We start from the raw sequence: 115,343 nt of genomic DNA on the forward strand, positions 1-115,343 counted from the left end.
GCTGTGTGCCTTGGCGATGTTGTTGATCAGTTCCATCATGTTCACGGTCTTGCCCACACCCGCGCCACCGAACAGACCAACTTTACCGCCCTTGGCGAACGGGCAAACCAGGTCAATAACCTTGATGCCGGTTTCCAGCAATTCTTGCGATGGCGACAGTTCGTCGTACGCAGGAGCTTTGCGGTGGATCGAAGCCGTCGTTGCGTGGCTCACCGGACCGCATTCGTCGATCGGGTTACCCAGCACGTCCATGATGCGGCCCAGTGTTGCTTTACCGGTAGGCACCATGATTGGCTGACCTGTGTTCTTGATTGTCATGCCGCGGCGCAAACCGTCGGATGTACCCAGCGCAATGGTACGGACTACGCCGTCGCCCAGCTGTTGTTGTACTTCCAGCGTCAGTTCCGAGCCATCCATCTTCAAGGCATCGTAAATCTTAGGCATCGCGTCACGTGGGAACTCAACGTCCACCACAGCGCCGATACACTGAACGATTTTGCCATCAGCCATTTTCGTTCCTTCAATAATATAAAAAACTACCTGTTAAGCGCAGTGCGCGCTAGACAATTCTGTTTTAGTCAGTTGGGGACAGAGTAATTTGTCACGCTTCGGCGACTCTTAAACTCTGTCCGGCAATTGTTGTTAAACCGCAGCCGCACCGGCAACGATCTCGGACAATTCCTTCGTGATCGCAGCTTGACGCGTCTTGTTGTAGACCAGTTTCAGTTCGCCGATCACGTTACCCGCGTTGTCGCTAGCCGACTTCATCGCCACCATCCGCGCCGATTGCTCGGACGCCATGTTTTCAGCGACAGCCTGATAAATCAGCGCTTCCACGTAACGCACCAGCAATTCATCGATGACGCTTTGCACATCCGGCTCGTAAATGTAGTCCCATGCATGCGAACCTGCATCCTCAGCCTTAGTGTCAGCCTCAAGACGATCGCTCGACAGCGGCAGCAATTGCTGCAGCATCGGCTCTTGCCTCATCGTATTGATGAACTTGGTGTACACCAGATAAACCGCGTCCAGGCGACCTTCCTGGTAAGCATCGAGCAGCACCTTGACTGGCCCGATCAGCTTGTCCAGATGCGGCGTATCGCCCAGTTGCACGGCATGTGCAACGACCTTGGCGCCGATCCGGTTGAGGAAACCCAGACCCTTGTTGCCGATCGCTACTGCCTGAACCTTGTTGCCTTGTCCTTCCAGCTCACGCAGTTTCGCGGTCAGCAAACGCAAGGAGTTGGTGTTCATGCCGCCGCACAGACCTTTGTCTGTGGTGACGACGATGAAACCAACGTTCTTGGAGTTGTCCTGCTTCACCATGAACGGGTGCGTGTACTCTGGATTGGCTTGCGACAAGTTAGAAGCGATATTACGAATCTTGTCACTGTAGGGACGGGCCGCACGCATCCGGTCCTGCGCCTTGCGCATTTTGGATGCGGCGACCATTTCCATCGCCTTGGTGATCTTCTTCGTATTTTCTACGCTCTTGATCTTGCTGCGTATCTCTTTACCTGTAGCCATTCCGTGCTCCAGTTAAATTAAGCCACGAACGATTTTTTGAAATCAGCAACGGCAGCGGACAATGCAGCTTCGCCATCTTTATCGAGTTGCTTGGTTTCTTCGATCTTTTGCAGCAAAGGCGCGTGGCTAGTCTTCATGAAGCTGTGCAGAGCGCTTTCGAACGGCAGTACTTGCTTGACGTCGATGCTGTCCAGGAAGCCCTTGTTGACTGCGAACAAAGTCACAGCCATCAGCGAGATCGACAATGGCGAGTATTGCGCTTGCTTCAACAGCTCAGTAACGCGTGCACCGCGGTCCAGTTGCTTGCGGGTCGCTTCGTCGAGGTCGGAAGCAAACTGCGCAAACGCAGCCAATTCACGATACTGCGCCAAGTCGGTACGGATACCACCGGACAGGTTTTTGATAACCTTGGTCTGAGCAGCGCCACCAACGCGCGACACCGAAATACCGGCGTTGATCGCAGGACGGATACCAGCGTTGAACAACGAAGTTTCCAGGAAGATCTGACCGTCGGTAATCGAAATCACGTTGGTCGGAACGAAAGCGGAAACGTCGCCAGCCTGGGTTTCGATGATAGGCAATGCAGTCAACGAACCGGTCTTGCCCTTGACTTCACCCTTGGTGAAATCTTCGACATACTTTTCGTTCACGCGTGCTGCGCGTTCCAGCAAACGGCTGTGGAGGTAGAACACGTCGCCAGGATAAGCTTCACGGCCTGGTGGACGGCGCAGCAACAGCGATACCTGACGGTATGCAACAGCTTGCTTGGACAGATCGTCATACACGATCAGTGCATCTTGACCACGGTCACGGAAATATTCGCCCATTGCGCAGCCGGAGTAGGCCGACAGGTATTGCATCGCAGCCGACTCGGAAGCCGACGCAGTAACAACAATGGTGTATTCCAAGGCGCCATGTGCTTCCAGCGAGCGCACGATGTTCTTGATCGACGATGCTTTTTGACCGATAGCGACATAGATACATGTCACGTCCTGGCCCTTTTGATTGATGATCGCATCGATCGCAACAGCGGTCTTACCAGTTTGGCGGTCACCGATGATCAGTTCGCGTTGACCGCGGCCGATTGGTACCATCGAGTCGATCGACTTGATACCGGTTTGCATTGGCTGCGAAACGGATTGACGGGCAATAACGCCTGGCGCGATTTTTTCAATCGGCGCTGTCAGCTTGGTGTCGACCGGACCCTTGCCGTCGATCGGCTGGCCCAGCGCGTTCACTACACGGCCGCGCAGTTCCGGACCGATAGGCACTTCCAGGATACGGCCGGTACATTTAACTGTATCGCCTTCGGAAATGTGTTCGAAGTCACCCAGAATAACGGCGCCGACAGAGTCGCGCTCGAGATTCAGCGCGAGGCCGAATGTGTTGCCTGGGAATTCCAGCATCTCACCTTGCATCACGTCAGACAGACCATGGATACGGCAGATACCGTCGGACACGGAAATAACCGTGCCTTGATTGCGAATTTCAGCGGTATCGCCAAGGCCTTGAATCCGGCTCTTGATCAGTTCGCTGATTTCAGACGCGTTGAGTTGCATATAAACTCCTAAAATTTTTCTCGTTGCTCATTACGCAAATACGCAGGGGCTCAGGCAGCCAAGGCAGCGTGCAATTCCTGCAGCTTGGCACGTACCGAGGTGTCGAGCACTTCGTCGCCGACTACTACGCGTACACCGCCGATCAGCGAGTTATCCACTGTTACCGATGGGTTCAGCTTACGGCCGAATTTCTTTTCCAGCGTGGCGATCAAATCCTTCACTTGCGCTTCGGTCATTTCGAAAGCGCTGGTGATTTCTGCATCTGCTGCGCCTTCTTGTGCGTTCTTCAGCACTTGAAATTGCTCGGCGATTTCCGGCAATGCTGTCAGACGACCGTTATCAACCAGCGTCGCGACGAAGTTCTTCACTTCGGCGTGGGCCGCTTGCGGCGATTTCAACAGTGCCAGGAACGTATCACCCAATTGCTGATGCGATACAGCGGGATTTTGCGCCAGCGCCTTGACATCGGGATGGACCGCTATCTGGCCCATCTCGGCAACCAAGCCAGCCCAGGCAGCCAGGTCTTGCGACTTGGCTACGCGGAACAGCGCTTCTGCATAAGGACGAGCAATCGTTGCAAGTTCAGCCATGATTACAGCTCTGTTTTCAGTTGGTTCAGCAAATCGGCATGTGCCGACAGATTGACTTCACGCTTGAGGATCTGTTCGGCGCCTTTGACCGCAAGGGTCGCAACTTCACCGCGCAGAGCTTCGCGAGCTTTGGTCATTTGCTGTTCCGCTTCGGCTTTGGCGTTGGCGATGATACGAGCAGCTTCTTCGGAAGCCGTTTTCTTGGCTTCGTCAACGATCAGCTGGCCGCGCTTTTCAGCTTCGCCAATACGCTTTTGACCTTCGTCGCGTGCGGTCGCCAGTTCTGCCGAAGCACGCTTTTCAGCGGCTGCCAGATCTGCCTTGCCGCGGTCAGCGGCTGCCAGGCCGTCCGCGATCTTCTTGGCGCGCTCATCGAGCGCTTTTATCAACGGCGGCCACACGAATTTCATCGTGAACAACGCGAGGATAAAGAAGACCACGAACTGCGCAAACAATGTTGCATTTAAGTTCACGGTAATTTCCTTCTCAGAATAACGTGGGCTGAAATAGCTTCAGCCGATTCGGTTACGCTCGATTAAATTACTTAGCGATGAACGGATTTGCGAAAGCGAACAACATAGCGATACCAACACCGATCAGGAACGCAGCGTCGATCAGACCAGCCAACAGGAACATCTTGGTTTGCAGGGTGTTCATCAGTTCTGGTTGACGTGCCGATGCTTCGAGGTACTTACCGCCCATGATTGCGATACCGATACAAGCACCAATAGCGCCCAAACCGATGATCAAACCACAAGCCAAAGCAACAAAAGACAGATCAGTCATGACAATTCCTTCAAAGTTAAGTGAATACAAAAATTAATACAAAAAACAGATTTAAAGCCAAAACTACAAATTCAAAACCAGTACTAATTAATGCCGCTCTTAGTGAGCCTCATGCGCCTGGCCGATATACACCAGAGTCAACATCATGAAAATAAACGCTTGCAACAACACGATCAGGATATGGAAGATCGCCCAGATCGAACCGGCAACTACGTGGCCGATGAAACCAAATGCAGTAGCGGTAGAGCCCAGCAGCGCGATCAACAGGAACAACAGTTCACCGGCATACATGTTGCCGAACAGTCGCATCGCCAGCGATACGGTCTTGGCAGCAAATTCAATGATGTTCAACAAGAGGTTGGCAGGAGCCAGCCAGATACCGAAAGGCGCCGCAACCAGCTCGTGCAGGAAGCCGCCGAAACCCTTGATCTTGAAGCTGTAGTACAGCATCAGAACCAATACGCCCAAGGCGATGCCCATGGTGCCGTTCAGGTCGGCGGTAGGAACTACGCGGTGATGCGAAATGACGCTATCGAGACCGACCAGCTTGAAGAAGGAGGAAAACAGATCGACCGGCAGGAAGTCCAGCGAGTTCATCAGGGCGACCCAGATGAACACGGTCAGCGCCAGCGGAGCGATGAAGCTGCGGTCGCCGTGGACGATGCCCTTGGCCTGGTCGTCAACCATCTCGACCACCATTTCGACGAAAGCCTGGAAACGGCCTGGTACGCCGGCAGTCGCTTTACGCGCCGCGATGTACATCAGCAGGCAGCCAACCACACCGGCAAATACCGACCAGAAAATCGTGTCGATATTGATAATCGAAAAATCGACTATCTTGCTTTGATGGCCAGTTGCAAAATGTCCAAGGTGATGGACGATGTATTCTGAGGGGGTTAGTGCTTCGCTTGGAGCTACGGTCATGATCGATGTCTAAAAAGTAAGATTATGTAACTTTTAAGTACCACGATGAAGCTGACGATAAACGCCGGCCAATTCAAATCGTGATACAACCATACGACCGCGCCAATCAGCGCAATCGTTGTAGCAATTTTGACAAACTCGCCGATGAAAAAAGACATCGGGTTGGCGCCACCTGGTTTGCGCGCGCTGATGTAAAGACGGAGGGCAAACAGTCCATTGGGAACCGCGCAGCACACACCACCTAAAAGCGCGGAACAGAATCCGGGTACGCCGGCTAGTAAACCTGCTATACATGCCAGCACGGCCGTAGTAACAAATTGCATAAGCACGATGCGCAGCATACTGACCCAATAATGTGCGAAAACGACTCGCTTAACAGAACGCGGTTGCAGTGTGGTGATGCAGCGCAGTTATCACGCAACGATCAGTCTACGGCTGATTTAGAAGCCCGAGGATTATAAAGGCTGGCCGAGACTTTCGTCAAACTTTTGCTGCCTAATCATAAGCTTATACAACAGACGACAATCAATCTGGTTGCTGCGGCCAGCGAAATTTCCGCGATCAATCCGGACATTTACCGAAGCCGGGAATTTGCTACGGTGCACCAAATTCGTGAATCCGGAAAATTCCCGAAACTCATCCGCTCTCGCGGCCGCAACTTCCTTTCGCAGCTATCTTTGTAACTTACTCTACACCCTTGAGGCGTGTGATCAGACCATCCAAGGTATCCAGATCGGAAAAGTCGATGATCAGCTGGCCGCGATTCTTTGCCGCCGTTTTGATTGTTACTTGAGTTGCCAGCAGATCCGACAACTCTTCTTCCAGCCGCGCGATGTCGCGCGATTTTTCCTTGTTCTTGGCTGGACGGTCGGCCGCTTCCGCCTCGGTGGTGGTACGCACCACCAGTTTTTCGGTATCGCGCACCGACATGCGCTTGGCCACTACCTGGTTGGCCAGCGTAATCTGGGTCGCGGCATCGACGGCCAGCAGCGCGCGCGCATGGCCCATGTCGATATCGCCGGCCATCAGCATGGTCTGCACCGGCTTGGCCAGGTTCAGCAGGCGCAACAAATTGGATACTGCGCTGCGCGAGCGCCCTACCGACACTGCCGCCTGCTCGTGGGTGAAACTGAAATCGGTAATCAGGCGATGGATACCTTGCGCTTCTTCCAGCGGATTCAGATCCTCACGCTGCATGTTTTCGATCAGCGCCATGGCGGCGGTGGTCTGGTCGTCGACATCCTTGACCAATACCGGCACCTCGATCAGCCCAGCCAGCTGGGCCGCGCGGAAGCGCCGCTCGCCGGCAATGATTTCGTAGTGCTGTGCACCATTGTGCAAGGCAATCGGCCGCACCAGGATCGGCTGCAGCAAGCCCTGCTCCTTGATCGATGCCGCCAGCTCAGCCAACGCGCCTTCGTCCATCCTGGTCCGCGGCTGGTACTTACCGGCCTGCATGACGGTCACTGCCAGTACCGATGGCGCGCCGACAATCGTTGGCACCGCTTCCGTGATATCGGTTGAACCGCCGAGCAAGGCTTCCAGACCGCGACCGAGTCCTTTTGATTTTTTCGTGACCATCTTTTCCTACCGTAGAGTGCCTGCTGCCAAGCAACAGCCTGTGGATAACTTTATGGATAACTCAGTGGATAAACCATGAATAAGCCGGGAATAAGCTGTGACTAACCCCATGGATAACTTCTGTATTACCACTGTATTAGCTGTGTCTAACTAACCGGGAGTGAGTCATATATCGCATCACTGCCGCTACGGCGGCCCCTGCCCGGCAATCGCTTACATCGTTTTGATGCGCTCCACCATCTCGGCGCCAAAGGCGATGTACGCCTGCGCGCCCTTGGAAGCCGCATCGAAAGTGACGCCCGGCATGCCATACGACGGCGCTTCCGCCAGACGTACATTGCGCGGGATGACGGTCTTGAACACCTTGTCGCCAAAATGCTTTTCCAGCTCATCCGACACTTGTTGCGATAATGTCATGCGTGGATCAAACATCACGCGCAGCAAACCGATGATCTTCAAATCCGGATTCAGGTTGGCGTGCACCTTCTTGATGGTGTTGACCAGATCCGACAAACCTTCCAGCGCATAGTATTCGCACTGCATCGGAATGATGACGCCGTTGGCGGCGCACAAGCCATTCAGCGTCAGCAGCGACAGCGCCGGCGGGCAGTCGATCAGGATGAAGTCATAGTCATCGGCAACCAGGGCGAAGGCGTCTTTCAGGCGCTTTTCCCGATTCTCCAGTTCGACCATTTCCACTTCGGCGCCGGCCAGTTCGCGATTTGCCGGCAATACGTCGAAGCCGCCGGTTTCGGAAGTCTTGCGCACGCTCTTGATGTCCGACATGCCCAGCAGCACTTCATAAATCGAGGCGGTCAATGTGCCTTTGTTGATCCCTGCTCCCATCGTCGCGTTGCCTTGCGGGTCGAGGTCTGCCAGCAATACACGCTGGTTCAGTTGGGCCAGCCCGGCGGCCAGATTGACGGCGGTAGTGGTTTTACCGACTCCACCTTTTTGATTGGCGACGCAGAAGATTTTTGCCATGTGTTTTCTATTTATTGATGGGACGGATTCGATGTCGCCAACTGATCAGATAAAACGGTTAAATTACAAGGAGCTACGAGGCTATTAGACAATACCCTAGTGGGACGCAATAACCCACTATCGTCAGCTCCGTTTGATAAAAATAAGGTGGCGTTCCGCATCCAGCCCCGGCACCGTCACTGGACGTATTTCAGTGACTTGCCAGCCCGCAGGCAAACGCGCAATCTCTTGATCCGGCTGCACACCCTTGAGGGCGATGAACTGGCCGCCGTCGGCCAGCAGATGCTCGGACCAGTTGATGAAGTCGGCCAGTTCGGCAAATGCCCGCGATGTAATCACATCAAATTTTTGTGTGACCTGCAGTTGCTCTACTCTTGCCGTGTGGACACTGACGTTAGCCAATCCCAACTCGGCCTTGGCTTGTGTCAGGAATGCCGTTTTCTTGTGCACCGTGTCGATCATCGAGACCCGCATTGACGGCCGCGCCTTGCTCGCCCAGATCGCCAGGATCATCCCTGGCAAGCCGCCGCCGGCGCCGACATCCAGCACATTGTCGGCCGCTGCAAAGGCCGGCACCACCGCCAGCGAGTCCAGCAGATGGTGCGTCATCATTTGCGCCGGCTCACGGATCGAGGTCAGGTTATACGTGCGATTCCACTTTGCCAGCAAACTCAGATAAGCCAGCAATTGCTGCTGCTGCTTTTCATCCAGTTCAATTCCCAATGCCTGTGCGCCCTGCTGCAGGCTCGCTTCCAGCGATGCACCCGATGCGATCTGCGTTGCACTCATCCTGCCAATCCTCCACTATCCCGGCAATTACCCTTGAGGTCATTGCCCATTATTTATGCAGCCTGGTCGTCTGCGCCAAGCTCGTTCAAACGCTTCATGCCGCCCTTTTTCAGGTGCACCAGCAACAGCGACAATGCCGCTGGCGTGACACCGGAAATCCGCGAGGCCTGGCCAAAGGTTTCCGGGCGATGCAGGTTCAGCTTTTGCCGCACCTCGATCGACAATGCCTGCACATCCATGTAATCCAGATCGGCCGGCAGCTTCAGGTTTTCATTGTGTTCGTGGCGCTCGACTTCGCGTGCCTGGCGATCGATGTAGCCGGCGTACTTGACCTGGATCTCGACCTGCTCCTTGACGGAATCGTCCTCGACTCCCGGGCCGCCGATTTCCTGGCCATCGACACCTTTGAGCGTCATCAATTGTTCGTAAGTAACATTAGGGCGGCGCAGCAGATCGGCCAGCGCATATTCGCGCTCCATTGCCTTTCCAACAACCCGCTCTGCTTCGGCATTGGAAATAAGACGCGGGTTGACCCAAGTCGTCCGCAGGCGCTCCATTTCCAGTGCAACCGCTTCGCGCTTCTTCTCGAATTGCGCCCATTGGGCATCGCCGACGCAGCCCAGCTGGCGGCCGATTTCGGTCAGGCGCAAGTCGGCATTATCTTCGCGCAAGCTCAGGCGATACTCGGCGCGGCTGGTGAACATGCGATACGGTTCTTGTACACCTTGGGTAATCAGGTCGTCGACCAGCACGCCGAGATAAGCTTCGTCGCGGCGCGGCGTCCAGGCGTCGCGCTCTTGTGTTTGCAAGGCGGCGTTCAAGCCGGCCAGCATCCCTTGCGCGGCGGCTTCTTCGTAGCCGGTAGTGCCATTGATCTGGCCGGCAAAGTACAGGCCCTGGATCGACTTGGTTTCCAGCGAGGCCTTCAATCCGCGCGGGTCGAAATAATCGTATTCGATCGCATAGCCGGGACGCAGGATATGTGCGTTCTCCAGGCCACGCATCGAATGCACCAAAGCCAGCTGGACATCAAATGGCAAACTTGTCGAAATACCATTGGGGTAAAACTCATTGGTGGTCAAGCCTTCCGGCTCCAGGAATATCTGGTGTGAATCCTTGCCGGCGAAGCGATGGATCTTGTCCTCGATCGACGGGCAATAACGCGGACCGACACCTTCAATCACGCCTGTGTACATCGGGCTGCGATCCAGGCCGGCACGGATGATGTCGTGTGTCTCTTGGTTGGTATGGGTCACCCAGCATGGCAACTGCTTAGGATGCATGCCGACATTGCCCATGACCGAAAATACCGGGATCGGATCGAGATCGCCCGGTTGTTCCTGCATGACTGAAAAATCAATGGTGCGGCCGTCAATGCGTGGCGGCGTGCCCGTCTTCAATCGGCCTTGCGGCAACTTGAGTTCTTTCAGGCGTGCCGACAGCGATATCGCCGGCGGGTCGCCGGCACGGCCGGCAGAGTAATTGTTGAGGCCGACATGGATCTTCCCATCGAGGAAAGTACCCGCTGTCAGCACCACCGCCCTACTGAGGAATTTGATGCCAACCTGAGTCACGGCGCCAATCACGCGATCGCCCTCAACCAGCAAATCATCCACTGCCTGTTGGAACAACCAGAGATTTTCCTGGTTTTCCAGGCGCGAGCGAATCGCTTGCTTGTACAGGATACGGTCAGCTTGCGCGCGGGTTGCGCGCACGGCCGGGCCCTTCGATGAATTCAGGATACGGAACTGGATACCCGCCTCGTCGGTAGCGATAGCCATCGCCCCGCCCATGGCATCGACCTCTTTTACGAGATGGCCCTTGCCTATCCCACCAATTGACGGGTTGCACGACATCTGGCCCAGGGTCTCGATATTGTGCGTCAACAATAACGTTTTTTGGCCCATACGAGCAGACGCCAACGCGGCTTCGGTACCGGCATGACCGCCGCCGACAACGATTACATCAAAATTTGTAGGAAAAAGCATAGTGCGCCTCGTGGAGACGATGAAAAACGGTGAACAGAGGCGTGATTATAAACCCAGAAGCATCGGCGGAACGAGTCGTGGCCAAGACGACACATGATTTGACCTCGATATACGACAGTGTTTCACGTGAAACATTGCCCATTACGAATTTTCGGCAAGCAAAAACAAAAGCGGCGATTGTTTCACGTGGAACAATCGCCGCTCATTACTGCCATGTTTAACTTGGATATCTACCAACGCCTATTTAAGGAAGGCGTCGTACCCTGTCTTCAAGATCAATACCGAGACCACCAGCAAGAACAGTTTCCGTACAAAACCACTGCCATGCTTCAATGCCAGGCGCGTACCGACCAATGATCCACCCACATTACAGATAGCCATAATCAATCCAAGTTGCCAGATGATATGCCCGCTATATCCAAACCAGAGCAAGGCAGCGAGATTGGTCGCAACGTTGATAACCTTGGATACTGCCGACGCAGCCAGGAAATCGAAGCCGAAAAACCGCACAAACAGGAAAATCAGGAAGCTACCTGTACCAGGGCCGAAAACACCGTCATAAAACCCAATTCCGCCGCCGATCAACACCGCCAAGATTTTTTCTTTTGAACCCGAATGCAAGGGAGCATGGATACTGCCGAAATCCTTCTTCTTTATCGTATATATCGCCACGGCCAGCAAAATGAACGGCAGTGACTTGCGGATCGCTTCAGTCGGGATATGCGTAACGGTATAGGCGCCGAGGAAGGCAAACAGAAAAGCGGCACCGGCTGCAGGCAAGGCCGCGCTCCATGCCAGCTTCACCCTTCGAGCAAAATTCACTGCTGCGGCGCTGGTACCGAATATCCCGGCCAGTTTGTTAGTGCCAAATATGGTTGCAGGTGCGGTATTGGGTAGCATTGCGAATAATGCCGGGATCTGGATCAAGCCCCCTCCTCCAACCACCGCATCGATCAAACCAGCGAGGAAACTGGCCGCAGCCAGGATGAAAAAATCCGGAAATAATTCAGGCATGATCCGTTACCCTTTCTTTAACTATGCAGGAAAGGTCGGCATGAAAGCCGTAGGCAACGACACGGGTAAGTAAATACATGGATGACAGGAGCTGGTTAGGAATGGAGCAGGATTGCCGTTTTTATATTTATGGCATCTGCAAGAGCTGTCATTTTACGTGGCGGATCTGAGGCTGGGCGTCTGCCCTGCTATGTTATTTACTCATAGCTATCCAAGAAATCCCATCAGCAAGACAGCCCCCATCGCGAAGCGGCTTTAACACCTCGAAATTGACCTGCCTATTTATTAGGCAGTGATTCGGCGGCATCGAACTCAGCAACACCAAACTCTGAAACTTCTAACGCCCATGAAAAAAGCCCGTAACAGCAAGCTGCATACGGGCTTCGATTTACGATATTACTTATCGTCAGCTTTTGGCGCTTGCTGTTTTTTTAAGCAATGCGGAAATCTCGCCAACAATCCCTCGCCTGAACGCCAGCACACAAACGATAAAGATAAAGCCAGTCACGATAGTCACCGATTCACCCAAGCCATTGAACCAGTCGATATGGGTCACGGAGGCCAGCCAATTGCCGATATCGCCCAACTTGTTTTCCAACATGATGATGATGAGCGCGCCGACGATCGGGCCGACAATTGTTCCCAATCCGCCAACCAAGGTCATCAGCACCACCAGGCCGGACATGGTCCAGTGAACATCAGTCAGCGTCTCAAAACCCAGCACCAGTGTCTTGGTCGAGCCCGCCAGGCCAGACAGCGCAGCCGACAAAACAAAGGCCAGGAGCTTGTAGCGGCTGACATCGTAGCCCAAAGAAATGGCGCGCGGCTCGTTTTCCTTGATCGCCTTGAGCACCTGACCGAATGGCGAATTGACGATCCGCACGATCAGCGCAAAGCTGGCGACAGCGATTGCCAGCACCACGTAATACAAGGTGAGGTCGTTGCCGAGATCGATGAAGCCGAGCAGATGCCCGCGCGGCACGCCTTGCAGGCCGTCCTCGCCACCCGTGAACGGCGCCTGCAGGCAGACGAAGTACAGCATCTGCGCCAGCGCCAGCGTAATCATCGTGAAGTAGATGCCCTGCCGCCGGATCGCCAGGCTGCCCATGACCAGGCCAATCAGCGCGCCGGCAGCGGTTCCGGCAATCAGTCCCAGCTCCGTCGGCAAGCCCAGGGTCGTCAACGCATAACCGGTTACATAGCCGGCGCCGCCGAAAAACGCTGCATGCCCAAATGACAACAAACCAGTAAAGCCGATCAGCAAATTGAAGGCGCAGGCAAACAGCGCGAAACAGATGATCTTCATCAGGAATACCGGATAAACCCCGAATGGGGCAGCCAGCGCGACAAGGAGAATCAGGCCGTAACCAATTTTCTTATTCATGTTCATCTATCATTTCTCCTTGCCGAACAAGCCAGCCGGCCGAATCATCAGGACGATCGCCATCACGATGAACACCACGGTCGCCGAAGCCTCGGGATAGAACACCCGGGTCAGTCCTTCAATCACGCCCAGCGCCAGGCCGGTGATGATCGAGCCCATTATGGAACCCATGCCGCCGATCACCACAACCGCGAACACGACGATAATCAGGTTGGAACCCATCAGTGGTGACACCTGGATCACCGGCGCCGCCAGCACCCCGGCAAAGGCCGCCAAAGCGACGCCGAAGCCGTAGGTCAGCGTGACCATCAATGGCACGTTGATGCCGAACGCTTCGACCAGTTTCGGATTCTCGGTGCCGGCGCGCAGATAAGCGCCCAGCTTGGTTTTTTCAATCACGAACCAGGTCGCAAAACACACCACCAGCGAAGCCAGCACCACCCAGGCGCGATAATTTGGCAGCACCATGAACCCAAGGTCGGTAGCGCCGCTCAACGCATCAGGGACCGAATACGGCTGGCCGGAGACGCCATAGAACGAGCGGAAGATGCCCTCCACCATCAAGGTGATGCCGAAGGTCAGCAGCAAGCCGTAGAGATGATCCAGCTTGTACAGCCAGCGCAGCATGGTCTTCTCGATGATGATGCCGAACAGGCCGACCAGCACTGGCGCCAGGATCAGCATCACCCAGTAATTGAGGTTGAAATAAGTGAGCCCGATCCAGGCCAGGAAAGCGCCCATCATGTACAAGGCGCCGTGAGCGAAGTTGATCACGTTGAGCAGGCCGAAGATGACGGCCAGGCCAAGCGACAGCATCGCGTAAAACGAACCATTGACCAGACCCAGCAACAGCTGGCTCATCAAGGCTTGAAAGGGAATGCCGAATATTTCCATGGCAATGTCATCAAAAAATCACTCGGGTGAGTGAACAACTATCAAACAGCGCAAATCAAACAATGCAACGGCGTGCAGGTCCTGTCATGGACATGCACGCCTTGTCACAAGCTTGATACGCCAGGCATATCGTCAGTCAGCTGCACGCAACGACAACTCACGTGCGGCTGCGCTGAAAACTCAAAGCGCCATTACTTCCACAACGCGCACTTGCTTTCGGCCTTGGTGCCGAAGGCTTGTTCGCCAGGAATGGTCTGGATCTTGTTCAGATAGTCCCAAGGATATTTCGACTCAGCCGGTGTCTTGACCTGGTACAGCACCATGTCATGCACGACACGGCCGTCCGGACGCAGATAGGCATTCTTGGCATACATGTCGTTGAACTTGGTCTTGCGCAGTTGCGCCATGACCTTGTCGCCGTCATCAGTGCCGATCGCCTTGACCGCCATCAGGTATTGCATCGCCGACGAGTAATCGGCAGCTTGCAGGCTGGACGGTTCCTTCTTCATCTTTTCAAAGTAACGCTTGGCCCATTTGCGGGTTTCGTCGTTCTGGTCCCAGTACCAGCTGTCGGTCAGGTACATGCCCTGCGTCTGCTTCAGCGTCAGCGAATGGATATCGTTGATGAACACCAGCAGGCCGGCCAGCTTGGCATTCTTGGTCACGCCGAATTCATTGGCTGCCTTGACCGCATTGATCAGGTCGCCGCCGGCATTCGCCAGGCCGATGATTTGCGCTTTCGATGATTGCGCCTGCAGCATGAACGACGAGAAATCGGATGCGTTCAGCGGATGCTTGACCGAACCCAGCACGGTGCCGCCGGAAGCCTTGACCACTGCTGTCGTATCTTTTTCCAGCGACGCGCCGAAGGCGTAATCCGCAGTCACGAAGTACCAGGTCTTGCCGCCCTGCTTGACCACTTCCGACCCTGTGCCGTGCGCCAGAGCGTAGGTGTCGTAGGCATAGTGCACGGTGTAAGGCGTGCACTCTTCATTGGTCAGGCGGGTGCTGCCGGCGCCGATTTCAAAGAACGGCTTTTTCTTTTCCGCAGCGATCTTCGCCATCGCCAGCGCGGTGCCGGAGTTGGTGCCGCCGATCAGCATGTCCAGGCCTTGCTGGTCAAACCATTCGCGCGCCTTGCTCGATGCGATGTCGGCCTTGTTCTGGTGATCGGCCACGATCAGTTCGATTTTCTTGCCGTTGATATTGCCACCCATGTCGGCAATCGCCATCTTGATTGCTTCAGCGCCGCCAGGGCCGTCAATGTCTGAATACACGCTCGACATGTCGGTGATGAAACCGATCTTGATTACGTCCCCGGAAATCTGTGCTGACGCCGGTGCGGCAAAACCGATAGCGATTGTGCTGCTGACCGCGATTGCCAAAGTCTTTAATTTGATATTCATTGTCTTCTCCATTTTATAAACGACCTCCGACTTGTGACTCGTGACTAATGACCCGTCATACTCCCAACAAAGCATTCAACACCGGCATTTTTTCTTCCAACTGTGACGAAGCAAAAGACTCGACGATCTGTCCGTGCTCCATCACATAAAAACGATCGGCCAACGGCGCGGCAAAACGGAAGTTCTGCTCCACCATCACGATGGTGTAACCCTTGGCTTTCAAGGTCGTGATCATGCGCGCCAGAGCTTGCACGATCACCGGCGCCAGGCCTTCGGAAATTTCATCGAGCAGCAACAGCCGTGCGCCGGTGCGCAAGATGCGCGCGACAGCCAGCATCTGCTGTTCGCCGCCGGACAAGCGCGTGCCCTGGCTGGAGCGGCGCTCCTTCAGGTTCGGAAACATGTCGTAGATTTCCTCGAGCGACATGCCCTTTTCGGTGGTCGACAAAGTCGGCGGCAGCAACAGGTTTTCTTCCGTCGACAGCGAAGAAAAAATGCCACGCTCTTCCGGACAGTAACCGACACCGAGATGTGCAATCTTGTAGGTCGGCAGGTCGATGGTCTCGACGCCGCCGATCTTGATCGAGCCTTTGCGGGCGCCGGTCAAGCCCATGATGGCGCGCATGGTCGTGGTGCGCCCGGCGCCGTTACGACCGAGCAGCGTCACCACTTCACCCTTGTTCACGTTCAAATTGACGTTGTGCAGGATATGCGATTCACCGTACCAGGCTTGCAGGTTCTCGATGCTGAGCGCAGCGGTGCCTTGCGCTGCACCGGCGATGGATGGGGATTGGACTGCGGACATCAATGCGCTCCTGCCAGGGCCTCGGCAGTGGTGCCCATGTAGGCTTCCATTACCAGCGGGTTCTTCGAAACTTCTTCGTAGCGGCCTTCGGCCAACATCGCACCGCGTTGCAGTACGCTGATCTTGTCGCAGATGCCGGACACTACGTTCATGTTGTGCTCCACCATCAGGATGGTGCGGCCGGCTGACACTTTCTTGATCAGTGCGGTGACACGGTCAACGTCTTCGTGCCCCATGCCTTGGGTTGGCTCGTCGAGCAGCATCAGCTCCGGCTCCATCGCCAGCGTGGTGGCAATCTCCAGCGCGCGCTTGCGGCCATACGGCAAATCGACTGTCAGGGTATCGGCGAATTCGGTCAGGTCGACCTCAGCCAGCAAGGCCATTGCGCGCTCATTCAGCTGCGCCAGCGACTTGCCGCTTTTCCAGAAGTGAAACGATGTTCCCAACGTCCGCTGCAAGCCGATGCGGACGTTTTCCATCACCGTCAGGTGAGGAAAAACGGCTGAAATCTGGAAGGAACGAATGATTCCCTGACGCGCAATCTGGGCCGGCGCATCGGTGGTGATGTCGCGACCATTGAACAGGATCTGGCCGGAGGTCGGCACCAGGAATTTGGTCAGTAAATTGAAGCAAGTGGTTTTCCCGGCCCCATTGGGACCGATCAACGCATGAATATGGCCGCGCTGGACTTGCAGATTAACGCCATTGACGGCCGTGAACCCCCTGAACTCCTTGGTCAGGTTTTTTGTCTCCAAGATGATGTCGGTCATCTGGTCTCCTATTGATGTTGCTTTATCGGAACATCCCGGGGTGCTGGGTTATATTGGACTAACCTTATCACCCTTATATTTTTTTACGGATACTACCGGTGCCACTCTGACGGAGCAATACGTAGAAATACTATACAAAAACTTAGACGAAAATCAGAATTGCCTGACAGAATTTTTAGAGTATCGATATCGACCGCCATTCGGGCAAAGCAGAAGATTGTCTATCGACCAACGTCAACTCCCCTATCATCGGCCTTCCTTGATAAAACCAGCAGCCATTTCTGCAATCATCAAGGTTGGCGAGTTGGTATTTCCTGACGTAATGGTCGGCATGACCGACGCATCGACCACCCGCAATCCAGCAACACCGCGCACCCTCAATTTACTGTCGACCACCGCCATCTGGTCATCGGCACGCCCCATCTTGCAAGTCCCGACCGGATGGAAAATGGTGGTGCCAACCTCGGCAGCAGCGTCGACCAATTCTTCTTCCGTACGATATTGCAGGCCTGGCTTGAACTCTTCCGGCGCATATTTCTGCAGTGCCGGAGCGGCAGCGATCTTGCGCGTCAATCGCACCGATGCGGCGGCAACAGCCCGGTCTTCGAGCGTATCCAGGTAATTCAGCGTGATCTTCGGCGCCACGCCGGCATCGCTCGACGCGATTCGCACATGTCCGCGCGAAGTTGGCCGCAAGTTGCAAACACTGGCGGTAAAGGCCGGAAAGGTATGCAGCGGATCGCCGAATTTTTCCAGCGACAAGGGTTGCACGTGATATTCCAGGTTGGCGGTGGATTGCGCCGGATCGGACTTGGCAAAGGCTCCCAGCTGCGACGGCGCCATCGACATCGGCCCGCTTTGCGACAGCAGATATTGCATCCCGATCTTCGCCTTGCCAAACCAGTTGCTGCTCATCGTGTTAAGTGTCTTCACACCGCTCACCTTGAACGCCATGCGGATCTGCAAATGGTCCTGCAGATTTTCGCCGACACCAGGCAGATCAACCTGCACTGGAATCTGATGCTGCTGTAACAAAGCTGCCGGACCAATACCGGACAACTGCAAAATCTGCGGCGAGCCAACCGCGCCGGCACTCAACAAGGTTTCCCTGCTGGCCTCGGCATTCCACTCCCTGCCGCCGCCGGAAAACTCCACACCCTTGCACACCACGCCCTGCTCACCGCGTTCCAGCAGCAGGCGCTTGACCTGGCAGCCCGTCATGATCGTCAGATTGCCGCGGCCGCTGGCCGAGCGCAGGAAAGCTTTCGATGCATTCCAGCGTATGCCGCGTTTCTGGTTGACGTCGAAATACGCCGATCCTTCATTGTCGCCGCGATTGAAATCGTCAGTCTTAGGAATCCCGGTTTCGGCAGCAGCATCCCTGAACGCATCCAGGATCTGCCACGACAAACGCTGCTTTTCGACCCGCCATTCACCGCCGGCGCCATGAAATTCATCGGCACCTTTATAGTGATCTTCACTCTTCTTGAACAGCGGCAAAACATGCTTCCAGCGCCAGGCATCATCACCGGTCAATTGCGCCCATTCATCGTAATCGCGGGCCTGGCCGCGCATATAGATCATGCCGTTGATCGACGAACTGCCGCCCAACACTTTACCGCGCGGATAAATCAGACTGCGGCCGCGCAAGCCAGGATCCGGCTCGGTCCGATATAACCAGTCGGTACGTGGATTATTGATGCAATACAGGTAACCGACAGGGATATGAATCCAGATGTAATCGTCTTTTGCACCTGCTTCTATCAGCAGAATTTTTACCGAACTGTCCTGGCTCAAGCGATTCGCCAGAACGCAGCCAGCGGTTCCCGCACCGATGATGATGTAGTCGTAATTCCCTGCAGATTCCATTCGTCTCTTTCTATTTATTGTGTGCTACGACAATCTGTTCTACGTCTGTTCTTCGACTTATTATTGCAATTTCAAACCAGCGATTTTCAAGTCACATGAAACATCGCCGGCTGAATAAAATAAATAATAATATTATTTATACTGTTTGTAATTTTAATTATTTACACTATTTATTTGGCGACCGGCATGGTGAACTCAGCGCCTTTTGAAATCGTCTGCGGCCAGCGTTGCATGATCGATTTGTAGCGCGTATAAAATCGCACGCCTTCCTCGCCATATGCATGCGTATCGCCAAACAACGAGCGCTTCCAGCCGCCAAACGAATGCCATGCCATCGGCACCGGAATCGGCACGTTGACGCCAACCATGCCAACCTCTACACGTCGCGAAAACTCGCGTGCGGTGTTGCCATCCGAGGTGAACAACGACACGCCGTTGCCAAATTCATGCGCATTGATCAGGTTCACTGCAGCCGCAAAATCGGGAACGCGAACGATGCATAACACTGGCCCAAAAATCTCTTCCCGATAAATCTGCATCTCCGGCGTAACCTGGTCGAACAACGAGCCGCCAAGGAAAAATCCTTGTTCCAGGCCAGCTACTTTCAAGCCGCGTCCATCGACCAGCAATTTCGCTCCGGCGCGCACACCGCTGTCGATATAAGTCTCTATCTTGTCCTTGTGCGCAGCACTGACGACCGGTCCCATTTCCGCATCTGCTTCCATGCCGTTCTTGATCTTCAACGCCTTTACGCGCGGAATCAGTGCTTCAATTAATTTATCAGCGACATCGCCAACCGCGACCGCCACCGAAATCGCCATGCAACGTTCACCAGCAGAGCCGTAGGCTGCTCCCATCAATGCATCCACCGCCTGTTCCAGATCGGCATCCGGCATCACCACCAAATGATTTTTGGCGCCACCCAACGCTTGTACCCTGAGCGGATAAGCGCCTTTGCACTGTGCCCCCTGCTGATAGATATATTCAGCAATCGGCGTCGAGCCGACAAACGATACTGCTTTCACATCAGGATGCTGCAGCAAGGCATCAACTGCCAGTTTGTCGCCCTGCACCACATTGAAGACGCCGTCCGGCAAACCGGCCTGCTGCAACAAATCAGCAATCATCAGCGACGGCGACGGATCGCGTTCGGAAGGCTTCAAGATAAACGTATTGCCGGTAGCGATCGCCAGCGGCGCCATCCATAACGGCACCATCACCGGAAAATTGAATGGCGTGATTCCCACAGTAACGCCGAGCGGCTGGCGCAGGTTCCAGTTATCGATGCCGCCACCGATGTTGTCAGTGAATTGCGTTTTCAACAGCTGCGGAATGCCGCAGGCGAACTCAACGATTTCCAGGCCACGCGTCACTTCACCTTTGGCATCGGAAAAAACCTTGCCGTGTTCACGCGTGATCGCAGCTGCCAACGCATCGTGATGCTGCTCCATCAATTCCTTGAATTTGAACATCACACGCGCACGCTTTAGTGGCGCCGTGTCGGCCCACGCCGGCGCAGCGGCGGAAGCCGCGGCTACTGCGGCGTTCACTTCTTCAACACTGCCCAATACGACTTTTGCAGACGCGGCCCCGGTTGCCGGGTTGAACACATCCTGCATGCGGCCGCTACTGGATTCGGTCACTTTGCCATTGATGAAATGCTGGATCAGCGGAATATTGATTGAAGAGGTAGTCATAAGGATTCCTTTTAATGAAGCCGGGTTGAATTATTTTTGTCCCAGAATATCGTTTGAACTACCAACAATCCAATGAGTTATCATCAATATCGATATAAGCATTCCTAATAATGAAACCCCTTTGATGAAAAATCAGGCAATGGACCTTACACTGCTTCGCGCCTTTGTCACGGTCGCCCGTGAAGGCAATCTAACCCGCGCCGCCGAACTGCTGCATGTCACTCAGCCGGCTGTCAGCCTGCAAATCAAATCGCTGCAGGCAAATCTAAATCTACAATTATTCACCCGCGTTCCCAGTGGCATGGCGTTGACCGACGAAGGCATCAAGTTACTGCCTTTTGCCGAACGCGCCATTGCCAGCATGTCCGAACTGCGACAACAAGCTGAAAGCCTGCATCCAAGTCACTTGGAAACACTCAGCGGAAAACTCGCAATCGGCACGATTCTCGATCCTGAATTCATCCGTCTTGGCGCATTTCTCAAACGACTTGTTGAGAGTTATCCACAACTTTCTACACAGTTGCAGCACAGCATGTCGGGTGATGTGTTGCAGCAGATCAAGTCCGGTCATCTCGATGTCGGCTACTACCTGGGCATCCCGAACAAGAGTTTTCATCGACTGACATTGACACAATTTACTTACTGCGTGCTTGCACCGTCGGGTTGGAAAAATCGCATTTCAGGAAAAGACTGGCCGGCATTGGCAAAATTACCCTGGATCTGGACTCCTCCTGAATCTGCCCATCATCGTTTACTCAGCAAAACTTTTGCTCAATATAAAGTTACGCCAAACAAAGTTGCGTTGGTCGACCAGGAACCATCGATGCTGGATCTGGTGAAATCTGGGGTCGGTCTTTCTCTTGTCAGAGAGTCAATTGCACTTCGCGAAGCACATGCACATGGTTTGGTGATCTCCGATACGGTGAATTTATCCACTGAATTGTCGTTTATTACCCTGGATAAACGTAAAGACGAACCAATCATTGCCGCTATTTTTGCCATATTGCAAACAATTTGGGGAAATTGATGTTCTAAAGGCATTTTCTTTGTCCTGTAGACCCGGTTTTTTGGAAAACCAACTTCTTCAGGTTTAAATTTAAAGATTTATATATATAAATAGTAGTAGTAGTTAACCACCTGTTTTTCTGTGGATAACTCAAAATTTGACTATTCATTCAAGCACTTACGACTTGGATAAAGACTTGGTAAGCCTTGTATCTGGAAAGAACATTTCTTGGATAAAAAATAGGCTGTGGATTTCCATCTGGATTATTCACAATGGATTCCTGGTGTTATCCAAAGACTTATCCACAGTTGTTTCATTGCATCCCTTCTTTTTCTGCTTTTTACGTAGAAATTCTCAATAAATTTTCTTGAACAGAGTTGTGTAAAAAAATCATTTTTTTTGAAAAAGTAATTTTTTTCATCAGCCGCTTTTTTTCGGGCAATTTCAAGAAAAAAAGTGCCTCGGTTTTGTATTTAAAGATTTATATATACAAATAGTAGTAGTAGTTAACGACCAATTTTTCTGTGGATAACTCAAAATTTGACTATTCATTCAAGGACTTACAAATTGGATAAAAGCTTGGTAATCGGTGTATCGCAAAAGAATAATTCTTGGATAAAAAGTCGCCTGTGGAAAACTAACTCTGATATCCACAATTCAAAAGCGAGATATCCACAGCTTTATTCACAAAATTGCAAAAAATGTCCGTTTACAGCCGTTTTTTGAGTTGCGAAGAGTAAATTCGAAAAAATTTTCTCTGATTAAATTATGAGCAGCAAGTTTTTTTAAAAATCTGGACAGCCAAAGCTGAAAGCGGTAATGTACGCAAAGCGTATACTTGGAGATATGAATGATCGATCAACAGACTTTTCTTCGTGATGCAATGCGGCGCCTGAACCTTACCAGGGATCATTTTTCGGACCGCATCGGCGTTCGCAAACGTGCATTGGATACTTGGCTGTTGCCGGAAACATCGGGCGAATTCCGCGCCATGCCTGACATTGTCAGCAAATTCGTTAACGAAATATTGCATGGCGACTTACCTGAAGCAGGAAATACGCAGAGCGTATATATAGCAAAACCAAACGTCCCTCTCCGGACGGTCATCGGTCATGCCGGCAAGCCGCAGCTGCTATCTGTCGACCAGTTTTCGCGCGATTCGCTGGAAGACCTGTTCCGCGTCGCAGACATGATGCAGCCCATTGCGAGGCGCCAGAAGGTGTCGCGCATACTGGAGGGTGCCGTACTAGCCAATTTGTTCTTTGAAGCCAGCACGCGCACGCGTATCAGCTTTGGGGCCGCTTTTTGCCGCCTGGGAGGTTCGGTATGCGACACCACCGGGTTTACCTTCTCTTCGATGACCAAGGGCGAATCGATCTACGACACCAGCCGCGTCATCAGCGGTTATGTCGACGCATTGGTGGTGCGCCATCCGGAACAAGGCGCGGTTGACGAGTTTGCGCGCGCCACCAATATCCCGGTGATCAACGGCGGCGATGGCCCGGGCGAACATCCGAGCCAGGCGATTCTCGACCTGTACACGATCCAGCGCGAATTCTCGCGCCTGGGCAAATTGATTGATGGTGCACACATCGTCATGGTCGGCGACTTGAAGTATGGCCGCACAGTGCACTCGCTGATCAAGTTGCTGGCCTTGTACCGCGGCTTGAAGTTCACGCTGGTTGCTCCGCCGACGCTCGAAATGCCGGCGCACATCCTGGACCGGATTTCACGCGGCGGCCATGTGGTGGAACAAACGACTTCGCTGACGCAAGGCTTGAAGGGAGCGGACATCGTCTATGCCACGCGCATCCAGAAAGAACGCTTTGCCGACGAAGCGATAGAAGGCTACACGCCGGAATTCCAGATCAACCAGGCCTTGATTGACGCCAGCTGTGGCGCCGGCACCATCGTCATGCATCCATTGCCACGCGACGGCAGGCCCGGCGCCAACGATCTCAGTACCGACTTGAATCACGATCCGCGACTGGCGATCTTCCGCCAAACCGACAACGGCATACCCGTTCGGATGGCGATTTTTGCCGTCTTGCTTGGAGTGGAAAACCAGGTGCAGCATTCGATGCGCGACGCCAGCTGGCGCTCGCCGGCACATGTCGGGCCGGATGATGCGGCGTTTGACGGCCTCGATTGAGGAATGAGGAAGAAACTGCGCCGGCTGTCCATTCTGTAAATGGCATGGCCGGCGCAAAAGAGGAAGTGTGAAGGGGTTTAACGCGGGGTTTTTGGTTTTAAGGTCTTGCCCGGCGGCGGCGCTACCGGCTTTTGCCGGGCATCCGCCAGCAGGCCGGCGCAATTGCTCTGCTGGTCCGGTCCGATATTAATCAACGGCAGCAAGGCCGCAGCCGGCGCCAGCACACCGAGCGCCACGGCGCCGCCAGCCTTCAGGGCCAGCACGCCCTTGTCGACCCCTACGTCAGGGTCCTTGAACGTCCCTGTGAGGTGCAGCGGCGCGCGCAGCGAGAAGATCCGCAGGCCCTTGTTCTTCGGGTTAATGGTCAGCGCCAGCGTTTCCTTGGCCAGGTTGACCTGACCCTCGATATTGATGATCGCATCGTCGGTGTCGAGCACGAAGGTGCGCGCATCCATCACGCCGTTGCTGACAGCAAAATCGCTAGCCAGGCAGTTCAGCTTGACCTGCTTGTCGCCGAACAGCTTGGAAATCACCACATTACCGATGTTCAGGCCCGCCGCCTCCAGCAAGAATTTGCTGATGGTGCCCTGGTTGATCAAGGTCTTTACCTCGCCGTTCGACGCGCCCAGCAAGGTCGCCACCGAATTGCCTACCGCCGACAGCGACGCATCGCCGTTGACTTCGCCCAGGCTGGCTTGTGCCGACTCCAGCGCCGGGAACAGTTGCTTGATTTTCAGGTGGCGCGCCGACATCTTTATTTCTGCCTTGATCAGTTTGTTGCTACCGTCGAGCTTGATGTTGGAAATCAGGTTGCCGCCTGCCACGCCGAAATTCAAGGGCGTCAACGACAGCACGCTATCCTTCATGTGCACATCGGCGACCAGGTCCTGGATCGGCAACTCCTTGTCGCGGATGATCTTGCGGCCGGTGAATTTGACATCGGCGTCGATGCTGCCCCAGCGCGTGGTGTCGAATTGCTCGACCGGCAGCACCTTGCCGCTTGGTTGCGCCACGCCATCGCCGCGATTGGCTTTGCTGGCGTTCGAATCGGCGCCGATCAGCGGCGCCAGGTCTTGCAGCCGCAGCTGATTGGACAGCAGCGTACCCTTCAGCAAAGGCCGCGGCTTTTGCGCCACATACTCCAGCGTGCCGGACAAATCGCTGGAACCGACGTGACCGCTGAACTTCTCATAGATCCAGTCGCCGCCGGCGCTGTTGAGCTTGCCGATCAAGTGTCCTTCGGTGGCGAACGGCGGCGTCGCCGGCAGCACGATGCCGGTCAACGGAAACAGATTCGACATGCTGGCGCCGGACAATTTCAGGCGCAGGTCGAGCGCAGCCAGGTCGCTTGGTTTGGTCAAAGTTCCCTGGATGGCAATCGCGGTCTTGCCGACACGGACACTGGCTTGTAATGGATAAGGTGAGCTGGAGTTTTGCAGCGACAGCACTGCGCCGGCTTTGCCGTCGCCGCTGACGGCGGTCTTGTTGAATGTGCCGGCCACCTTCCAGCCGATGCCGTAACCTTCGGCGCTGGTCGCCGGCAGGCTGTCGATATCGGCTTTGATATCAAGTTTGCTGACCGGGTCCAGCAATCGCACGGTGCCTTTCGCCAAGACCAGTTTTTGCAGATCAAGCTGCCAGGCGGACGGCCCGCTGGATGCGAAGGTCCAGTTGTTCTCGCCATTCTGCTGGCGTTCCAGCGCGATGCTCGGCGCATTGAGTTCCAGCTCAGGCAAAACAATCCGATGCGCCAGCAACGGCAAAGGGCTAAGCGAAAACGTCAGTTGGCCGATTTCAGCCATATGCGGACCGGTTTTTGCCCATTGCGGATTATCGAGCACGATGTCCTTTGCGCTCAGGCGCGGCCACGGCACCCAGCGGCGCCAGCTGTCCTGGTCGGTTTGCGACTTTTGCCAGCTCAGCGACAAATCGCCGCGGATCGCAAACGGCCGGCCGACCGCTTCGCTGACAGTCTGGTTGAGCCATGGCTTGGCGCGATTCCAGTCGAATGTAAGCAGCAATGCGATGCACAAGGCGAACAGCAGTGCCAACGTGGCAACGGCCCACAGCAATAGCCTGGCCGGACTGAATTTTTTTGTAGTCATGAAATTTGTGAGATAGCCAGGTTGAAAAGGTTCAACAGACGGGCACTGATGAAACAATAGTTAATGATTACCAAGTGGTAATTGTTATAAGGATTGTATGTCATCGAGACTTCCTGTCCAGGCGTTACTTAACAAGTGCGCTGCCATTGTGGCCAAGAGTTTGTTTTCTGTGAGACATGCAAGTGTTTGTAACGCAATGTTGCGAGGACAACCCGGCATGCTAGCTTGTAACAATCGCCATTTCACGTTGTGTGGAGTAAAAAATGACAAATAATAAAAAATCCCTTTCCCTGATGCTGAGCGCTTCACTATGCGTTGCGCTGCTGCCGTTGGCGGGATGCGACAAAAAAACTGATGCCGACACGACTGCGTCTGCGCCGCCGGCCCCGCAAGCCCAGGCAGCACAACCGTATGTGCCGCCGACCGCCGACCAGTTATATCAGTTGGTTGGGCCGATCGCCCTGTTCCCCGACAAGCTGTTGGCGCAGGTCCTGGCGGCCTCCAGCTATCCCGACCAGATCACGGCGGCCGATAATTGGCTGGCGCAGAATAAAAACCTGAAAGGCAGTCAGCTACAGGATGCAATCAATCAGCAACCGTGGGACGTCAGCGTCAAGGGCGTGGCGCAATTTCCAAGCGTGCTGGACCAGATGGCGCACAATATTCCCTGGACTTCGGCGCTCGGCGATGCCTATGTCAACGATCCGACCGATGTGATGAATGCGATCCAGGTCATGCGCCAGCGCGCCGCCAGCAGCGGCAACCTGAAAAACAACCAGCGTCAGCGGATTGCCGTTGCGCCGCGCGCGCAGCCGGCTCCTCCAACCGACTATGCGCCGCCATCCGGCGAACCGCTGGTGTATGCCGGACCGGAAGTCATTCCCCCACCGCCGGAAACCATCGTCATCGAACCGACAGAACCCGATATGGTGTACGTGCCGGACTACAATCCGGGCGTCGTATACGGCGAACCGTTGCCGGTCTATCCCGGCTATTACTATCAACCTCCACAGGCTTACTATCCACCTGGTGAAATAGTCACGGCAGGCGTGATCACGTTTGGCGTGGGTATCGCGGTCGGCGCCTTGATCGGCCATCACGACTGGGGCTGGGATTCATGGGGCGTGCATTGGGGCGGACCTGGCGGTGGCGGTAACTGGGGTGGGCCTGGTGGCGGCGGTGGCTGGCATCGGCCGGCAGTGGTGTACAACAACAACACGTACGTGTCGCGTTCCACCACGATCGTCAACCGGGTTACCAACAACTACAACAACTCGGTAGTTAATAACAACAACGTCACCCGGAATAATTTCGGACCGGGTCCGGCCAACAATCCGGCTTTGGCAAATGGCGCGCGCCCTGGCCAACCGGGCGGAGGCGCAGCCAATTTCAATTCGGCGCGTCCCAACTTTGCGCCGCAAGGCAATCCTGGCCAGCCACGTCCGAACCAGAACGCGTTGCCTAATGGGCCGCAGGTCGGCGGCGCTCAGCAGCAAGCGCACGCGCGGCCGGATTTCAACAACATGACGCGGCCTAATTTCAGCCGGGTTCCGCAAACGACAGCACCGCTTGGCGCGGCTACCGCAAATCAGCTCGCGCGTCCGGGCTTTGTCCATCCTGGAGCGAATCCGGCGCCGCAGAATGAACCGGGACGGCCGAATTTTGGCCAACCGGCGCAAAATGCCAGGCCGACGCCAAATCCGTTGCAGCAAAACGCCCAGACCCATGTTCCGGTCCAGCCACGCCATCTGGATATGGAAAAGCCGCCTGTTAATCTAAACCAGCATCCGTTTGGCGGCAATCCGCAGCAGCCGGATGTGAACCATCAGGCTGCGCCCGCGCCGACGCCAAGGGCGCAACCTTTCCAGCCACCGCAAAATGTACAGAACCGGGCGCCGGAGCAATTTCAAAACAGACCTAACGGCGGCCAGCAGATGCATCCGGAAGTGAACCATCCGGCGCCGCCCGCCGCAGCGCCGGCTTTCAATCGCCCGGAACCACGTCCGCAGGCGCCTGCGCCGCAACCCCGGCCGCAACCTCAACCTCAACCTCAACCTCAACCTCAACCGCAGCCACAGGCACGGCCACCTATGCAGGCGCCGCATCCATCGGCGCCCGCACAAAGTCATGAGCAGCCGCATCATGATGGCAATCATCCGGATAAACGGGAAGATGAGCACAAGTAAGTGCGTTGCAAGTCGTTGATCAGCCGAGTGGCTGGAATACAGCGAATTTGAAATCCTGAAGTAAAAAAAGCTGGCTGAACTCACGTTCAGCCAGCTTTTTCATTCTTGCAGCAAGGGCGTCGCTGCCGCGAAAATCAAACCTGCAAGGTCATCAGGCTGGCATTGCCACCGGCCGCTGTCGTGTTGACACATACAGCCCGTTCCGCCAGCAAACGCCACAACGGAATTGATGCGTACTCTGATGTTTCCAGTAGCGGCACCAATGCGCCAGTCCGCTCGCCAAGCGCAGCCAGCAAGGGCCTCAAGCGCGCGGTGCCGGCGCCGTCGACCAGCGCCAGATGCAGCGCTACGCCGATACTGTCGGCATCGACGCCATCGACCAATCGAATCGCCGCATGCACCGCTTTCGGCAAGCCTTGAGGAATCATCGCAGCCGAGGCTTTTTCAACCACAGGGAAATTACCGGTGGCAAAAACCGCAGCCAGTTGATTCAGCATGGCGCCGACATTGTCTGCACTGCACAGGATCGCGCCACGCGGTGCAAACGACAGGCTGTTGCGCTCACCGGTCGGGCCTGGCAGCACCAGCGAAGTACCGAGCCAGCTGGCGTGCAAGTACTCTTCGCCGAGCCCGGCAATGCGCTGGTGGCCATGGGTACGGGCCCAGCCCAACAGGGCTTGCAGCACCGGCGTGTCGACTTCGGCGTTAGGCGCATGGATCGTGTGCGCGCCCAGCGAGACGATCGGATTGCGCTGCAGGCGCTTCAGGTACAGCGGGCCGCCGGCTTTGGGGCCGGTTCCCGATTTGCCTTCGCCGCCGAACGGTTGCACGCCGACTACCGCGCCGACGATATTGCGGTTGACGTAAATGTTGCCGACATGGGCATGGCTGACGATGAAGTCGATGGTTTCATCGATGCGCGAGTGGATGCCGAGGGTCAGGCCGTAACCGGTGGCGTTGATGGCGTCGACCAGTTGCGGCAGCGTATTGCGGGCATAACGCAGCACGTGCAAGACCGGGCCGAACACTTCGCGCTTCAACTCGGACAGCGAACCGATCTCGATCAGCGTCGGCGCCACGAACGTGCCGTTGCGCTGTTCTTCCGGCAGCGGCAGTTGGTAGAAATCCTTGGCCGTGCCGCGCATTTTTTCGATGTGGGCCAGCAGATTGCCTTGCGCCTCGGCGTCGATCACCGGGCCGATATCGGTCGCCAGGCGATCCGGATTGCCGATCCGCAGTTCCTGCATTGCGCCCTTCAGCATGTGTAGCGTGCGGTCGGCGATATCATTCTGCAGGCACAGCACGCGCAACGCCGAGCAACGCTGGCCGGCGCTGTCGAATGCTGAATTCAGCACGTCCTGCACCACTTGTTCCGGCAACGCGCTGGAGTCGACGATCAAGGCGTTCTGACCGCCGGTTTCAGCGATCAGTGGCAGGTCTACCGATTCTTCCAACGAACGCTTGGCCAACGTACGGTTGATCAATTGCGCGACTTCGGTCGAGCCGGTGAAGATCACACCCTTGACGCGCGGATCGCCGGTCAGCGTAGCGCCGACGGTCTCGCCCTGGCCCGGCAGGAATTGCAATGCCGCGCGCGGCACGCCGGCTTCATGCAGCAATTGCACCGCACGCGCCGCGATCAGCGGGGTTTGTTCGGCCGGCTTGGCCAACACCACATTGCCGGCTGCCAGCGCAGCGCTGACTTCACCGACAAAGATCGCCAACGGAAAATTCCACGGACTGATGCAGACCACCGGACCCAGCGCCAGCGCGTTCTGGGTGTGGCGGATTTGTGCGGCGTAATAGCGCAGGAAATCGACGGCTTCGCGCACTTCGGCGATGGCGTTCGGCAGCGATTTGCCGGCTTCGCGGATCGCCAGCGAAATCAGTTCCAGCTGCTGCACTTCAAACAGCGCTGCGGCGCGCTCCAGTTTCTCGGCACGTTCTACCGGCGGCAGGGTTTGCCAATCCATCGCGTACGTAGTGGCGGCGTGCAAGGCATTGTCGACATCCGCGGTCGTTGCTTCAACCACGCTGCCGACCACATCGCGATGATCGGCCGGGTTCAGCACAGGCCGTGGTGTTCGGTCGTAAACATGCGGCTCCGCCAGCAATGGCGTGACCTGCCATTGCTGCTTGCCTAGTGTTTCGAAGGCGATGTCGACCTGGCGCAAGACTTCTTCATTGCTGAGATCGAGGCCGGCGGAATTCTTGCGCTCGGCGCCATACATCGCAGCCGGCAGCGCAATGTGCGGATGCGGCTCGCCGCCGAGTTGCTGGGCGGTTTGCAATGGATCGGCAATCAGCGCATCGATCGATACGTTTTCATCGACGATCTGGTTGACGAACGACGAGTTGGCGCCGTTTTCCAGCAGACGCCGCACCAGGTAGGCGAGCAGAGTCTGGTGTGAACCGACCGGCGCGTAAATGCGGCACGGCTTGTCCAGCATGTCCTTGCCGACCACCTGGTCGTACAGCGTTTCACCCATGCCGTGCAGGCACTGAAATTCATAATCGGTGATGTTCTTTTCTTTTGCCCAGCTGTAGATGGTCGCCAGCGTATGCGCGTTATGCGTCGCGAATTGCGGATAGATGACGTCGGTCGAGGCCAGCAGTTTTTGGGCGCAGGTCAGGTAGGACACATCGGTGTACACCTTGCGCGTATAGACCGGGAAACCTGGCATGCCGTCGACTTGCGCGCGCTTGATTTCGGAATCCCAATAAGCGCCCTTGACCAGCCGTACCATGAACTTGCGGCCGCTGCGGCGCGCCAGGTCGGCCAGGTAATCGATCACGAAAGGACAGCGCTTCTGGTAACCCTGCACCACGAAGCCGATGCCGTCGAAGCCGGCCAGCTCGACATCGAACGCCAGCGCTTCCATCAGATCGAGCGACAATTCCAGGCGGTCGGCTTCTTCGGCGTCGATGTTGAGACCGATGTTGTATTGCTTGGCCAGCAGCAGCAATTGCTTCAGGCGCGGCAGCAGTTGTTCCATCGTGCGTTGGCGCTGCGCGCGCGAATAGCGCGGATGCAATGCCGACAGCTTGACCGAGATGCCCGGCCCCTGTTTGATGCCGCGTCCCGCCGAAGCGCGGCCGATGGCGTGGATCGCTTCTTCATACGAGCGGTAATATGCGGCGGCATCTTCTTCGGTCAGCGCCGCTTCGCCCAGCATGTCATAGGAATAGCGGTAGCCGCGCTTTTCATTGTCGCGGCTGTTGTCGAGTGCTTCAGCAATCGTCTGGCCGGTCACGAACTGATTGCCCAGCATGCGCATCGCCACATCGACGCCCTTGCGGATCAGCGGTTCGCCGCCCTTGCCGATCAATTTGGTCAGGGCCGAGCCCAAACCGCTTTCGCTGTTGGTGCTGACCAGCTTGCCGGTGATCAGCAAACCCCAGGTTGCGGCATTGACGAACAGCGACGGCGATTCGCCCAGGTGGCTGCGCCAGTCGCCCTTGCTGATCTTGTCGGCGATCAGGCGGTCGGCGGTCTGGTGATCCGGAATCCGCAGCAGCGCTTCGGCCAGGCACATCAACGCCACGCCCTCTTCCGACGACAGCGAAAATTCATGCATCAAGGCATCGACGCCGGATGCACGGGTGCGCTTCTCGCGCACCGCCTGCACCAGCTTGCGCGCCAGCGTCTGGCTGGCGGCATGGGCGCTCGGGCTGTTTTCTATCTGCGACAGCAACCATTGGACCGCAAGCGTTTCATCGCGCCGATAGGCGGCAGTGATGGCGGCGCGCAATGGTGTCGGGTCGCGCATGACTTCATCGTGGAAAGCGGCAAACGGACTGGGCATGATTGAGGGGCTGGAACTACTGGATGGCTGGGATGACGGCTGTAGCGGCGGCATGGCGATTGTCTCGGTAAGGGTATTTATTGTGTCGATTGGCTGCTGCTTGCAAACACGCCCGCAAGCGCCGCCGCCGAATGACAATGCTGACGCTCCCTGCGATGCATCTTGCGGGAATTGCAACATTGCCGTTCGGCTGCAGAATTGCTTGCTGACGTTGTGTCAGGCGATTTATGTTGGCTCTTGTTGAAAACCAAGTTGTTCGATTGTAGGCGGCATCGGCATGGATTAATTCTGGTAATAATGGCTGCTATCAAAATTTTGTTATTGGTGAGAAAATTTAACCGAATAAAATTTTTCAGAAAACAGCCCATGCTTGACAAGATCAGTAAGAAAATTTTGGCGGAGTTGCAGAACGACGGCCGTATCAGCAACGTCGATCTGTCGGCCCGCGTCAACTTGTCACCCGCGGCGTGCCTGGAGCGGGTGCGCAAGTTGCAGGAAGCCGGTTATATCCTCCACTACAGCGCCCAGCTCAATCCGCAGCTGCTCGATGTGGCGCTATTGGTGTTTATCGAGGTCGTGCTGGACCGCACTACGCCGGAAGTCTTCGACGCGTTCAGCCAGAGCGTGCAGATCATTCCGGAAGTGCTGGAGTGCCACATGGTGGCCGGTGGTTTCGATTACCTGGTCAAGGCGCGTGTCAAGGACATGAACGCCTATCGCGAGTTTCTCGGCAAATCGCTGCTGCAACTGAAGGGAGTGCGCGAAACACATACTTACGCGGTGATGGAAGAGGTCAAACACACTACCAAATTGCCGATTCGATAAGCGTTCGCGCTATTGTCGTACATAAAAAACCGCCCTGCCCGGCGCTTCCGGACAGGGCGGTTTTTTATGAAGCCAGGGACTCGGTACTCAGGTGCTATGCCGGATCGCCAACTCGAAACCGAGGTCGATATGCGGATTGTCTATCGGTTCGCGTCGCAATATCTTGATCAACTGCTGAGCCGCGGTAAAGCCGATCTGGTAGCGTGGCGTGACGATGGTGGTGATGCCGGGATTGGCGAATGCCGACCAAGGCAGATCGTTGAAACCGGCTATCGCCATCTGGCTGGGAACCGACAGGCCGCGCCGCTGGCACTCGAACAGCACGCCCAGCGCCAGATCGTCATTGCAGCAGAACACGGCGTCGCAATCGGGAGTCTGTTGCAGTATCTGGCCCAGCATCTGGGTGCCGAGTTCAACCGTTGACGACGCCGGCGTCAGCACTTCGACATTGGGATTGATGCCGGCTTCGGACAGCGCTTTGCGAAAGCCGTGGCGGCGCTTCATCATGCGCGGATCCAGCTGGGCGCCGAGAAAGCCGGGCTGGTGGTAGCCGCGCTCGATCAGATGGCGGGCAATGCTGTAACCCGCCTCTTCATGCGAAAAGCCGACCGTCACATCGTCGCGACTGATGCCAAGGTCAAACATGCGCACGGCCGGCACATTGTTGGTGGCCAGTTGTTCGCGCAGCGATTCCTGCTGTTCGATGCCGCTCAGCAGAAAGCCGTCCGGCGCATGCGCCAGGTAAGTGCTGATCAGCTGGCTTTCCCGTTCCTGCGAATAGCCGCTTTCGCCGATCAGGAATTTGTAGCCGTGCTGGTTGAGACTGTCACGAATGCCGGTCAGGGTTTCCACGAATACCGAGTTGCTTAGCGACGGCACGATGACGCCAATCACTTGCGACTTGGCCGAGGCCAAGGTGCTGGCGGCCTGGTTGGGCACGTAGCCGAGTTGCTTGATCGCCGCCGCAATCCGTTCGCGCGCGCCCAGCTGCACCAGCGCCGGCGTCTTCAGTGCACGCGAGACGGTCATCGGGCTGACCTTGGCCAACCGTGCGACATCGACGATTGTTACCCTGCCGCTGGCACGGCTATGACGTTGTGGTTTCAATTCCGGGAACGGAGTATTCATGGTGGGTGACAGTGATTAACGTATTGTCTTCTTGGCACTCGCTATTTTGCCAGTAGCGCGCACCCTTTAGTATGTTCACCGGCTGATGTTGTATTTCAGTCGACGGCGGGATCTTGTTGCTTTAACTAGCCTTAACGATATTACGCCCAAACATGTCGCATTGCGGAAGATTTCCCTAGGGAAATGATACTACTCATGGTTGTATTGTTACCTGCGATTTTTGCGGGCGTGGGTAATGTTAGCGCTATCACGTGGTGTATCATCCCAGCCGCCCACAAGTATTACAATTAACAGGCTTAGGCGGCCAAGCCCGGCTACGATTGCCGCAGCCATGCGGCACGTTCAACAGATCACGAGGTAGTTCATGCATCACCAGCCAGAATACATGCTTGGCGTAGACATCGGCACCACTAGCACCAAGGCGGTGCTGTTCACAACCCAGGGAAAAGTGGTGGCGCAGCACGCGGTGGAATATCCGCTGATGTGCACCAGCCCCGGCATGGCGGAACAGGATCCGTTGCAGATTTACGCCGCGGTTCTCGAAGCGATTCGCCAGGCGGTCAGCAATGGCAAGGCTGCCGCAGAACAAATCACCTTGGTGTCTTTCAGCGCCGCCATGCATAGCGTGATCGCGGTCGACAGGGAAGGTAATTTGCTGAGTAACAGCATTACCTGGGCCGATAGTCGCGCCGGCGAATGGTCTAACCGTATCCGCGACGAGATGGACGGGCGCGCGATCTACCTGCGTACCGGCACGCCGATTCATCCGATGTCGCCGCTGTGCAAGATCATGTGGCTACGCCACGACCAGCCCGAACTGTTCGCCCGCACCGCACGCTTCGTCGGCATGAAGGAATACGTTTTCTATCGGCTGTTCGGCAGTTGGCTGGTCGATCACTCGATCGCATCCGCAACCGGCCTGTTCAACCTGCAGCAACTGGATTGGGACCGTGGCGCGCTGGAGCTGCTCGGTATCAACGCGAATCAGCTTTCGCAACTGGTGCCGACCACGCACCACCTCAGCGGCCTGGAACCTGCCGTGGCACAGCAACTCGGCCTGTTGCCGACTACACCGTTTGTCATCGGCGCCAATGACGGCGTGCTGTCCAACCTCGGCGTCAACGCCATTGGCCCAGGCCAGGTGGCGGTCACCATCGGCACCTCCGGCGCGATGCGCACCGTGATCGACAAGCCAATGACCGATCCGTCCGGCCGCACCTTCTGCTATGCGCTGACTGACAAGCACTGGGTGGTCGGCGGCCCGACCAACAACGGCGGCAGCATCTTCCGCTGGGTGCGCGATGAACTGGCGACAGCCGAAGCGGCCGCCGCCAGGGACGCCGGACTGGACCCTTACGAAGCCTTGACCAGCATTGCCGAAACGGTGCCGGCCGGCTCTGAAGGCTTGTTGTTCCATCCTTATCTGGCCGGCGAGCGCGCGCCGTTGTGGAACGCCGATGCGCGCGGTTCCTTCTTCGGCCTGGCGATGCATCACCGCAAGCAGCACATGATTCGCGCCGCCCTGGAAGGCGTGATTTTCAGCCTGTACAGCATCTTGCCGGCGGTCGAGGATTTGATCGGCCCGACCCAACGCATGATGGCGACCGGCGGCTTTGCCCGTTCAGCCTTGTGGCGGCAGATGATGGCCGATATCTTCAATCGCGAAGTGGTGGTGCCGGAGAGCGTCGAATCGTCCTGTCTGGGGGCGACCGTGCTTGGCTTGTATGCGCTGGGAAAAATCGATTCGCTGGAAGTGATCGCCGATATGGTGGGAGCGACGCACCGGCATGTGCCGAATCCGGAGAGTGTCGCGCTGTATGCGCGTTTGTGGCCGATCTATGCAGCGCTTCCGCAACTGCTGGAGCAGCAGTATCGGCAGTTGTCGCAGTTTCAGCGCGAGGTGGGCGTGAAACACGCGGGTTGAATTGAGGGGACACGTGGGCAGAAAGTCCTGCCCACCGTACTTCGATGTCACCCAGTAGGGGGGCACTTGTGCCCACGCGTATCGCAACGTTGTCCACGCGGCTTATTCAAGCAATGCGTGGGCAAAAAAGCTTGCCCACCCTACCGTCGTCCCGCAAACATTAATCTTCTTCTTCCGGATCAATCAAACTGAATTTCTCATGCGCTGTCGCGCTCAGGTGGCTGCGCAGCCATTTGTGCGCCGGGTTGCGCACATCCCGTTCATGCCACAGCATGTCGACGTGCACCGCCGGTGTCGGGAACGGCAACTCGCGTGCGACCAGGACATCGGTCATGCCGGTGGCGCCGATCAGGTGACGCGGCAATACCGTCAGCAGGTCGGAACTGGCAACCACGCGGCCGGCGGTGAAGAACTGGTTGACGGTCAGCAGGATGCGCCGCTCACGGCCCATCGCCGCCAGCGTTTCATCGATCAAACCATGGGCGCGGCCCGAGAAGCTGACCAGCAAGTGATGCGACGCGCAGTAATTGTCCAGCGTCAGCACCTGGTTGGCCAACGGGTGGTTCTTGTGCATCACGCACACATACTCGCCGGTGTAGAGCCGCTCATGATGGATAGGCGAAGCGCTGGTGGTCTGGCCGCCGGCCAGCTGCGCCGCAACCCCCGGGAAGAAGCCGACCGCCAGGTCGACGTCGCCGCGCAACAGCATCTGGCGCGGATCGCGCGTGGTCAGCGGCACCATGCGGATGTTCAATTGCGGAGCATCGCGCTCAATGGTGCGCACCAGCGCCGGCAGCCACAAGGCGGCGGTAGCATCCGCCATGGCCATCTGGAAAGTGGTGTGTGCGCGCGAGACATCGAAGGTTTCCGGCGTGATCGCGGTTTCCAGGTCGGTCAATGCGCGTCGCACTACCGGCCACAACTCTTCCGCGTGCTGGGTCGGCTTGACGCCGTGCGCGGTGCGGATCAGTAGCTCATCGTTGAGGGTATCGCGCAGGCGCTTCAAGGCATTGGAAACCGCCGGCTGCGTCATGGCCAGTCGGCTGGCCGCACGCGTCAGGTTTTGCTCCGTCATGACCGCATCGAAGACGCGCAGCAGATTCAAATCAAGCGTTAGAAAACTCATGGTCGGTTATTCGTTAATTATTCTGGACTGGACACGGGATATCGCAATACTACTTTGGTTAAAAGCAATATTCATGGATTTTATATCTGTTATATGAAAGCACAATGACAGATTTCAAGTTGGAATGAAATATTGCATTGCCGCATAAAGCATATATCAAGCCTGATTATGTCTGATATATCGAATGGTTGCTTAAGTGCAATATGACCGCTGCACGACGCCGCTCAACATAGATGCAGCATACGACAAGATAGCGGTGCAATGCGACGAATCGTTAGTGGATACCTCCCATTATTCGCTCAACACATAACTGATATCGAAAATGCGAATTGGATAGGTTTCTTCCTATTGAATATACTGCAATGCAACAACACCATGAAAAGTAATTTGTATGTCCATATTTGCCCTAGCCATCCCTGCTGAAGTTGCCCTGTTCGATGCGTCGGCCTTGTTGGCCGCAGCCGCGAACTTGCTGCGGCCGGTGCTTGGACTGGGCGCGGTGGCGACCTTGATGGTCTATTTCAAGCCGCTCTGGATGGGGTTGTTGCGTGCAGCATTGATGTTGATTAAACCGCGCAAGTCGCTGGATCAGCGAATTGCTCGCAGTAAGTTCATGGGACAGCAATTGATGCGCCGCATGGCTAACGACCATGCCGTCAGCCAGCCGAACCTGGCTGCTGAATTGCGTTTGCTGGCCGGTCGCGATTAACTACAAGGAGTTACCACATGCACCAATATATCTACCACGATGACGACGGTTTCCCGACTTTTGCAGTCATGCAATGGCTGCGTGCGCAAGGCGCGCGCGTGTTGGCCTGGATGGGTCTGAACGGCCTGTAAGAAGTTGCCTCAAGGCGGATGCGCGGTATTTGTCCGCCGTATTGCATCACCGTATTTCTGACGTCTCCTCTTTCCTGCGATGGAAGGATTAACCCCGTTGCCTGAAATGGCCGCGGGGATTTTTTTGCCTTAAGTATCCTGGTTCGCGTTTTTGTTCGCACTTGGATTTGCCGTGTAGCATAAAAAACGCCCGCAATCTGCGGGCGTTTTTATTTGCTGCGCATTCAGCGCGGGTGCGACATGGCGCGGGTGTTTAGTCGGCCAGTTGCTTTTCCAGCGCTTGCTTCACCGCCACCAGTTCCTGTGGCAAATGATGCTTCAGCTTGTCGAACAGCTCGGTGTGCAGCGCTGTTTCCGCTTTCCAGGCAGCCTTGTCGATCGACGTGATGTGGTCGAATTGCTGCTCGCTGAAGTCCAGGCCTTCCCAAGTCAGGTCGGCAAAGCGCGGAGTCACGCCGAACAGATGCTCGACGCCGCCGCTCTTGCCGTCCAGGCGATCCAGCATCCACTTCAGCACGCGCATGTTGTCGCCGAAGCCAGGCCAGACAAACTTGCCGTCGGCGTCGGTACGGAACCAGTTGACGCAGTAAATTTTCGGCAATGCGGCGGCGCCTTGCGCGCTGAGCTTCTCGCCCAGCGTCAGCCAATGCTGGAAGTAGTCGCTCATGTTGTAGCCGATGAACGGCAGCATGGCGAACGGATCGCGACGCACGATACCTTGCTGTCCGGCTGCGGCCGCTGTGGTTTCCGAACCCATCGTGGCGGCCATGTAGACGCCTTCGACCCAGTTGCGCGCTTCCGTCACCAGCGGTACGGTGGTGGAGCGGCGGCCGCCGAAAATGAAGGCCGAAATCGGTACGCCGGCCGGATCGTCCCAAGCCGCATCGATCACCGGATTCTGGGTTGCTGCAACGGTGAAGCGGGCGTTCGGATGGGCTGCCTTGGCGCCGGTTTCCTTGGCGATCGCCGGAGTCCAGTCCTTGCCTTGCCAGTCGATCAGATGCGCTGGCGCTTCCTTGCTCATGCCTTCCCACCAGACATCGCCGTCGTCGGTCAATGCAACGTTGGTGAAAATCGTGTTTTCACGCAGCGACGCCATGCAGTTGTGGTTGGTCTTGTCGTTGGTGCCGGGCGCCACGCCGAAATAACCTGCTTCCGGGTTGATCGCATACAGGCGGCCATCGGCGCCGGGTTTGATCCAGGCGATGTCGTCACCAATGGTGGTGACTTTCCAGCCTTCGAAACCCTTCGGCGGGATCAGCATGGCGAAGTTGGTCTTGCCGCAAGCCGACGGGAACGCTGCGGCCACGTAATGTTTCTTGCCTGCCGGCGATTCGACGCCGAGGATCAGCATGTGTTCCGCCAGCCAGCCCTGATCGCGGCCCATGGTCGAAGCGATCCGCAACGCAAAACACTTCTTGCCGAGCAGCGCATTGCCGCCGTAGCCGGAGCCGTAGGACCAGATTTCGCGGGTTTCCGGATAATGGACGATGTACTTGGTTGGGTTGCAAGGCCAGGCCACATCTTTCTGGCCGGCCGCCAGCGGTGCGCCGACGCTGTGCACGCACGGCACGAATTCACCGTCGGTACCGAGTACGTCATACACGGCTTTGCCCATGCGCGTCATGATGCGCATGTTGACGGCGACGTAAGGCGAGTCGGACAGTTCGACGCCGATGTGCGCAATCGGCGAGCCCAGCGGGCCCATCGAGAACGGCACCACGTACATGGTGCGACCCTGCATGCAGCCATCGAACAGGCCGTGCAGCGTGTTGCGCATTTCGGCAGGATCGGTCCAGTTGTTGGTCGGGCCGGCGTCTTCCTTGTTGGCCGAACAGATGAAAGTGCGGTCTTCTACGCGCGCCACGTCGGACGGATCGGAGCAGGCCAGGTAGCTGTTCGGACGCTTTTCCTGGTTCAGCTTTTTCATGGTGCCGGCAGCCACCATTTCAGCGCACAGGCGATCGTATTCGGCTTGCGAGCCATCGCACCAGTAGATCCGCTCGGGCTTGGTCAGTGCTGCAACTTCGGCGACCCAGTTGATCAGTTTTTGCTGTTTGACGTAAGCGGGTGCATTCAGTGCGGCGATGCCGCCCATGAGTGGTTGATTCATGAAAAACTACCTCCAATACCAATAAAGAAATTTTTTCATTCCAGTGCGGCGCGCGGCGCTCGGGCTGCTGGATTGCCAGGCGATTCTGGCTTTGTTCTGATTCGATTGTTATCGCTATCAGTGGATGACCGCTGACAGCGAAAATGAAATAATGGGTCCGGCTTAGATCAGCGTTCGCTCTTCGGTTTTACTGCAGGCACACGCCGCATACCAAGGCTGATGTTGTCTCTTTTGTACAAGTTATCCTGGAAATTGGGGCGATTGTACACCCGATTTGTAGTGAAAATGACCAACCTTTGTAGTAAGGTATTTTCCATTTTCCGGATGCCGTTGCTTTATTACGCAAAGCCCGGTTTTTCGCCGTTTTCCCGTGTTTTTTCTTTAATTTCCTGATTTGGAAACCGCTATGAAAATTGCCGTATTGGATGATTATCAAGACAGCGTCCGCCATCTCGATTGCTTCAAGATGTTGGATGGCCACGATGTGAAAGTGTTCAACAATTCTGCGCGCGGAACCGGGCAGTTGGCGATCCGGCTGGCCGAATTTGACGCGCTGGTGCTGATCCGTGAGCGCAGCACGTTTTCAAAGGCTTTGCTGCAAAAATTACCGAATTTAAAAGTGATCTCGCAGACCGGCAAGGTCAGCGGCCATATCGATGTGGAAGCGGCTACTGAAAACGGCATTGCCATCGTCGAAGGCATCGGCGATCCGACCGCACCGGCCGAATTGACCTGGGCGCTGATCATGGCTGCCAGCCGCCGCATTCCGCGCTATGTCGCTAACCTGCAGCAGGGCCAGTGGCAAACCGTGTCGTCGCTGCCGCAAAACAATGTGCTCGGCAATGTCCTCAAGGGCCGTACGCTGGCGATTTGGGGTTATGGAAAAATCGGCCGCATGATTGCCGGCTATGGCAAGGCGTTCGGCATGCGCGTGCTGGTCTGGGGTCGCGATGCCAGTCGCGCGGCGGCGCTGCAGGACGGCTATCAGGCAGCCGAGTCGAAACAACAATTTTTCGCTGAAGCCGATGTGCTGACATTGCATCTGCGCCTGAATGACGCAACACGCGGCATCGTAGAAGCCGGCGACCTGGCGCTGATGAAGCCGAGCGCCATCTTCGTCAATACCAGCCGCGCCGAACTGGTCGCCACCGATGCGCTGTTGCCGGCATTGCAGCAAGGCCGGCCGGGCTATGCCGCGCTGGATGTGTATGAGACAGAGCCGTTGCCGCCTACTTCGCCGCTGTTGCAGATGGAGAATGTGCTGGCATCGCCGCATCTGGGTTATGTGGAAAAAGACAGTTACGAGCTGTACTTCCGCGCCGCGTTCCAGAACCTGGTGGATTTTGCCAACGGTACGCCGAAGAACGTCCTGAACCCGAACGCCCTGCTGAAAAAATAACGTCGGGTCGGCATGCAATGCCCACCCTGCGCTCAATTAATCAATCAATCGTCGTCGGCGCCGCTTGGCAGGATCAGCTTGTTCAGCCTGGCGGCGGGCGCCGCCAGCGTGGTGTCGTGCCACATGCCGTTCCAACCGGGCGGCCATGGCAGCGGTGGCCCACTGTACTCGGGCACGTTCTTGCGTACCGGGATCACCGGCAGGCTTTGCGGCAATACACCGCCGCTCCAGCCGAGGCTGAACGCATAATCGGGCAGCAAGGCGTCGCAGATGCGGGCAAACCAGTTGCTGTGATCCTCGTCGCGTCCCAATGCCTGCGCCAGGCCGTGCGGATCGAATTGCGCCAGGGCGCTCGCCAGTTCCGGTACAGAAGCGCCGGGCTGGTCGCCCCAGCCGAGGATAGGATTGAAATTGTAATCGGCGCCGGAGCCGTACCAGCCTTCGCGCCACGGCCGTTCCATCCAGTTGCGGCGGCCGCAAAACAGATGCCAGCGCCAATGCAGTCCGGACGGCTTGGGCCAACTGTACAGATACAAACGCTGATAACCGGCGCGATGCAGCTCCCGCACCAGCGCCATCAAGCGCGCATGCGGCATGCGGTCCGGCGGCGCGCGCCGAAACAGGATCGGCTCACCATCGGCATGCTGCAATTCGTCGGATGACAGGTTCAGGTCCAGCGTCCGCACTTCGCTGCCGAAGCGCGCAGCCACCCAACCGGTCAACAGGTTGACCGAGGTGATCACGCCATAGCCACGATAGCGATGGAAAATAACGGTGCCGGGTGCGATGGGTTTCATGTGCGGTGCTTCTAAAATTTGCGTAGGTCGAAATCAAATGTTACCAGTGTAGCCGCTGCGCCGCGTTTTCATAGATAGTGGAGCACGACAGGGCGCAAGTAAAAACACGAGGCAGCTATTCATTTTGCTTAGTATAATCAGCCAATCCACAAGGCAGAAAGGACTAGCCACATGAAGCAACGTCCACACAATGCAGGTGAAAAGAAAGACGATCCGCCCAATGCAGTGCCAGACGGCGGCGCGTTCTCTGCCAGCAGGCGCAATGCCATATTGTTGACCGGCGTCAGTTTCGCGCTGTTGAGTACGCCCCGCTGGATGCGACAAGCATCCGCCCAAACCCAAGCCTCCACTCCCGCAGCATCCGCATCTCCTCCGCAAAACCCAGCTAATCAGCAGCAAACCAATTTCCTGGCTTTGTCGGCGTTATTGACCGGTACGCAAAAACTCAATCCCCGCACGGGTACAAGAATCTATGCCGCACTGAGCACGCAGGCAATCGAGTTTGAAAAGCAGGCCGCGGCGCTATGGCAATACGCGCTTGATCACCAGATCAAGGATGTGGATAACCTGGCGGCGGCAGTCGGCAGCGACTCCGCGCTCTCGCTGGTATTGCATCGGATTATCAGCGCCTGGTATCTCGGCGTAGTCGGCGACGATGGCGTAACCGGCGGCGCAAAAGTTGTCTCATTCGAGTCGGCGCTGATGTTCGACCAGGTACGCGATGCGGTGGTGGTGCCGACATATTGTCGCGCCGCTCCCGGTTATTGGGTGACACAACCGGCAGTCTTGAAAGCGGGGGGTTGAACATGGCCGATAACTTGTCTGCCGATGTCGTGATCGTCGGTTCCGGCGTCGCCGGCGCTCTGGTTGCGCATCAACTTGCCTTGTCGGGTGCATCGGTGCTGGTGCTGGAAGCCGGACCGCGGATTGAGCGCTGGCGCATCGTCGAAAACTATCGGAACACGCCGAGCAAAGACGATTTCATGGTGCCCTACCCGTCCACCAAATATGCGCCGCATCCGGAATACACGCCGGAAAACAATTACCTGATCCTCAAAGGTACGCACAAATACAATTCGCAATACATCCGCGCGGTAGGCGGCACCACCTGGCACTGGGCTGCCGCAGCATGGCGCTTCCTGCCCAACGACTTCAAGATGAAAACCTTGTACGGCGTCGGCCGCGATTGGCCGATCGGTTACGACGAACTGGAGCCGTACTATTACCGCGCCGAAGTCGAGCTCGGGGTATCCGGTCCCAATGACGGCACCGATCTCGGCTCGCCGCGCAAACAGCCCTATCCGATGGATCACCTTCCGCTGTCGTGGAACGACCAGCGCTTCAGCGCCGTGGTCAACGCCGCCGGCCATAAGGTGGTGTCGGAACCGGTGGCGCGCAACAGCCGCGCCTACGACCAGCGGCCGAACTGCTGCGGCAACAACAACTGCATGCCGATCTGCCCGATTGCCGCCATGTACAGCGGCATCATCCACGTCGAGAAGGCCGAGAAAGCCGGCGCCAAGGTGCTGGCGGAAGCGGTGGTCTATCGCATCGAGGTCGACGCCAAGGAGCGCATCAGCGCGGTGCATTACAAGGACCCGGACGGCGTTACGCATCGTGTCACCGGCAAGTATTTCGTGCTGGCGGCGAACGGTATCGAGATTCCGAAACTGATGCTGATTTCGACCGACGACAAGCATCCCAACGGTATCGGCAACAGTTCCGACCAGGTCGGCCGTAACCTGATGGACCATCCCGGCACCGGCGTCACCTTCCTCGCCAACGAGGATTTGTGGCCGGGCCGTGGCTCGATCGAAATGACTTCAGTGGTGGATATGCGCGATGGCGCTTTCCGCTCCGAATACGCCGCCAAGAAGCTGCATCTGAATAACATGGCGCAGACCAATCACGCTGCGCAAACGGCGTTGAAGAATGGCTTGGTCGGCGTCAAGCTGAACCAGGAAATCCGCCGTCGTGCGGCGCGTACCGTCAATATCAACAGCTTCCACGATATCTTGCCGAATCCGGAAAACCGGATCCGGCCGAGCGCCGACAAGCGCGATGCATTGGGCATCCCGCAGCCGGAGATCACCTACTCGATTGACGACTACGTCAAGAAAAGCGCGGTCCTTACGCACCAGACCTACGCCAGCATCGCGGCACTGTTCGGCGGTACAGAAATTCAGTTTGCAGACGATTTCGCGCCGAACAATCACATCATGGGCGCCGTCATCATGGGCGGCGATCCGCGCGATTCGGTGGTCGATGCCCATTGCCGTTCGCACGACCACGAGAACCTGTTCATCGCCAGCAGCGCGGTGATGCCGGTGGCCGGCACGGTGAATTGCACCCTGACGATTGCGGCGCTATCGCTGCGCATCGCCGATACCTTGAGGACAGTGCTATGACGGCTCGCCATCACTTTTCCCGCTGGATCGGCGCCATGGCCGTGATCACCAGCATGGTGCACGGCGTGTATGCAGCCGATGTCGTCAACTCCGCCAATCCTGCTCCCGGCCCCGGTCCGAACACCGATCAGATCAAGCGCGGCGAGTATCTCGCCAAGGCCGCCGACTGCATCGCCTGCCACACGGTGGACCCGGCCAAACCATTCGCCGGCGGCTATCCGCTGGCGACGCCGTTCGGCACCATCTACGGCCCCAACATCACGCCCGACAAGGAAACCGGCATCGGTAACTGGAGCGACGAGGATTTCGTCCGCGCGCTGCATGAAGGCATCGACGACGAAGGCAAGCACTTGTACCCAGCCTTCCCCTATGCGTCATTCACCAAGCTGTCGCGCGACGATGTGTTGGCGATCAAGGCCTATCTATTCAGCCTGCCGCCGATACAGCAGAAAACCCCGGAAAACAAATTGCCTTTCCCGCTCAACCAGCGTTGGGTCCTGGCGGGCTGGAACCTGTTCAATTTCAAGCCGGGCGAATTGAAGCCCGACACCGCCAAGAGTCCCGAGTGGAACCGCGGCATGTACCTGGTCGAAGGGCTGGCGCATTGCCAGGAATGCCACACCCCGCGTAACGTCACCATGGGTGTCGATGGCAAGCGCGCCTTCGGTGGCGCCCAGTTGGGCGGCTGGACCGCGTTCAACATCACGCCTGATCCGGTCAGCGGCGTCGGCGGCTGGAAAGACGAAGAGTTGATCCAGTATCTGAAAACCGGCCTGGTTCCCGGCAAGGCCTCGGCCGCCGGCGGCATGGCGGAAGCAGTCGAACACAGCCTGCAGTACCTCAACGATGACGACCTGAAAGCCATCGTCACTTATCTGCGCAGCGTGCCGGCCATCAATGATGCAGCCGACAAGAAGCCGCGTTATGCATGGGGCCAGCCGTCTGACGACGACGCCGATTTGCGCTGCATTGCTGCGGTATCGGTCAGCAACAACGCATCCGGCGGCGCTGAACTGTTCAGCGGCAATTGCGCCAGTTGCCATTCAGCCAGCGGCAGCGGCGTGGTCGGCGGCTACTACCCGTCACTGTTCAGCAACAGCGTAGTGGGCGCGCGCGATCCGGGCAACCTGTTGATGGTGATCCTCAACGGCGTGCAGCGCCACGGCAAGGATGGCGAGGCGTTCATGCCCGGTTTCGCCGACCATTTGAACGATGCCCAAATCGCAACGCTGGCCAATTACATCCTCAAGCAATATGGGCACGCAGACGCGCCGACCATCACGCCGGAACTGGTCAAGACCCAGCGCCAGGGCGGACCGGTATCGCCGTTGCTGACTTTATTGCCGGTGGGGCTGGCGGTAGCGGCGCTGATCGTGGTATTTATACTGTTTTTACTGTTCGGGCGGCGTCGGCGCAAACCATCGCCGTGACAGGCGGCCGGCATTAATTGCAGAAAAGGAAACGAAATACCATGGCTTTACGCATCATCGCTACCGGCGGCACCTTCGATAAACACTACGATGAGATCGCCGGTAAATTGACCTTTGCCGCCAGCCATCTGCCGCAGGTGATCCAGCGTGCCCGGATCACCACGGAACTAACGCTGGAAGAATTGCCGCTGCTCGATTCACTCGACATGCAGGACATCGATCGCCGTCGCGTGCTGGCATCCTGCTCGCACGCCAGCGAACAGGCGATCGTGATCATCCACGGCACCGACACCATGCGCGATACCGCCGCCGTGCTGGGCCCAGCGACGCTCGACAAAACCATCGTGCTGACCGGCGCCATGATTCCATACGCGATCGACAATTCCGACGCCCTGTTCAATTTCGGCTTTGCCTGCGGCGTCGCGCAAGTGCTGCCGCCTGGCGTGTATGTGGCGATGAACGGCAAGATTTTTGCGTGGGACAAGGTCGAAAAGAATCGCACGGCTGGAGTTTTCGAACCACTGTAATTCCGCTCTATCGGCTGTCGCAATACGAGCAGACAAAAAAACGGAGCAGTCTGGCTGCTCCGTATCGGTAATCAACAACATCAACAAACCGGGGATAGCATGCGCTGATCCCCGTTCAAAACCTTTACCGGGTCTTGGCAGCTTCCGCCATACCGCGCGCTTCCAGCAACGGCCCGACATCGGGACCACGTCCGTAGAAATCCTTGAACAATGTGCTCGGATCCTGGCTGAAGCCGTGTGACAGTATCTTGGCGCGCAACAGGTCGCCATTGGCGCGCTTGAGGCCGCCGTGGGTGTTGACCCAGTGTTCGGTATCTTTGGCCAGCACGTCGCTCCAGATGTAGGCGTAGTAGCCGGCCGAGTAGCCGCTGGCGAAGATGTGCTGGAAGTACTGCGTGTGATAGCGCGGCGGCACCGCGTATCCCTCACCGCCGGCTTTCTGCAGGGTCTGCGCTTCAAATTCCATCACCTCGGTGGGAGCCGGCGTTTGCCCTGCCGGCAACTGGTGCCAGGCCTGGTCGAGAATCGCTGCTGCCAGATACTCTGAGGTTTCGAAGCCGGCATTGAATTTGTGCGCGGCCAGCACTTTTTCCATCAGTGCGCGCGGCATTGGCTTGCCGGTTTTATAGTGCTTGGCATAGTGCGCAAGAACCTGCGGATTATGCGACCACATTTCATTGAACTGCGACGGATATTCGACGAAATCTTCCGGTACCTGGGTGCCGGCGAACATCGGATACTGCACGTTCGAGAACAAACCGTGCAACGCATGCCCGAACTCGTGGAACATGGTGTTGACTTCGTCGAAGGTCAGCAGCACCGGCTTGCCTGCAGGCGGCTTTGGAATATTGATATTGTTCGACACCACCGGCTTGGTGCCGAACAGGCGCGACTGATACACATAGCTGTTCATCCAGGCGCCGCCCTGCTTGTTGTCGCGTGCGAAGCCATCGAACAGGAACAGGCCAAGCGGCGAGCCATCGGCGTTGAACACTTCGAACACGCGCACATCCTGCTGGTACACCGGCAGGTCGGTGCGTTCCTTGAACGTCACGCCATACAATTCATGCGCCGCGTAGAACACGCCGTCTTTCAGCACGTGGTTCAACTCGAAGTAAGGCTTGACCTGGGCTTCGTCGAAGTTGTAGCGCGCCTTGCGCACCTGTTCGGCATAGAACGCCCAGTCCCACGGCTGCAACTTGAATGGCTTGGTGTGCGTAGCCTTGGCCTGGCGATCGATCAGTTTCTGTATAGCGGCTGCTTCCTTGCGGGCATTCGCCGCGGCGGCAGGCGCCAGTTGCGCCAGCATGCGGTTGACTGCCGCCGGCGTGCCTGCGGTTTCGTCCTCCAGCACATACGCCGCATGGTTGGGATAGCCGAGCAGCGCGGCGCGTTCGGCACGCAGCTTGACGATCTGGGCGACGGTGCTGACGTTGTCGTCGCTGCCGCCGTCGGCGCGGCTGATCGAAGCCTTGTAGATGCGTTCGCGCAGCGCGCGATTCTTGAGTTGTGCCAGCACCGCCTGGTCGGTGGTGTTTTGTAGAGGAATCACCCACTTGCCATCAAGGTTGCGGCTCTTCGCGGCTTGCGCGGCGGCGGCAATTCTTTCCGGCGATAAGCCATCCAGGTCAGCCAGGCGGTCGACCACCAGTGCACCGTTGTTGTTCGCCTTCAGCAGGGTTTGCTGGAACTGCGTGGTGAGCGTGGAAATCTGCTGGTTCAGTGCGCGCAAGCGATCCTTGTCGGCGGCGCTCAGGCGCGCGCCGGCACGAACGAATTTGACGTGATAGCGTTCCAGCAGCCGCAGCGATTCCGGATCGAGGCCAAGGCTGGCGCGCTGTTGATAAAGCTGATCGACGCGAGCGAACAGCGCCGGATCGAGCAGGATGGCATCATTCTGCGCCGCCAGTTTTGGCGCCACGTCCTGTTGAACCTGATCCAGTGCCGGGCTGGTGTTGGAACCGGTGAGATTGAAAAATACATCCGAAACGCGCGTCAGCATCTGGCCGGAACGCTCCAGCGCAACAATCGTATTATCGAAAGTCGGCGCTGCGGGATTGCTGGCGATCGCCGTCGCTTCCTGGCGTTGTTGGGCCATGGCCTGTTCGAACGCAGGACCGAAATCGGAATCCTTGATCTTGTCGAATGGCGGCAAGTTGTAAGGCAGGGAACTGATTTGAGCGAACGGCGATGGCGCCGGTGCGGGAGTTGTTGCTGCCGTTGGAGTGGCGGTAGTGCTGTTCGGTTTGGTTCCGACATCGCAGCCCATCAGCCCTGTGCCAATGGTCAACATCAATCCGCATGCCGAGATACGTCGTATGGAAGCTTGCATCAATTCCCCTTTGTCTTTGAACTGGATATTGTTTACGCAATAACAAAATTCAACGCGAACCTTGTGGGCTGGCGTTGAATTCTCGTTTGCGTGCAGCAACATTCTACGCCTTCGACGCTAATTCACAGCATCGCCAAAAGACTGGAAACTGATCGGATGTTTTTTAGATGTTTTATGCTGCGGATGTGGTGAGGAAAGAGCAAATCGCCGGGCGCAGCGAGTGCGCGCCCGGTTTCATACAAACCGCAGTTAGAACCGATGCTGAATACCCGCAATCACACCAGTCTGGCTGTTGCCGTAGGCCAGGTCGTCACGCGACAGGCCGACCAGTTGCTGGTTCTTGGCCTTGGCGTAGGCGGCGCTCAGGTACAGGTCGGTACGTTTCGATAATGCGTACTTGCCGCGCACCGAATACATGATCGGGTCCGCGTCCTTGCCGTTGGCGACGTTCTTGATGTCCTGGTAGAAGATGGCGCCGATCAGCGTTACTACCGGCGTCACTTTGTAAGTGGCGCCGCCCCAGAAGAAATCGCTGCGCAGGTCGGGTGCATTGCTGGCCAGCGTCTTTTTGTAGTTGCGATAGCCCAGGTCCAGTCCAAGATTGCTGGTGACCTGGTAATCGCCGGCCAGGTGGATGCTGGTGGCTTTGTCGTAGCCGCTGTTGAGCGTCGCTGCTGCGCCGTTGACGCGGTCGAATGTTGCGGCGATCCGGAATGGACCATTTTCGTAACCCACGCCCAACGCGTACTTGGCGCTGTCGCCGTTGCTGCCGGCGACTTCACCGAAACCATAGGTTGCGCCCAGCTTGAAGCCGCCGAACTTGCCCTGGTATTTGAGCATGTTGGCCAAGTTGGTCAGCATGCCATCCTTGCGGCCGCCGGTAGCGCCGGCTGATGTCACCCACGAATACTGGCCCGAATAACCCATCGGATCGAATGGCAGGATGAAGTCATAGGTCGTCGAATAGGAACGGCCTGCAACGATGCGGCCGAAGCTGCCTTCCAGGCCGACATTGGCTTGCCGTCCGAACAGCAGGCCGGCGCTGTCGAATTCACCGGTGTCGGTCTTGAAGCCGTTTTCCAACTGGAACACTGCCTTCAGTCCGCCGCCCAGGTCTTCCGTACCGCGAAAGCCGATACGTGACGTGTTCGTCGCGCCGGAACTCAAGCGGAACAAGCCATCCTTGTTGGCATTGGCGTTGTTCACGTATTCGACGCCGGTATCGATCAGGCCGTAGACGCTGACGCTGGTTTGAGCGTGCGCGCCGCAGGCCATGGTGCCGAGTGCGGCGAGCGTTGCCGTCGCCAGGTATTTTCTTTTCATGTTGCTTCCTCCGGTTTGATTTTGATTGCTATTTTTTTGTTGTTTGTGCTGTACCGCTGAGCCGCACAAAAGCTACTGTGTAATATCGACCTGAAGCCCCCTTTCCCCTTTTCCCTGGATGTCTTAGAACGCCCACAGCGCGTCCTGCGGCAATTGCAGCCAGTACTCCCCTGGCGACAAGCGCTGCCGCGCATAGGCGCGCAGGACGGTGCTGTCAGCGCCACTCTCGGCGCCGTTGCGGAACACGCACTCCCAGCGGTCACCCAGGTACATGCAGGTCGACAGCGGCAGCTTGATGGCGTTTTCCACTGGCGCATCGGAGATGTTTACCTGCTCGACGCGAATGATGGCGATGGCATCTTTGCCATCGTTATTGACAGCCTGGCCGCGCAGCGTTGCCTTGACGTTGCCGCCTTCCATTTGCAATAACGCTTGGGTGCCGTCGCGCTGCAAAATCTTGGCCGGCAGGCGGTTGTTGCTGCCCATGAACTCGGCGGTGAACAAGGTGTCCGGCGTTTCATACATGCTTTGCGGCGTGCCTTGTTGTTCAATCTTGCCGTTGTTGAGCAGCAGGATGCGATCCGAAATCGCCATCGCTTCGGCCTGGTCATGCGTGACCATCAGTGCCGACAAACCGAGCCGTACGATCAGTTCGCGCAGGAATGCGCGGGCTTCCTCGCGCAACTTGGCGTCCAGGTTCGACAGCGGTTCGTCGAGCAGGATGACCGGCGGGTTGTACACCAGCGCGCGCGCAATCGCCACGCGTTGCTGCTGGCCGCCCGACAATTGATGCGGGAAGCGGTCGCCCAGATGGCCGAGGCCGAGCTGGTTCAGCACGGTCTTGACGCGTTCGGCAATGTCGCTGCCGTTCATCTTGCGCAGCTTCAGGCCATACGCGACGTTGTCGAACACCGTCTTGTGCGGCCACAGCGCATAGGACTGGAACACCAGTCCAAGATTGCGCTCTTCGGCGGGGATTTCCAGCTTGCGCTCGCCATCGTACATGGCGCGCGCACCGATCTGGATGATGCCGGACTTCGGCGATTCAAGACCGGCGACTGCGCGCAGCAAGGTGGTCTTGCCGCTGCCGGACGGCCCCAGCAACGCGACCACTTCACCGCGTTGCAATTCCATCGATACGCCCTTGAGAATCGGGTTGGCGCTGGCGCCGCTACCGTAGTCGAGATGCAGGTTGTTGACACTTAATTCGCTCATGATGATTTCCTGGATTAGTCGTGCAACTTGACGCCGAAGCGCAGTGCAATGCCGAGGCCGATGGCCACCAGCGTGATGTTGATGAAGGACAGGGTGGCAACCAGATCGACCGAGCCGGAAGCCCACAGCGAGACGATCAGGGCGCCGATGACTTCGGTGCCGGGTGACAGCAGATAAACGCCGGTCGAATATTCGCGCTCGAAAATCAGAAACACCATCAGCCACGCGCCGAGTACGCCGTAGCGCACCAGCGGCAGCGTGACATCGCGCGTCACCTGCGAGCGGCGGGCGCCGACCGCACGCGCCGCCTCTTCCAGTTCCGGGCCAACCTGCAACAGCGCCGTCGTGATCAGGCGCAAGCCATAGGCCAACCACACCACTGAGTACGCCAGCCAGACCGAGAAGATGGTCGAGCGTAATTCGCGCAATTGCGGAATGAAGTTTTCCACCAGCCACACCGCGATGAAGTTGTCATGGCCTTGCAACAGCTTGTCGAGGAACGACGGTACGAACAGGAACACCCACAGGAACGACAGGCCGGCCAGCAGGCCTGGCACCGCGCGCGGGATCAGTACGCTGTAGTCGAGGAAGCGCGTGATGCCATCTGATTTGCGATGCATCGCCAGCGCTATGCAGCAATAGCAAGCCACTGCCAAAGCGCCGCCGATGACGCCGATCATGATGGTGTTGACGATGCCGCGCACCAGCGACGGTTGGTCCATGATGTCGCGGAAATGCTGCAAGGTCAGCGCCTCCGTCAGCGATACGCCGTAACCCCAGTGCGAGACAAATGCGCGCAAGGCGATGCCGGACAGCGGAATCACGATGGTGAACACCAGCCACGCCGCGATCAGGCTGAACGCCAGCCATTTCCATTTACCCAGCGGCAGCGCCTTCTGACGTGCGCCCTTACCCTTGATCGATACATATTTATTGGCCGAGCGCAGCAACCAGCGTTGAATCATCACCAGCGGCAAGGTCACCGCCACCAGGCAAACCGCCACTGCTGCCATCAGATGGTAGGAAGGCGTACCGAGCTTGTTGGTCAGTTTGTAGAGATAGGTCGGCAGCACCAGATGGCCTTCGGGATCGCCCAGCACCAGCACCAGGCCGAATACTTCGAAACCGAGGAAAAATACCAGCACGCCGGCATATGACAGTGCCGGCAAAATCATCGGCAGCGAGACATTGAGCGCCACCTGGAGCGGCGAAGCGCCGGCCACGCGCGCAGCTTCCTCGACATCGGCGCCGAGGCTCTTCAGCGCTGCAGATGCGTACAAATACACGTGCGGCACGTGGGTCAGGCCGGCGATGATGACGATGCTAGGGAAGGCATACACATTCCACGGCGTCGCCTCGATGCCGATCATGCGCAGCAGATCCTGCACCCACACGGTGTAGAAGCCGACCGGCCCCATCGACACCACATAGCCAAAGGCGATCACCATCGGCGAGACGAAAATCGGCACCAGCAGCATCGGCGCGATCCAGTTGCGGCCCGGCAGATCGGTACGCACCATCAGGAACGCCAGCATGCCGCCCAGCGGCACGGCGATCAATGCCAGTCCGGTGGCCAGCAGTAAGCCGTTAATGAAGGCCTGGCGGAAGTCGGGATCATCGAAGATGAAACGATATGGTTCCAGGCTCAGTGTTTTGATCGGCGCAAAGAACGGCGCCGACAGGAAGCTTTGATAGAAAATCAGGGTCAGCGGCAGGAAGATGGCTATTGCTGCCAGCGTGACCACCAGTCCGCGCGGCCAATTGATGCGCGCCAGCCGGGAGCGGCTGGCCAGCGGATGAGGGGGAGAAATGGATGACATTTTGTACCTTGCAGAAAAGCCTGCGTCTTAAAAACCCGCCATCCCCGCCTATGCGGGGATTTCGGCTAGTAAGTAAAAATGGAAGCCCGCTTGCGCGGGAATGACGTAGTTGAAAATTATTTCTTTCCTGCGGCGGCTTTCCATTGCTTCAGGAATGCCAGGCGCTTGGTCTGGTCCAGGTATTGCAGCAACGCCGGCGTGACAGGAATCGGCTTGAGCGCTGTACCCAGTTGCGTCGTCAATGTCGCCAGCGTGGAGTTGCCGCTGACATCGGAACGCAGTGCATACAGTTGCGATTCGTTCGCGATGATGGTCTGGCCGCGCTTGGACAACAGGTAATCGATCCACAACTTGGCTGCGTTCATGTTCTTGGCAGATTTGTTGATGAACACCACGCGCGACAGCACCAGGTTGTAGTCCTTGGTAAAGGCAACGCCGATCGATGGATCTTTTGCCGCACGTGCCTGTGCATAAGAGCCGATCACGTTGTAGCCGATCAGGTTCTCGCCGGAAGAGATACGCTCCAGCATGGTGCCGGTCGACGATTGCACGCGTACGCCGACATCGCCCAGCGCTTTGGCCAGATCCCAGAATTGCGGATTCAGCTGCGCATCTTCGGTGATGAAGGAAAAGCCGACGCCGGATTTTTCGATATCGTAGGTGGTAACCTTGTTGCGGAACTTGTCTGCCTTGGTGGTCAGCAGCTTGGTCAAATCGGCATGCGTGGCCGGCACTTCATCGGCGCTTACCAGACGCTTGTTGTAGACGATGGCAACCGGCTCGAAGGTGGTGCCGTAGGCGGTGTCCTTGAAGTTGGACCAGGCTGGAATCGCGGCGGCTTCCGGCGATTTGTATACCGCACCGTAACCTTCGCTGACCAGCTTCACTTGCAGGTCCATCGACGACGACCACAGCACGTCGGCCGTGGCACCGCCAGCTGCCGCTTCTGAAATGAAGCGGTTATAGACTTCAGTCGAATTCATGTCGTTGAATTCAATCTTGACGCCTGGGTACAGCGCGCTGAAGTCCTTGATCAGCGGTTCTGCCGCCTTGGAATCGGTGGCGCTGTAGATCACCAGCTTGCCTTCCTTCTTTGCAGCGTCGACGATCTTGGCGTAGTCGGCCGGATAGCCGGCCGGCGCTTGCGCCGACGCATTGAGCGCGAAGCTCAACGATAAAACTGCGAGTGCGCTTGCCAAAGGTTTTTTGATAAACATGTGTGTCATCTCCTGGTGGGTTGAGTTATTCGTTATTCAAAAAGGCGCAGACGAGCCGCGACAAGCCATGACATGGCTGCCACTTTGTTGAACCTTGCGGAATTTTTTGCCGGCCGTGCCGGCGCGGCCAGACTTATCTGATCAAGCCAAGCTGGTCCGATTGCTTGCGGTAGTCTTCAACGGTTTTATGAATATATTTAGTCAATTGGTCGCCGCTCATCGCTATCGGATAAAGACCGTTGGCGATACGCAGTTGATCGAATGCCGGGCTGGCCATCATCTTGTCGAAAGTCTTGACCCAGCGTCGATAGATATCGTCGCTGACCTGCGGCCCCATATAGACGCCGCGTATGATCGGCCAGCTGATGTCGATGCCTTGCTCGCGCGCGGTCGGCACATTGACCAGTGCGCCTGGCAGGCGCTGGTCGGCCAGTACTGCCAGCACGCGAATTTCACCTTCGGCGGCATGCAGTGCGGCTTCAGAGGCGTCGCCGGAGACCACTTGCACATGGTCCGCAAGCAATGCGGTAAATGCATCGCCGCCGCCTTCAAGCGCAACAAAGCGCAGACTCTTCGGATCGATCTGGCTTTTCTTTGCGACCAATGAGAATTTCAGCCAGTCCTGGCTGCCGATAGTGCCGGCAGCGCCGATGGTGATATTGGAAGGATTTTTCTTGAGCGCTGTCATCAGGTCGCCCAAGGTCTTGTACGGCGAATCCTTGCGCACGGCGATCATGCCGTAGTCGATGCCGATTGCCGCGATCCAGCGCACGTCGTTGACATCGGCATGGCCGTATTTGCCCTGCGCCAGGTTCATCAGCGAGCCGCCGGAAAACGCCACCAGCGTGTCGGCTTCGGCGCGCCGTTGCGTGACAATGGAATTCCAGGCGACCGCACCGATGCCGCCAGGCATATAGCTGATCTTGACTGCGGGATCTTTACCGGCGGCGGACAGTTGCGCCTGCAGGCCTTGCTGGATCAGTTTACAGGTTACCGCCATGCCGCCGCCCGGCTTGGCCGGAGCGATGCATTGCACAGGCGCCGCGACGGCACTGAGCGTGACGCAGGCGCTGAGGGCGAAAAAGATCCTGGCGATTCGGGAAGTCATTGTCTCCTACCCATTCCATTTATCGGGCGCCTCGGCAAACCGGCAATGCGGCGCGTCGAGAAGCCCAGCTTTTAATTATAATTTTTCAACTCGCAAAATTTCTTTACAGACATGTTTGCGAGATGACTACGCATCCGGTGGGATCGAGCCCGCCAGTCGATGCAAACCTGAAACAAGGGTTTATTCGGTTTTTGCATCATACCGGCTGGAATCTTTCATTTTCCTTTCACTGTGTCGGCGAAAGGCCCTGGGCTTTTGCCAAGCGCGGCGTTCTGTGTGAGTATTGGCGCCTTATATTTCCACACTTTCGCTTACAAGGCCATGCGGATCTTACTGATTGAAGACCATGTCGAGCTATCGCGCTGGCTGACCAAGGCGTTGCAGGACGCGCACTGGACAGTCGAGTGCGCGATGAATGGCGCCGACGCCGACAGCTTGCTGCACACCCAGCAATATGCGCTGGTGATACTCGACCTGAGCTTGCCCAAGATGGATGGCCTGGAGGTATTGAAACGCCTGCGCGCACGCGGCAGCAAGACCCCGGTATTGATCCTGACCGCGCGCGGCGGCTTGCAGGATCGGGTGCAAGGTTTGAACCTGGGCGCCGACGATTACCTGGCCAAGCCGTTCGAGCTGGTCGAACTGGAGGCGCGGGTCAAGGCCCTGCTGCGCCGCGCCCAGGGCGGCGAAGCGCCGGTCTACAGTTGCGGCGCGCTGCGCTTTGATACGGTAACGCGCATGTTCAGCTATGGCGATGCCGCGCTGGCCCTGACGCCGCGCGAACACGCGGTGCTGGAGGTGCTGATCAGCCGCGCCGGCCGCGTGGTATCCAAGGAAAAATTGTTCGATGAAGTGTTTTCGCTGGTCGATGACGCCAATCCGGACGCCATTGAAATCTATATTCATCGGCTGCGCAAGAAGCTGCAGCGTGTCGACGCCGGCCAGGTTGCCATCACCACCTTGCGTGGCCTCGGCTATCTGCTGGAAGCCGTTGCCGAAAAATGATGCGCACTGCGAACCCAGCGAACCCAGCGAACCCAGCGAACCCAGCGAACCCAGCGAACCCAGCGAACCCAGCATCGCCAGCGGCCAGATCCCTGGGCAGCCTGCGCAGCCAGCTGTTGCGCTGGTTGCTGATCCCGTTGCTGCTGCTGGTCGCGCTCGATGCCTTTTCGGTGTACCGCAACGCGCTGGACGTGGCCGACCTGGCTTATGACCGCGCATTGCTGGCTTCCACCCGGGCGCTGGCCGAACGCGTGTCGGTCGTCGACGGCAAGGTGGTCGCCGACGTGCCTTATGTCGCGCTCGACAGTTTTGAAACCGACACGCTGGGCCGCATTTACTACAAGGTCACCGGCACCCACGGCGAGTTTGTCTCCGGTTACGAAGACTTGCCGGCGTTGCCGCCCAACGTGCCGCGCTCGGAAATTTATCCGGCGCTGGTGCGTTTTTATCACGCCACCTATCACGGCCAGCAGGTGCGCATCGCTGCGCTGTACCAGCCGGTCTATGACGATTCGATGCGCGGGATCGCCCTGATCCAGGTCGGTGAAACCATGGATGCACGTAGTGACCTGACCCGCAAGATCCTGTTCAGCACCATGTGGCGCCAAGGGCTGCTGGTGACGGTGGCGGCATTGCTGGTGTGGTTTGCCGTGCGTTTCGTGCTGCGGCCGCTGATGCAGTTGAAAGCTGAAGTGGAAGCGCGCTCGCCGACGGACCTGGCCGATTTCGACGCCGATCGCGTGCACAAGGAAGTACGGCCGCTGGTCGCCGCCATGAACGGCTACATGGGGCGGCTGCAGGCGCTCATCACCGGCCAGCGCCGCTTCATCGCCGATGCCTCGCATCAGCTGCGCACGCCGCTGACGGTGTTGAAGACGCAGGCCGAACTGGCGCTGCGTGAACTCGATCGCAATCCGAACGATCCGCGCGCCTGGCGCGACATGCGCGAAATCGTCGAAAGCATTGCCGGCACCACCGACTCTACCGTTCACCTGGCCAATCGCTTGCTGACGCTGGCGCGCGCCGAACATGGTGTGGCCGAGAGCGGCGTGGAGCCGGTGTCGCTCACCGATGTGGCGCGCCAGGTTGGGCTGGAGCTGGCGCGCACCGCAGTCAAGAAGCAGATCGACCTGTCGTTCGATGCCGTCGAAGGCGTCATGGTCAATGGCAATGCCCTGCTGCTGCATGAACTGGTCAGCAATCTGGTCGACAACGCGATTCACTACACGCCGGCGCATGGCCGGGTGACATTGCGCGTGCGCCGCGACGATGTTGCGCAACGGGCGCTGCTGGAGGTGGAGGACAGCGGCATCGGCATTGCTGCAGAAGATCGTGAGCGCGTATTTTCTGCGTTCTATCGTTCGCCCTCGGCGCAGCAGCAGAACCCGAGCGGCGCCGGTCTTGGGCTGTCGATTGTGCGCGATATCGCACTGTCGCACAACGCAACGATGACATTGAACGCAGTCGAGGACGCCAATCCCACCTGTCCCGGCCTGAAAGTCTCGATCAGCTTCCCGTTGTCCTGATTCGGTATAGTATTGCGCAAACCAAGGAGGCAGATATTGAACGATACTTCCAGCAAAGCGGTGCACGGCACGGCGTTGAGCGACGAGCAGAAGAAAGACCTGTTGCATCGCTTGGCGCGCGTCGAAGGACAGATTCGCGGAGTCCAGAAGCTGGTTGCCAATGCCGCGGTGCCTGCCGACTGCGAGGGCGTCGCCCAGCAACTGGCGGCCGCCCGCAAAGCCTTGGACCGCGCTTTCGTCACCTTGCTTACCGATGCCATCGTGACCCACACCGCCGCTGCCGCCACGCCGGAGGAAGTGCAACAGCGCGTCAAGGATCTGGCAGCGCTGCTCGATAAATTTGCCTGATTCCGACTTCATCCACGCAACAACAAATAAGCGCATCCCGCATTTCTGGTAACTACCGCCGTTCCTATAATGCGATTTCAGGCGAGGACTGAAAAAAGGGAGCGGCATGAAGCCAGCCAACCACACAGCGGCGACACAATCGGGGACCGGCATGATAGAGGTGCTGGTTTCGCTCGTCATCGTCGGCGTTGCCCTGCTGACTTTGGTCGACGTCCAGGTGGCTGCGCTACGCTCCCAGAAACTCGCCTATTTTCGTTTGATGAGTGGCCACTTCAGTGCAGATCTCGCCGAGCGCGTGCGCGCCAATATCCGCGGTGCTCATGATGGCGGCTACAGCTTGTCGCAGCAGGTTTATCCGTCATCTGCTCCGGCAGCGCCGTCGTGTAGCGATGCCGGCGATTGTTCGCCGCGCGAATTGGCCGCCGCGGATATTCACGAATGGCGCAACTGGCTGGCTTATTCATTGAGTGGCGGCTGGGGCGACATCAGCGGTTCGGTCGCGCAGGGTTTTACTGTCCGCGTATATTTCAAGGCGCCGCAAGGACGGTGCGAATCGGATGCCGTCGACGCGGCGCTTCATCCTGACGTGCAGTGTATGTCGACGCATTTTTTCCCATGAGCCGAACTGTCGCCAATCCGATGGCTGGAACGGCGCGCATGCCGCCGCGGCATTTGCGATATGCGCCTGGCGTAGTGTTGCCGGTGTTGCTGATTTTCTTGCTGGCGACGATGGTGCTGGCTTTTGCCGCACTGCGCAGCGCGACGCTGGAAGAGCTGATGGCCGCTAACGCCAATGACCGCTTGCTGGCTTTCCAGGAGGCCGAGCGGGCGTTGCGGTTTTGTGAAAGCCAGCTGCAAATGAAGCCGATTCCAACTACGCTGCCGCAACTGGAACAGGGGCCGCAACCAGCTGGCGGCAAGGGCGCGAAAAACCATTGGGAAGTCGCGGAAAACTGGCGCAGCGATAGCGTCTCCGTCGCCGTCCCGGACAGCTCCAGATCGGCTGTGCCGCCACGTTGCATGGTCGAGCGTTTGCAGCTGCAACGCGGCATGCGATTTCAACTGCGGCCGCCGCCGCAAAGGCCTGCTTTCAGGATTACCGCGCGCGCTGTCGGCGCCGGCGGCAGCGCCACGGTGATGCTGCAAAGTTACCTGCTTTTATGAGACGAATTTTCGGAATCATCCTGTCGTTGTGCATGGCTCTCGCGCATGCCGGCAATCCGCCGCATCAACCGCCGTTCATCTATACCGCCAGCTATGAGTCGGACACATGGCAGGGACACCTCAAAGCCTTCCCGATTACCGACGATGGCGTTTCCAGCGTGGCGCAATGGGACGCGGCCGAGTTGATTCCGCCGTGGCCGCAACGTCGGATTTTTACCGCCGGCGCAGCATTTCAGTGGCGGCAATTGGAGGATGCGCAAAGAGACATGCTGCTGTCTGAGGAGATCCTGCAATACCTCGCAGGCGACGATGCGCTGGAAGTTGCGCATGGAGTCGGTCGCTTCCGCAATCGCAGCGGCAAGTTGGGCGACATCATGCATTCATCGCCGCTGTATGTCGGGCCATCCGATTCTGCTTATCACCTGGTTCCGCCAGCCGCCGGTGGCGGCACGTACCAGGATTTTATCGAGAGCAAGCAGCAACGCCGCGCGATGCTGTATGTCGGCGCCAACGATGGCATGCTGCACGCTTTCGATGCCGTCACCGGCGTCGAGAGGATGGCGTTCATCCCGTTCGCCGTCTTTCCCTATTTGCACGAATTGAGCGACGTCGCTTATCAGCACCGAAGTTTTGTCGACGGCCTATTGACCTTCGGCGACGCCTATCTCGCGCTTGGAGGAACGACTGGCTGGCGGACGATATTGCTCGGTTCAACCGGCAAAGGCGCAAAGAGCCTATTCGCGCTGGATGTCAGCGATCCAGAGAAATTGGACGACAGCAGCGTGCTGTGGCAGAGAAGCGCGGAAGATGATGGCTTTGGCGCTGCGGATGATGACCTGGGTTACCAGCAAGGCGAGGCATTCGCCGTCCACTTGCGCCATGGTGGCTGGGGCGCGCTGTACGGAAACGGTTACGACAGCAGTGGGCGGCGCGCGGCGCTGTATCTGGCTGATCTCGCCGACGGCAGCTTGATTGCCAGGTTATACGCTGGAGCGCCTGACGCCGCATTGTCAAATGGCCTGTCGACGCCGGCGCTGGAGTTCAATCCGCAACGCGAAGTCGTCGCCGCATATGCGGGCGACTTGCTCGGTCATCTCTGGAAATTTGATCTTGATCACATCGAGCCGGACGACTGGAAAGTCGCATTCGGTGGCACGCCCCTGTTTGCTGCATCGGACGGCCATGGCCAACGCCAGCCTCTCGTGCAGCAGCCCTTGTTGGCGCTGCACCCGAAAGGCGGAACAATCGTCATGTTCAGCGGCGGCGCAAGCGCCGATGGTGTTGGCCAGGACGTCAAGCGCGTACAAACGCTGTACGGCATCCGGGAGAAAATCGATGCCGCACCAATCACCAGCCGGGCGCAGCTGCAACAGCAAACCCTGACCGCAAACGGCGACGGCAGCTGGACCTTGAGCCGCAATCCCATCGACTGGAATCGCCAGCATGGCTGGTATGTCGATCTTCCGGAACAGGTCGGCCAGGTAGTCGGGAAATTGCAAATTGCCGACGGCGTGTTGTGGGTACTGACATTTTCTGCCGAACACCAGAAGTCGCATCTGCTTGCGCTCGACTACACGATAGGTGGCGCGGCAGTCGGCGCTGCGCAGGCGACATTTTTGCAAAAGACTTCGATGATCGAAGCGGTTGCTTCAACTGTTACGCCCACCTTTATCCAGTTGCCCGACGGCCGCCGCAGATTTGTGGTGATCGACCGCGACGGCGTGCCGCAAGCGATCGACCTCAAGGCTGCGCATGCGAGTCCGTTCAGGACCTGGCGTCAATTAGCCGTGCCGCCAGGTCTTGCTGATTAGATGCGCATCAATCAATGCCAACGGATGGCGATTGCACGACCTGTTATCGATCGTAGTAATCGCGATAATGTTCACGCTGCCATTCGCGACGCCGCCATTCTTCACGACGCCATTCCTCGTCGCGACGCTCGCGCCATTCGCGGCGTTCACGCCAATCCGGCTCGACATACACTTCGCGCGGTGGGTAATAAACCGGCACAGGAACGTAGCGCGGTTCGTATTGCACCACCGGCGGGTAATACGGTTGCGGTGGCGGTTGAACATAAATGCCGACGCCGATATCAACGCGGGCAGCAGCGCTGCCGCTTGCGCCAATGATGATCGCGCCAAGAGCCAGACATGCCAAAAATTTCTTCATATATTTCCACTTTGCCAGTATTGCACGTGGCGATTTCGCCAAATTGTGAATTCAGTGTACGGACGATGTTCTGCCAGAGGTGTACCGAGGGGCAACAATTGTAACGTTAAGTAAATGCATGTAGTAAAAATGGGAAGGCAATCGCCGAATATCCGGTCACTCATTTGTCGCACGGACAAGTTTGCTGCGGAGCGGCATTGGATCGGGAAATCGGCTGCAAAGCCAATGTAGGAAACGTATTCGCCATATTGAGGGAGGCCGACGGACTTGTCGTTACGGCATGGAAATCAACTACAGAAATGGAATGCGATTTGTACATGCAGTTGCTTTTTGTTTCGCGCCCTGAACTTTTTGTATTTTTTTACCCGCTTGTTCCGATGTATAGTTGGCGCAAAACGGGAGAAGCGCATGAAAACCATCATTCTCGCGGCGTGGCTAATCGTTGTGTCGTGCGGCAGCAGCGCCGAAGAGATATCGAAAGAGGCATGGTGCTCGTCGACATCTCAAATCTACGAGACTGCTGTCTATGCCCGGGAAACCGGCAAGAGTCAAAAAACCGCGCTCGACATGGTGTCGAAGTTCACGGCGATCCCTGTCGATGTGCAAAAAGGCATCGTCCGCCAGGTCTATTTCTCCAAAGAATTCCAGAATGTCGGCAGCCAGGGATTGCGCTGGGCGATCCTCAATATCTGCCTGCATGAATCGAAGAAAGACAAATCCCTCAGGTAGCACCTGAATTCCGTATGCCGGCTGCACGCGCGGCGCCAAATTCCTTGGGTTAGTATCTCTCCCTGCACTGTTGTGTTTCGGAAAAAAGGGAGCTGGGAATGGGTAAAGGCAGGCTGGAAGCATTTAGCGATGGTGTGATCGCCATCATCATCACCATCATGGTGCTAGAGTTGAAAGTGCCGCACGGCACCGATTTTGCCGCGCTGCAGTTGGCCTACCCGGTATTTCTCAGCTATATCCTCAGCTTCGTGTACACCGGCATCTACTGGAACAACCATCACCACATGCTGCATGCGGTGCAGAAGATCAATGGCTCGGTGCTCTGGGCCAATCTGCATTTGCTGTTCTGGCTTTCCCTGATCCCTTTCGCTACCGGCTGGATGGGCGAAAATCACTTCGCTGAGCTGCCGACCGCCCTGTACGGTGTGGTCCTGCTGATGGCCGGCATCGCTTACTACATTCTGAGTCGCAGCCTGATTCGCATGCATGGCGACAATTCGCAGCTGGCGCAGGCGATCGGCAACGACGTGAAAGGCAAACTTTCCGTTGCCGCCTATGCGATCGCCATTCCGCTCTCTTTCGCCAATCGCTGGCTGGCGCTGGGGATGTATGTTCTGGTGGCAATCATGTGGCTGATTCCCGATAGCCGCATCGAGAAAGTCATCCGCAACTGATGTCGGTGGCAGCCTTCAGATTGCGTGACATTGCCATCCAAGCAGTTTTCTTGAAAAGAGAATAAGAACAAAATCGCATTCCACCCCTCTAACAGGAAGCGCAGCCTGCTGCGCTCAAACCTGAGGGGATAAAAATGAAAAATGCACAGCCTTTTCCCGCCGCAACCAAACAAGGTTACACACTGATCGAATTGATGCTGATTATTGCGATCATGGGGATTCTGGCGGCGGTCACCATACCGGCCTATCAGGTCCACGTGAAAAAGGAAAAATTCGCCGAAGTGGTGACGGCCGCTTCGGTAGCCAAGGCCGCGGTTGAAGCCTGCGCGCTACAGCTGAAGACTCTCGCCGGCTGCGATGGCGGCAGCAACGGCATTCCTGCCGATCTCACTGGTAATTCCGGTAATTACGTCGCTTCGGTAAGTACCAGGGATGGCGTAGTCACGGTTGTTCCGCAAGAGAAAGACGGCATTCTTGCCAGCGATACGTATATCGCCACGCCAACCATGCACGGCGCCGACAGTCCGCTGCAATGGTCAACTGCTGGCAGCGGCTGTATTGCGACGGCGCTTTGCAAGTGATCTAGCCGGCGCAAAGGCGCCGGCGTGGCCACACAGATTACAGCCGCCGGTTCCCGGTGGCGCTGCGCTTCAGCCTGCGCCGCGCAGTGCCGTCAGATCGGGCTGAATCCGCAACGGACGCTGCACCGGCGACAGCGCTTGTGGTCGCTGTTTCTCGGCAACATTTTCAACGCCGTCTGCAGATATCGCTTCCAGGAAAGCCAGCACATTGCGGTGGTAATCGACCCGCATCTCTGCTTCCAGCAACTGCCGTTCAGCTTGAAACAACGCCAGGCGCGCATCGCCCAATTCGCGGTCAGCGACCTTCTCCGGCGTCAGGACATACTTCATCGCCAATCTATTAAGCCAGTTCATGTTGGCACCTCGTTTGTCAGGAAGACATACTGATCATAAATCGTTCTGCACAAAGCTGCTGGGAATTGACATCATTTAACAACTGTTGCGGATTCTCAACGTCGAACACAAGGAAACTTGGGAGGCAAATTCGACGCGCCGACTGTGCACGGCGATTAGTGCCACACTAGGGTCTGTTAGCCAACAATAAGGAGCTCACATGAAACGCCTGACTCTTTTGTTTGTACTCGCGACCTTGCTCGGCGGTTGCGTGCTGGTACCCGATCATCCGAGGGATGACGGTCGTTACGAGCATCGCGACGATCGTGGCTATGGCGATCATCGCGATGACAATCCGAACCGTTATTAGTTAACATCGGTAGCCTCGGATCGGCGACAGTCCGAGGTTTTTCATTTTTGCGCCGACAAAAAAATCGGCATGCCTGTCTGTTAAATTAAGATGCATCTATTCGCACAATGCCAGCAACGCCGGCGTCGAGTAACTGTATTCACGGCAGGCACGGATAACGCCACGTCTGAAGCATCCTAACAAGAAAAGAAATCCTATGACCCTACGCAAGCCAGGTGAGCCCGAACCCAGCAACAAGAAAATCCAGCACGCCGCATCGACCGTGCTTTACGCACTGCTCGTCATCCTCGCGCTGTGGGTGGTGCGCGACTTTATCCCCGCGGTGGTGTGGGCTGCGGTCATCGCGATAGCGTTGTGGCCGCTGCTGCAGCGCCTGGAGCCCAAGCCGGGATCGCGCGCTCGCACGGCTGGTATCGCCCTGCTGTTGACCGCCGCAGTCGGGCTGTTCATTGTGCTGCCGTTTTTGCTGGTGCTGACGCAAGCCGCGCATGAGTCGCACGAACTCATCGCCTGGTTCAAGCAGGCTGAAGCGAACGGCATTCCGCTGCCGGCCCTGGTTGAGCATTTGCCTTTTGAGTCTCAGCAGGTAAGCGCCTGGTGGCAAGAGAATCTGGCACGACCGCTGCACGAGTCACCGGTGGCGAATGGCTTGCATGCCGAGTCGGTGCTTGCCTTTGGCCGACATTTCGGCGCGCTCGCCGCCCACGGCCTGATCCTGTTCGGCTTCATGCTGGTCACTTTGTTCGTCATTTTTCAGGCCGGCTCGAGCATGAGCGGCAATCTGGTCAAGGCCACCCGCCGCGCATTCGGCGCCGATGGCAGCCGGCTGGTGGAACAAATGGCGGCAGCCGTACGCGGTACGGTGTCCGGGCTGGTGGTTGTCGGCATCGGCGAGGGGCTGTTGCTGGGCATCGCCTACGCGATCACCGGCGTGCCGCACGCAACGCTGCTCGGCCTGCTGACCGCGATCGCAGCAATGCTGCCGTTTTGCGCACCGATCATTTTCTGCGGCGCCGCCCTCTGGTTGTTCGTGCAAGGGGCGACCGTCGGCGCGCTTTGCGTGCTCATCTTCGGTTTCGTTGTCGTCTTGGTCGCCGAACACTTTGTGCGGCCGTTATTGATCGGCAGCTCGACACGCCTGCCCTTCCTGCTGGTCCTGTTCGGCATCCTCGGCGGTGCGCAGACATTCGGCCTGCTAGGCCTTTTCATCGGCCCCGCACTGATGACAGTGCTGACGGTGATGTGGCGCGATTGGGTGAAATAGCCTCATCTCTCAAAACCCGGAAGCAAAAAAAAGCCCGCCAGCCTTGCGGCAGCGGGCCCTAAAATCCAAAACTTAGGGAGAGTTGGAGGAGACTTAACCGATATTGAGCCGTCCAGACCATTTTCAATACCTTTCTCGATTATTTTTTACGGAACATCCCCTCCGAATCGGCGACAGGCTGAAACATCACAAGTTATTTCTGTATTGGTAATATTTTTCTGGCGAGAAGGCGATGAGATTTATCCGCCAAACATGTCACCTGACGAATCGCGGTCGCACTTGAAACCTTCGCAAGAGTGGTAAGACGGATCAACGATAGTGAGCAACAACGACGATGCTGATCTCCACCACCAGCAGTAGGACGAGCAACATGCCGAACTCCTTGCGCGTGCTTGGCAAATTCGCTGCTCCACCATCCCCAAATATGGCAAGAGCAATGTATACGAGAATGGCCACGCCCTTGGCCAGTTGAATTAGCGCATTCCAGACAATCTCGGCAAATCTTGACAAGCTAAATCGACGGTATGGCTTGACTACAGGTCGGTGGAACTCTGGTTGCTTGTCGAAAATCATGGTTGTGTATTTTCCTGACGCAGATACGCCAATGAGAGCGTGCTCGCCATGCGAATGTTGTCTTGATAATAATATTTAACTTTACAATTTGCAACACTTTAGAGCATAAGCGGCGATTGAAATCGCGTACTCTCCCTTGGCTTCCGTGCGTTCAGGGCCGCGAATTTACACATGACAGATTTTAGAGCCACGGCCGGACGGAGCTCTAACTGAAGAATACCCATGCTGCTCAATACATCCATACAACAAGCCATCGATTAAAAAAATTGGGACATATAGTGAAAAAACATTATTTAAAGCTGATATCGGTTACTTCCATCGTCACGCTGCTTGCAGCCTGTGGCGGCGGTGGCGATAGTTCCAACTCGGGCACGGGGAGTACCGTCACGCCAGCTCCTGTAGCAGTCGGTAGCGTAACCACGGTGGCCGGTAGCGCCACCACCGGCAATGCGAATGGCACTGGTACTGCTGCTAGTTTTTCATCTATCAACGGCATTGCAGTTGATGCTTCAGGAAACATTTATATCGGTGATACCGGCAACAATCTGATTCGCATAATTACCCCTACAGGAATAGTGAGTACGTTGGCCGGAAGTGGCAGCGCGGGTAGCGGAGACGGTATCGGGAGTTCTGCCAGCTTTTACGGACCTGCTGGAGTAGCCGTGGACAAGGTTGGCAACGTCTACGTGGCAGATGCCAACAACAATCTTATCCGCAAGATTACTCCTGGCGGTGCGGTGACTACGTTAGCCGGCAGCGGTGCCGTTGGTAGTGCAAATGGAACCGGAACTGCCGCCAGCTTCAATGCGCCTCTCGGTGTTTCGGTAGATGGTTCTGGGAACATTTACGTAGCAGACGATGGCAATAATCTGATTCGAATGATAACGTCAGCGGGAGTTGTCTCCACCTTGGCAGGAAACCTTAACAGGGGGGCTGCGGACGGTATTGGTGCTGCTGCAAGTTTTAGTGTGCCGGCAGGTGTCGCGCTCGACGCGACAGGCAATCTCTATGTAGCGGATAGAGTGAACAACCTGATCCGCAAGGTAGCGACAGGAGGTGTGGTGACCACGCTCGCGGGCAGCACAACCCATGGCAACACAAATGGGACAGGCGCCGCTGCCAGCTTTAACCAACCCAACGGCGTAACTGTGGACGCACAGGGAAATATCTATGTGGCGGATTTAGGAAACAGTTTGGTTCGACAGATTACTCCTGCCGGCGTCGTTACTACTCTTGCCGGAAGCGGTGTGCAAGCCGCCGTCAACGGTATCGGGACTGCCGCCAGCTTTAGCAGTCCGACAGGTGTAGCGGTGGATGCGTCAGGGAATGTCTATGTTGCTGACGGTCATTCAGTTCGTAAGATTAGCACCCAATAAGAGTAATTTCAAAAGGGGCTAATGGACGACTACTTTCATACAGAAGCTATCGACCGTTAGCAAAACCTTGTCTGTATTGGCTTCCAAATAATTGACATCATTTTGTGTACTTACCTGCGTACTTAAAACACAAAGTACATCAAATTATCCACAGACTCATGTAAATCCACCCGAATAAAGAAGACAATAACAAAGGCCGCTACTGAGATTAGCTAAAAACTGGCGCCGGTCCGACAGCCTAGGAACGAAGCGCCATTGGTGGCCGCCGCGCCGCAGCCAAATAACCCGCATCCGCCAAGAAAGAGTGCCACTACAGTCAGGGCGCAAATTAAGCGATAACGAGATTGCATCATTTTCCTTTTGCTCTCGCAACCTATAAAGGTCGCACAGTCGCTGCAGTTCCGTTTTCGAATGCTGCCATACTTCTGCTCTGGAAATGATGGGGCGCATACACTTGGCTGCTAGATGTACAATTCCGCAACGAAAACCCCGCCCGGCGCAATAGTTCACTAAGAATATGCAGCAAGAAAAAACAAGAATTGACTCGATACAAGCTCTGCGGGGTGTAGCAGCACTTCTCGTGATTTTGTATCACTACAAGCTCAATCTGAATGGCATTTATCAAAAAGCTAATTTTGGCGACTCGCTATTCGGAAACGGAGCGCTTGGCGTAGATCTTTTTTTCATAATCAGTGGCTTCGTTATGGGCTATGTAACTACGGCAACGACGACGCCCGGCGCATTCTTGCTCAAACGGTTTTTTAGAATCATACCGCTGGCCACCGTTGCTACCGTCGGCACATTCATGCTTGGCGGGAATGAGCTTCCAACGCTACTCAAAAGCTTGTTTTTTATTCCGTTAAAAAATTCTGATGCGCCATTTTATGGTTACAGTTTGCTGTCTCCGGTCTGGACCCTAAGCTATGAAGTGATTTTCTATGGGGTGTTTGCGTTAGCCCTCGCGATATCTCCTAAACGTCGCATTGCGCTGGCCAGTGCCGGTCTTGCTGCTATGGTATTTGGCATGCAGATACTGCTTGGTCATCTGACGATAGACCCCCTTTCCTCTCCGCTTATCCAATGGGACAGCGTATTTGCATCGGTACTGAGTGAAGTGGCAAATCCGCTGTTTTTGGAATTTATAGCAGGGATGGCGATAGCACGCTTTTATTTGAACAATGTAAAAATCCCAAAAAGCTGGATCAATCTTTTCTTCATCGCGACCTTGGGATATTTCTTGTTCACATATGCGCTGAGAGCCAACCTTGCCCATGGACTTTTAGGATACGGCCATGTTTGCGCCCTTCTCGTTCTTGGCGTCGTGTTGTTTGAGAAACACGGTCAACGATTTATCGTACCGGCGTGGCTGATGAAATTGGGTGATCTTTCCTATTCAATGTACTTGGCGCATATCTTTGTCATGATCGTAGTCGACCGATGGAATGACCTCAGTCCTCAAATCAAGGCGACCGTGGGAATGTCGCGGGTTGCATTAATGCTTGCCTTGACCCTCGCACTGGCGTGGTTGTTGTTTTCGGTCGTTGAAAAGCCTTTTATCTTGGTTGGCAAAATGCTTCTCAAATATTGGAATGAAAGGGACATGCAAGTGGCAAACCAGCGGTCATCGCCAAATTAGACAATGCAGCACAAACGAAATTCGCAACCTGGCGTCAGAGTCGACATGCAGAAAGAAAAACAAAATATTGAGTTCATTCAGATGCTCCGTGGAGTCGCTGCGATTCTCGTTGTCTTTTATCACGGCCGGGAAGCAATTAACGGAATTGAAGGCGGGACGATTGCAAATATTTTGTTCATGCCAGGTGGTGCAATGGGCGTTGATCTGTTTTTCCTGATCAGCGGATTTATTATGGTTTGCACGACCTGGAGCAATGACGGTTCGTTGAAATCATACATTGAGTTTTATATAAAGCGCTTTTCCCGGGTTTTCCCAGTCTATGCGGCAATAACGATTCTTGTACTCATCATAGAGGCTATCGCTGCGGCGTCTTCCTATTTCGACATCAATTTTAGCGGCTTGATAAAAGCGTTGGCATTCATGCCGCAAGGGGATAGGGCTAATGGCCCGATCTACGGGCAGCTGCCATTAAGCGTCGGATGGACGCTGAATTATGAAATGTATTTCTATTTGATTTTTGGTGTGAGTCTGCTGTTTCGACGGCTTCGCTGGATCGCGCTTCTCTCGATAGCCGTTATCACTTTGGTTGCCATCCCATTTGTTACGCGATCAGGAGTTTCTACGGACACGTATAAGGCACTCAACTATTCGATCGTCTATCTTAACCTGATAACCAATCCCATAATTTGGCTATTCATTGCCGGTGCAGGCATCGGGATAGCATATAAATCTACACTCGTTATACCTAGCAAGTTTTGGGCAAAAATTGCCGTCTCTACTGCTGCGACTTTAGTTGTATGGCAATATCTATCTCAATACCGTGCCGACCATGGGATATTCATGTGGGGGTTGTCGCTAGTCCCGCTGATGCTCATTCTCACCGTCGCCAGCAAAATCATGAAAATCCCGACACATCCAATGCTCGTTAGGCTTGGCGATATTTCATTTTCACTTTATCTTGTGCACGTTCCGACGAAAGCGGCAATCCAGGCGATATTGGCTTTCACCGGCGTTCCAGCATCCGGGATTTCGTTCTTCATTTTGATGGTTTTTGCATCACTCATCATAGCCACAATCTCCCATCGCTACTTAGAGCAAACACTTTCAAACTGGGTGAGGGATAGACTTCTTTCTTTCTCAAATAGAAGTTCGAAAACCTTGGGCGCTACAGCGACATAGTGGTCTTCCCCCAGCGTGACGGACACTTTCGATAGCTACGATGTCACTATCGGAGGTATTACATGGCACGTGAAAGACGGATCTTTTCTGAAGAATTTAAACGCGAAGCAATAAAATTGGCATTTCAACCTGGCGCAAGCAACGCCGCAATAGCCCGCGACTTAGGCGTCGGCGCCAATTTGTTGGGTCGCTGGTGCAGAAAGTCCAGCGGCGAGAGCCAGACTGGCAGTGGCGACATTGAGAAGGTTTCAAGTCAGGAATACGAGCGCATGCAACATGAGCCGTCGTGGGAATTACAGGGATAACGCCGCGATGGAGAGTGTCTTCTCGACGATGAAAACTGAGCGGCTAAACAGAATGCATTATCGAACCAGAGATGATTTACGCCCAGACGTGTTCGATTACATAGAAAGGTTTTAGAATCCACGACGCCAGCATTCAACTATCGGCTATATCAGCCCAGTACAATTTGAAAATCTAAAATGCGCCTAGTGGAAGTGTCCGTGCTGCCGGGGGAAGGCCACGCTTCACCTTAGGCTTTAGCGCCTTGATGCGGGTGTCATTGAGAGGAGTAGCTGCTTTTGGCATTTTGAGTGCACACTGCAGTACACATGGGTTTGTGTACTGCAGTGTGTACTTTAAAGCGATGGATGTCAACGGTCCTTGGTGGACGATATGAGGCACTATATCTAATGAATATAAGGCTTTTGGGGAGATTTCTGGATACTGTTGGATGACTACTTACTTTCCAATACAAAACCGCGAAAAAATCACCCCCAGCAAATCATCAGGCGTAAACGCCCCGGTGATGCTGCTGAGCCGGTCCTGCGCCAGTCGCAGTTCTTCCGCAAACAAATCCAGCGACTGATCGTTGACGTGGTTGTCGAGTGACGCGTGTTGTTCGGCTATTTCCAGGTGGTCGCGGGCGGCTTTGAGGGCGATCAGGTGGCGTTCGCGGGCGAGGTAGCGGGATTCGCCGGTTTGCTGCCAGCCGGCGATGCGTAGCAGTTCGGCGCGTAGCAGGTCGATGCCGAGGTGGTCGGTGGCGGACAGGTAGATGTGGGTGGCGTCGTTCATGACGTCGACTGCGGGTTTGTGGCCGGACTGGTCGATCTTGTTCCAGATGCGGATCACTGGGGCGTTGGTCGGGAAGCGGGCGACGATTTTTTCGTCGGCCAGCGCCGGGCCGTGGTTGGCGTCTAGCATGTGCAGGATCACATCAGCCTTGGCGACGGCGGCCCAGGTGCGTTCGATGCCGATCCGTTCGACTTCGTCGCTGGCGTCTTCGGCATCGCGGATGCCGGCGGTGTCGATGATGTTGAGCGGGATGCCTTCCAGCTGGATCGTTTCCGTCACCTTGTCGCGGGTGGTGCCGGCGATCGGCGTGACGATGGCGACATCGGCGCCGGCCAGGACGTTGAGCAGCGATGATTTACCGACGTTCGGTTTGCCGGCCAGCACGATATTGAGGCCGTCGCGCAGCAACGCACCTTGGGCGGCCTGGCTGAAGACGTTATCGAGTGTGCTGCGGATGTTGGCCAGTTGGCCGCGGGCGTCGGACTTCTCGAGAAAGTCGATTTCCTCTTCCGGGAAATCGAGCGTCGCTTCAACCAGCATGCGCAGGTTGGTTACTTGCTCGACCAGCGCGTGGATCACCTTGGAAAACGCACCGGACAGCGATTCGGAAGCCGACTTGGCAGCCGCCTCGGTGGATGCCTCGATCAGGTCGGCGACGGCTTCGGCCTGGGCCAGGTCGAGCTTGTCGTTGATGAAGGCGCGCTGCGTGAATTCGCCCGGCTCCGCCATGCGCAAGCCGATATCCTGCCCTGCCGCCAGGCAGCGGCTCAGCAGCATTTGCAGCACCACCGGACCGCCATGTCCCTGCAGCTCCAGCACGTCCTCGCCGGTGTAGGAATGCGGGGCCTTGAAATAGATCGCCAGGCCCTGGTCGATGACGCTGCCGTCGGCGTTTTTAAATGGCAGATAGGTGGCGTGACGCGGCGTCAGCCTGGTTTCAGCGATGCCGCATACTGCTTCAATCAGGGGGCCGAGATGTTTGCCGGAGATGCGGACTACGCCGATGCCGCCGCGTCCGGGAGCGGTGGCGATGGCGGCAATTGGGGAGGAATCGAAAGACATGGAATTATTCTACGAGTGTTGTTAAAGAATGGAAACAACGTTAAGCACAAGGCAAGAAAAAAGCCCGTGAATTCTTGATTCACGGGCTTTTTTACGACAGTCTGAAGCGACCGGTTTTAGGCTTTGGTCGCGCCCATCTTGCGGGTGATCACCCATTGCTGCGCGATCGACAGGATGTTGTTGGTAACCCAGTACAGCACCAGACCGGATGGGAAGAAGAAGAACATGACCGAGAAAATCAACGGCATGAACATCATCACCTTGGCTTGCATCGGATCCGGCGGAGTCGGATTCAACTTGGTCTGGATGAACATCGAAATCGCCATCACGATCGGCAGGATGTAGAACGGATCCGGTGCTGCCAGATCGTGGATCCAGCCGAGCCAAGGCGCGTTACGGAATTCAACGCTGGCCAGCAATACCGAGTACAGCGACAAGAACACCGGGATCTGGATCACGATCGGCAGGCAGCCGCCGAGCGGGTTGATCTTTTCGGTCTTGTACAACTCCATCATCGCTTGATTCATCTTTTGCGGTTCGGACTTGTAACGCTCGCGGATCGAAGTCATCTTCGGCGTCACCAGCTTCATCTTGGCCATGCTGCGATAGCTCGCTGCCGACAATGGGAAGAACGCCAGCTTGATCAGGAGCGTCAGGCAGATGATGGTCCAGCCCCAGTTTCCGAGGATTTTGTGGATTTGCGTCATCAGCCAGAAAATCGGTTCGGCGATGATTTTCTGCCAGCCGTAATCCTTGACCAGGGTCAGGCCAGGCGCCAGTTTTTCCAGCACGGCGGTTTCTTCCGGACCGGAGAACAGGCGCGCATCCATGGTGACGCTGGCGCCCGGTGCAATCGTGCCCAGCGGCAGGATATTGCCGACTGCATACAGGTTGGTTGCCAGCTTCTTGGTGAAGATTTCACGTGGCGCCTTGTCTTGCGGGATGAACGCCGAGACAAAGTAATGCTGCATCAGCGCGAACCAGCCGTCGTCAGCCTTGAAAGCGTGTTCGGCATTGCCCTTTTCGATGTTCTCGAAAGTGAATTTCTGGAACTTGTTCGCTTCGGTATAGACCGATGCGCCGGTAAAGGTATGCACGAAACGTTGTTCGCCGGCTGGCGGATTGCCGTCACGCACCAGTTGCAGATACAGCGAAGGCGAGATTGGCGCACCGGTATCGTTGGTGATGGTGTGCTTGACGTCGATCGTGTAGTCGCCGCGTGTGAAGGTGAATGTCTTGGTCAGCTTGACGCCGCCTTCAGTCGATTCCAGCACCAGTTGCACCTGGTTGCCGTTGTCCAGCGTACGCGGACCAGGCAAGGCCACGAACGGCGACTTGTGGTTAGGGAACGGACCGCCGATCAGGCCGGTTTCAGCCAGATAGGTGCGGGTTGGGCTGGAGTCGAACAACACCAGGTTCTTGGTCGGGTCGACCGTATCTTTTTGCGTCAGCAGTTCCAGATGCTTCAGTTCGCCACCGATGGTATCGATCTCGGCTTTGACGACATCGGTAGTGATGGTGATGACTTCACCCTTGGCTGCAACAGCCGAGGTTGCGGCTGGCACGGCGCCTGCGCCGGCGGCAGTAGTTGCCGAAGCTTGCGGCACATCGGTGCTGGCGCTGGCGGCTGAGCCGGCAGGACCTGTGGCAACGGGAGCTGTCTGGTTGGCGCTAGGGAAGAACAGCGACGGTTGGCCGTTATGGCGCTGCCATTGGTCCCAAAGGAACAACAGCGAGACCGAAAATACAACCCACAGGACGGTACGTTTGATATCCATAAGAGTATTTATCTATGATTCAGGAATGGCTGCAACCGCACGATCGGGATGCCGATGCGGAAGTAGTTGCAGAGGGGGATGTCGATGACTGATGTGGCGGAACCGGATCGACGCCACCTGGATGCCAGGGATGGCATTTGGACAGGCGACGGCCGGCCAGCATGCTGCCCTTGAGGGCGCCATGCGTGCGGATTGCTTCGGCTGCGTAATCGGAACAGCTTGGATAAAAACGGCAATTCTGTCCCAGAAACGGGCTGATGCCCAGTTTGTAGAGTCGCAACAGGAACAGTAGAGGCATTTTCATGACAGCTTTCTTCCCTTTTTCATCCGGCCGCTGTCTCAACTCGAATTGGCGCTGACTGGCTGGCAACAGCGTGGCTGTTGCCGGTTGTCATTGCCGCAACGAAGCGGACGATGTAGGCCAAATTACGCGCCGGCGGGCAGGCGTTGCGACGAGAACAGTTGCGTCAACTCGTTGCGCAGTTCCTGCTTCAAGCGCGCGGTGGTAGCCGGGCCCGCCTTGGTGTTTACCGGTTTCGATAAACGCACAATGCAGTCGATTGGCGGCAATGGTGTCAGACGAAACAATTCGCGCGTAACCCGTTTGACCGTGTTACGCGTGACAGCGCGCGGCGCCAGCCGTTTTGCCGCCACCACGCCCAGACGGGCATGCGGCAATGCATTACGGCGGGTGTACAAAACGAAATGCGCCGTTCTGTAGACGGGGCGCAAACGAAAAACGGATGAGAACTCATCCGTTTTAACGATGCGCCGTTCACGTGAAAAGTCTTGGACGCAGTTCTGTGAACGGCCGTCTGTGTTTTCTGTCACGCAAGCAACGCTGTTTGCGTCCGGCTTGAGATTAAGCTGCCAGACGCTTGCGGCCTTTGGCGCGACGTGCATTGAGCACAGCGCGGCCACCGCGGGTTGCCATACGGGCGCGGAAGCCGTGAGTACGCTTACGGCGCACGACGGAAGGTTGGTAAGTACGTTTCATGTTGGTCTCGCTAATCAGCAAAAATAAATCGGATCATCACACTCAGAGCGCTGGGTTTCTACCCTTTCGCTACCTGATATGACCTGGCTGCCACGCCATCCAAACAACGGATCCGGGACAACAACAGATATCAATCAACGCGCAAACTGGCAATTCAGCGGACAGTGAACCTTGAATTAGAACGCATTTTCTGCTTGTTTGTCAATCACTTAGCTGCCTTTTACACCAAGTCGTTTTACTTTGTCCACATGCAATAAATGCCCGCGCCTGTGGATAACTTGCGTCAGCAAGGGTAGAATAGCGACTTATGTGTGGCACGCCCGCCAGTTACGTATTGCGCAGTATTGAGTATTCACTACTGAACCCGCGTGCAATAAAAAGACCAAGCCAGGGCGTAAAGAACCTCATCCCGCACACTTTCACTTAGAACGATTCATGGAAAATTTCTGGCAGAGCTGCTCCACCCAGTTGGAGCAGGAGTTGACGCCTCAACAATTTAGCGCGTGGATAAAACCACTGACGCCACTCGATTATGAGGACGGGCGCCTGCGCATAGCAGCGCCGAATCGCTTCAAGCTGGATTGGGTCAAAACGCAGTTTGCCAGCCGCATCACCACGCTCGCGCACCAATATTGGGAAGCGCCGATCGAAGTGGTGTTCGTGCTCGATCCGCGTAAATCCACGCCAGCGCCATCGGTCTCCAGCATGCCGGTCGCTGCTGCTAATAATAGTGAGCAATCCGGCGCGCAATCGTCGGCTGCCAACGGCGGCAATTATGGCAATAGCAACTTCGATCGCCTGCCGGAAGTGCAGACCGAGAACAGCGCCGTCAGCGCCCGCCGCGACCAGTCGCGCATCAATACCGCGCTCAGCTTCGACAGTTTCGTCACCGGCAAGGCCAATCAATTGGCCCGTGCGGCGGCGATCCAGGTGGCCAATAATCCCGGCGTTTCGTACAACCCGCTGTTCCTGTATGGCGGTGTCGGCCTCGGTAAAACCCACTTGATCCACGCCATCGGCAACCAGCTGCTGGCCGACAATCCGAACTCGAAGATTCGCTACATCCACGCAGAACAGTACGTTCGCGACGTAGTGACCGCTTACCAACGCAAGGGTTTCGACGATTTCAAGCGCTATTACCATTCGCTCGATCTGTTGCTAATTGACGACATCCAGTTCTTCGGCGGCAAGAGCCGGACGCAGGAAGAATTCTTCTATGCGTTCGAAGCGTTGATTGCGGCCAAGAAACAAATCATCATCACCAGCGATACCTATCCGAAGGAAATCACGGGCATGGATGACCGCCTGATTTCACGTTTCGATTCCGGCCTGACGGTCGCGATCGAACCGCCGGAACTGGAAATGCGGGTAGCGATTCTGCTTAAAAAAGCGGCATCCGAAGGCGTCACCTTCTCCGACGACGTGGCGTTTTTTGTTGCCAAACATTTACGTTCCAACGTCCGCGAGCTGGAAGGCGCGCTGCGCAAGATTCTTGCTTACTCACGTTTCCATGGCAAAGACATCAGCATCGATGTTGTTAAGGATGCACTGAAAGATTTACTGTCGGTACAGAATCGCCAGATCTCGGTTGAGAACATCCAGAAAACCGTGGCTGACTTTTTCAACATCAAAGTTGCCGATATGTACTCGAAAAAGCGGCCGGCGAATATCGCCCGTCCGCGCCAGATCGCGATGTACCTGGCCAAGGAACTGACCCAGAAAAGTTTGCCGGAAATCGGCGAATTGTTCGGCGGCCGGGATCACACCACGGTGCTGCACGCGGTCCGCAAGATCGCCGCCGATCGCACCAAGAATCCCGAGTGCAACCACGAGTTGCACGTATTGGAACAAACCCTCAAGGGCTGATTTCCAAGGCCGGCGAACTGCTTGCCGGCCTGTGGATAAGTTTTGAGGTGGCAATTTTTAAGGCAGTCGGTAAGTGTGGTTTTTTTGTCGTTTTTGTGAAATCCGGACGAGCCGGAGCGGCGACAAAAAAAGCCGGAATCTAGCCCAGATTTACGCGGCGTTTTGAGTCGTAAGGGGTCGATTTCAGTTACATTTATAGGCTGCGGCAAAGTACTAAGCCGAGTATTAATTAGTCATAGGTAATGCATTCAAGCAAGCCGCAATATTTGTATTTTAAATAACAAGGATATAGCTATGCAATTGGTCAAAACCAACCGAGATACCCTTCTCCGGCCACTGCAGATCGTGAGCGGTATTGTCGAGCGTCGGCACACACTGCCGATTCTGGCCAATATCCTCATTCGCAAAGAAGGCGAAAAGGTCTCGTTCCTGTCTACCGACATCGAAGTGCAAATCACCACCAATGCCAAGGTCGGCAGCGGCGGCGAAGTTGCTGCTACGACGGTCGCGGCACGTAAGCTGCTGGATATTCTGCGCGCCTTGCCGGACACCGGCGAAGTCTCGTTGACCCTCAGTAACAAGCGCATGACCGTGCAATCCGGGAAGTCCCGTTTTGCGCTGCAAACACTGGCAGCCGAAGAGTTTCCGACAGTCGCCCAGGCGGATCACTACAACGCCACTGTGACACTGCCGCAAAAGACCCTGAAGCACCTGTTCAACATGGTCCATTTCTCGATGGCCCAGCAAGACATCCGCTATTACCTGAACGGCCTGCTGCTGGTCCTCGACGGCAAGAACGTGATCGCAGTCGCCACCGATGGCCACCGTCTGGCGTTTTGCCAGGTCGCCACCGAGCAGGAATTCGCGCGCCAGGAAGTCATCATCCCGCGCAAGACCATCATCGAATTGCAACGCCTGCTGGAAGAAACCGACGAACCGGTCCAGCTCGAAATCGCCAATAACCAGGTCAAGCTGTCGTTCGCCGATATCGAACTGATTTCCAAGCTGGTCGAAGGCAAGTTCCCCGACTACACCCGCGTGGTGCCGAAGGGCTACAAGAACGATTTCACCATCAGCCGCGATCAGCTGCTGCGCTCGCTGCAACGCGCCGCCATCATGACCAGCGACAAGTTCAAGGGCGTGCGCTGGGTCGTGACGCCAGGCAGCCTGAAGATCAGCTCCACCAATGCTGACCAGGAAGAAGCGATCGAAGAACTCGAAATCGATTACGGCGGCGATAGCGTCGACATCGGTTTCAACGTCACTTACCTGCTCGATGTACTCAACAACCTGAAGGGCGACAACGTCAACATCGCCCTCGGCGACGCAAACTCTTCGGCACTGATCACCGTGCCGGAAAACGCCGATTTCAAGTATGTAGTCATGCCAATGCGCATCTAGCCAAGCGCGCTGCCGCTTGTCCCGACTCGGTGTCCCTGTCATCCCCGCGCACGCGGGGATCCATGTTACGGATCAGGCAAGCGGCAAAAAGATGGATTCCCGCGTCGCGGGAATCACGGCGGGAGCATGTAGTTGTAGTCGTAGGGCGGGCAAGCTTTTCTGCCCACGCACTCCCCCCCAGCTTTGCTTGCAAAAACAGCATCAGCCCCAATATATGTAGTTCCGAAGTAAGCTTTTCAGAAGGTAGCCATGTCATCAGCCCCAGATAACACCAATCAGCCGCAACCCAATGCATACGGAGCGTCCTCGATCCAAATTCTCGAAGGCCTGGAAGCGGTGCGCAAGCGCCCCGGGATGTACATCGGCGACACCTCTGACGGCACCGGCCTGCATCACCTGGTGTTCGAAGTGCTGGACAACTCCATCGACGAGTCGCTGGCCGGCCACTGCACCGAAATCCACGTCACCATCCACTCGGACAATTCGATCTCGATTACCGACAATGGCCGCGGCGTGCCGACCGGCATCAAGTACGACGACAAACACGATCCAAAGCGCAGCGCAGCCGAAATCGTCATGACCGAGCTGCATGCCGGCGGCAAGTTCGACCAGAACTCCTACAAGGTCTCAGGCGGCTTGCACGGCGTTGGCGTCTCTTGCGTCAACGGCCTGTCGAAACTGCTCAAGCTGACCATCCGCCGCGACGGCAAAGTGCATTACATGGAATTCGTCCGTGGCGTGCCGCAAAACCGCGAAACCGAAATGCAGGACGGCGTGCTGGTGTCCCCGATCAAAGTCATCGGCGATACCGACAAGCGCGGCACCGAAGTGCATTTCTGGGCCGATGAAGAAATCTTCACGCACGTTGAATTCCACTACGAAATCCTGGCCAAGCGCATTCGCGAACTGTCCTTCCTCAACAACGGCGTGCACATCAAGCTGAGCGACCAGCGCACCGGCAAGGAAGAAAGCTTCGCGTTCGAAGGCGGCACCCGCGGTTTCGTTGAATACATCAACAAAGCCAAGAGCGTCCTGCACCCAACGATTTTCCAGGCTACCGGTGAAAAAGACGGCGTCAGCGTCGACGTCTCCATGCAATGGAACGACGCCTACAACGAACAAGTGCTGTGCTTCACCAACAACATCCCGCAACGTGATGGCGGCACCCACCTGACCGGCCTGCGCGCCGCGATGACCCGTATCCTCAACAAGTACATCGAAGAACACGATTTCGCCAAGAAAGCCAAGGTAGAAACCAGCGGCGACGACATGCGCGAAGGCCTCACCTGCGTGCTGTCCGTGAAAGTGCCGGAGCCGAAGTTCAGCTCGCAAACCAAAGACAAGCTGGTCTCCAGCGAAGTGCGTTTGCCGGTTGAAGAAATCGTCGCAAAGACACTCAACGATTATTTGCAGGAACGCCCGAACGACGCCAAGATCATCTGCGGCAAGATCGTCGAAGCCGCACGCGCCCGTGACGCCGCCCGCAAGGCGCGCGAACTGACGCGCCGCAAAGGCGTGATGGACGGCCTCGGCCTGTCCTCGAAACTGGCCGATTGCCAGGAAAAAGACCCGGCGCTGTGCGAACTCTACATCGTCGAGGGTGACTCCGCGGGCGGTTCCGCCAAGCAGGGCCGCGACCGTAAATTCCAGGCGATCCTGCCGTTGCGCGGTAAAGTGCTCAACGTCGAAAAAGCCCGCTTCGAAAAAATGCTGTCGTCGGAACAGATCACCACCCTGATCGCCACCCTCGGCACCAGCATCGGCGCCGATGAATTCAACGCCGACAAACTGCGCTATCACCGCATCATCATCATGACCGATGCGGACGTCGACGGCGCCCACATCCGCACCCTGCTGCTGACCCTGTTCTACCGCCAGATGCCGCAACTGGTCGAGCGCGGCCACATCTACATCGCGCAACCGCCGCTGTACAAGGTCAAGCACGGCAAGGACGAACGCTACCTGAAGGACGACGCCGAAGAAGTCTCCTACATGATGCAAGTCGCCCTCAACGACGCCGCCCTGGTGCCAAGCGAAGGCGCCATGCCGATCAGCGGCCCGGCCCTGGCAGAGTTGGTGCGCCAATACAACATGGCCAACTCCATCATCACGCGCCTGACGCGCGCGATCGACGGCGCCGCCCTCACCTCCATCATGACCGGCGTCACGCTCAAGCTGGACACGCTGGCCGATGCTGAAGCATCGGCCAAGGCACTGGAAGCATCGATCAACGAGCCATCGGTACAAGTCATCGTCAAATCCGATGAACTCTCCGACAAACACTCGCTGCGCATCAACCGTCGCTACCACGGCAACATCAAAGCCAGCGGCATCGACAGCGACTTCGTCGCCAGCCCGGATTACACCGTGTTGGTCAACGCCGCAGAAACCTTCAAGGGCCTGATCGGCCCAGGCGCAGTCATCCAGCGCGGCGCCGGCGAAAAAGTCAAAGAGTCAGCCATCACCGACTTCCACCAAGCCATGGCCTGGCTACGCGACGAAGCCGAACGCGGCGTCAGCAAACAGCGCTATAAAGGTCTGGGAGAAATGAACCCATCGCAACTGTGGGAAACCACAATGGATCCGACGGTGCGTCGCTTGTTGAAGGTGCAGATTGAGGATGCGATTGCTGCGGATCAGATCTTCATGACGCTGATGGGGGATGATGTTGAGCCTCGGCGGGCGTTTATTGAGTTGAATGCGCTGCAGGCTGGGAATATTGACGTTTGATTTTTGCCGGGATAGACGTGGGCGTCAAAGTGATTCCGAGTGATCTACATGGTCTCATATAAGTATTGATCTACTGACGTAAAAAATGCCGGTTTCTTTGTATGAGAAGCCGGCATTTTTTTGACTACGGTTTTTATATTAATCGGTTTTACTTTCATACTTTTGAATAAAATCAAATGGATTCATTAACACTGACACTAATTATTGCGTATTCAATATTGCCAATTTTTGTAATTATCTCTATATACAATGCAGTGAGTTGGAACTGGAAAACTAAGCCAATAAGACCGTTGTTGATTGGACTTGTAATGCTGGTTGTCGCCTTTGTGGGACAGAGTTACTCAGCTTCAGAATTTGTAAATACAAAGATAATATTAGATAAACCAGGAATAACGTTGCCACAAGATGCCGTGCATGTTCTTACTGCAGTTGGTCGTGCGAATGAATTTTTGACCAAACTGATAGAGTTGGTCACTATTCCTCTTGCTGTTTCACTTATCGCGGCAGCATTGATAGCGAAAGCAGATATAAATTTTCAAGCCAGGATAAAAAGATATCAAAAAAAATGCGAGAAACTAGCTGACCTTGAAGCGAAGGTTGAGATAGCTGAGCAAGAATTCGAACGTTGTTTAGACGTAAAAGCACGAGGGAAAATTCTTTTAGATGCTAGAGAAAAGCTTTCTTATTTGCGGACTCAAGCGAGAGAACATCGATGGAAAATTTTTGATGAGTTTCAACCTCTAATCGATACTGATTTCGTTGAGCCACCGAACCGTTTTTGACCTGCCAAGAGTATCGTTAATTTTTCGCACGAAGCTATCTACAAGTAATCTGAGAGTTTTGTTAAACCGTGTAGGTAGTTCAAGAATGGATGTGTAAATACAAAATCTTAAATCCCATCTGCTTCGGAAGCAGACATTTCGAGTGGGAATCGGTTGATAGTGAAAAAATATTCACAACCACCGAAAATTTCGAAGCAACAATGGCTCTCATGCAAGAAGGTTTTTTATTTGTCTGCTCAGTCAAAATCTGTTCTTTCCGTTTGTCTGCGTAGCTACCTAAGTTACAAGATAAGCATCCCTATTTAATGTCGTTAGTTAGCTCCCCACATGATCGAAGACATCAGAAAAACACTATGGGCCACAGCTGACAAGCTGCGTGCCAACATGGACGCTGCCGAATACAAGCACATCGTGCTTGGCCTCATCTTCGTCAAATACATTTCCGACACCTTTCAGACCCGTCGTGATGAGCTGACTCATCGCTTTGTCGATGCCGCCGACGACTACTTCTTGGATGGCGCCGACCAAGACCTTATCAATGAAGAACTCGAAGACCGCGACTACTACAAGGAAGTGAACGTCTTCTGGGTGCCGGAAGCGGCGCGCTGGGAGACGCTGCGGGCGCAAGCCAAACAAGCTGACATCGGCAAGCGGATCGACGATGCTCTGTCCTTGATCGAAACCGAAAACCCAAAACTTAAAGGCATCCTCGACAAACGCTACGCCCGCGTCCAACTACCTGATGGCAAACTTGGCGAGCTGGTCGATCTGGTCTCCAAGATCGGCTTCGGCGCCACGGGCGACATGGCGAAAAACCATGCGCGAGATTTACTCGGACAGGTGTATGAATACTTCCTTGGACAGTTCGCCAGCGCTGAAGGCAAACGCGGCGGGCAGTTCTACACGCCAGCCTCCATCGTCAAAACGTTGGTCGCCGTACTCGCCCCGCATCATGGTCAGGTGTACGACCCCTGCTGCGGCTCCGGCGGCATGTTTGTGCAGTCCGAAAAATTCATCGAAGCCCACGGCGGCCAATTAGGCGATGTTTCCATTTACGGACAAGAAGCCAACCCCACCACATGGCGGTTGGCAGCGATGAACCTCGCGATTCGCGGCATCGACTTCAATCTGGGCAAAGAACCGGCCGACACCTTCGTGCGTAACCAGCACGCCGATCTGCGCGCTGATTTTGTGCTGGCCAATCCGCCCTTCAATATCTCCGACTGGTGGCACGGCAGCCTGGAAGGCGATCCGCGCTGGGTCTACGGCACGCCGCCACAAGCCAACGCCAACTACGCTTGGCTGCAACACATGCTGCACCACCTCAAACCGACTGGCCGCGCCGGGATTGTGTTGGCCAACGGTTCCATGTCATCCAGTCAGAACAGTGAGGGCGACATTCGTCGCGCCATGGTCGATGCCGACAAGGTCGAAGTCATGATCGCGCTGCCCGGCCAACTCTTCTTCAACACTCAAATCCCCGCATGCCTATGGTTCCTGGTCAAGGAAAAGCGCGCTCGACAGAGTGAAGTGCTATTCATCGACGCCCGCAAACTCGGTAGCATGATCAGCCGTGTGCAGTGCGAGTTCACCGATGAAGTCATCGAGAAAATCGCCAGCACCGTGGCGGCATGGCGCGGCGAGGACGCATCGGGCGAAGAATATGCCGATGTCGCAGGCTACTGCCGCAGCGTTACCCTAGCCGAAATTGCCGAACACGGTCACGTCCTTACGCCCGGTCGCTACGTCGGTGCAGAAGCTGTTGAGGACGATGACGAGAGTTTTGCCGACAAGATGCAAAGGCTGACCGAAACGCTGGGTGAGCAAATGGCCAAAGGTGCGGAATTGGATCAACTTATACGCCAGAAGTTGGGAGGGTTGGGGTATGAGTTCTGAGTGGCAGTTGAAAAAATTATCCTCACTAGGTTCATTCGAGAGAGGCAAATCTAAATGCAGGCCTAGGCATGCACCACATCTATATGGCGGCCCCTATCCGTTCATTCAGACGGGTGACATTACCAATGCTGACGGTCGAATCACCTCCTATAGACAAACATATAGTGAAGCAGGATTGTCTCAAAGCAAGCTGTGGCCCGCTGGAACTTTATGTATAACTATTGCAGCCAATATTGCAGAAACGGCACTATTGACGTTTCCCGCTTGTTTTCCAGACAGCGTTGTTGGATTCATTCCAGACTCCGACAAGGCGGACGTGATTTTCATAGAATATCTGTTTCGCATGATGCGGGAGAATGTAAAAAGCAAGGCTTATGGCACAGCTCAGGAAAACATCAATTTAGAGGTTTTGCGCGACCTTGCATTCCCAGTACCAAATCTTGCTAATCAGAGAGCAATTGCAAGTACATTAAGTGTCTTCGATGACCGCATCTCGCTACTACGCGAAACCAATACCACCCTAGAAGCAATCGCCCATGCCCTGTTCCAGTCCTGGTTCGTGGACTTCGCCCCCGTGCGTGCCAAACAGGACGGCCGCGAGCCGGAGGGCATGGATGCTGAAACCGCCGCGCTGTTCCCCGAGCGCATTGAGGAATCGGAACTTGGGTCAGTGCCAAGTGGATGGAAATTGGTTCCGTTTGGCGAATTACTTTGCCACACTATCGGCGGTGACTGGGGGGAGGATGCGCCGGACGAAACAAACGACGTGCGTGTTGCAATTATTCGTGGAACAGATATTCCTGACTTGAAAACTGGAACAAATAATCGAGTACCCGTTCGTTATACATCCCGGAAAAAATTGGCGTCGCGGAAGTTGCAAGATGGTGACATTGTTTTAGAGGTGTCCGGCGGGAGCAAAGATCAACCAACAGGTCGTGCCTTGTATTTAACTGATGGGCTTCTAGGCCAATTTGATTGCCCAGTGGAACCCGCGAGTTTTTGCCGCTTGCTTCGTCCAAATACTAAAACTATCGGAGTGCTTCTGGCGCAGCACCTCACATACATCTATAGACAAGGTAAAACCTGGGCATACCAAAACCAAAGCACAGGCATCAGTAATTTTCAGACGACCCACTTTTTAGAGACAGAACTGGTTGCTCTACCTCCAGACGCAGTGCTGACAGCTTTTGCCAACCTGCTCAAACCGATGGTCGACCGTGCACACCTGACGCAAGTCAAGCAATTGGCTACCCTCCGCGACACCTTACTCCCCCGCCTCATCTCCGGCCAGTTGCGTTTGCCGGAAGCCGAAACGATGCTTGAGGAGGTCGCCGCATGATCACACTCGAACAACTCAGGCGCTGACTGGATGGCCAAGTGAATTAAAAATGGCGTGGCGCACGCCGTTACGCTGCTTGTTTAGTTGCCATCGTGGTATTGTTATTGCCTACTGGAATAATTGCCATGATGACTGAAGACCAACTCGAACAAGAAACGCTCGCCTGGCTGGCTGACGTTGGCTACACCCCTGTCTACGGCCCCGAAATTGCGGTCGATGGCAACGCGCCGGAGCGCAACAACTATACCCAGGTCGTTTTGGTCGAACGCCTGCGTAACGCGATCAATCGGCTCAATCCTCTGGTTCCTTTGATCGCCCGTGAAGATGCGCTACAACAGGTCTTGAATCTCGATACGCCGGTGCTGCTGGCAGCCAATCGCGCCTTTCATCGCTTGCTTATCAACGGTGTTCCTGTCCAATATCAGAAAGATGGCGAGACCCGAGGCGACTTTGTGCGCCTGATCGACTTCGCCGATGTCACTGCCAACGAATGGTTGGCGATCAACCAGTTTTCCATCAAGGGCGCCAAATACACCCGCCGCCCCGACATCATCCTGTTCATCAATGGCCTGCCACTGGTGTTGATGGAGCTGAAGAACCCCGCCGACCAAAATGCCGACATCTGGAAAGCCTTTGGCCAGATCGAGACGTACAAGGAGCAAATCCCGGATGTGTTCCAGTACAACGAGGTGCTGGTGATCTCGGACGGGACTGTGGCGAGCATGGGTTCTTTGTCCGCCAATGCCGAGCGGTTCATGGCCTGGCGCACGATTGATGGCGTCACGCTCGACCCGCTGGGGCAGTTCAACGAGCTGGAAACGCTGATACGTGGTGTGCTGGCACCTACTTACCTCCTAGATTTCTTGCGCTTCTTTGTGCTGTTTGAGGATGACGGTACTTTGCTCAAAAAGATCGCCGGCTATCACCAGTTTCATGCAGTGCGTGCGGCGATTAATCAAGTAGTGGCCGCATCGCGTCCCGATGGTAGCCACAAGGGCGGTGTGGTCTGGCACACGCAAGGTTCTGGTAAGAGCATCACCATGACTTGTTTTGCCGCTCGCGTGATGCGGGAAGTTGCGATGGAAAATCCCACCATCGTCGTCATTACCGACCGTAATGATCTGGATGGACAATTGTTTGGCGTGTTCTCCCTTTCGCAAGATTTATTGCGAGAGCAGCCGGTACAAGGTGAAACGCGACAGGATTTACGCGCCAAGTTAGCTAATCGTCCTTCAGGCGGCATCGTGTTCGCCACCATCCAGAAGTTCATGCCTGGTGAGGACGAAGATAGTTTCCCGGTATTGTCGGACCGGCATAATATTGTGGTGATCGCCGATGAAGCACACCGCACCCAATATGGCTTCGAGGCCAAATTCAAGGGCGACGTCAAAGGCTATCAAGTTGGTTATGCCCAGCATCTACGCGACGCCTTGCCGAACGCCACCTTTGTAGCTTTCACTGGCACGCCCGTATCCGCTGAGGATCGTGATACCCGCGCGGTATTCGGCGACTACATTCACATCTATGATATGCAGCAGGCCCGCGATGATGGGGCAACGGTCGCTATCTACTTTGAATCACGCTTGGCCAAGTTGGAACTGAAAGAAGAGGCGCTACCGGACATCGATGCTGAAGTAGACGAGTTAGCAGAGGATGAGGAAGATGACCAGCAAGCACGATTGAAGAGCAAATGGGCGGCTCTGGAAAGCATCGTCGGTGCCGCACCGCGCATACAGAAAGTGGCCTCTGACTTAGTGACGCACTTTGAAGAACGCAGTAAGGCGCAATCAGGTAAGGCCATGGTAGTGGCGATGAGTCGGGACATCTGTGCGCACCTTTACCATGCGATTATTGCGCTGCGCCCCGACTGGCACGATGACGACCCGGAGCGCGGGGCGATCAAGATCGTTATGACCGGTTCCGCCAGTGACAAGCCGCTGCTGCGGCCACATATCTACTCGAAGCAAGTCAAAAAGCGGTTGGAGAAGCGTTTCAAGGACCCGGATGATCCGCTACGATTGGTAATTGTGCGCGACATGTGGCTGACCGGTTTCGACGTGCCCTGTGTGCATACGTTGTACGTCGATAAGCCGATGAAGGGGCATAACCTGATGCAAGCGATTGCAAGGGTGAATCGCGTATTCCGTGAAAAACAAGGTGGCCTGGTTGTCGATTACATTGGCATCGCCAGTGAATTGAAACAGGCGCTGAAGGAATACACCGCCAGCAAGGGGCGCGGCCGTCCCACTGTCGATGCGCATGAAGCCTACGCGGTGCTGGAAGAAAAACTCGATGTACTGCGCGCCATGTTGCACGACTTCGACTATAGCAGCTACCTATATAGCGGTTACAGCATCTTGGCAAAAACCGCTAATCATGTACTCGGCATCAAGGATGGAAAGAAACGCTTCGGCGATACTGCACTGGCGATGTCAAAGGCCTTTACGTTGTGCTGCACGCTGGACGAAGCGAAGGTCGTGCGTAACGAAGTAGCTTTTTTCCAGGCAGTGAAGGTACTGCTAACAAAAAGAGACATTAGCAGCAAGAGGAAAACTGATGAAGAGCGTGAGCTGGCCGTCCGGCAAATCATTGGCTCGGCAGTAGTGTCAAATCAGGTCGTCGATATTTTCGATGCGGCAGGCCTGGACAAACCAAACATTGGCATCCTCGATGACGATTTCCTGAACCAAGTGCGCAATCTGCCCGAACGCAATCTGGCGGTTGAGTTGCTGGAACGACTGTTGGAAGGTGAAATTAAGACGCGCTTTGCGACCAACGTGGTGCAACACAATAAATTCTCCGAATTGCTCGCTAATGTTATTACGCGTTACCAGAACCGCTCGATTGAAACCGCGCAGGTGATGGAAGAGCTAATTGCGATGGCAAAAAAATTCAAGGAAGCTGCCGAACGGGGAGCGCAACTTGGCCTCAATACGGACGAGGTAGCGTTTTACGATGCGCTCGCTGCCAACGAGGAGTCTGTGCGTGAACTGGGGGACGAGACCCTGAAAAAAATCGCGCATGAACTGGCCGAAAGTTTGCGGCAGAACGTTAGCGTGGATTGGGCTGTGCGGGATAGTGTTCGGGCCAAGCTGCGCCTGATGGTCAAGCGTATTTTGCGCAAATATAAGTACCCACCCGTGAAGCAGGATGAGGCGGTGCAGATGGTGTTGCAGCAAGCAGAATCGTTGTGTGCAGAGTGGGCATAACTTCGTGAGTGATTTAGTTCGCGGCCGGCTAAATTAAAAATCGGTTTCTTCAAAATAATCGGAGTCCACGCGTTTCACAACATATGACGCGGAGACTGATACACCAACGTCAAAATCGATCATGAGACCGGCGAGTTGTTTGCCGTCGATTAAAACAACCTTAGTGTCTATGCGTGACGCGTAGTCGACCGCCTCGGCGGTATAAACGGAGGTGGTAATAAAAACCCCTTTTCTCGCGCGCTGCCCCTGAAGCGCACCAACAAATTTCTGAATCTCTGGGCGACCAACCGAGCCTTGCCAACGTTTCGCCTGAATGAAAATAGTGTCAAGGCCGAGGCGATCCTCTTTGATGATCCCATCGATCCCGCCATCACCAGTTTGACCAATCCTTTCACCGGCATCCCGCCTCGATCCTCCGTAACCCATTTTCACCAAGAGCTCAACCACTAGTTGTTCGAAAAATGTGGGTGAACAGCCAAGGATTCGAGACAAAAGTGTCTGGGCTAATTGTTCGCGCAAACCTTGAGACGCGAGCTCGATTGCCTCTTCCGGGGTGGTCTCCACCGATGTCTGCTCATCAGACATCGTAGTCCTACTATTCTGTTTCGAGATGTCTAAAAATTCGATGAATTCGGGCCATTGCTGCAGATATTTGACATCAATTCTGCCAGGGTTGGTGGCGAGTACTTGCTTACCTCGCTCCGTAATCTTGGACATTGCTCGCTTTGGTAATTCGATGAGGCATGCTTTCTTCAAGTAGGTTCTTGCCCAACCAATGCGATTCTTAAAGACACCCTGTTGACCACTCGGTAAGAGCTCTGCGCGTTCTAGTGGTGACAGATGAAAGTGTTCTGCAAGTGCCTCCTCGGCATCGCGTAGCGAATGTTCGATGCCATCTCCCAAATATTGGAGCAAGGGAAGCATGCAGGTTTGATAGTCGGGAATTGGCATGAATGGAAAGATTGTCGAGAAATCAATCTATGCTGCCACGGAGAAACCTACCAGGCAATAAAAATTTTGGGGATACGCAGAAATCTTTCTTAAGCAACACGATAACAAGCTCTTCAATCCCCTAATTCGACCGTGGCCGCTAACGGTATTCCTTCAGGCGTTTCATAGAGGGCGATCACCCAAGCTTGAAATGGATTTGTGCCAAACTGATTCAGCATCTTCACAACAAAGTTGATGGATGCCTTATCCAGACTCGCAAATGGATCATCTAGCAAATTCAGCGTGGCACCAGCGGCGAACGCCGCCGCCAGCCATACTTTCCGTTTGCTCCCTGTAGACAGCATGTACAGCTTCTTATCCAGATGCGGTGTCAGCGACAGCCCTTCCGTCAGAGCTGGCAACAGCGCGTCATCAAAATCAGGATATGCAGTGTGCAGGGACGCAAAATATTCATGCGCAGTCATTTGGTCGAATGCTTCTGAACGCGGGTCCACCCAGAATACTTGGCGTCGATACAGCTCTGGCTGTTCGTTCAGGGACACGCCATTGATTTGCAATTCACCTGCTTGAGCCTGCAGATCGCCAGCCATTAACCGCAACAAACTACTCTTGCCACGCCCATCGCCACCGCGTACCAGCGTGATGCCAGCTGGGATTTCTACGGACAAGTTGTTGAACAACTCCTGATGCGGGTAGTTAAAAGTCAGATTGACGGCTGTCAGGATGGGGGCGTTTGGGTGTGTCATGGCGGCGATTTTAATTTGTCGAAATATCTTCGATCAAGATTACTACGGCGATGCTTCAATGTGGCCGGAAATGAATGCGCGATTCGGCCATTTCAAAAATTTATTCGTAAATAACGACGCGTGATGCGCATATGTGACGATTAGTCCGTCCACGTTTTGCCAAAAAAATGGCCTAATGCAGATGTGAAACCTCTATCCATACGCTTCGGTGAACGAATACGAAAACTTAGAAAAGATCGGGGTCTTTCTCAGGATGGATTTGCCGATCTGTGTGGCTTTGATCGCACCTACATCAGCGGTATTGAAAGAGGACGCCGCAATCCATCTTTGTTTGCGATAGAGGCTTTGGCTAAGGCATTGCGCGTCACTGTATCGGAGCTTTTGGACGGTTAGTAGTGACTCGTAATTTTTAATCTGGATCAAGCAGGACGACACGCGCACTTTGTCAGCAACCCCACCAACGTTTGCTTGCATTGAGCCTCGAACGCATGAAGTGATGAGGATTCTTGAATGCCTTTGTTTATTTTGCCCGCCCCGCACGACGTCGCCGACATCATCGCCGATCAACTCGACTTCCTGCGCGTCCCATCGCTCGCACCGGAGGCGCGTGAACAGGTAATCGACAACTGCATCATCCCGGTGGTGCTGGCGATGCATGCTTGCGAAATGGTGTGTGCCGCTGGTGAATTGGAGCAGCGCGTGTTTGCTGCGTTTATCGGGACGTTGGCGGCGCAGGTGGATGCTGGGGTGACACCGTCCGCTGCGATGAAGCTGCGAGGCTTGCTCAACTGATCTGATCGGTGATGTTGCGCTTGCCGGCATCGACACAGAATCATTTTTACGCCGCATGTACATAGTTGTAACCGAGTGTAATGTACGTCAACAATCCCTTTACTGCCCTCGTTAATTGCTCAGGTCCTCAGGAAATACCTGAGGTAATGAAGATAACGTAAAGGTGCAAAAATGAACAAATTAATCGCTACTCTGATCGCTGGCTTGTTTGCTACTTCTGTGTTCGCTCAAGGCACTGCACCTGCTGCGCCAGCCGCACCGGCAGCGGCTCCTGCCGCAGTGACTGCAACGACTACACAAGCAGCCAAGGCCGATACGAAGACTGAAGCCAAGGCCGCTGGCACTGAAGCTAAAGCCAAGACTACCAAGGCCAAGCCGCATCACAAGGCTGTGAAAGCGAAGTCGAAAGCTGTCGTGAAGTCGGATGCTAAAGAGCCTGCTGCAAAGGAAAAAACAGAAGCGCCGGCAGCCAAGGTAGACGCTAAAGCAAAGACCGAAACGCCAGTCGCCAAGGCAGATGCTAAGGCAGCGGTAACGAAGTAATTTGACGCTTGCCGTGAACGCCACGGCTGCGGTGAGAGTGGCGGTGATGATTGTGCAGAAATGCGTGGTCATCACCGCCATTTTTTTATTGCATGATCAATGCAAGATTCGCGCACGATTCACTCGCATTCAATGCGCTGCAATGTTTGCTTGCAGCACATCAGTGAAAGTGCCGCTTCCGCTCAGACTTCAGCCCGCGCCATCAATCGTCTTGTAGTTGCCAAGATCGGCCTGGATGCCAAGCCGGCTGAACAATTCCTGCGGATGGAAGCCGGTTTTGGCGTGCAGTTTCTGGACTTCGATTTTTGCGGCGTCGATGGACGCCTGGTCTTTCCATCCCATCAGCGTGACGTAGTTGTACGATCCGGGGCCGGAGGTTTGTTCCAGCAGCAGTTCTTGCGTACAGCCTGGCAGGGAGCGCAGCAGCGCGTGCGTGGCGCGGACCCTGGCCAGGAATTCCTGTTGTGCGGCTGCGGGCACGATGAATTTATCTACGCGGTAAATCTGTGAAGTCATGGTTGCTCTCCGACGGGTGTGGGTGGCGACGCGATGGCTGTGCGATTGCTGCGCGCCGAGAGAAATATCAGTTGCTGGCAGCCAGTGTAGGACTTCAAGTTAACTTGAGGTCAAGCGAAAAGCGACGATGATTGTCCGTGGCATTCCGAGTTGGGGTAAGGTGACGTCACCTTATCCAACATCGCTCCATATCTGATCATGCAAGCCATCGAATCCTTCGACGTTTCCTACCAACATGCCATTTTGAAGGGTGATTTTCATCCGGCTGCTACGTCGCAACATGTGCAACTGGCGCATCAAGCGCATCACGCGTTGTTGCTGCACGGCGCCGGCATGAGCTCGCGCGCCACCGCGACGCGCTCGGGTTTGCGCCCGGCGTTGCAGGCGCGCGGCATCGCTACCACGGCCTTCGATTGCATCGGCCATGGCGATACCGGCGGCGCGCTGGCGGACTCTTCAGTGAGCAGCCGCACGCGCCAGGCCGAGGCGGTGATTGCGGCACGGAAGTTGGAAGAGCCGCTGGTGGTTTTTGGCACCAGCATGGGCGCCTACAACGCGATCAGGTTGACGCAGACGCATCGGGTTGCGGCATTGGTGCTGATTGTGCCGGGAGTGTACGAGCCGGCCGCTTACGATGTGCCGTTCGGGCCGCAGTTTTCGCAGATCATCCGGCGCGAGCGCAGCTGGGCCGATAGCGATGCATGGGCTATCCTGGAACAGTTCGAGGGCGATCTGCTGGTGATCGCCGCCGAACACGATGCGGTGATCCCGCTGGAGATACCGGAGCGGCTGGTGCAATCGGCAAGCAAGGCGCGTTCGCGCCAGTTGCGGGTGGTGGCGGGCACCGATCATCAGCACCTGTTCCCGCTGTTGCGCGATGAGCGTCCGGCTGAGTTTGAGGAGTTGATGGCGCGGATTGCCGCTTGCGTGCAGGGCGCGCCGCTGCTCGATTGATGGCAACATGGCGGGAGGCGCCGGCGGAACGTTTGCGCCGGTTGCATGTCTGTCATGCACACCATTTCATTTAGTTTAGGGATTACGATGCGTTTATTCTTTGCCGTTATGGCAACTTTACTTGTCGCCGCCTGCGGTCATGCCCCGTCCAATGGCGACGCCATCAGCGGCAGCAGCATTACGCCTTATGGCGTGATCGATACTGGTGTTACCCGTACGACGAACCGTTGATTTGCAGATAAATTCTCGGCGGCAATTCAGCTGCCTCGATAGCGGTGCGGCCCGGCTCTGGCAATTGGCCACATAGCTCAGTAGAATCGATGGTTTCCGCAATTTAAGTTGCCTTCGGCCACCGCGCTGTGGCGGCAACGGGCGTTATCCCGCATACCAACGGAGTCTCCAAATGCATCAGCACATCAAAGCCAGCCTGACCGAAGCCCAGCAAGCGCTGGATGCCCTGCTCGCCAATCCGGTTGCCTTGCAATCGATCGAACAGGCCGCCACCTTGCTGATCGATGTGTTCCAGCGCAAGGGTCGCGTGTACTCCTGCGGTAATGGCGGCTCGATGTGTGACGCCATGCACTTTGCCGAGGAACTGACTGGCCGCTATCGCCTGGATCGCGCGGCGTTGGGCGCCACCGCCATCAGCGATGCCGGCCATCTGACTTGCGTCGGCAACGACCACGGTTACGAGCAGGTGTTTTCGCGCTACATCGAAGGACACGGCCGCCCCGGCGATTGCCTGGTTGCACTCAGCACCAGCGGCACCAGCAAGAACATCATTCGCGCAGCCAAGGCGGCGCGCGAACTCGGCATGCATGTGATCGTTTTGTCGGGCAAGCCGAGCGAGGTGTTGTCAGCGCTGAGCGATGTCTATATCTGCACGCCGGGCGGCACCTTTGCCGATCGCGTCCAGGAATTGCACATCAAGGTGTTGCACATCCTGATCGAACTGATCGAGCGTCATTTCTTTCCTGAGAATTACGCGGTCAAGGTTTAGTTTTTTGCGGGGCGTTGCACCCGCCCCTATTTCCCGATAATCCATCCAATCGACAACACATAGCGGCTCCCGCCTTCAACGCGGGTGACGCTGTGTTCGCACTGATCGGGCCGGAAAAATTTGATCCTTGAGGTGGAAATGATTGGCGCGCTGCAGACAAATTCGCCGCCGCGCGGCGAGCGCTTGACCACAATATTCAGGCGGTAATGCTTGCCCTGTTTTACTGCATCGGTATGCGGCGGGATTTCCGCGCCGATGGGATAGCGGATCAGGTAACTATCGAACGGTAGCGGCCACGGCGCAGTCAGCAACAACATCTTGTCGTAGCCGCTGTCTTGCCGTCCCTTTTGCCATTTGAATGCCACCGCAAGATATTTGCGTATGTTGGTCAGCATGTTCTCCAACTTCTTGTATGGGTGACTCGTCGCAGCACGAATAGATTCGCGCACTCGCGCCAATCACCTGACAGGACTATTCGGGTTGACACTAAGCCGCAGGCGCAGCCCGCTTTTCATCCAGCAGCGCGGCCGCGCTGAGCACGGCGTCGCGCTTGTCCAGCAGATGCTGGCGCAGCACTTCAGCCAGGCGCTTGCCGTCGCGCGCTTCGAGCGCCTTGACCATCTCGTCGTGATCGTGCGCGGCGCTATCCCATTTGGTTGGCTGGAAATTGGACCTGAAGCGTAGCGCCTGCAGGCGCCGGTTCAAGCCCAGGTAAGTTTGCTGCAGCACCGAATTGCGCGCCGCTTCATTGATCTTGTCGTGGATCGCCTGGTTGCGGCTGTAGTATCCCGGCAGGTCGTTTTGCGCCTTGCAGGCCAGCATCGCATAGTGCAGCGCCTTGATCTCGGCCAATTCAACTGGCGTGATGCGTTCGCAGGCCAGTTCGCCCGACATGGCTTCCAGGCCGCTCATCAGTTCGAAGGTTTCCCAGATTTCAGTTTCCGACATCTTGGAGACCGAGGCGCCGCGATTCGGCGAAATGTCGATCAGCCCTTCCGCGGCCAGCACCTTCAGCGCCTCGCGCAGCGGCGTGCGCGAAATACCCAGCGTTTCGCACAGCTCCCGTTCATTCAATTTTGTCCCAGGCGTCAGCACTGCTTCGACGATCAGGTTGCGCAAATGGTCGACGACCGTGTCGTGCAGGCGCTGACGTTCCAGTTTCGGGACCAGCGGAGCGACTTTTTTCTCTTGATTAGATGTCGTATTTTGCATTCAAAATCCTTTTTAACGCTTTCGCCTCTATTTTAACATCAAATCCCGAGGGCAAGAATGACGGCTGCCAAGTTATCAATGTTGAATGTAATTATGAAGATTTCGGCTGAAAAACCCCATATTTTGTTGTTTTCGATGAGTTTTAAGTAGAAATAAGCCGATGCCTAGAGTCGGGTAATGTCGAAAAAGGCTTTACGTTTGAAATTTTGACTGCTAAAGTATTTTGAATGCAAAATACAATTCGTTCAAAGGAGGAGTAAATGTTAAAGCTAGACTTTCATCCCGCCGGTCGTCATTTCCTGCAAATTCCTGGTCCCAGCCCGGTGCCGGACCGGATTTTGCGCGCCATGAGTTATCCGACCATTGACCACCGCGGCCCCGAATTTGGCGCACTGGGTTTGCAGGTGCTGGCCGGCATCAAGAAGATTTTCAAGACCGAACAGCCGGTGGTGATTTATCCGGCGTCCGGCACCGGCGCCTGGGAAGCTGCGCTGACCAATACGTTGAGCCCGGGCGATACGGTGTTGATGTATGAGACCGGGCACTTCGCCACGCTCTGGAAAAAAATGGCCGAGGCGCTTGGCTTGAAACCTGAATTCCTTGGGCTGCCGGGTATCGAGGGCTGGCGCCACGGCGTGCAGGCTGATCGGATCGAAGAGCGTTTGCGCCAGGACAGCGGCCATCAGATCAAGGCGGTGTGCGTGGTGCATAACGAAACATCGACCGGCGTCACCTCGGACATCGCTGCCGTGCGCAAAGCCATCGATGCGGCAGGACATCCGGCGTTGCTGATCGTCGATACGATTTCCGGACTGGCATCAGCGGATTACCGGCATGACGAATGGGGTGTCGACGTCACCGTGTCGGGATCGCAAAAGGGTTTGATGCTGCCGCCGGGGATCAGCTTCAACGCGGTATCGAAGAAAGCCGTGGCCGTCAGCAAAACCGCGCGGTTGCCGAAGGCATTCTGGGCCTGGGCTGAAATCATCGAGATGAACGAAACCGGCTACTGGCCGTACACGCCCAACACCAACCTGTTGTATGGCTTGTCGGAAGCGCTCGACATGATCCTGGGTGAAGGTCTGGACAATGTGTTCGTGCGTCATCAACGACTGGCGGCGGCATGCCGTTCCGCAGTGCGGGCTTGGGGCCTGGAAATCCAGTGCGCCGATCCGGCCCTGTATTCGCCGGTGCTGACCGGTGTGATGACGCCGCCCGGCTTCGATGCCGATGCGATCCGCAAGACCATCTATGAAAACTTCAACATGTCATTGGGAACCGGTCTTGGAAAAATGAAGGGCGGCATGTTCCGCATCGGCCATCTCGGCGAGGCTAACGAGTTGACCTTGATGGCGACGCTGGCCGGTTGCGAAATGGGTTTGAAATTGGCCGGCGTGCAGTTGGCTGGCAGCGGTGTAGTGGCGGCGATGGATAACCTGGCTGCGCAAAAGAGCAAGCCGGTATTGAAAGCCGCATGAGTATGTCCGGCGCCTGCTGTTGGCGGGCGTCGTTAGTGTCCGAATAAAAAGGCTGGGTTCAATGCGGCTCCGTGCGTGGCACGGCTTACGTCGCAATGGATCGGTCCGGCACGCCCCACAGAGGGCGGCGGGACCAGGGACCGCGTAGGTCTTTCGGCGTTTGCCGACCTGCACATATTGGATGGAGACAACAATGAAACACCTGCGTTTTCGCGCGACGACCGTCGTGCTGATCATGTTATGCCTGATGTATTTCATTACCTATCTGGACCGCGTCAATGTCAGCACCGCAGCAGCGGGCTTTGGCAAGGAATTCAATCTTTCAAAAACCGAAATCGGCCTGGTGTTTTCGGCATTCGCGTATCCGTACCTGGTGTTCCAGATTATCGGCGGCTGGGTCAGCGACAAGTTCGGCGCCAAGCGCACCCTGATTTACTGCGGCATCCTGTGGGGCATCGCCACGATTTTGACCGGCTTCGCCGGCGGCCTGTTCTCGTTGCTGATGGCGCGCTTGCTGCTGGGCCTCGGCGAAGGCGCGACTTTTCCGGCGGCCACGACTGCCATGTCGCGCTGGGTGTCGAAGGAAAATCGCGGGTTTGCGCAAGGCATCACGCATGCGTTTGCGCGTATCGGCAATGCCGTCGCTCCGGCGATGGTGGTGTTCATCATGGCGACGCACGGCTGGCGCGAATCGTTCTACATCTGCGGCGCGATCAGCCTGGTGTGGGTGCTGGTGTGGGCGTTCGTGTTTACCGAACATCCGGAAAAACATCCGCGCATCACGCCTGAGGAATTGGCGATCCTGCCGCAGGTCAAGAAGAACCAGCCGAAGATTCCTTGGGGGCCGCTGTTCAAGCGCATGCTGCCGGTGACCATCGTCTACTTTTGCTATGGCTGGACCCTGTGGTTATTCCTGAGCTGGATTCCGCAGTATTTCCTGCACAGTTATGACCTCGATATCAAGAAATCGGCGCTGTTTGCCTCCAGCGTGTTCTTTGCCGGCGTGGTCGGCGATACGCTCGGCGGCATCGTCAGCGACCGGATTTTGAAACGCACCGGCAACCTGAAGCGCGCGCGCAGCCAGATGGTCTCGGTCTGCATGTTGTTGACGCTGCTGTCGTTGTTGCCGCTGCTGTTCACGCACAACGTTTACATCTCGATCCTTTGTTTGAGCGCCGGCTTCTTCTTCGCCGAAATGACGATCGGCCCGATGTGGGCGATTCCGATGGACATCGCGCCGCAATACTCCGGCACTGCGAGCGGCATGATGAACACCGGCTCGGCGCTGGCCGCGATCATCTCGCCGGTACTGTCCGGCTACCTGATCGACCGCTTCGGCAATTGGGAATTGCCGTTCCTGGGCAGCATGATCCTGATGGGATTCGGCGTATTCCTGGCGTTCCGCATGCAGCCGGACAGTAAGTTCGAGCAAGCCGCTCCCGGCGGTTCGGCCAACGCTGCCAAGGTTGGCGTATAGCCTGGCGACAGCGGCGCAAGCCGCTTCGCCTATTGGTTTGAGAGTGAAGCAAGAGAGTGACGCAAAAAAGGATTTGCAATGACTTCTTTGGATACAGCGCAAGCCGAGCTGGCAGCTCTATTGAGTAAGGCCTATGGCGACCACGCGATGGTGGAATGCCTGCCGGCGGAACTGGAACCGGCGAATAGCGAGCAAGCCTACCAGGTGCAGCGGGAATTCCTGCGTCACCGGCAGGCCAGCATAGGCGGCTGGAAAATCGGTGCGAAATCGGAAACGGGGCCGGTGCAAGGCGCGCCGCTGCCGGCCGGCGGCATCTTTCCCGCCACCTCGATCATCGAGCGCGCCGACTATCCGGTGCTCGGCATCGAACTGGAAATCATGTTCTGCTTCAAGCACGATATCGATCCAGACGCGGCGCCGCTAACGGATATCCAGGTCATGCAAAGCATAGGCTCGATGGCGGCATCGGTGGAGATCGTCTCCAGCCGCATCGCCGGTTGGCCGGAGTTGCCCAAGCTGCTGCAACTGGCCGACTTGCAAAACCATGGCGCCCTGATCGTCGGCGAATTCGTTGATTACCACGCCAGTTTCCCGTTTGTCAGTCCGGCGGCGCACCTGACGTTGGGCGGCCGCGACATTTTCAAAGGCAGCGGCAGCAACCCGGCAGGCGATCCACGCCGGCTGCTGGCTTGGCTGGTACAACATTGTCGCGTGCAAGGCATTGCGATTCCGCGCGGCACGGTAATCACCACAGGCTCTTACACCGGGATCCACTTTCCGGAAGAGGCAGGATTGGTCATTGGTCAGATCGCCGGCTTACCGCCGATCCATTTTGAACTGGGCTGACATTTTTTCAGGATTTCTCCATGCTGGTCAAACCTATCCATCTAATGCCTCGTGCCGTCAGTTTCTCCACGCCGCTGGCGGCACAGCTGCGCCGAGAACTGCGCGGCGATGTACTGTTCAGCCAGGCCGACCGCGGCCGCTATGCCACCGATGCCTCGATCTACCAGATCATGCCGATCGGCGTGGTCGTCCCGCGCGACCAGGACGATCTGCTGAGGGTGCTGGATATCGCCCGCGATAACCATGTGCCGATCCTGGCCAGGGGCGCAGGCACCAGTCAGTGCGGCCAGACGGTGGGCGAAGCGCTGGTCATCGACAGCAGCAAGTGGCTCAACAAGGTGATCGATTTCGATCCGGCTAAGCGCACCGTGACGGTAGAGCCGGGCATCGTGCTCGATCATTTGAATGCCTGGCTGAAGCCGCATGGCTTGTGGTTTCCGGTAGATGTTTCCACTGCGGCCCAGTGCACGATTGGCGGCATGGCCGGCAACAATTCCTGCGGTTCGCGCTCGATTGAATACGGCAATATGGTGCATAACGTGACAGCAATCGATGCCGTGCTCGCCGATGGTACGCAGGGACGCTTTGAGCGCCTGGACCGGATGCCGGCGACGGCAAGGATGGGCGAGCTTGTCGCCGGCTTGCAGCGCATCGCACAGCGCGAGCGTAGCGAAATTGCCGAACGTGTGCCGAAGGTGTTGCGGCGCGTCGGCGGCTACAACATCGACATCTTCGATTGCCAGAATCCGCGCGCCTATACCGACGACGGTGTCGCCAACCTGGCGCATATCCTGGTCGGCTCCGAAGGGACCTTGGCGTATAGCCGGCAACTCACATTGGCGCTGTTGCCGCTACCGGAGCATAAGGTGCTGGGCGTGGTCAATTTCCCGACCTTCTACCAGGCGATGGATATGACGCAGCATATCGTCAAGCTGGGACCGACTGCAGTCGAGCTGGTCGACCGCACGATGATCGACCTGGCCATGGGTAATCCGGCATTCAAGCCGGTCATCGAAAAGGCGCTGGTCGGACAGCCGCAGGCGATCCTGTTGGTCGAGTTCTCCGGCGAAAATCTCGATGCGTTGTTGGTGAAACTGGTGCAGCTGGATGAACTGATGGCCGATTTGCAATTGCCCGGCGCGGTGGTGCAAATGCGCGGCGCCGCCGAACAAAAGGCATTATGGGAAGTGCGCAAGGCCGGCCTCAACATCATGATGAGCATGAAAGGCGACGGCAAGCCGGTTTCGTTCATCGAGGATTGCGCCGTGCCGCTCGAGCACCTGGCGGAATACACCAGCCAGTTGACCGAGGTGTTCCACAAGTACGGCACTGAAGGCACCTGGTATGCACACGCCAGCGTCGGCACGCTGCATGTGCGACCGATACTCGACATGCGCCGTGGCGGCGCCAAGGACATGCGCGAAATTGCCGAAGCGGCGTCGGCACTGGTGCGCAAATACAAAGGCGCATATTCCGGCGAGCACGGCGACGGCCTTTGCCGTGGCGAATGGGTGGCCTGGCAATACGGCCCGAAGATCAACGCGGCCTTCAGCGAAATCAAAGAACTGTTCGATCCGGAGAATCGCTTCAATCCGGACAAGATCGTGCGTCCTCCAAAGATGGACGACACCGCCAATTTCCGTTTTGCGCCTGGCTATCGCGAGCTGCCGCATGCGCCCTTGCTCGATTGGTCAACCTGGAATGTCCGCAGGAATCCACTGACTGGTGAAGAAACGGCGCCCGGTAGCGGCGACGACCGCAGTGGCGGCCTGGCCAAGTTGGTCGAGATGTGCAACAACAATGGCCATTGCCGCAAGTTCGACGCCGGCACCATGTGTCCGAGCTATCGCGTCACCAAGGATGAAAAACACGTCACCCGCGGCCGCGCCAATACGTTGCGACTGGCGCTCTCCGGCCAGCTTGGCAGCGCCGGCCTGGCCAGCGTCGAAGTCAAGGAAGTGCTGGACTTGTGCGTATCTTGCAAGGGCTGCAAGCGCGATTGCCCGACCGGCGTCGACATGGCAAAAATAAAAATCGAAGCACGCGCAGCATGGGCCGGAGAACACGGCGTCAGCCTGCGCGACAAGCTGATTGCCTTCATGCCGAAATATGCGCCCTACGCCAGTAGCGTTGGCGGATTCCTGGCGTTGGCCGACAGCGTGCCGCTCTTCGCATCCTGGCTCAAGAAACGGATCGGCATCGCACCGCAACGTTCACTGCCCCGCTTCAAGAAGGCTTTCCTTGGTAACGCAAAAAGCAATTCCAGCAATGCAGACGGGCGCGAAGTATTGCTGTTCGTCGATACCTTCAATAACTACATGGAACCGGAAAACGCCCGCGCCGCGCAACAGGTGCTGGAAGCCGCCGGCTACAAGGTGCATTTCAATGTAGTGGCCGGTGAGCAGCCTTTGTGCTGCGGCCGCACCTATCTATCCGCCGGCCTGGTCGAACAAGCCAAGGCCGAAGCGCGCCGCACATTGGATGCATTGATGCCGCTGGTCCGACGCGGCGTCGCCATCGTCGGCCTGGAGCCGTCCTGCCTGCTATCCATGCGCGACGAGTTCCTGAATTACGGCTACGGCGACGAAGCCCGGCAACTGGCGCAATCGGCCTACCTGTTTGAAGAATTCCTGTTGAAGGAAAAAAAAGAGGGACGGCTGCAGCTTGATTTGCAAGCCCTGCCGACGAACCAGGTCCTGCTGCACGGACACTGTCATCAAAAAGCATTCGACGCCTTCAGCCCGGTGCAAGCCGTACTCAAATGGATTCCGCACATCGAACTGGCCACCGTCGAATCCTCTTGCTGCGGCATGGCCGGCAGTTTCGGCTACGAAGCAGAACATTACGAAGCCTCAATCGCAATGGCCGAACTCACCTTATTGCCGGCCGTGCGCAAGGCCGGCAATGCCAGCATCGTGGTCGCGGACGGCACCAGTTGCCGCCACCAGATCCACGACGGCGCCGGGATGGAGGCATTGCATGTGGCGCGGGTGTTGGCGTTGTCGTTGAGAGAAAAACGTCTGGTTAAATGACGAGCTGATGAATCGCCTCTGGAATATAGACCGAAAAAACAAAAGGCCCTTACGGGCCTTTTGTTTTTGTTGCGGAGTATTCAGTTGAAGATCTCGTATTTCCCTTGAGTTGAGCTGGCGCTTTTCTCGAGCGTACAGCGCCGCGCATCCATAGTAATCCTGGCTACTCCCTGTCGCCGCTACGCGGGCATTGTTTTCAAGGATTACCCATTCCTTTCGAAGCACATCCCAGCGCTTGTCAAACATCCGGTGCCTGCCGACGACGCCATCGATTTCTTTCAGTACGATGTATGGCGGAGGCAGCGTATCCAAGGTAACTTCGTACCAGACCTGATTGATCAGATGCAGTTGCACGCGGTCGGAAAGAATGCGACGAACCCTGCTTTTATCCAGTTCAAATGCAAGGTGCTCGCGATCTCTGTCAGCTTTATAGCTCGCATGGAAACGATTGCGCAGCAGGATTCCGGTTACCGGATGAACAAACAACTCAGCGCGGGACTGCGCCAATTCCACGTAACTCCCGGATCGCCTGTATTGACGCAGTAATACGCGACCGGCTTTACGGTCTCCTTCCCAGCGGGTCTGCGTCTCTACGAAGTCATTCAGATGCTGCAGGATATGTTGCTTGACGGTGCTGCGGGCATCTATCACCGCTCGGATTTCTGCATAGACCTTGTCCCACGGACGATTGACCTGTTTTTCCAGAAAACGCTTCAACGGTGCAAGATTCTCGTTGAGCCCCTTACTATCGTTGTAACCCATTTTCATGCCAAGCACGCCGGCAAGTTCTTCACGATTACGGAAAGGACGGCCGTCGCCTTTGTAGGCATTGCTGTTTACGCGGCGTGGCCGTTCGACAATCACCTTGAACATATCGTCACGCATCGTCGCCTCCATCGCTTTTGCGCCCCGACAGCAGCAGATTCAGCTTTTGCTTTTCGGTGCGCCGCGCGTGCCGCGTCGGATTGTGTGAGTCGTGGGCGCCGGCCTTCCTGGCTCTGGCTGGAGCAACCAGCGGGTTGCGCGGCTTTGGTAGTTTGATGGTCATTTTCATATTCATCCTTTTACGCAAATCACCTGGCGCAACGTGTGCACCACTTCAACCAGATCGGTCTGATGCGCCATGACCTGGTCGATATCCTTGTAGGCGGCCGGAATTTCATCGACCACGCCGCCGTCCTTGCGACATTCGATGCCGGCCGTTTGAGCGGCCAGGTCGAAGTGGTTGAACTTGCGCTTGGCTTCACTGCGGCTCATGCGCCGGCCGGCGCCGTGTGAGCAGGAGCAAAACGATTCCGGGTTGCCTTTGCCACGCACGATGTAGCTTTTGGCGCCCATGCTGCCTGGGATGATGCCGAGTTCGCCTTCACGTGCCGAGATCGCGCCTTTGCGAGTGATGAACAGGTTTTCATTGCCGTGCATTTCACGTGATACGTAGTTGTGATGGCAATTGATCGCTTCGCCGTCCAGTTTGAATGGTGGCAGTTGCTGAGCCAGCACATCGACCGCTCGGCGCATCATTTCGCGCCGGTTGATCAATGCGTAGTCCTGCGCCCAATCGACGGCTTCCACGTAGTCGTCGAACAGCGTCGAGCCTTCACTGAAGTACGCGAGATCCTTGTCCGGCAGATGCAGGTGATTGCGCTCCATATCCTTCTTCGCCGCCGAAATGAAGTAGCGTCCGATCACGTTGCCGATGCCGCGCGAACCGGAGTGCAGCATGATCCAGACGCGCTGTTCCTCGTCCAGGCAGATCTCGATGAAATGATTGCCGCCGCCAAGCGTGCCGATCTGGCAAATCCAGGTCTGCGCAAACTTGTGCTGCATCTTCATGATTCCCTTGTGCCGCGCCACGATGCGGTCCAGCCGGTCATTCAGCGGACGGCCGACGCGGGCATGGGTCGAGCCGCGCACCTTGTTCCATTCGTGTTGTTCAAAGCCGACTGGAATCGATGCCTCGATGGCGCTGCGCAGCCGCGCAAGGCTGTCGGGGAGTTGGCTTGCTGTCAGCGTGGTGCGTACCGCGTTCATGCCGCAGCCGATATCCACACCGACTGCGGCGGGAATGATCGCGGCGCGAGTCGGAATCACGCTGCCGACGGTAGCGCCAATGCCGGCATGGACATCGGGCATTGCCGCCACATGCGGATGCACGATCGGCAGGCTGGAGATGTTGATCAGCTGCTGTAGCGCACTGTGGTCGATCTCGTCGGTAAATATGTGCACGGGCACCAGGCCCTTGTGCAGGGTTTGTTTGATTGGCATAACTTTTTCTTCAAATTATTTGTCATGCCGGGGCCTTTGCTGCAGGCCACGCCGTTGGCGCGCCCGGAAAAGCAAAAACCCCGGCGAGTTTCCTCACCGGGGTTCTTGATTGGAACGTCCGGCTCGGGGCGGCAATATTGCCGATACCCCGAGCAGGTATGCGCGGGGCTATGTGTGTTGCGAGTTACTGATAGCCGTCCGTGGCATAGCCGTTCCTTTCTGAAAAATGTTGGTTGAAATTACTGAGCTGCGATTCTGCGCCCGATGAATTCCGAGTGTCAAACAATTCGCGGATCGGGCAAGGCATTTTGTTGTTTTTCCGTGCACGATGCGTGCCGTGAAATGCGTTGCCGGACTGCGGCACATTCAGTTCAACTCGCGCATCCTGCTGTGTTTCGGCAGCCTGGCAGCGAGATAATCGTGTTGATCCGCCAGTACATTGCGGCCGCTCAGCAGATAGTGTTCGGCGCGGCAAGGGACATACGGGACATACAGGAGCGGACGGAAATCTTGCAGCGGCTTGTTGCCCTTTTCCTGGTTGCAGTCTTTGCAGGCGGTGACGCAATTCATCCAGGTATCCCTGCCGCCGTGGGAGCGCGCGAGGATGTGGTCGCGCGACAAATCGCTGTGCTGGAAATGGCCGCCGCAATAGGCGCAGGTGTAACGGTCGCGCCGGAACAGCAGATCGTTGTGATGGCCCAGCGGCAGTTCCATGTGCAGCATGCGCGCCATGATGGCGCTGCCGGCGATGGCGATGATCGGTTTGACGAGGATGCGCGATTGCACCCCGGTGCGCGAGTACCCGCCGCGAAAGACGATCTCGCCCTCCCCCAACTCCCAAGCCACCTTCCCGCTCGCATAATAGAGCACAGCGTCTTGCGGCGAAATCCAGTCGAAGGGATTTCCTGCGATGTCCAGAGTCAGAATATGGGAGCTCATTTTCTTCACCTTTGCAGATGATTATAACCAGCATCTTGCGGTTTCGGAAAGTTCGTGATTTTTTGACTGTTTTAGCGACGTATGGCAATGAGTTCAGTTGCAGGATTGCCATTAGAGCGATTTTCCCGAGGCAATCCGCCCCTGTCTATCTTGTTTCGATGGTGCACGTGCTGAGCATGCCGTCATGTTCAAACGAAATCACTACTGGCAGGAAGTGTTCAATCACCTCGGCGTTCGTCGTCGCATGCTTTGACATGCAATTGGTGGTGAAGCGGCCACGGCCGGTCAGTGCAAATGGCAGCATGATTTGATCGGCCAAGTGCTCGCCGACTGCTGCTCCGGATGTGAGATATTGCCGCAATTGCGAAATTGCCTTCCTTGCAACATCTTCGGAGCGCACCATTTTCTCGCCGAACGCGCAAAAGACATCCGTAACATATTGATATTCGAGCGTGATGAGCAAGGCATTACCGGGACCCTGTTCAGCTGGCAAGCCACGGATCAGCAATTGTGACTCGTCCCAACCCATGGCTGCCTTCACACATGCGAGTTCCCGCTTTGCGACATCGAGCGGAACGCCGGCGATGAAGCTTTCCGCATAGCCTGATACGCGTTCTCCACGGGTCATCAATTCAAGTGACTTTAGCTGTATGCATGGCAAAACGCGCGCAACTATTTCACCGCCGCCGGCAGGATAAAAGCCGACGCGCTTCAATTCGATCTCCAGCGTTGCGCCCATCTCAGCCAGCACGCGGCCATATGCGCGCTGCAAGAAATGCGCCGGGGGCGCCATCGAATTATGTGTACCGCCAGTGATATGAATCATGGAGGGTTCATCCGCATACAGCAGCGCCGGCAGCAATGTCTGCAACACCAAGGTACAGCTGCCAGCGGTGCCGATGGAGAATTTATAGTCCCCGCCCCTGATCTTGCCAGGCACAAATTCAAGCGATTGCGCGCCCACGGTTACAGAGCCGATATCGGCATTACATATTGCCGCCGCAGCTTGCACGGCGACCAGGTGTTGCCGCATCAATCCTGGCTTGGGACGATTTGCCCTGATATTGATAATGCGAAATGGTTGTCCGGTAATCATCGACAATGTTAATGCCGTACGCAAAACCTGGCCGCCACCTTCCCCTGTTGCCCCATTCAATTCAATCATTTTCTTCAATTTTTTCTTTGTTTTTATTACCGAAGTCACGCCTGTAAGCGTGACTTCGGGACGTTATAAGAGCAACGGCTCTCTATCCTTTAACGCATACCACTTGCTTCAAGGTATGTATGACTTCGACCAAGGCGCGCTGCGCTTCCATCACCGCATCAATGTCCTTGTAGGCCATCGGGATTTCATCGATCACATTGGCATCCTTACGGCATTCAACACCTTCGGTCGCCTTGATCTGGTCGTCGATGGTGAAGCGCTTCTTGGCTTCGGTGCGGCTCATGGTACGGCCGGCGCCGTGACTGCAGCTGTTGAAGCTCTCCGGATTACCTTTGCCGCGAACGATAAAGCTTTTTGCACCCATCGATCCTGGAATGATTCCCAGCTCGCCCGCACGTGCTGATACCGCCCCTTTACGCGTCACCAACACATCCTTGCCGAAGTGCTGCTCCTTTTGCACATAGTTATGGTGGCAATTTACAGCTTCCACGTGAGTTTCGAACGGTTTTGTAATCACCGTACGAACTGCGGCGATCAAGTTTTGCATCATCACTTCGCGATTCATGCGAGCAAATTTCTGGGCCCAGCCAACCGCTTCGATATAGTCATCGTAATGCCGGGTCCCTTCAGGCAAATACGCCAAATCCTGATCTGGCAAATTAATGAAGTGGGTACGCATTTCTTGCTTGGCCAGTTCTATGAAATGGGAGCCGATCGCATTACCTACGCCGCGTGAACCGGAGTGCAACATGAACCAGACGACATTGGTCTCATCCAGGCAAACTTCAATGAAGTGATTGCCGGAACCGAGCGTTCCCAAGTGGCGATAATTATTGGTTTTCGCCAGCTTCGGTGTTTTAAGGCAGACTGCGTCGAATTCATCCTTCAATTGCGCCCAGGCGGCATCGACCGGTGTTGGCGGAGTTTCCCAGGAGCCCTTGTCGCGTCCCTTGAATCCCCGCGTCTTCGGCGAAGCACCGTGTGGAATGGCCTTTTCAATTGCGCTGCGCAATGGGCCCAGGTTATCCGGCAGATCGCGGGCGTTCAAGGTTGTCTTGGCAGCCATCATTCCGCAGCCAATATCTACGCCGACAGCCGCTGGAATAATTGCACCCAGCGTCGGAATCACGCTGCCGATAGTCGAACCTTTACCGAGGTGGACGTCCGGCATCACGGCGAGATGCTTGTAGATGAAAGGCATTTTCGCCGTATTGCTCAGTTGTTGTCGTGCTTCGGCTTCCACCGGCACACCCTTGGTCCACATCTTGATATGGCTACCGCCCTCAACATTGAGGACATCGTATTCTTCGTGTTTCATGATCTTTTCTTTTATAAATAAGGCTGATGTCGAGTGCTGCTGAAGTGCTTTCTTAGTTCTCCACCTGCATCCGCCTGATACCTGATAATGCGTGGTCAATCAAATCCCGACAAGAGTTGACAAGATATTTTGCCAAACTTGCTCGGTCTGGCAGGTCGGATAGGCGCCGGCCATTCCAAATGTAGTCTTGTCCGTATTCGGGGACGCGCGTAATTGAGCGACGGTATGACAAGCAGTTGATGTGATGAGGCACGTTGATGTAGTCGCATCGGTATTCATGCCCCGTTCAAAGCTTGTACTGCTAATTCTGATCATCCAACTCATCTCTATCTCCCGTCTGTTGCCGAGACCGCTGTCGGTATTACCCGCGTATCGTTTGCGGCTAGGCATGTCATCCATAATTTCGTTACTTGCCTCTCCTTTATTGCAACGACTGTGCCAGATAGGTATGTAGCAGCGAATATCTCGTGTAACGAATTGATTTTAAAGAGATTTGTTAAATATTCTTTGCTTTCAAAAGAGTTTGTGAGATATTCATATTCCAAAGAGAATTATCTTATTGGATAAAGATTTATCTGAAAAATATGAAGAAGAAACGCATTGTCGTCATTGGATTCTTAGGTACCCAGCTTGATAAAGGCTCCGGCAGTGGCCGCTGGGAGAAATGGCGTCCGACAGTGGCGCTGACACAGCATGACGAGATGGTGGTTGAGCGGTTTGAGTTGCTCTACAGCGGCAAGTACGAGAATCTTGTGCAGCAGGTGACGAGGGATATCGGATCGGTGTCGCCGGAAACCGAGGTTGTTGCTCGCCAATTGTCGATCGCCGATCCTTGGGATTTTGAAGATGTGTACGGTTGCTTGTTCGACTTTGCCAAAACCTATCCATTCGATACTGACAACGAGGAATACTGGATACATATCACAACCGGTACGCACGTCGTGCAGATCTGTATGTTCCTGATGACGGAGGCGCACTATTTTCCTGGGCGGCTTTTGCAAACATCGCCATCGCGCAGGCAAACGGTAGGCGACGCAGGTAGTTATACGTTGATAGACCTTGACCTTTCCAGGTATGACCAGATCGCGCAACGGTTCTCGCGTGAACAGGAAGAAGGTGTCGCGTTCCTGAAATCGGGTATCGCAACGCGCAATGCGCGCTTCAATACGATGATCGACGAAATCGAACGGGTCGCCATCAAATCCAAGGCGCCCATGTTGCTGATGGGCCCCACCGGCGCTGGTAAATCCTTCCTGGCCAAGCGCGTATTCGAATTGAAGAAGGCACGTCACCAACTGGATGGCAAGTTTGTCGAGATCAATTGCGCAACGCTGCACGGTGATGGAGCTGGATCGACGTTGTTCGGCCATATCAAGGGAGCGTTCACTGGCGCGGCATCCGACCGTCCCGGGCTGCTGCGCACGGCGCACAAAGGATTGCTGTTTCTTGATGAAATTGGTGAACTTGGCCTTGATGAGCAGGCGATGCTACTGAAGGCCATCGAGGAAAAGCGTTTTCTGCCGGTTGGGAGCGACAACGAAGTGCAAAGCGATTTCCAACTGATCGCGGGCACTAATCGCGATCTGTCGCGAGAAGTAGTGGCCGGACGCTTTCGTGAAGATTTGTACGCGCGGATTAATTTATGGACGTATGAATTGCCGGGGCTGGTAGATCGTTCCGAAGATATAGAACCGAATATGGATTACCTGCTGGCTCAGTTCGGTGCCGAAAACGGCCAAATGGTCCGATTCAACAAAGAAGCGCGTGATCACTACATGCGGTTCGCGATGTCGACGCAGGCATTGTGGATGGGGAATTTTCGTGATCTGTCCGCTTCTGTAACGCGTATGGCGACGCTTGCCGATGCCGGCCGAATTACCGATGCGATTGTGGTGGACGAAACGCTAAGGTTGAAGCGGCTTTGGCAACATTATGCGACGCCGCCTGTTCAGCGAGGCGAGTTCCATCTCGGCGAAGTGATGGAGCGCGGGCAGATTGAGCAATTGGATTTGTTCGACGCTTTGCAATTGAAGGCAGTAATCGATATATGCAGGCGTTCGAAGTCGATGTCGGATGCTGGGCGAAAATTGTTTGCGGCTTCACGTAGCGCCAAGGTCAATCCCAATGACGCGGATCGCCTGAAAAAATATCTGACTAAATTTGGGCTCAGTTGGGAGGGGGTGAACGCAGGCGGCACCGGAGGATTCTGATCAACTGAGTATCGTATCGCGTGAAAGGCGATCCAGCTTGGAGAAATCTTGTGGTGTGCCCCGGGCCGGCACAGCAGCTTGGCTGAGGCGCTCCAAATGAAATCGAGGGCGTGGCATCGTCACCCTCATGCGGCTGCTGACGGGTTTGTATAATCTTCGTATATCATCGTACAACTGGATTAAGTGCGGTGATTTTTCCCATATTTTCAGCAATTATTGTCAATTTCCATTCTAATTTTCCTGGTTTTTGGATTATTTCATGTTGTATGATGACCGATGACTGTGAATGGCTCTTCCCGGTCTTGAACGTAGCAATACAACAACAGGAGACTTGAATGTTGAAAAAATGGATGTCGGTATGCAGCGCTTTGGCCTTGTCGATGGTGCTGGCGCAAGGCGCCGCAGCGGCGTCGCCTGTGGATGATGCGCAGGCTGTGGCGGCCGCGGTTGAGAAGATGGGTGTGGCGATGAATCATCCGGCCGATGGTCCGACACTTGGGCAGTTGGTGATGGATGACTTGAGTTATGGTCACTCCAACGGCAAGGTACAGAACAAGGCCGAATTCATTGACGCGCTGGTAAGCGGCGCATCGAATCTGACTGACATCATTCAGTCAGATCAAACGATCAAGGTGGTGCAGGATGTCGCTGTCGTGCGCAACACGTTCCTCGCCGTCACCAACGATGCCGGCAAGACCGGCAAGGTCTCCCTGAAAATCCTGATGGTCTGGAAGAAGCTCGACGGCCAGTGGCGCCTGCTGGCGCGGCAGGCTGTGCGCTCCGCCGCATAACTCGGCAGAGCAAGGGGCGCGGTCGGCCGGCGACAGCGGCACCGGTGAATGCAGCCACAGATGGCCGTTGGCGAAGCGGACGATGGTCATGCGCGTATCCACCTGCAAACCGCTGGCGGTAAATGAGCACTATGAGCGCCAGCATAGCCTGCATTCCGTTGCGATCAAGAAGGACTTGAGAAAAATTGGCCGCGCTGTTTGTCCTGCATCGATGCACGCCGCGGCGACGCAAATAGTGCTCCAATGTGCGTTAGCGCACAGAAATACCGAGTTGTCCGTTGTAAAGTGAGCCGTGTCAGTGCAGATAAAGCTGCCGGATCGGATTGTTGATTGCTGCCGCTGGGGAACATTTCAGCTTTGGCGTGCTCAAACGACAACGTCTTGCCAGGATCGTGTCTGTGGCCGACATGGCCGTCATTCGGCACGATAGCGGAGAGCGAGACGCTTGGAAGATATCAAATTGTTACTATTCGATACACCTGTCTTAAGCTTAAATGCTATATTTGCAACACCATAATGAATCATAAACGGTATTTTTAGACGGAGAATAATATGCAAAAGAAATCACCATTGTTCCGCAATCGCAGCCTCGCAGCGATCACTATCGCGTTGGCCAGTGTCACCTTCGCCGGCTGCACCACAACCATGCCGGATCGCGATGCCAGCGCCAGCAGCAGCCGCAACGAAATCAATGCCGGTGCTGACGCCACTCTGTCCAAGCTGTACCAGACAGCCCCTGCTTCGCGTGATCTGGTTGCACGCGCCAAGGGCGTGCTGATTTTCCCGGCAGTGCTGCAAGCGGGCTTCGTAGTTGGTGCTGAATACGGCAAGGGCGTTCTGCGCGTTGGTAATCGCACCGAAGGCTATTACTCCACTACAGCTGGTTCGATCGGCTTCCAGGCCGGTGCGCAATCCAAGGCTATCGTCGTGCTGTTCATGACGCAGGATTCGCTCGACAAATTCCGTCATAGCGAAGGCTACACAGTCGGAGCCGATGCAACCGTGGCGCTGGCCAATATCGGCGCCAACGGCAATATCGACAGCAACACCGTGCAGCAACCGATTATCGGTTTCGTCACCACCAATGGTGGCTTGATCGCCGGCGTGTCGCTGCAAGGCGCGAAGATCAGCAAGATCAGCCTGTAATAGGCATAAGACGGCACGGCGACAGCCACGCCGCCTACTTGTATCGAACGGCACCTGCGGGTGCCGTTTTTTTTTGCACCACCGACTTCGGTTCTGGTTTCAGTTCAGATGAGGATAGGTGAAGCCAACAAAGTGCACCGCATTCAGGGCGAAATGCACGAAGATGGCGGCTTCGATGCGGCGGGTGAGGTGATACGCGTAAGCGTAGCCAAGCCCGGCGAGCGTCGCCAGCATCACATAGATGCCGCCGCCCGCAGCGTGGGCCGCGCCGAATAGCAACGCCGAGCACACGATTGCAACCGGCCGGCCGAAGCGCAAATTGGCCAGCGACAGCGCCAGGCGATCCTGCAGCAATCCACGGAAGAAAGCCTCTTCCGCAACCACCGTAAAGAACAGGTTTGTCGCCAGAAACAAAGCGCTGACTTGCGCGAACTTGAGATCAGGTTTGACATAGCCGATGCATGTCGCCAAGCCGAGCACCACTGCGACGGTAACCAGCGCAACCGGCCAGGTCTGTTTGAACAAGCGGCGCCACTCCGGCGCTGTCTCGGCGCGCCGGCACAATAGCGCCAGCAGGATCAGGCCGGCCGATCCCTTGTCGAAATTCGCATACTGGCTGAACGCAGCGGCGCCGGCGGACAATGTCATGTCCGCAATGATGAGCGGGTTATTGAAACCGGGCAGCCGATGCAAGGCCAATCCCAACGCCAGTAACGCCGTACAAACGCCAAAGAAATAGCTTTGTAGTGATTTCGGTTTGGACGTACTGGCGACATAGGCCGCGCCACCGAATGCCGCCAGCGAAACCAGCGCCGGCAGGCGTAGCACTCCCACCGCTAGTCCACACGCGATCGCGGCGATGAAAAAAACGATCCACGGGGCGATGACGACGCGCTCGCCGATTCGCAGCGGTTTCAGCCAGACGGCGAGGATGGCAAAGGCGAGTAATGTAAAAGTGAGGAAGATCGTTGCGGGAGAAATCATTGTTTTCAATAAGCGATGTATCGGCCAACGAAAATCCTAACACCGAGTGTCTGGATATCAACGATTTGTCCGAAATCCAGGGCGAGCTACCGACGCCATGTGCGCCTCGGTATGAAGCATGATGTGTTGCGGCTTCAGATTCTGCTGATGCGCCCGACTGCGACTGCCAGGTCCTAGGAAGCCGGCGGACCTTTGAGTTCGATTACATTACCCTCTGGATCATTGATGTAAATGGAAGGCCCTTCTCCTTCCGCGCCATTTCTCGATGCCAGCTCGCCCGCGTCCACATTGTTGGCGTTGAGGTGCTTACGGATGGCCGTCTCATTGAAAGGTTCGACGCGAAAACACAAATGATCGACATTGCGCCCTTCCCTGCCCGGCGCCGCGCCGCCGACGCTGCCAAGTTTGCCGTCGACCGGGACCAGGTCCACCAGTGAACGCCCGGCGCGCAACTGCACCAGGCCGATGGCATCGTTGCGACCTTCTATCGGGCAGCCGAGCACGTCGCAATAGAAGTGCAGCATCTTGTCCAGGTCAGTGACGCGCAGCACGACGTGGTCGATTTCACGGATATGGATCATGTTGGCAGGCAGGATTGGAGGTAAAAATTTCCTATGGGAATTTATTGTAGGTCAAACTGCCCGGATCGGTCCACCAGGCAAGGCATGGAAGCATTTGATATCAGTATGAATGCCGGTCTTGTTGCAGGATGGCAAGTTGATTACGCCGAGTTTGCCGCACCTTTCTTGCTCATACTTTGCTGCGGCACAGGTCATGACGACCTCAAAAGCAAAGAAATAGGCTTGTTAGAGATGGCGCGAATATTGCCTTCAATGTAGATTGATGCGCCGATTGTTGTTGCCACAGCATGTGCTGGTTGCAGCAATTCACAGCTAGCCTGTAGCTGTCGAAAGGGCGTATTCTTGAGGTGTTGAATGTTAAATCGGGTAGGCGCTGGTCTGCCTTGCTATTGTTGTTTGATTGGAGTTGTCTGAATGCCCGTAACATCCCAGCCGCGCATCACCGGCTATCACGCCCACATTTACTACAATATCGCAACACTGTCGCAAGCGCGTGCACTGTGCGAGGAAGCAACCGAACGCTTTGGATTGGCCATGGGACGTTTGCACCAGCGTCCGGTTGGCCCGCATCCGGACTGGAGCTGCCAGTTGGCGTTTGCGCCGGCCCAGTTCGGCGAAGTCATCCCATGGTTGGCCTTGAATCGCGCCGGCCTGGTCGTGTTCATCCATCCCGAGACCGGGGACGATTTGCTTGATCATAGCGATCATGCGATCTGGATGGGCGAGATGCGGCCGTTGAAATTGTCGATTTTCTATGGTGCAACGGAAACATCCGAAATGTGAGCCGGTGTGGCCATGCCGCCGCCGGCAAGCAGGAGGTTGCCATGCGCAATCGCGTTTCAAAGTGGCTGATAATGGCCTTGGTCCTGGCTATGGGCCTGACGTTGGCTACGGTGCATGCGAGGGCTGACGGCATAGTCCGGATTAGCCCGGGGCGTGCCGACAAGCCCGGATTCCTGGTAGTCATCGAGTATCCCGGGCAATATGAACTGAGTGGCAATCTGCGCGTAACAGACGCCAATACCACTGCGGTCGAAATCAATGCCGACAATGTCACTTTGGACTTGAACGGCTACACCATCCAGGGGCCGGCGCGCTGCGCGAAAATGACGGCATCCTGCGCCCCGGCCGGCAGCGGCAACGGGGTGCATGCGGTGAATCGCCGCAATGTCCTTGTGAAGAACGGCAATATCGAGGGCATGGGCAACTACGGCGTTTACCTCGAAACCAACTCCGGGCGCATCGAGCGGCTGGTCCTGGCCGGTAACGCTCACGGCGGCGCGGTGTTTTTCGGCGGTTCGATCAGCGACAGCATCGCTGAAGCGAATGGCGGCGACGGCGTCTTCGGCGTCGATCTCAAGGTGCGGCGCAATGTGCTGCGCAACAATCGCGGGTATGGTCTCAAGGCTTTCGGAAAAACCATGTCACGCAATAATGAATTCATTGGCAACAACCGCAATGCCGCGCAGAGCAATCTCAAATCGGTAACGGGAAATGGCGATACCTGCGCCGCTGCGGCCTGTCCATAATCGGCCGACCCTCGGCCGACAATCGGCTGGAATTGCGGGTAAGATATCCCAAGTGATTTCCTCCCGCGATACACCGACAGGCGCACAACATGAAAAATTGGATACGGCTCAACAAGGGTTTCCTGGTGTTCCTGTTTCTCTTCGGGATTTTCCGCACGGCGATCGCCGACTGGAATCCGATTCCGTCAGGCTCCATGCGCCCCAATCTGGTGGAAGGCGACGTGGTGTTCGTCAACCGACTAGCCTTCAATCTCAAAGTCCCGCTGACCAACATCGTGCTGACCCATCTGGGCGAACCGCAGCGCGGCGACGTCGTCACTTTTTTCTCACCCAAGGATGGCACCCGGCTGATCAAGCGGGTGATTGCGCTGCCGGGCGATACGGTCGAGATGCGCGATGAAAAGCTGCTGATCAACGGCCACGAAGCTGACTACGCACTATTGGATTCCG

At 56.1% G+C, this 115,343-nt stretch carries 102 protein-coding genes and 1 pseudogene (2 of these 103 cut by a window edge); 51 read left to right on the forward strand and 52 right to left on the reverse strand.

Annotated features, from left to right (window positions below; genetic code table 11):
• The 20 genes from atpD to ACIPF8_RS09740 form a co-directional block, all read right to left on the reverse strand.
• Nucleotides 1-510 carry the 5' end (the start) of a F0F1 ATP synthase subunit beta gene (gene atpD, locus ACIPF8_RS09645; RefSeq protein ID WP_400420124.1) on the reverse strand. It extends 891 nt beyond the left edge of the window, so the window shows 510 of its 1,401 coding nt (coding positions 1-510); its start codon is at nt 508-510; its stop codon lies off the left edge, out of view.
• A gap of 132 nt (nt 511-642) precedes the next feature.
• Nucleotides 643-1,527: a F0F1 ATP synthase subunit gamma gene (atpG, locus tag ACIPF8_RS09650; RefSeq protein ID WP_400420127.1), complete on the reverse strand. Its 885-nt coding sequence runs from the start codon at nt 1,525-1,527 to the stop codon at nt 643-645.
• Between the two features lie 17 nt (nt 1,528-1,544).
• Nucleotides 1,545-3,086 (reverse strand): F0F1 ATP synthase subunit alpha, encoded by a 1,542-nt coding sequence (gene atpA / locus ACIPF8_RS09655; protein ID WP_400420130.1) that lies wholly within the window; start codon nt 3,084-3,086, stop codon nt 1,545-1,547.
• Nucleotides 3,087-3,136: 50 nt separating this feature from the next.
• Nucleotides 3,137-3,676 carry a F0F1 ATP synthase subunit delta gene (locus ACIPF8_RS09660; protein ID WP_400420133.1) on the reverse strand — a complete coding sequence of 180 codons (540 nt, stop codon included), beginning with the start codon at nt 3,674-3,676 and terminating at the stop codon, nt 3,137-3,139.
• Between the two features lie 2 nt (nt 3,677-3,678).
• Nucleotides 3,679-4,149 carry a F0F1 ATP synthase subunit B gene (locus tag ACIPF8_RS09665; protein ID WP_061535037.1) on the reverse strand — a complete coding sequence of 157 codons (471 nt, stop codon included), beginning with the start codon at nt 4,147-4,149 and terminating at the stop codon, nt 3,679-3,681.
• Between the two features lie 67 nt (nt 4,150-4,216).
• Nucleotides 4,217-4,462: a F0F1 ATP synthase subunit C gene (atpE, locus tag ACIPF8_RS09670; RefSeq protein WP_011872763.1), complete on the reverse strand. Its 246-nt coding sequence runs from the start codon at nt 4,460-4,462 to the stop codon at nt 4,217-4,219.
• 99 nt (nt 4,463-4,561) lie between these two features.
• The gene (gene atpB / locus ACIPF8_RS09675; protein WP_400420136.1) at nt 4,562-5,386 is read right to left on the reverse strand and encodes a F0F1 ATP synthase subunit A; all 825 of its coding nucleotides are present in this window, start codon (nt 5,384-5,386) and stop codon (nt 4,562-4,564) included.
• Nucleotides 5,383-5,727, reverse strand: a complete 345-nt coding sequence (locus ACIPF8_RS09680; protein ID WP_082798019.1) for an ATP synthase subunit I — start codon at nt 5,725-5,727, stop codon at nt 5,383-5,385. The genes atpB and ACIPF8_RS09680 overlap by 4 nt, the downstream gene beginning before the upstream one ends.
• 343 nt (nt 5,728-6,070) lie before the next feature.
• The gene (locus tag ACIPF8_RS09685; protein WP_400420139.1) at nt 6,071-6,967 is read right to left on the reverse strand and encodes a ParB/RepB/Spo0J family partition protein; all 897 of its coding nucleotides are present in this window, start codon (nt 6,965-6,967) and stop codon (nt 6,071-6,073) included.
• 213 nt (nt 6,968-7,180) lie between these two features.
• Entirely contained in the window at nt 7,181-7,951 is a 771-nt protein-coding gene (locus tag ACIPF8_RS09690) for a ParA family protein (protein ID WP_400420141.1), read from the reverse strand.
• A 123-nt stretch (nt 7,952-8,074) separates the two neighbouring features.
• Nucleotides 8,075-8,740, reverse strand: coding sequence for a 16S rRNA (guanine(527)-N(7))-methyltransferase RsmG (gene rsmG / locus ACIPF8_RS09695; RefSeq protein ID WP_400420143.1), 666 nt, complete (start codon nt 8,738-8,740; stop codon nt 8,075-8,077).
• A gap of 53 nt (nt 8,741-8,793) precedes the next feature.
• Nucleotides 8,794-10,728 carry a tRNA uridine-5-carboxymethylaminomethyl(34) synthesis enzyme MnmG gene (mnmG, locus tag ACIPF8_RS09700; protein WP_400420146.1) on the reverse strand — a complete coding sequence of 645 codons (1,935 nt, stop codon included), beginning with the start codon at nt 10,726-10,728 and terminating at the stop codon, nt 8,794-8,796.
• Between the two features lie 240 nt (nt 10,729-10,968).
• Nucleotides 10,969-11,742, reverse strand: a complete 774-nt coding sequence (locus ACIPF8_RS09705; protein WP_061535044.1) for a TSUP family transporter — start codon at nt 11,740-11,742, stop codon at nt 10,969-10,971.
• A 406-nt stretch (nt 11,743-12,148) separates the two neighbouring features.
• Entirely contained in the window at nt 12,149-13,126 is a 978-nt protein-coding gene (locus ACIPF8_RS09710; RefSeq protein WP_400420149.1) for a branched-chain amino acid ABC transporter permease, read from the reverse strand.
• Between the two features lie 9 nt (nt 13,127-13,135).
• Entirely contained in the window at nt 13,136-14,020 is an 885-nt protein-coding gene (locus ACIPF8_RS09715; RefSeq protein WP_400420152.1) for a branched-chain amino acid ABC transporter permease, read from the reverse strand.
• A gap of 191 nt (nt 14,021-14,211) precedes the next feature.
• Nucleotides 14,212-15,420 (reverse strand): ABC transporter substrate-binding protein, encoded by a 1,209-nt coding sequence (locus ACIPF8_RS09720; protein ID WP_400420547.1) that lies wholly within the window; start codon nt 15,418-15,420, stop codon nt 14,212-14,214.
• A 61-nt stretch (nt 15,421-15,481) separates the two neighbouring features.
• On the reverse strand, nt 15,482-16,231 hold the full coding sequence (locus tag ACIPF8_RS09725; protein WP_400420154.1) for an ABC transporter ATP-binding protein: 750 nt from the start codon (nt 16,229-16,231) through the stop codon (nt 15,482-15,484).
• Nucleotides 16,231-17,001 carry an ABC transporter ATP-binding protein gene (locus ACIPF8_RS09730; protein WP_061535047.1) on the reverse strand — a complete coding sequence of 257 codons (771 nt, stop codon included), beginning with the start codon at nt 16,999-17,001 and terminating at the stop codon, nt 16,231-16,233. The genes ACIPF8_RS09725 and ACIPF8_RS09730 overlap by 1 nt, the downstream gene beginning before the upstream one ends.
• Nucleotides 17,002-17,247: 246 nt before the next feature.
• Nucleotides 17,248-18,870 carry a GMC family oxidoreductase gene (locus ACIPF8_RS09735; RefSeq protein WP_400420157.1) on the reverse strand — a complete coding sequence of 541 codons (1,623 nt, stop codon included), beginning with the start codon at nt 18,868-18,870 and terminating at the stop codon, nt 17,248-17,250.
• A 170-nt stretch (nt 18,871-19,040) separates the two neighbouring features.
• A complete protein-coding gene (locus tag ACIPF8_RS09740; RefSeq protein WP_400420160.1) occupies nt 19,041-20,567 on the reverse strand; it encodes a CoA-acylating methylmalonate-semialdehyde dehydrogenase in 1,527 nt (508 codons plus the stop codon).
• A 139-nt stretch (nt 20,568-20,706) separates the two neighbouring features.
• On the opposite strand from ACIPF8_RS09740, the gene ACIPF8_RS09745 reads away from it, so the two are divergent.
• Both ACIPF8_RS09745 and ACIPF8_RS09750 read left to right on the forward strand, forming a co-directional pair.
• Nucleotides 20,707-21,594: a LysR family transcriptional regulator gene (locus ACIPF8_RS09745; protein WP_400420549.1), complete on the forward strand. Its 888-nt coding sequence runs from the start codon at nt 20,707-20,709 to the stop codon at nt 21,592-21,594.
• 829 nt (nt 21,595-22,423) lie between these two features.
• Nucleotides 22,424-23,725 (forward strand): aspartate carbamoyltransferase, encoded by a 1,302-nt coding sequence (locus ACIPF8_RS09750; RefSeq protein WP_400420163.1) that lies wholly within the window; start codon nt 22,424-22,426, stop codon nt 23,723-23,725.
• A 77-nt stretch (nt 23,726-23,802) separates the two neighbouring features.
• Here ACIPF8_RS09750 and ACIPF8_RS09755 read toward each other — a convergent pair whose 3' ends face one another.
• Complete coding sequence (locus ACIPF8_RS09755; RefSeq protein WP_400420166.1) at nt 23,803-25,830, reverse strand: AsmA family protein; 2,028 nt, start codon at nt 25,828-25,830, stop codon at nt 23,803-23,805.
• Between the two features lie 263 nt (nt 25,831-26,093).
• On the opposite strand from ACIPF8_RS09755, the gene ACIPF8_RS09760 reads away from it, so the two are divergent.
• Nucleotides 26,094-28,016 carry a DUF3300 domain-containing protein gene (locus ACIPF8_RS09760; protein ID WP_400420169.1) on the forward strand — a complete coding sequence of 641 codons (1,923 nt, stop codon included), beginning with the start codon at nt 26,094-26,096 and terminating at the stop codon, nt 28,014-28,016.
• A gap of 134 nt (nt 28,017-28,150) precedes the next feature.
• Here ACIPF8_RS09760 and putA read toward each other — a convergent pair whose 3' ends face one another.
• Complete coding sequence (putA, locus tag ACIPF8_RS09765) at nt 28,151-31,876, reverse strand: trifunctional transcriptional regulator/proline dehydrogenase/L-glutamate gamma-semialdehyde dehydrogenase (RefSeq protein ID WP_400420172.1); 3,726 nt, start codon at nt 31,874-31,876, stop codon at nt 28,151-28,153.
• A 312-nt stretch (nt 31,877-32,188) separates the two neighbouring features.
• Here putA and ACIPF8_RS09770 point away from each other — a divergent pair, with 312 nt between their 5' ends.
• Nucleotides 32,189-32,647, forward strand: a complete 459-nt coding sequence (locus tag ACIPF8_RS09770) for an Lrp/AsnC ligand binding domain-containing protein (protein ID WP_061535053.1) — start codon at nt 32,189-32,191, stop codon at nt 32,645-32,647.
• 87 nt (nt 32,648-32,734) lie between these two features.
• Here the strand turns inward: ACIPF8_RS09770 and ACIPF8_RS09775 are convergent, their stop codons facing one another.
• Complete coding sequence (locus ACIPF8_RS09775) at nt 32,735-33,775, reverse strand: LacI family DNA-binding transcriptional regulator (RefSeq protein ID WP_400420176.1); 1,041 nt, start codon at nt 33,773-33,775, stop codon at nt 32,735-32,737.
• Between the two features lie 364 nt (nt 33,776-34,139).
• Between ACIPF8_RS09775 and gntK the strand changes: the two genes are divergently transcribed.
• Entirely contained in the window at nt 34,140-35,699 is a 1,560-nt protein-coding gene (gene gntK / locus ACIPF8_RS09780; RefSeq protein WP_400420179.1) for a gluconokinase, read from the forward strand.
• 160 nt (nt 35,700-35,859) lie between these two features.
• Here gntK and ACIPF8_RS09785 read toward each other — a convergent pair whose 3' ends face one another.
• Entirely contained in the window at nt 35,860-36,825 is a 966-nt protein-coding gene (locus tag ACIPF8_RS09785; RefSeq protein WP_400420182.1) for a LysR family transcriptional regulator, read from the reverse strand.
• Between the two features lie 391 nt (nt 36,826-37,216).
• Between ACIPF8_RS09785 and ACIPF8_RS09790 the strand changes: the two genes are divergently transcribed.
• Nucleotides 37,217-37,534: a hypothetical protein gene (locus ACIPF8_RS09790; protein ID WP_400420184.1), complete on the forward strand. Its 318-nt coding sequence runs from the start codon at nt 37,217-37,219 to the stop codon at nt 37,532-37,534.
• Nucleotides 37,535-37,918: 384 nt separating this feature from the next.
• On the opposite strand, the gene ACIPF8_RS09795 is transcribed toward ACIPF8_RS09790, so the two are convergent.
• On the reverse strand, nt 37,919-39,778 hold the full coding sequence (locus ACIPF8_RS09795; protein ID WP_400420186.1) for a phosphoenolpyruvate carboxykinase (GTP): 1,860 nt from the start codon (nt 39,776-39,778) through the stop codon (nt 37,919-37,921).
• 406 nt (nt 39,779-40,184) lie between these two features.
• Here ACIPF8_RS09795 and ACIPF8_RS09800 point away from each other — a divergent pair, with 406 nt between their 5' ends.
• Entirely contained in the window at nt 40,185-41,177 is a 993-nt protein-coding gene (locus tag ACIPF8_RS09800; protein WP_400420189.1) for a D-2-hydroxyacid dehydrogenase family protein, read from the forward strand.
• A 44-nt stretch (nt 41,178-41,221) separates the two neighbouring features.
• Here the strand turns inward: ACIPF8_RS09800 and ACIPF8_RS09805 are convergent, their stop codons facing one another.
• Nucleotides 41,222-41,974, reverse strand: a complete 753-nt coding sequence (locus tag ACIPF8_RS09805) for an L-asparaginase (RefSeq protein ID WP_400420192.1) — start codon at nt 41,972-41,974, stop codon at nt 41,222-41,224.
• Between the two features lie 171 nt (nt 41,975-42,145).
• Between ACIPF8_RS09805 and ACIPF8_RS09810 the strand changes: the two genes are divergently transcribed.
• From ACIPF8_RS09810 to ACIPF8_RS09825, 4 genes are read left to right on the forward strand one after another with little or no spacing between them, the layout of a single operon-like run.
• Nucleotides 42,146-42,778 carry a sorbitol dehydrogenase family protein gene (locus ACIPF8_RS09810; protein WP_400420195.1) on the forward strand — a complete coding sequence of 211 codons (633 nt, stop codon included), beginning with the start codon at nt 42,146-42,148 and terminating at the stop codon, nt 42,776-42,778.
• Between the two features lie 2 nt (nt 42,779-42,780).
• A complete protein-coding gene (locus ACIPF8_RS09815; protein ID WP_400420198.1) occupies nt 42,781-44,382 on the forward strand; it encodes a GMC family oxidoreductase in 1,602 nt (533 codons plus the stop codon).
• Nucleotides 44,379-45,812, forward strand: coding sequence for a c-type cytochrome (locus ACIPF8_RS09820; RefSeq protein ID WP_400420201.1), 1,434 nt, complete (start codon nt 44,379-44,381; stop codon nt 45,810-45,812). Before ACIPF8_RS09815 ends, ACIPF8_RS09820 begins: the two co-directional genes overlap by 4 nt.
• Nucleotides 45,813-45,853: 41 nt before the next feature.
• Nucleotides 45,854-46,339, forward strand: coding sequence for an asparaginase domain-containing protein (locus ACIPF8_RS09825; protein WP_400420203.1), 486 nt, complete (start codon nt 45,854-45,856; stop codon nt 46,337-46,339).
• A 124-nt stretch (nt 46,340-46,463) separates the two neighbouring features.
• On the opposite strand, the gene ACIPF8_RS09830 is transcribed toward ACIPF8_RS09825, so the two are convergent.
• From ACIPF8_RS09830 to ACIPF8_RS09855, 6 genes are all read right to left on the reverse strand, one after another.
• Nucleotides 46,464-48,671, reverse strand: coding sequence for a M3 family metallopeptidase (locus ACIPF8_RS09830; RefSeq protein WP_400420205.1), 2,208 nt, complete (start codon nt 48,669-48,671; stop codon nt 46,464-46,466).
• A 249-nt stretch (nt 48,672-48,920) separates the two neighbouring features.
• Nucleotides 48,921-49,994: a porin gene (locus ACIPF8_RS09835; protein WP_400420208.1), complete on the reverse strand. Its 1,074-nt coding sequence runs from the start codon at nt 49,992-49,994 to the stop codon at nt 48,921-48,923.
• Nucleotides 49,995-50,117: 123 nt separating this feature from the next.
• Entirely contained in the window at nt 50,118-51,209 is a 1,092-nt protein-coding gene (locus ACIPF8_RS09840) for an ABC transporter ATP-binding protein (RefSeq protein WP_400420210.1), read from the reverse strand.
• Between the two features lie 14 nt (nt 51,210-51,223).
• Nucleotides 51,224-53,029 carry an ABC transporter permease gene (locus ACIPF8_RS09845; RefSeq protein WP_400420213.1) on the reverse strand — a complete coding sequence of 602 codons (1,806 nt, stop codon included), beginning with the start codon at nt 53,027-53,029 and terminating at the stop codon, nt 51,224-51,226.
• A 116-nt stretch (nt 53,030-53,145) separates the two neighbouring features.
• Nucleotides 53,146-54,246 (reverse strand): ABC transporter substrate-binding protein, encoded by a 1,101-nt coding sequence (locus tag ACIPF8_RS09850; protein WP_400420216.1) that lies wholly within the window; start codon nt 54,244-54,246, stop codon nt 53,146-53,148.
• Between the two features lie 133 nt (nt 54,247-54,379).
• The gene (locus tag ACIPF8_RS09855; protein ID WP_400420219.1) at nt 54,380-55,354 is read right to left on the reverse strand and encodes a Bug family tripartite tricarboxylate transporter substrate binding protein; all 975 of its coding nucleotides are present in this window, start codon (nt 55,352-55,354) and stop codon (nt 54,380-54,382) included.
• Nucleotides 55,355-55,675: 321 nt separating this feature from the next.
• Between ACIPF8_RS09855 and ACIPF8_RS09860 the strand changes: the two genes are divergently transcribed.
• The 6 genes from ACIPF8_RS09860 to ACIPF8_RS09885 all read left to right on the forward strand — a co-directional run bounded on the left by ACIPF8_RS09860 (nt 55,676) and on the right by ACIPF8_RS09885 (nt 61,208).
• Nucleotides 55,676-56,359: a response regulator gene (locus ACIPF8_RS09860; protein ID WP_400420221.1), complete on the forward strand. Its 684-nt coding sequence runs from the start codon at nt 55,676-55,678 to the stop codon at nt 56,357-56,359.
• Nucleotides 56,359-57,885, forward strand: a complete 1,527-nt coding sequence (locus ACIPF8_RS09865) for a sensor histidine kinase (RefSeq protein WP_400420224.1) — start codon at nt 56,359-56,361, stop codon at nt 57,883-57,885. Before ACIPF8_RS09860 ends, ACIPF8_RS09865 begins: the two co-directional genes overlap by 1 nt.
• 36 nt (nt 57,886-57,921) lie before the next feature.
• Complete coding sequence (locus tag ACIPF8_RS09870; RefSeq protein WP_400420227.1) at nt 57,922-58,233, forward strand: metal-sensitive transcriptional regulator; 312 nt, start codon at nt 57,922-57,924, stop codon at nt 58,231-58,233.
• A gap of 106 nt (nt 58,234-58,339) precedes the next feature.
• Nucleotides 58,340-58,852, forward strand: coding sequence for a type IV pilus modification protein PilV (pilV, locus tag ACIPF8_RS09875; protein WP_400420230.1), 513 nt, complete (start codon nt 58,340-58,342; stop codon nt 58,850-58,852).
• On the forward strand, nt 58,849-59,397 hold the full coding sequence (locus ACIPF8_RS09880; protein ID WP_400420233.1) for a hypothetical protein: 549 nt from the start codon (nt 58,849-58,851) through the stop codon (nt 59,395-59,397). The genes pilV and ACIPF8_RS09880 overlap by 4 nt, the downstream gene beginning before the upstream one ends.
• Nucleotides 59,394-61,208 carry a pilus assembly protein gene (locus tag ACIPF8_RS09885; protein ID WP_400420235.1) on the forward strand — a complete coding sequence of 605 codons (1,815 nt, stop codon included), beginning with the start codon at nt 59,394-59,396 and terminating at the stop codon, nt 61,206-61,208. The genes ACIPF8_RS09880 and ACIPF8_RS09885 overlap by 4 nt, the downstream gene beginning before the upstream one ends.
• A gap of 43 nt (nt 61,209-61,251) precedes the next feature.
• Here the strand turns inward: ACIPF8_RS09885 and ACIPF8_RS09890 are convergent, their stop codons facing one another.
• Nucleotides 61,252-61,566 (reverse strand): hypothetical protein, encoded by a 315-nt coding sequence (locus ACIPF8_RS09890; RefSeq protein WP_400420238.1) that lies wholly within the window; start codon nt 61,564-61,566, stop codon nt 61,252-61,254.
• Between the two features lie 408 nt (nt 61,567-61,974).
• Between ACIPF8_RS09890 and ACIPF8_RS09895 the strand changes: the two genes are divergently transcribed.
• The 3 genes from ACIPF8_RS09895 to ACIPF8_RS09905 all read left to right on the forward strand — a co-directional run bounded on the left by ACIPF8_RS09895 (nt 61,975) and on the right by ACIPF8_RS09905 (nt 63,550).
• The gene (locus tag ACIPF8_RS09895; RefSeq protein WP_400420241.1) at nt 61,975-62,295 is read left to right on the forward strand and encodes a hypothetical protein; all 321 of its coding nucleotides are present in this window, start codon (nt 61,975-61,977) and stop codon (nt 62,293-62,295) included.
• 98 nt (nt 62,296-62,393) lie between these two features.
• On the forward strand, nt 62,394-62,969 hold the full coding sequence (locus tag ACIPF8_RS09900; RefSeq protein WP_400420244.1) for a TMEM175 family protein: 576 nt from the start codon (nt 62,394-62,396) through the stop codon (nt 62,967-62,969).
• A gap of 134 nt (nt 62,970-63,103) precedes the next feature.
• Nucleotides 63,104-63,550 (forward strand): prepilin-type N-terminal cleavage/methylation domain-containing protein, encoded by a 447-nt coding sequence (locus ACIPF8_RS09905; RefSeq protein WP_400420247.1) that lies wholly within the window; start codon nt 63,104-63,106, stop codon nt 63,548-63,550.
• A 69-nt stretch (nt 63,551-63,619) separates the two neighbouring features.
• Here ACIPF8_RS09905 and ACIPF8_RS09910 read toward each other — a convergent pair whose 3' ends face one another.
• Entirely contained in the window at nt 63,620-63,904 is a 285-nt protein-coding gene (locus ACIPF8_RS09910; RefSeq protein WP_400420250.1) for a hypothetical protein, read from the reverse strand.
• Nucleotides 63,905-64,103: 199 nt separating this feature from the next.
• Here ACIPF8_RS09910 and ACIPF8_RS09915 point away from each other — a divergent pair, with 199 nt between their 5' ends.
• The gene (locus tag ACIPF8_RS09915; protein WP_400420253.1) at nt 64,104-64,253 is read left to right on the forward strand and encodes a hypothetical protein; all 150 of its coding nucleotides are present in this window, start codon (nt 64,104-64,106) and stop codon (nt 64,251-64,253) included.
• Between the two features lie 196 nt (nt 64,254-64,449).
• Nucleotides 64,450-65,517: an AI-2E family transporter gene (locus ACIPF8_RS09920; RefSeq protein ID WP_400420256.1), complete on the forward strand. Its 1,068-nt coding sequence runs from the start codon at nt 64,450-64,452 to the stop codon at nt 65,515-65,517.
• A 309-nt stretch (nt 65,518-65,826) separates the two neighbouring features.
• On the opposite strand, the gene ACIPF8_RS09925 is transcribed toward ACIPF8_RS09920, so the two are convergent.
• Entirely contained in the window at nt 65,827-66,090 is a 264-nt protein-coding gene (locus tag ACIPF8_RS09925; protein WP_400420258.1) for a hypothetical protein, read from the reverse strand.
• Nucleotides 66,091-66,368: 278 nt separating this feature from the next.
• Between ACIPF8_RS09925 and ACIPF8_RS09930 the strand changes: the two genes are divergently transcribed.
• The 5 genes and pseudogenes from ACIPF8_RS09930 to ACIPF8_RS09950 all read left to right on the forward strand — a co-directional run.
• The gene (locus tag ACIPF8_RS09930) at nt 66,369-67,466 is read left to right on the forward strand and encodes an NHL repeat-containing protein (protein ID WP_400420261.1); all 1,098 of its coding nucleotides are present in this window, start codon (nt 66,369-66,371) and stop codon (nt 67,464-67,466) included.
• A gap of 517 nt (nt 67,467-67,983) precedes the next feature.
• Nucleotides 67,984-69,102 carry an acyltransferase family protein gene (locus ACIPF8_RS09935; RefSeq protein WP_400420264.1) on the forward strand — a complete coding sequence of 373 codons (1,119 nt, stop codon included), beginning with the start codon at nt 67,984-67,986 and terminating at the stop codon, nt 69,100-69,102.
• A gap of 45 nt (nt 69,103-69,147) precedes the next feature.
• Nucleotides 69,148-70,281: an acyltransferase family protein gene (locus ACIPF8_RS09940; protein WP_400420267.1), complete on the forward strand. Its 1,134-nt coding sequence runs from the start codon at nt 69,148-69,150 to the stop codon at nt 70,279-70,281.
• A 62-nt stretch (nt 70,282-70,343) separates the two neighbouring features.
• Nucleotides 70,344-70,586, forward strand: a complete 243-nt coding sequence (locus ACIPF8_RS09945; RefSeq protein WP_400420270.1) for a transposase — start codon at nt 70,344-70,346, stop codon at nt 70,584-70,586.
• Nucleotides 70,552-70,701, forward strand: a pseudogene (locus ACIPF8_RS09950) (IS3 family transposase); the annotation flags it as partial. The gene ACIPF8_RS09945 and the pseudogene ACIPF8_RS09950, both read left to right, overlap by 35 nt.
• 321 nt (nt 70,702-71,022) lie before the next feature.
• Here ACIPF8_RS09950 and mnmE read toward each other — a convergent pair.
• The 5 genes from mnmE to rpmH form a co-directional block, all read right to left on the reverse strand.
• Nucleotides 71,023-72,420, reverse strand: coding sequence for a tRNA uridine-5-carboxymethylaminomethyl(34) synthesis GTPase MnmE (gene mnmE, locus ACIPF8_RS09955; RefSeq protein ID WP_400420272.1), 1,398 nt, complete (start codon nt 72,418-72,420; stop codon nt 71,023-71,025).
• A gap of 116 nt (nt 72,421-72,536) precedes the next feature.
• Complete coding sequence (gene yidC / locus ACIPF8_RS09960) at nt 72,537-74,198, reverse strand: membrane protein insertase YidC (RefSeq protein ID WP_400420274.1); 1,662 nt, start codon at nt 74,196-74,198, stop codon at nt 72,537-72,539.
• A gap of 19 nt (nt 74,199-74,217) precedes the next feature.
• Nucleotides 74,218-74,502 (reverse strand): membrane protein insertion efficiency factor YidD, encoded by a 285-nt coding sequence (gene yidD, locus ACIPF8_RS09965; protein WP_400420276.1) that lies wholly within the window; start codon nt 74,500-74,502, stop codon nt 74,218-74,220.
• Nucleotides 74,503-74,624: 122 nt separating this feature from the next.
• Complete coding sequence (gene rnpA, locus ACIPF8_RS09970; protein ID WP_400420279.1) at nt 74,625-75,029, reverse strand: ribonuclease P protein component; 405 nt, start codon at nt 75,027-75,029, stop codon at nt 74,625-74,627.
• 31 nt (nt 75,030-75,060) lie between these two features.
• A complete protein-coding gene (rpmH, locus tag ACIPF8_RS09975) occupies nt 75,061-75,195 on the reverse strand; it encodes a 50S ribosomal protein L34 (protein ID WP_061535510.1) in 135 nt (44 codons plus the stop codon).
• A gap of 435 nt (nt 75,196-75,630) precedes the next feature.
• Between rpmH and dnaA the strand changes: the two genes are divergently transcribed.
• The 7 genes from dnaA (at nt 75,631) to ACIPF8_RS10010 (ending at nt 88,418) form a co-directional block, all read left to right on the forward strand.
• A complete protein-coding gene (dnaA, locus tag ACIPF8_RS09980; RefSeq protein ID WP_400420282.1) occupies nt 75,631-77,061 on the forward strand; it encodes a chromosomal replication initiator protein DnaA in 1,431 nt (476 codons plus the stop codon).
• A gap of 294 nt (nt 77,062-77,355) precedes the next feature.
• Nucleotides 77,356-78,462, forward strand: coding sequence for a DNA polymerase III subunit beta (gene dnaN, locus ACIPF8_RS09985; RefSeq protein ID WP_061531781.1), 1,107 nt, complete (start codon nt 77,356-77,358; stop codon nt 78,460-78,462).
• A gap of 249 nt (nt 78,463-78,711) precedes the next feature.
• Nucleotides 78,712-81,192, forward strand: coding sequence for a DNA topoisomerase (ATP-hydrolyzing) subunit B (gene gyrB / locus ACIPF8_RS09990; RefSeq protein ID WP_400420285.1), 2,481 nt, complete (start codon nt 78,712-78,714; stop codon nt 81,190-81,192).
• Between the two features lie 176 nt (nt 81,193-81,368).
• On the forward strand, nt 81,369-81,974 hold the full coding sequence (locus tag ACIPF8_RS09995) for a hypothetical protein (RefSeq protein WP_400420287.1): 606 nt from the start codon (nt 81,369-81,371) through the stop codon (nt 81,972-81,974).
• A gap of 327 nt (nt 81,975-82,301) precedes the next feature.
• The gene (locus ACIPF8_RS10000) at nt 82,302-83,870 is read left to right on the forward strand and encodes a type I restriction-modification system subunit M (protein ID WP_400420290.1); all 1,569 of its coding nucleotides are present in this window, start codon (nt 82,302-82,304) and stop codon (nt 83,868-83,870) included.
• Complete coding sequence (locus tag ACIPF8_RS10005; RefSeq protein ID WP_400420292.1) at nt 83,860-85,209, forward strand: restriction endonuclease subunit S; 1,350 nt, start codon at nt 83,860-83,862, stop codon at nt 85,207-85,209. The genes ACIPF8_RS10000 and ACIPF8_RS10005 overlap by 11 nt, the downstream gene beginning before the upstream one ends.
• A gap of 128 nt (nt 85,210-85,337) precedes the next feature.
• Entirely contained in the window at nt 85,338-88,418 is a 3,081-nt protein-coding gene (locus ACIPF8_RS10010; RefSeq protein WP_400420551.1) for a type I restriction endonuclease subunit R, read from the forward strand.
• Nucleotides 88,419-88,451: 33 nt separating this feature from the next.
• Here the strand turns inward: ACIPF8_RS10010 and ACIPF8_RS10015 are convergent, their stop codons facing one another.
• Nucleotides 88,452-89,369 (reverse strand): restriction endonuclease, encoded by a 918-nt coding sequence (locus ACIPF8_RS10015; protein WP_400420295.1) that lies wholly within the window; start codon nt 89,367-89,369, stop codon nt 88,452-88,454.
• Between the two features lie 113 nt (nt 89,370-89,482).
• Nucleotides 89,483-90,115 carry an ATP-binding cassette domain-containing protein gene (locus ACIPF8_RS10020; RefSeq protein ID WP_400420297.1) on the reverse strand — a complete coding sequence of 211 codons (633 nt, stop codon included), beginning with the start codon at nt 90,113-90,115 and terminating at the stop codon, nt 89,483-89,485.
• Nucleotides 90,116-90,298: 183 nt separating this feature from the next.
• Here ACIPF8_RS10020 and ACIPF8_RS10025 point away from each other — a divergent pair, with 183 nt between their 5' ends.
• The 3 genes from ACIPF8_RS10025 (at nt 90,299) to ACIPF8_RS10035 (ending at nt 91,450) form a co-directional block, all read left to right on the forward strand.
• The gene (locus ACIPF8_RS10025; RefSeq protein ID WP_400420299.1) at nt 90,299-90,508 is read left to right on the forward strand and encodes a helix-turn-helix domain-containing protein; all 210 of its coding nucleotides are present in this window, start codon (nt 90,299-90,301) and stop codon (nt 90,506-90,508) included.
• A gap of 117 nt (nt 90,509-90,625) precedes the next feature.
• On the forward strand, nt 90,626-90,907 hold the full coding sequence (locus tag ACIPF8_RS10030) for a hypothetical protein (RefSeq protein ID WP_400420301.1): 282 nt from the start codon (nt 90,626-90,628) through the stop codon (nt 90,905-90,907).
• 171 nt (nt 90,908-91,078) lie between these two features.
• Nucleotides 91,079-91,450, forward strand: a complete 372-nt coding sequence (locus ACIPF8_RS10035) for a hypothetical protein (protein ID WP_400420303.1) — start codon at nt 91,079-91,081, stop codon at nt 91,448-91,450.
• A 189-nt stretch (nt 91,451-91,639) separates the two neighbouring features.
• On the opposite strand, the gene ACIPF8_RS10040 is transcribed toward ACIPF8_RS10035, so the two are convergent.
• On the reverse strand, nt 91,640-91,966 hold the full coding sequence (locus tag ACIPF8_RS10040; protein ID WP_400420306.1) for an antibiotic biosynthesis monooxygenase: 327 nt from the start codon (nt 91,964-91,966) through the stop codon (nt 91,640-91,642).
• A 198-nt stretch (nt 91,967-92,164) separates the two neighbouring features.
• Between ACIPF8_RS10040 and ACIPF8_RS10045 the strand changes: the two genes are divergently transcribed.
• From ACIPF8_RS10045 to ACIPF8_RS10055, 3 genes are all read left to right on the forward strand, one after another.
• On the forward strand, nt 92,165-92,920 hold the full coding sequence (locus ACIPF8_RS10045) for an alpha/beta fold hydrolase (RefSeq protein ID WP_400420309.1): 756 nt from the start codon (nt 92,165-92,167) through the stop codon (nt 92,918-92,920).
• Between the two features lie 54 nt (nt 92,921-92,974).
• Complete coding sequence (locus ACIPF8_RS10050) at nt 92,975-93,151, forward strand: hypothetical protein (protein WP_400420312.1); 177 nt, start codon at nt 92,975-92,977, stop codon at nt 93,149-93,151.
• A gap of 172 nt (nt 93,152-93,323) precedes the next feature.
• Nucleotides 93,324-93,920: an SIS domain-containing protein gene (locus tag ACIPF8_RS10055; RefSeq protein ID WP_400420315.1), complete on the forward strand. Its 597-nt coding sequence runs from the start codon at nt 93,324-93,326 to the stop codon at nt 93,918-93,920.
• Nucleotides 93,921-93,946: 26 nt separating this feature from the next.
• On the opposite strand, the gene ACIPF8_RS10060 is transcribed toward ACIPF8_RS10055, so the two are convergent.
• Together ACIPF8_RS10060 and ACIPF8_RS10065 are read right to left on the reverse strand one after the other, a co-directional pair.
• On the reverse strand, nt 93,947-94,315 hold the full coding sequence (locus ACIPF8_RS10060; protein WP_400420318.1) for a 2OG-Fe(II) oxygenase: 369 nt from the start codon (nt 94,313-94,315) through the stop codon (nt 93,947-93,949).
• A 91-nt stretch (nt 94,316-94,406) separates the two neighbouring features.
• Complete coding sequence (locus ACIPF8_RS10065; protein WP_400420321.1) at nt 94,407-95,132, reverse strand: GntR family transcriptional regulator; 726 nt, start codon at nt 95,130-95,132, stop codon at nt 94,407-94,409.
• Nucleotides 95,133-95,392: 260 nt separating this feature from the next.
• Between ACIPF8_RS10065 and ACIPF8_RS10070 the strand changes: the two genes are divergently transcribed.
• The 4 genes from ACIPF8_RS10070 (at nt 95,393) to ACIPF8_RS10085 (ending at nt 101,965) form a co-directional block, all read left to right on the forward strand.
• A complete protein-coding gene (locus ACIPF8_RS10070) occupies nt 95,393-96,610 on the forward strand; it encodes a pyridoxal-phosphate-dependent aminotransferase family protein (RefSeq protein ID WP_400420324.1) in 1,218 nt (405 codons plus the stop codon).
• Between the two features lie 193 nt (nt 96,611-96,803).
• Entirely contained in the window at nt 96,804-98,087 is a 1,284-nt protein-coding gene (locus ACIPF8_RS10075; protein ID WP_400420326.1) for an MFS transporter, read from the forward strand.
• A 78-nt stretch (nt 98,088-98,165) separates the two neighbouring features.
• Nucleotides 98,166-98,933 carry a 2-keto-4-pentenoate hydratase gene (locus tag ACIPF8_RS10080; RefSeq protein ID WP_400420329.1) on the forward strand — a complete coding sequence of 256 codons (768 nt, stop codon included), beginning with the start codon at nt 98,166-98,168 and terminating at the stop codon, nt 98,931-98,933.
• 20 nt (nt 98,934-98,953) lie between these two features.
• Nucleotides 98,954-101,965, forward strand: coding sequence for an FAD-binding and (Fe-S)-binding domain-containing protein (locus ACIPF8_RS10085; RefSeq protein ID WP_400420332.1), 3,012 nt, complete (start codon nt 98,954-98,956; stop codon nt 101,963-101,965).
• A gap of 877 nt (nt 101,966-102,842) precedes the next feature.
• On the opposite strand, the gene ACIPF8_RS10090 is transcribed toward ACIPF8_RS10085, so the two are convergent.
• From ACIPF8_RS10090 to ACIPF8_RS10110, 5 genes are all read right to left on the reverse strand, one after another.
• Nucleotides 102,843-103,013: a hypothetical protein gene (locus ACIPF8_RS10090; protein ID WP_400420335.1), complete on the reverse strand. Its 171-nt coding sequence runs from the start codon at nt 103,011-103,013 to the stop codon at nt 102,843-102,845.
• Nucleotides 103,014-103,021: 8 nt separating this feature from the next.
• On the reverse strand, nt 103,022-104,230 hold the full coding sequence (locus tag ACIPF8_RS10095; RefSeq protein ID WP_400420336.1) for an RtcB family protein: 1,209 nt from the start codon (nt 104,228-104,230) through the stop codon (nt 103,022-103,024).
• A 366-nt stretch (nt 104,231-104,596) separates the two neighbouring features.
• Nucleotides 104,597-105,169: an HNH endonuclease gene (locus tag ACIPF8_RS10100; protein ID WP_400420338.1), complete on the reverse strand. Its 573-nt coding sequence runs from the start codon at nt 105,167-105,169 to the stop codon at nt 104,597-104,599.
• Nucleotides 105,170-105,314: 145 nt separating this feature from the next.
• Nucleotides 105,315-106,334 (reverse strand): RNA 3'-terminal phosphate cyclase, encoded by a 1,020-nt coding sequence (gene rtcA, locus ACIPF8_RS10105; protein ID WP_400420553.1) that lies wholly within the window; start codon nt 106,332-106,334, stop codon nt 105,315-105,317.
• Nucleotides 106,335-106,416: 82 nt separating this feature from the next.
• Complete coding sequence (locus ACIPF8_RS10110; protein ID WP_400420339.1) at nt 106,417-107,652, reverse strand: RtcB family protein; 1,236 nt, start codon at nt 107,650-107,652, stop codon at nt 106,417-106,419.
• Between the two features lie 584 nt (nt 107,653-108,236).
• On the opposite strand from ACIPF8_RS10110, the gene rtcR reads away from it, so the two are divergent.
• The 3 genes from rtcR (at nt 108,237) to ACIPF8_RS10125 (ending at nt 111,799) form a co-directional block, all read left to right on the forward strand.
• Entirely contained in the window at nt 108,237-109,862 is a 1,626-nt protein-coding gene (gene rtcR / locus ACIPF8_RS10115) for an RNA repair transcriptional activator RtcR (RefSeq protein ID WP_400420342.1), read from the forward strand.
• 335 nt (nt 109,863-110,197) lie between these two features.
• A complete protein-coding gene (locus ACIPF8_RS10120) occupies nt 110,198-110,653 on the forward strand; it encodes a nuclear transport factor 2 family protein (RefSeq protein ID WP_400420344.1) in 456 nt (151 codons plus the stop codon).
• A gap of 552 nt (nt 110,654-111,205) precedes the next feature.
• Complete coding sequence (locus tag ACIPF8_RS10125) at nt 111,206-111,799, forward strand: YSC84-related protein (protein ID WP_400420348.1); 594 nt, start codon at nt 111,206-111,208, stop codon at nt 111,797-111,799.
• Between the two features lie 99 nt (nt 111,800-111,898).
• On the opposite strand, the gene ACIPF8_RS10130 is transcribed toward ACIPF8_RS10125, so the two are convergent.
• Both ACIPF8_RS10130 and ACIPF8_RS10135 read right to left on the reverse strand, forming a co-directional pair.
• Entirely contained in the window at nt 111,899-112,783 is an 885-nt protein-coding gene (locus ACIPF8_RS10130; protein WP_400420350.1) for a lysostaphin resistance A-like protein, read from the reverse strand.
• Nucleotides 112,784-112,956: 173 nt separating this feature from the next.
• Nucleotides 112,957-113,364 (reverse strand): VOC family protein, encoded by a 408-nt coding sequence (locus ACIPF8_RS10135; protein ID WP_400420353.1) that lies wholly within the window; start codon nt 113,362-113,364, stop codon nt 112,957-112,959.
• A gap of 84 nt (nt 113,365-113,448) precedes the next feature.
• Here ACIPF8_RS10135 and ACIPF8_RS10140 point away from each other — a divergent pair, with 84 nt between their 5' ends.
• The 4 genes from ACIPF8_RS10140 to lepB form a co-directional block, all read left to right on the forward strand.
• Nucleotides 113,449-113,622, forward strand: a complete 174-nt coding sequence (locus ACIPF8_RS10140; RefSeq protein WP_400420355.1) for a hypothetical protein — start codon at nt 113,449-113,451, stop codon at nt 113,620-113,622.
• A 156-nt stretch (nt 113,623-113,778) separates the two neighbouring features.
• Nucleotides 113,779-114,147, forward strand: a complete 369-nt coding sequence (locus ACIPF8_RS10145) for a DOPA 4,5-dioxygenase family protein (protein WP_400420358.1) — start codon at nt 113,779-113,781, stop codon at nt 114,145-114,147.
• 41 nt (nt 114,148-114,188) lie between these two features.
• Complete coding sequence (locus ACIPF8_RS10150) at nt 114,189-114,893, forward strand: right-handed parallel beta-helix repeat-containing protein (protein ID WP_400420361.1); 705 nt, start codon at nt 114,189-114,191, stop codon at nt 114,891-114,893.
• An 89-nt stretch (nt 114,894-114,982) separates the two neighbouring features.
• A protein-coding gene (gene lepB, locus ACIPF8_RS10155; RefSeq protein ID WP_400420364.1) for a signal peptidase I crosses the window boundary here: on the forward strand, nt 114,983-115,343 show its 5' portion. 308 nt of this gene lie beyond the right edge of the window; 361 of the gene's 669 nt are visible here — the first part of the coding sequence; it begins with the start codon at nt 114,983-114,985; its stop codon lies off the right edge, out of view.

Source organism: Collimonas sp. NPDC087041 (assembly GCF_044745265.1).
Classification (GTDB): Bacteria; Pseudomonadota; Gammaproteobacteria; order Burkholderiales; family Burkholderiaceae_D; genus Collimonas.

What these genes read in the sequence shown, in the direction of transcription:
- ACIPF8_RS10060 (WP_400420318.1), bottom strand. Translation starts at nt 94,315, where the DNA reads ATGCTGACCAACATACGCAAATATCTTGCGGTGGCATTCAAATGGCAA.
- ACIPF8_RS09800 (WP_400420189.1), top strand. Translation starts at nt 40,185, where the DNA reads ATGAAAATTGCCGTATTGGATGATTATCAAGACAGCGTCCGCCATCTC.
- ACIPF8_RS09945 (WP_400420270.1), top strand. Translation starts at nt 70,344, where the DNA reads ATGGCACGTGAAAGACGGATCTTTTCTGAAGAATTTAAACGCGAAGCA.
- ACIPF8_RS10090 (WP_400420335.1), bottom strand. Translation starts at nt 103,013, where the DNA reads ATGACCATCAAACTACCAAAGCCGCGCAACCCGCTGGTTGCTCCAGCC.
- ACIPF8_RS09810 (WP_400420195.1), top strand. Translation starts at nt 42,146, where the DNA reads ATGAAGCAACGTCCACACAATGCAGGTGAAAAGAAAGACGATCCGCCC.
- ACIPF8_RS09995 (WP_400420287.1), top strand. Translation starts at nt 81,369, where the DNA reads ATGGATTCATTAACACTGACACTAATTATTGCGTATTCAATATTGCCA.
- rpmH (WP_061535510.1), bottom strand. Translation starts at nt 75,195, where the DNA reads ATGAAACGTACTTACCAACCTTCCGTCGTGCGCCGTAAGCGTACTCAC.
- ACIPF8_RS09885 (WP_400420235.1), top strand. Translation starts at nt 59,394, where the DNA reads ATGAGACGAATTTTCGGAATCATCCTGTCGTTGTGCATGGCTCTCGCG.
- gntK (WP_400420179.1), top strand. Translation starts at nt 34,140, where the DNA reads ATGCATCACCAGCCAGAATACATGCTTGGCGTAGACATCGGCACCACT.
- yidD (WP_400420276.1), bottom strand. Translation starts at nt 74,502, where the DNA reads ATGAAAATGCCTCTACTGTTCCTGTTGCGACTCTACAAACTGGGCATC.
- ACIPF8_RS10010 (WP_400420551.1), top strand. Translation starts at nt 85,338, where the DNA reads ATGACTGAAGACCAACTCGAACAAGAAACGCTCGCCTGGCTGGCTGAC.
- ACIPF8_RS09785 (WP_400420182.1), bottom strand. Translation starts at nt 36,825, where the DNA reads ATGAGTTTTCTAACGCTTGATTTGAATCTGCTGCGCGTCTTCGATGCG.
- ACIPF8_RS10020 (WP_400420297.1), bottom strand. Translation starts at nt 90,115, where the DNA reads ATGACACACCCAAACGCCCCCATCCTGACAGCCGTCAATCTGACTTTT.
- ACIPF8_RS10085 (WP_400420332.1), top strand. Translation starts at nt 98,954, where the DNA reads ATGCTGGTCAAACCTATCCATCTAATGCCTCGTGCCGTCAGTTTCTCC.
- mnmG (WP_400420146.1), bottom strand. Translation starts at nt 10,728, where the DNA reads ATGCTTTTTCCTACAAATTTTGATGTAATCGTTGTCGGCGGCGGTCAT.
- ACIPF8_RS09680 (WP_082798019.1), bottom strand. Translation starts at nt 5,727, where the DNA reads ATGCTGCGCATCGTGCTTATGCAATTTGTTACTACGGCCGTGCTGGCA.
- ACIPF8_RS09910 (WP_400420250.1), bottom strand. Translation starts at nt 63,904, where the DNA reads ATGAACTGGCTTAATAGATTGGCGATGAAGTATGTCCTGACGCCGGAG.
- rsmG (WP_400420143.1), bottom strand. Translation starts at nt 8,740, where the DNA reads ATGAGTGCAACGCAGATCGCATCGGGTGCATCGCTGGAAGCGAGCCTG.
- ACIPF8_RS09880 (WP_400420233.1), top strand. Translation starts at nt 58,849, where the DNA reads ATGAGCCGAACTGTCGCCAATCCGATGGCTGGAACGGCGCGCATGCCG.
- ACIPF8_RS09905 (WP_400420247.1), top strand. Translation starts at nt 63,104, where the DNA reads ATGAAAAATGCACAGCCTTTTCCCGCCGCAACCAAACAAGGTTACACA.
- ACIPF8_RS09755 (WP_400420166.1), bottom strand. Translation starts at nt 25,830, where the DNA reads ATGACTACAAAAAAATTCAGTCCGGCCAGGCTATTGCTGTGGGCCGTT.
- ACIPF8_RS10050 (WP_400420312.1), top strand. Translation starts at nt 92,975, where the DNA reads ATGCACACCATTTCATTTAGTTTAGGGATTACGATGCGTTTATTCTTT.
- dnaA (WP_400420282.1), top strand. Translation starts at nt 75,631, where the DNA reads ATGGAAAATTTCTGGCAGAGCTGCTCCACCCAGTTGGAGCAGGAGTTG.
- ACIPF8_RS09845 (WP_400420213.1), bottom strand. Translation starts at nt 53,029, where the DNA reads ATGTCATCCATTTCTCCCCCTCATCCGCTGGCCAGCCGCTCCCGGCTG.
- ACIPF8_RS09820 (WP_400420201.1), top strand. Translation starts at nt 44,379, where the DNA reads ATGACGGCTCGCCATCACTTTTCCCGCTGGATCGGCGCCATGGCCGTG.
- ACIPF8_RS09760 (WP_400420169.1), top strand. Translation starts at nt 26,094, where the DNA reads ATGACAAATAATAAAAAATCCCTTTCCCTGATGCTGAGCGCTTCACTA.
- ACIPF8_RS10135 (WP_400420353.1), bottom strand. Translation starts at nt 113,364, where the DNA reads ATGATCCATATCCGTGAAATCGACCACGTCGTGCTGCGCGTCACTGAC.
- ACIPF8_RS09770 (WP_061535053.1), top strand. Translation starts at nt 32,189, where the DNA reads ATGCTTGACAAGATCAGTAAGAAAATTTTGGCGGAGTTGCAGAACGAC.
- ACIPF8_RS10125 (WP_400420348.1), top strand. Translation starts at nt 111,206, where the DNA reads ATGCAAAAGAAATCACCATTGTTCCGCAATCGCAGCCTCGCAGCGATC.
- ACIPF8_RS09925 (WP_400420258.1), bottom strand. Translation starts at nt 66,090, where the DNA reads ATGATTTTCGACAAGCAACCAGAGTTCCACCGACCTGTAGTCAAGCCA.
- ACIPF8_RS09795 (WP_400420186.1), bottom strand. Translation starts at nt 39,778, where the DNA reads ATGAATCAACCACTCATGGGCGGCATCGCCGCACTGAATGCACCCGCT.
- ACIPF8_RS09710 (WP_400420149.1), bottom strand. Translation starts at nt 13,126, where the DNA reads ATGAATAAGAAAATTGGTTACGGCCTGATTCTCCTTGTCGCGCTGGCT.
- ACIPF8_RS09895 (WP_400420241.1), top strand. Translation starts at nt 61,975, where the DNA reads ATGAAAACCATCATTCTCGCGGCGTGGCTAATCGTTGTGTCGTGCGGC.
- ACIPF8_RS10070 (WP_400420324.1), top strand. Translation starts at nt 95,393, where the DNA reads ATGTTAAAGCTAGACTTTCATCCCGCCGGTCGTCATTTCCTGCAAATT.
- ACIPF8_RS10035 (WP_400420303.1), top strand. Translation starts at nt 91,079, where the DNA reads ATGAACAAATTAATCGCTACTCTGATCGCTGGCTTGTTTGCTACTTCT.
- ACIPF8_RS09840 (WP_400420210.1), bottom strand. Translation starts at nt 51,209, where the DNA reads ATGAGCGAATTAAGTGTCAACAACCTGCATCTCGACTACGGTAGCGGC.
- ACIPF8_RS09850 (WP_400420216.1), bottom strand. Translation starts at nt 54,246, where the DNA reads ATGTTTATCAAAAAACCTTTGGCAAGCGCACTCGCAGTTTTATCGTTG.
- ACIPF8_RS10140 (WP_400420355.1), top strand. Translation starts at nt 113,449, where the DNA reads ATGGAAGCATTTGATATCAGTATGAATGCCGGTCTTGTTGCAGGATGG.
- mnmE (WP_400420272.1), bottom strand. Translation starts at nt 72,420, where the DNA reads ATGTCTTTCGATTCCTCCCCAATTGCCGCCATCGCCACCGCTCCCGGA.
- rtcR (WP_400420342.1), top strand. Translation starts at nt 108,237, where the DNA reads ATGAAGAAGAAACGCATTGTCGTCATTGGATTCTTAGGTACCCAGCTT.
- ACIPF8_RS09805 (WP_400420192.1), bottom strand. Translation starts at nt 41,974, where the DNA reads ATGAAACCCATCGCACCCGGCACCGTTATTTTCCATCGCTATCGTGGC.
- ACIPF8_RS09740 (WP_400420160.1), bottom strand. Translation starts at nt 20,567, where the DNA reads ATGACTACCTCTTCAATCAATATTCCGCTGATCCAGCATTTCATCAAT.
- putA (WP_400420172.1), bottom strand. Translation starts at nt 31,876, where the DNA reads ATGCCGCCGCTACAGCCGTCATCCCAGCCATCCAGTAGTTCCAGCCCC.
- atpA (WP_400420130.1), bottom strand. Translation starts at nt 3,086, where the DNA reads ATGCAACTCAACGCGTCTGAAATCAGCGAACTGATCAAGAGCCGGATT.
- ACIPF8_RS10030 (WP_400420301.1), top strand. Translation starts at nt 90,626, where the DNA reads ATGCCTTTGTTTATTTTGCCCGCCCCGCACGACGTCGCCGACATCATC.
- ACIPF8_RS09790 (WP_400420184.1), top strand. Translation starts at nt 37,217, where the DNA reads ATGTCCATATTTGCCCTAGCCATCCCTGCTGAAGTTGCCCTGTTCGAT.
- ACIPF8_RS09660 (WP_400420133.1), bottom strand. Translation starts at nt 3,676, where the DNA reads ATGGCTGAACTTGCAACGATTGCTCGTCCTTATGCAGAAGCGCTGTTC.
- ACIPF8_RS09685 (WP_400420139.1), bottom strand. Translation starts at nt 6,967, where the DNA reads ATGGTCACGAAAAAATCAAAAGGACTCGGTCGCGGTCTGGAAGCCTTG.
- ACIPF8_RS09900 (WP_400420244.1), top strand. Translation starts at nt 62,394, where the DNA reads ATGGGTAAAGGCAGGCTGGAAGCATTTAGCGATGGTGTGATCGCCATC.
- pilV (WP_400420230.1), top strand. Translation starts at nt 58,340, where the DNA reads ATGAAGCCAGCCAACCACACAGCGGCGACACAATCGGGGACCGGCATG.
- ACIPF8_RS09835 (WP_400420208.1), bottom strand. Translation starts at nt 49,994, where the DNA reads ATGAAAAGAAAATACCTGGCGACGGCAACGCTCGCCGCACTCGGCACC.
- ACIPF8_RS09935 (WP_400420264.1), top strand. Translation starts at nt 67,984, where the DNA reads ATGCAGCAAGAAAAAACAAGAATTGACTCGATACAAGCTCTGCGGGGT.
- ACIPF8_RS10100 (WP_400420338.1), bottom strand. Translation starts at nt 105,169, where the DNA reads ATGAGCTCCCATATTCTGACTCTGGACATCGCAGGAAATCCCTTCGAC.
- atpG (WP_400420127.1), bottom strand. Translation starts at nt 1,527, where the DNA reads ATGGCTACAGGTAAAGAGATACGCAGCAAGATCAAGAGCGTAGAAAAT.
- ACIPF8_RS09865 (WP_400420224.1), top strand. Translation starts at nt 56,359, where the DNA reads ATGCGCACTGCGAACCCAGCGAACCCAGCGAACCCAGCGAACCCAGCG.
- ACIPF8_RS10000 (WP_400420290.1), top strand. Translation starts at nt 82,302, where the DNA reads ATGATCGAAGACATCAGAAAAACACTATGGGCCACAGCTGACAAGCTG.
- ACIPF8_RS10005 (WP_400420292.1), top strand. Translation starts at nt 83,860, where the DNA reads ATGAGTTCTGAGTGGCAGTTGAAAAAATTATCCTCACTAGGTTCATTC.
- yidC (WP_400420274.1), bottom strand. Translation starts at nt 74,198, where the DNA reads ATGGATATCAAACGTACCGTCCTGTGGGTTGTATTTTCGGTCTCGCTG.
- atpB (WP_400420136.1), bottom strand. Translation starts at nt 5,386, where the DNA reads ATGACCGTAGCTCCAAGCGAAGCACTAACCCCCTCAGAATACATCGTC.
- ACIPF8_RS09830 (WP_400420205.1), bottom strand. Translation starts at nt 48,671, where the DNA reads ATGCAAGCTTCCATACGACGTATCTCGGCATGCGGATTGATGTTGACC.
- ACIPF8_RS09860 (WP_400420221.1), top strand. Translation starts at nt 55,676, where the DNA reads ATGCGGATCTTACTGATTGAAGACCATGTCGAGCTATCGCGCTGGCTG.
- ACIPF8_RS09725 (WP_400420154.1), bottom strand. Translation starts at nt 16,231, where the DNA reads ATGTCCGCAGTCCAATCCCCATCCATCGCCGGTGCAGCGCAAGGCACC.
- ACIPF8_RS09775 (WP_400420176.1), bottom strand. Translation starts at nt 33,775, where the DNA reads ATGAATACTCCGTTCCCGGAATTGAAACCACAACGTCATAGCCGTGCC.
- ACIPF8_RS10120 (WP_400420344.1), top strand. Translation starts at nt 110,198, where the DNA reads ATGTTGAAAAAATGGATGTCGGTATGCAGCGCTTTGGCCTTGTCGATG.
- ACIPF8_RS09855 (WP_400420219.1), bottom strand. Translation starts at nt 55,354, where the DNA reads ATGACTTCCCGAATCGCCAGGATCTTTTTCGCCCTCAGCGCCTGCGTC.
- ACIPF8_RS09690 (WP_400420141.1), bottom strand. Translation starts at nt 7,951, where the DNA reads ATGGCAAAAATCTTCTGCGTCGCCAATCAAAAAGGTGGAGTCGGTAAA.
- gyrB (WP_400420285.1), top strand. Translation starts at nt 78,712, where the DNA reads ATGTCATCAGCCCCAGATAACACCAATCAGCCGCAACCCAATGCATAC.
- ACIPF8_RS10150 (WP_400420361.1), top strand. Translation starts at nt 114,189, where the DNA reads ATGCGCAATCGCGTTTCAAAGTGGCTGATAATGGCCTTGGTCCTGGCT.
- ACIPF8_RS10075 (WP_400420326.1), top strand. Translation starts at nt 96,804, where the DNA reads ATGAAACACCTGCGTTTTCGCGCGACGACCGTCGTGCTGATCATGTTA.
- rtcA (WP_400420553.1), bottom strand. Translation starts at nt 106,334, where the DNA reads ATGATTGAATTGAATGGGGCAACAGGGGAAGGTGGCGGCCAGGTTTTG.
- ACIPF8_RS10015 (WP_400420295.1), bottom strand. Translation starts at nt 89,369, where the DNA reads ATGCCAATTCCCGACTATCAAACCTGCATGCTTCCCTTGCTCCAATAT.
- dnaN (WP_061531781.1), top strand. Translation starts at nt 77,356, where the DNA reads ATGCAATTGGTCAAAACCAACCGAGATACCCTTCTCCGGCCACTGCAG.
- ACIPF8_RS09890 (WP_400420238.1), bottom strand. Translation starts at nt 61,566, where the DNA reads ATGAAGAAATTTTTGGCATGTCTGGCTCTTGGCGCGATCATCATTGGC.
- ACIPF8_RS09705 (WP_061535044.1), bottom strand. Translation starts at nt 11,742, where the DNA reads ATGCCTGAATTATTTCCGGATTTTTTCATCCTGGCTGCGGCCAGTTTC.
- ACIPF8_RS09920 (WP_400420256.1), top strand. Translation starts at nt 64,450, where the DNA reads ATGACCCTACGCAAGCCAGGTGAGCCCGAACCCAGCAACAAGAAAATC.
- ACIPF8_RS10080 (WP_400420329.1), top strand. Translation starts at nt 98,166, where the DNA reads ATGACTTCTTTGGATACAGCGCAAGCCGAGCTGGCAGCTCTATTGAGT.
- ACIPF8_RS09825 (WP_400420203.1), top strand. Translation starts at nt 45,854, where the DNA reads ATGGCTTTACGCATCATCGCTACCGGCGGCACCTTCGATAAACACTAC.
- ACIPF8_RS10055 (WP_400420315.1), top strand. Translation starts at nt 93,324, where the DNA reads ATGCATCAGCACATCAAAGCCAGCCTGACCGAAGCCCAGCAAGCGCTG.
- ACIPF8_RS09715 (WP_400420152.1), bottom strand. Translation starts at nt 14,020, where the DNA reads ATGGAAATATTCGGCATTCCCTTTCAAGCCTTGATGAGCCAGCTGTTG.
- ACIPF8_RS10145 (WP_400420358.1), top strand. Translation starts at nt 113,779, where the DNA reads ATGCCCGTAACATCCCAGCCGCGCATCACCGGCTATCACGCCCACATT.
- ACIPF8_RS10130 (WP_400420350.1), bottom strand. Translation starts at nt 112,783, where the DNA reads ATGATTTCTCCCGCAACGATCTTCCTCACTTTTACATTACTCGCCTTT.
- ACIPF8_RS09730 (WP_061535047.1), bottom strand. Translation starts at nt 17,001, where the DNA reads ATGACCGACATCATCTTGGAGACAAAAAACCTGACCAAGGAGTTCAGG.
- ACIPF8_RS10040 (WP_400420306.1), bottom strand. Translation starts at nt 91,966, where the DNA reads ATGACTTCACAGATTTACCGCGTAGATAAATTCATCGTGCCCGCAGCC.
- ACIPF8_RS09745 (WP_400420549.1), top strand. Translation starts at nt 20,707, where the DNA reads ATGGACCTTACACTGCTTCGCGCCTTTGTCACGGTCGCCCGTGAAGGC.
- ACIPF8_RS09940 (WP_400420267.1), top strand. Translation starts at nt 69,148, where the DNA reads ATGCAGAAAGAAAAACAAAATATTGAGTTCATTCAGATGCTCCGTGGA.
- ACIPF8_RS09815 (WP_400420198.1), top strand. Translation starts at nt 42,781, where the DNA reads ATGGCCGATAACTTGTCTGCCGATGTCGTGATCGTCGGTTCCGGCGTC.
- ACIPF8_RS09735 (WP_400420157.1), bottom strand. Translation starts at nt 18,870, where the DNA reads ATGGAATCTGCAGGGAATTACGACTACATCATCATCGGTGCGGGAACC.
- ACIPF8_RS09915 (WP_400420253.1), top strand. Translation starts at nt 64,104, where the DNA reads ATGAAACGCCTGACTCTTTTGTTTGTACTCGCGACCTTGCTCGGCGGT.
- atpE (WP_011872763.1), bottom strand. Translation starts at nt 4,462, where the DNA reads ATGACTGATCTGTCTTTTGTTGCTTTGGCTTGTGGTTTGATCATCGGT.
- ACIPF8_RS10065 (WP_400420321.1), bottom strand. Translation starts at nt 95,132, where the DNA reads ATGCAAAATACGACATCTAATCAAGAGAAAAAAGTCGCTCCGCTGGTC.
- ACIPF8_RS10095 (WP_400420336.1), bottom strand. Translation starts at nt 104,230, where the DNA reads ATGCCAATCAAACAAACCCTGCACAAGGGCCTGGTGCCCGTGCACATA.
- ACIPF8_RS09750 (WP_400420163.1), top strand. Translation starts at nt 22,424, where the DNA reads ATGATCGATCAACAGACTTTTCTTCGTGATGCAATGCGGCGCCTGAAC.
- ACIPF8_RS10110 (WP_400420339.1), bottom strand. Translation starts at nt 107,652, where the DNA reads ATGAAACACGAAGAATACGATGTCCTCAATGTTGAGGGCGGTAGCCAT.
- ACIPF8_RS10045 (WP_400420309.1), top strand. Translation starts at nt 92,165, where the DNA reads ATGCAAGCCATCGAATCCTTCGACGTTTCCTACCAACATGCCATTTTG.